Genomic DNA, 111,630 nt, shown 5'->3' with positions numbered 1-111,630 from the left:
CCGCCTATTTCCTGTTCGTCGGCATTACCGGGATCATCGCCGGGACCGCGCGCGGGCTGGGCGAGGAGATCGGCTGGCGCGGTTTCCTGGCGCCGCGGCTGCACGACAAGTTTGGTTTCACCGGCGGCGCGGCGGTGACGGGCGTCATCTGGACATTGTGGCATGTCCCGCTGATCCTGTTCGCCAATTATAACAGCGGGGCGCCGCAATGGTTCGCGCTGACCTGTTTCTTCATCATGGTGATGAACCTCAGCTTCATCATGGCGTGGTTCCGGTTGAAGTCGGGCAGCGTCTGGCCGGCCGCGATCATGCACGGCAGCCACAACCTGTTCATCCAGACGATCTACACGCCGCTCACCGCGCCGAAGGGCGATGTCACCGCCTATGCGATCGACGAGTTCGGTTTCATGATCCCGCTCACGACCTTCGTCATTGCGCTGGTCCTGTGGCTGCAGCGCGACCGGGCGATCACGGCTTATGAAACACGGAAGGCCGCGCATGACGCGGGCTGAAATCTTGGCGATAAAAGGGGATTGGTCATGAATGGACGACGTCTCGGATGGGGACTGGCCTCGGTGCTGGCGATCGGATCGCTCGCGCCGGGCGTGGCGGCAGAGGAGCCGCGCGCCCGCGATCTCGGCGTTCCCTTCCACGGCGATCCCGGTCCGCTCAATGCCATCACCGACGTGCCTGGCGTCGAGGTCGGGCACAGCACGATCATCAAGGGCGACGGGCCGCTCGAGGTCGGCGTCGGTCCGGTGCGTACGGGGGTCACTGCGATCCTGCCGCGCGGCAAGAATTCGACCGTGCCGGTGTTCGGTGCCTGGGCGACGGCCAATGCAGCGGGCGAGATGACCGGGACGATCTGGATGGAAGAGCGCGGGTCGTTCGACGGGCCGGTGATGATCACCAACACGCACAGCGTCGGCGTCGTCCGCGATGCCGTGGTCAAATATCTGGCCGACAGCAAGGCGTGCTGCCTGTTCTACACCCCGGTCGTTGCCGAAACCTGGGATGGCTTCCTCAACGATGTGAACGGTCAGCATGTGAAGACCGAACATGCGTTGCAGGCGATCGCGACCGCTAGCGGCGGGCCGGTTCCCGAAGGCAATGTCGGCGGGGGCACGGGCATGGTCTGCGCCGGGTTCAAGGGCGGCATCGGCACCGCCTCGCGCAAGGTCGATATCGGGGGCAAACAATATACGGTCGGCGTGCTGGTCCAGTGCAATTACGGGGCGCGGCCCTTGCTGCGCATTGCCGGCGCGCCGGTCGGACAGGAACTTGCCGCCAGCTATCTGCCGTGCAGCGACCTGCCGGGCAAGGCGGTCTACAAGCCCGAGCGGCGCTGTACCCCGATCAGCAAAAAGCCCTATGAGCCCGAAGGCTCGATCATCGTCGTGATCGCGACCGACATTCCGCTGCTGCCGCACCAGCTCAAGCGCATCGCCAAGCGTCCGACGCAGACGATCGGGCGGATGGGCGACATCAGCCACAATCTGTCGGGCGATATCTTCATGGCTTTCTCGACCGCCAACGCGGGGGCGCTCGACGAAAGCGCGGCGGGAGTACAGGCGGTCTCGGCGATCTCGAATTCGGAGATCACCAAGGTGTTCGAGGCGGCGGTCGATGCGACCGAGGAATCGATCGTCAACGCACTGGTCGCGGCGAAGACGATGACGGGACGCGACGGCGTCACCGTCTATGCGCTGCCGCACGAGGAACTGCGGACCATCCTGGCAAAATATGGCCGGCTGCCCGGCGCCAAGTAGAATTCCTCGCTTACGTCATCCCGGCGTTGCCGGGATGACGATTTAAGTAAATGGGATCACATCTTACCGAGCGCGGGCGAAGCGGTCGGTCGCTTCGATTAGTTCGTGGAGGATGCCCGGCTCGTTGAAGACGTGCCCGGCACCTTCGACGATGCGCAGGTCCGAACCGGGCCAGGCCTGATGCAGCTCCCACGCGCGCCGCAGCGGGCAGGGGATGTCGTAGCGGCCGTGAACGATCACCCCCGGAATAGCGGCAAGGCGGCCAGCGTCGCGCAGCAACTGTTCGGGTTCGAGCCAGCAGTCGTTGAAGAAATAATGATTTTCGATCCGGGCAAAGGCGATGGCATAATGATCCTCGCCGAAGTTCGCGCTCAACTCTTCATCGGGGAGCAATGTAATCGTCCCGGCTTCCCACACGCTCCATGCCTTGGCCGCTTCGAGCTGGGCAGCGCGATCGCTGCCGGTCAGGATGCGATTATAAGCAGCGACGAGATCCCATCGCTCGGCCGGCGGCACGGGGGCCAGAAAGCCTTCCCATTTGTCGGGATAGATCTGTGACACGCCGAACTTGTAATACCAGTCGACATCGCGGTCGGCGCCGAGGAAGATGCCGCGCAGGATGAGCTCGCTCACATGTTCGGGATGCGTTTCGGCATAGGATAGCGACAGCGTCGACCCCCAGCTGCCGCCGAAGACGAGCCAGCGATCGACCCCCGTCATTTCACGCAGCCGCTCGATATCGGCGACAAGATGCCATGTCGTATTGGCGTGCAGTTCGGCATGCGGGATCGACCGGCCGCAGCCGCGCTGGTCGAACAGCAGCACATCGTAAAGCGCGGGATCGAAGAGTTGGCGATGCGCGGGCGAGCAACCGGCGCCGGGCCCGCCGTGCAGGAAGACTGCCGGCTTGGCGCCGGGAGTTCCGCAGCGCTCATAATAGAGCTGGTGGCCGTCGCCGACGTCGAGCATTCCCGATTCATAGGGTTCGATTGCGGGATAAAGGGTTCGCAAGTCCTGCATTACTGGGCTCCGTGGCTGGAAAGGGCCGGCATCGGCAAGATCGCTACCCTCAGAGGAACTATTGCTGTATCGTTCCCCTGGCTTGCTCATGCCGAGTGCGGCCTTATGATTCTCAATATGTTCGAGGACATAAGGCGCGCGAACGGCACCCATGTGCAATCGACTAATTTTGCTGCTCAGGAAGATATATTCTGATGCCGAGGGAGCTGCCCAATCTGGACTGGTTGCGGGTGTTCGCATCGACCGCCGCAACCGAAAGCTTTGCCTTGGCGGCGGTCGAGCTTAGCGTGACGCCGGGAGCGGTCAGCCAGCGGATCAAGGCGCTCGAAGCCTATCTGGGGGTCGAGCTTTTCCAGCGCTATCCGCAGGGGGTCCGGCTAACCGAGGCAGGGAAGCGTTATGCGCAGCGCGTGCTGCCGCCGCTCGAGCAGTTGCTGGCGGCGACGCGCGACATCACGTCTTCGGGCGGGACCAAGGCGGTGAGGCTTACGATATTGCCCGCGCTGGCGCAGCTGTGGCTTGGACCGCGGATCGAGGATTTCCATAAGGCGCATGCCAATACGACGATCGAAATCTGGGCCGATCCCGTGGTCGTCGACCTGCGCACCTCGAATTTCGACGTCGCGATCCGCTATGGCCAGCCGCCGTTTCCGGGCTGCGACTATCGCGCGCTGTTTTTCGACGAGCTGGTACCCGTCGCTGCTCCGTCGCTGATCGAAACGGCCGAGCGCGACGAACATGGCCTGCCGGTCGGGATGCCGCTGATGCTCGACACCTATTGGGCGAATGATTTCGAGCATTGGCTCCATAGCACGGGCCATCCCCGCCCGGCCAATCTGATCACCCAGACCTTCTCGCTCTATTCGATGGTGGTCGAGGCGACACTAAGCGGTCGCGGGTTCATGATCGGCCACACGTCGGTGGTGTCCGACCTGATCGCGGAAGGGCGGCTGCAACCGCTTTCCGCCGACCGCGTGCCGGCTGGCAACCAATTCTATCTGCTGACCAAGGCGTCGTCGCCTTTGTCCGAGATTGCCGAAACCTTTATGGACTGGATCGTCGAGCAGGCGACACCTGGCGTCGCGGGATAATCGCAGAAGCAGCAATTCTGACCCAAAGGCGCAGGAATAATCGGATTGCGCCAATGTCGCCGCCGGACCACCCTCGGAAAAACTGGGCGTGCCGGGGGATGTAAGCCATGATGAAATCGCTGCTGGCTGTGGTGGCCCTTGCCGCCATCCTGCCCCTTCCCGTGATGCTGCAGGCGCAGGGCATCGAGCCGATCGTCAGGCCGGGTGGTGACGTGCTGCGCGACTATACGCCGATCCCCGCCGACGCCGATTATGAGCGCCGCGAAATGATGGTCCCGATGCGCGACGGGGTGAAGCTTTACACCGTCATTCTCGTCCCCAAGGGCGCAAAGGATGCCCCGATCGTCCTCAACCGCACACCCTATAATGCGACGGCGCGGGTGCTGCGCACGACGAGCCCGCAGATGGTCGACGCGGTGCCCTTCGAGGACCGGGAGTTTGCGAAGGCGGGCTATATCCGCGTCTGGCAGGACATTCGCGGCAAGTATAAATCGGAGGGCGACTATGTCGTCACGCGGCCGATGGTCGGGCCGCTCAACGATACCGGCGTCGACAACGGCACCGACGCCTATGACACGATCGACTGGCTGGTGAACAAGGCGAATCTGCCCGAAAGCAATGGCCGCGTCGGCATCATCGGATCGTCCTACGAAGGGACGACGGTCGTTCAGGCGTTGATCAAGCCGCACCCGGCGCTGAAGGTCGCGGTGCCCGAAAGCCCGCTCGTCGACGCATGGAAGGGCGACGACTGGTTTCACAACGGCGCGTTCCGGCAGGTGATGGCCGATTATATTGCGCAGCAGACCGGTGACCAGTCGATCGCCAAGGCCGCCTCGCGCGGCGGCTATGACGATTATGACAATTTTCGCCGCGCCGGATCGGCGGGCGACTGGGGCAAGGCGCGCGGATACGACCGGCTGCCCTTCTGGCGACGGTTGCAGGAGCATCCGGCCTATGACGCGGTGTGGCAGGGGCTGGCGCTCGACAAGCTGCTCGCCGCGAACCCGTCCGACGTCCCGACCCTGTGGGTGCAGCCCTTGTGGGATCAGGACGATATCTATGGCGCGATCCGCTCGTGGGAGGCGCTGAAGGCCAAGGGCAAGATGGGCAATAATCATCTTTTGCTCGGGCCGTGGTCGCACAGCCAGGTGAACCGCAACGACGTCGGCCGCAACCTCGGCCCGCTCCAGTGGAGCAGCAACACGATCACCCAATATTGGCGCGAAATGATCCTGCCCTTCTTCGACCAGCATCTGAAGGATGGCCCGCCCGCGAACATCCCGGCGGTGACCGCGTACAACACAGGTGAGGATCGCTGGGAGAAGCTCACGAACTGGCCGCTGGCGTGCGAGACGGGATGCCCGGCGCCGCTGACGCCGATCTACCTCGGCGCCGCTGGGCAGCTCGGCTTTCAGGCTGGCGCTGCGGGCGGCGACAGCTATGTCGCCGACCCTGCCAAACCGGTTCCGCATTACCCGCGCCCGGTGAATTTCGACGACGGCAGCTGGCAGAGCTGGCTGATCAGCGACCAGCGCGCCTTCGACGGGCGCCCCGATGTGATGACCTACCAGACCGACGTGTTGACCGATGCGGTGCGCGTTTCGGGCGCGCCGATCGCCGATATCTTCGCGCGCACCACCGGCACCGATGGTGATTTTGTCGTGAAGGTGATCGATGTGTATCCGGCGACCAATTCAAGCGATCCGAAAATGGGCGGGTACCAGCTGGCGATCGCTCTTGAAATCTTCCGCGGCCGCTATCGCGAGAGCTTCGAACATCCCTCGGCGATCCCGGCGGGCAAAGTGCAGCAATATAAGTTCCGCCTGCCGACGGTGAACCATGTGTTCAAGCCCGGCCACCGGATCATGGTGCAGGTCCAGTCGAGCCTCTTCCCCTATTACGACCGCAACCCGCAGACTTATGTCCCCAATATCTTTCAGGCGAAGCAGGCGGACTACCAGCCTGCGACAGTGACCATCGAGCGCGGCGGCAAGACGCCCAGCCGCGTGTGGTTGCCGGTCGTCTCGCTCGATCAGTCGGCGACGATGGTTCGCTGATCGTCATCCCGGCCCACGCCGGGACGACCATATTTTTACCGGAGAATTGCATTGAACAGTTGGACGCGCCGCAAGCCGATCGCCCCGGCGGGAGAGCGCCATCCCGACGCGCTGCCGCCGACCCTATCGTGGCCGCACCTGATGGCGCTCGGCGTCGGCGCGATCGTCGGTACCGGTATCCTCACCCTGATCGGCGTCGGAGCCGATCGGGCGGGCCCCGCGGTGCTCCTGTCCTTCGTCATCGCGGGCGCGGTCTGCGCCTGCGCGGCGCTCGCTTATGCCGAACTCGCGACGATCATGCCCGCGGCGGGCAGTGCCTACAGCTATTCCTATGCGGTGCTCGGCGAAGCGATCGCCTGGGTGGTGGGGTGGAGCCTGATCCTCGAATATTCACTGGTGGTATCGGCGGTCGCGGTCGGCTGGTCGGGCTATGCCTCGCCGCTGCTCACCGGGATCGGCTTCCCGGCAGCGCTCACCCAGGGGCCGGAACTGGGCGGCATCATCAACCTGCCCGCAGTGTTTATCATCGCGGTCGTCACCGGGCTGCTGCTGCTGGGGACAAGTGAAAGCGCGCGGGTGAATGCGGTGCTCGTGCTCGTGAAGATCGCAACGCTGTCGCTGTTCGTCGCTTATGCGCTGCCGCATTTCGACACGGCCAATCTCCATCCCTTCATGCCCTATGGCTTCGCGGCGAGCGTCGGCGAGGATGGCGTGCAGCGCGGGGTGATGGCGGCTGCGGCGATCATCTTCTTCGCCTTTTATGGCTTCGATGCGATTTCGACCGCGGCCGAGGAAACGAAACGCCCCGAACGCGACCTGGCGATTGGCATCATCGGATCGATGGTCGTCTGCACGCTCATCTACCTGCTCGTCGCCGCGACCGCGATCGGCGCGGTTTCCTTTACCCGCTTTGCTGACAGCCCCGAACCGCTGGCGCTGATTTTGCGGTCGCTCGGCCAGCCCGGCGTTGCGCATGTCGTCGCGACGGCGGCGGTGATCGCGCTGCCGACGGTGCTACTGGCGTTTCTTTATGGCCAGAGCCGTATCTTCCTCGCGATGGCGCGCGATGGCTTCTTGCCGATGGGGTTGGCGCGGATTTCGCGGCGCGGCACCCCGACGCGGATTACGGTGATGACCGCGGTGGTGGTCGCGACTCTTGCCGGTCTGCTGCCGATCGGCGAAATTGCGGCGCTCGCCAATGCGGGCACGCTGATCGCCTTCGTCGCCGTCGGCTTTTGCCTGATCATCCTGCGCCGTCGCTCGCCCGAACTGCCGCGCCCGTTCCGGGCGCCTGCCGTCGTCCTGGTCAGCCTCGGCACGGTCGGAGGTTGCCTCTATCTTCTCTTCAGCCTGCCCGCGCAGACCCTGTTCTGGTGCCTGATCTGGAACGTCGTCGGCATCGCGATCTACGCGCTGTACGGGCGGCGGCGGAGTTTGCTCGCCGCAGGATGAAAAAGCCTCGCCCTCGGAAGCAGCATTACTCGTTTGCGCGGGGCGGGGGTGGAGAGGGTAGTTGCCCCAGCCGCCGGGCACGCGCCCGGCACAACCCCCAAAGACCGGAGGCATTATGCTGCTAGGCGTTCCCAAAGAGATCAAGACCCATGAATATCGCGTCGGCCTGACCCCCGGTTCGGTCCGCGAATATGTCGCGCGCGGTCATGAAGTGCTCGTCGAAACCGGCGCCGGCCTTGGCATCGGCGCCGAGGACGATGTCTATCGCGCCGCGGGTGCGACGATCGCGAGCGATGCCGCCGAAGTGTTCAAGCGCGCCGAGATGGTGGTGAAGGTCAAGGAACCGCAGCCGTCCGAATGGGTCCAGCTGCGCGCGGACCAGATCCTCTTCACCTACCTCCATCTCGCGCCCGATCCCGAGCAGACGAAGGGCCTGCTCGCCTCGGGCTGTCACGCGATCGCTTATGAAACGGTCACCGACCGCTCGGGCGCGCTGCCCCTGCTGGCGCCGATGAGCGAAGTCGCCGGCCGCTTGGCGATCGAAGCGGCGGGTTCGGCGCTGCGTCGCCATGCCGGCGGCCGCGGCCTGCTGCTCGGCGGCGTTCCGGGCGTGGCGCCGGCGCGCGTGCTGGTGATCGGCGGCGGTGTCGTCGGCACGCATGCGGCGCGCATGGCGGTCGGCCTTGGCGCCGAAGTGACGATCGTCGACCGGTCGGTTCCGCGCCTGCGCCAGCTCGACGAACTGTTCGGCGGGCGCGTGCGCACGCGCATGTCGACGATCGACAGCATCGAGGAAGAATTGGTCGATGCCGATGTCACCGTCGGCGCCGTGCTGGTGCCGGGCGCGAGCGCACCGAAGCTGGTGTCGCGCGCGATGCTGGGCCGCATGAAGCCTCGTTCGGTGCTGGTCGACGTCGCGATCGACCAGGGCGGCTGCTTCGAAACGTCGCGGGCCACCACGCACGAAAACCCGACCTTCGAGGTTGACGGCGTGATCCATTATTGCGTCGCCAACATGCCGGGCGCGGTGCCGCTGACGTCGAGCCAGGCGCTTAACAACGCGACCTTGCCCTTCGGTCTCGCGCTTGCCGACAAGGGGCTCGCGGCGCTTGACGAAGATCCCCACCTGCTTGCCGGGCTGAATGTTTCGGGCGGGAAGGTGACCAATCAAGCGGTTGCCGAGGCGCTCGGGCTGTCATTTGAGGATGGGCGCGACACCATCCGCAAGCTCGCGGCCTGACGCGCAGCGGTGGGCATGGCCGGCCGGGCAGCCGGCCATGCCCAACGTCCTATGCCGCTGGCGTCTCGCGCGTGGGATCCGGCGCGAGCTGGCGGCTGTAGAGCCAGCCGATCCCGATCAGGCTGAAACCGAGCGCGACGAACGAACCGATCCGCGCCAGCCCTTCCAGCCCCGATGCATCGAACAGGAAGACCTTCCCCGCGGCACCGATCATCAGCACCAGCGACGCGATGCGCCAGTCGTGATGTTTCGAGCGGATACCCCATAGCAGGAAGCCGAGCGCGAGTGCGAGGAGCAGGATCGAGCGCAGGATATTCTCCGCGTCGGTCACGCCGCCGGTAGCCAGCAGCGATCCGTGGAAAAGCTGGCGCAGCGCCGCCCAGCCGAAACCCGCGACGAGCAGCATGACGGCGATCTGGATGATCCGGCCGAGTACCGCTGGCGGCTTGGCGAAGAGCGCCGGGATGCGCGTCACCCCGAACCATGGCAGCAGGAAAAGCGGTACGATCAGGTTGGCGAGCGGCCATGCCCCGACCGCCTGCGCCGCCCATAGCGGATTGTGCAGGACAAGGCCGTAAAGGAGCGCGTGTGCGGTTCCCGCGAGGACGAGCGGGCGGGCGAGGCCGGTCATGCCGCGCCGCAGCGCGAGCCATCCGCCGCCGATCAGCAACGCCCCCCATACCAGTCGCTGAACGATGCCGGTCGCGACGAAATCGTCGCCCGCCATCGCGGCGAAGCCGAGGCGGTAGAGCCCGTGAAGCGCGATGCCGCCGACGCTTCCGGCAAGCGCGAGGCCCGCGATCCAGAGCCAGCGGGGCAAGGCGTCGCGGATCAGCCACAGCGGGACGCCGAACAGCAAGGCGGGTAGGAGGAGGCGGAGCAGCAGCGGCTCGGCCGTCAGCGAAGGGACGTCGAGCTGCATCGGCAGCGCGACGAGCGATAGCAGCGCCTTCGTCGCCCATGCCGCGATCGGCAGCGCGGCCCAGGCGAGGCTGAGCACCGCAAAACTCGCTGCCGCACTGTCGATCCGATCGGCGCGAATGCGTCGTACGGCGAAAAGCATCGCGGCACCGCCGAGTGCCGGAACCAGCATCAGGGTGCCCGATGGGACAAGCTGCGCGAAGGCACCATAAGCGAGCAGCGCGGCCGCGATCTGGCCGATGCGCCGCACGATCGCTCCCTCGGCCCGCAGCGCCAGCAGCAGCGCCGCGACGGCGAGGCCGGCCCAGCGCAGGAGGGCCCTGCCGTCGGCGCCATCGGCCCCCTCGACCAGTCGCGGCAGTTCGGCGAGCGCGCGCGGCGTCGCGGCGAGCGCGGCGGCGGCGGCGCCGACGAAGCCCGCGGCGATCCGTTCGATGCGCCGATCGTGCGCGGCCTCGCCGAAGAAGAGCAGGGCAGCCGCGACGATCGCGACGCCAAGCGGCGCCATCCACGGCGGCAGGAGTAGCAGGATCGCGATAGCCAGCAGCGCGCTGCCGGTCGCGGTGAGCCAGGCGAAGCGGCTGTCGGCGACGCGGCCTTCGACCTTCCAGCCGCGCGCGATGCCCGTGCTGGCGAGCAGTGCGCCGCCGAGCGCGATGAGTGCGAGGGTGCCGTCACCGACGCTCCAGAAATGCCATTTGGTGAGCGGCAGCGGGGCAATCGCGATCGCGCAAAGCTCCCATGTGCGGCGCAGCACCTTGGGCGGCGTCCAGAGCCGGGCGAGAAGCGGGAGTGCGTGGATCGCGAGAAGCGCGGCGCCGATGACGCTGAACCAGATAGGCGCCGGGTCGGGCCAGGCGAAGAGCAGCGCCAGCGACAGCAGCAGGCTGATCGTCGGCACGATGGCGTAGTCGCGCTCGCGCCAAGCGAGCCACTGGCCCGCCGCCGCGATCAACGCGAACAATCCCCAATGGAGCGGCGCGAAGCCGCCATAGCCGACGAGCAGCGCCAGTTGGAGCGCCCCGACGATCGCCGACGCCGAACGCAGCAATGCGGCGCGTGGACCGTCATAGCCGATCATCGGCACCGCGATCGCCAGCAGCAGGACGAAGCCGCCGGTCGAGAACGAGGCGAGTGCGTCGACCGCCGAACTGGCCAGCACCATCCACAGGCCCCAGCCGGCACCGCCGACAAGTGCGGCGAGTGCGAGCCACGGCCAGCGTCGCGCTTTTGCTACCCCGGCGAGGCCGGCGATCGTCAGCGCGAGATAGACAGCGAGCAGCGGCACATTGGGCTCGATCGCGCCGACCATCGCCGGCGCCGCGAGCCCGCCGGCAAGGCCGAGCAGCGCGCTGGGCGGACCAAAGCGCAGCGACAGGCCGAGCGCCGCGGCGGTGACGAGCGCGAGCGCGAAAAAGGCAAGCAGCGGCCCGATCAGCAGATAGACGTTCGCCGCGACCATGATCGCGGCATAGAGTGTTGCGATGCCCGCGCCCGAAAGCGCCTGCGGCACCCGCACGTCGCGCAGCCTCGCCTCGTTGCGCCAAGCATATTCGGCGCCGCCGATCAGCGCAAACCCGAACAGCAATCCGGTGACGATCTGGACGCCGGGTGTGAAGATACGCGCGAAGAAGCCGGCGTCGATCGCGTAGCGAACGATGAGCACCCCGGCGATCGCGAGGGTCAGGCCGCCAGCCCAGATCGGCAGCGTCTTTCCGAACAGATTTTCGAACCGCGATGCGAGGCTGCGCGGCGGTTCGCTCGCGGCGGCGGCGGGCGGAGTAGCGGCGGTGTGTGCCTTCGCCTTTTTCGGGGCTTCCTTTGTGGCCGCCGCGATATCCTTTTCGTTGGATTTCGATGGTGGGCCGGAAGGCGCTGGGGGCATCGGTTCGGCAGGAATGTCTCGAACGGGAAGAGGGGCAGGGGCTGTTTCGGCGCCCGGAGAGGCGCCGGCCAACTGATCGATCGACAGGCCTGCATGGCGCTGCAACGCGCCGATCCGTTTTGCCGCTTCCGCCAGCGTCTTCTCGGCGCGCTTCAGGCGCCCGCGTGCGTCCATCAGCAGGACGAAGAATAAAAGCATGCCCAGAAAGGCGAGGAAGTCGAACATGATGATCCCTTCAGCTTGCCGTCGTAGCAGGCAATGCGCGTGAATTCGATTGGCCCCTGAAAATGTCAGCGATCACCTTCGATCGACGCCAAGCGCGCGGCCATCCCGAAGGCATCGTCCAACGCCGCCATCGCTGCGGTATTGTCGAATATGCACCATGCCGGGGCGGCTGCGCGTCTTTCGCTTGCGATCTGTCCGGCATAATTGTCGAGCCGCGCGGCGCCATAGGGTGACCGATAGATGACGGGCGAACCATGGAGCCGCCAATAGGAAAGGCCGCGCCAGCCGCCCGGGGTGGCGGCGGCGGGCACGCGGGCCGGATCAGCGGCGACGCGTGCGACTTCCAGCTCTTGCAGCAGCTTGTCGGGCTCCGGCTCGAACCAGCTCGGATGGCGCGGCTCGCAGACGATGTGCGCCGGGGTGGCGGCGGAGAGTTCGCGAAAAAAGGCGTCCGCAACCTCCGATCGATAGGCGAGTTTCGGCGGCAACTGGACCAGCAGCACCGCCAGCTTGGCACCGAGGCCCGACGTTTCGGCGAGCAACCGTGCGATCAGTTCGTCGCAGTTCGCCAATCCACGATGGTGGGTGATCGCGCGCGGGACCTTCACCGCGAAACGGAAATCGTCCGGAACGATGGCGCCCCAACGCGACCAGGTGGCGGGGCGGTGCGAGCGGTAGAAGGAGCTGTTGACCTCGACGCATGAAAATCGCGCGGCATAGCGCTCGAGCGCTATGCCCTCGCACGGAAAGCGATCCGCATATTGCGAGGCGATGCTCCACCCCGCGGTTCCGACCCTGAACGACATTCGGGAACAACGCCGCCGCAGCCGAGTGGATGCGCGCAACTTTTGGGCGAGCCCTTCATTTCAACAGGGCGGGGTACAGGAAAGCGACTGCCATGAAACCCACCGACACCGATGCCACGCATATCCTTGCTGCCGACCACCGCACGGTCGAAGGGCTGTTCGAAGAGTTCGAGAAAGCGAGCGGCAGCGACCGCAAGGCAAAGCTCGCCGAGAAAATTTGCACCGAACTCAAGATCCACGCCCAGATCGAGGAGGAAGTCTTTTATCCCGCGCTCAAGGGCAAGATCGACGATGATCTGCTGAAAGAAGCTTATGTCGAACATGACGGGGCGAAGATGCTGATCAACGATATTCTCGCCTCCGGCCCCGAGGACGAATATTTCGAGGCGAAGGTCACCGTGCTGTCCGAAGAGATCAGGCATCATGTGAAGGAAGAAGAAAAGCAGCACGACAATATGTTCCAGCAGGCACGCGCCGCCGACGTCGATCTCGATGCGCTTGGCGAACGGATGCTCGCGCGCAAGGGAGAGCTGAAGCGTCAGGCCGAGACGGCCGGGCTGCCGCCTGCCGAACTCGTCACGATGTAACCGGCGCCGGCCGGCGATCGCGTGACGAAGGAGGATCGGGTGCAACGAATCCGGGACAATGGTCTCACCATCGTGCTTCTTTTATTGTTTACGGGGAGTATTGTTGGGCAATGGCTTACGGGATGGCGCGTGTCGGTCGAGGATGCGGGGCGGCATGGCGAACCGGCGCTGTCGCTGGCCGCTTATACGCTGAGCCCCGAATTTCTCTCTTCGGTCTTCGAAAATTGGGAGAGCGAGTTTCTGCAAATGTCGGCGTATGTCGTGCTGACCGCCATCCTGGTTCAGCGTGGATCGTCGGAGTCGAAGGACCCCGACGATCCGCCGCGCGACGAAGATCTGGAAACACAGGCGATGAAGCCGGGCGCACCGGCGATCCTTCGCAAGGGGCGGCTGGCCCGTGCCCTCTATGCGCGCTCGCTCGGCATCATTCTTGCCCTGCTCTTCGTCCTGTCGTTCCTGATGCACTGGACGCAGAGCGCCAGGGCGGCGGCAAAGGAAGCGGTGGCGCATGGCGAGGTCGCGCCGGGCGTCATCGCCTATCTCGGCGATCCGCAGCTTTGGTTCGAATCCTTCCAGAACTGGCAGAGCGAATTTCTGTCGACCGCGGTATTGGTCGTGCTGTCGATTTTCCTGCGCCAGCGCGAATCGCCGGAGTCGAAGCCCGTCGCGGCGCCGCACGCGCAAACGGGCGCCTGATGGCGGTGCGGGCGTGCCGGACCGATGGATCTTCGATGATCGACGGCGCCGCGTTCGACGCGGACGCGGCGATGCTGTGCATCCGCTTTCGCGACAGCGGGACCTATTTTTACTTTGAGGTTCCCGAGGAGCTGTTCGATGGCTTGTGCCATGCCGCATCGGCCGGCGGCTTTTTCAACGAGCGGATCAAGGACCGGTTTCGCTGCGCGCGCGATCCCGGCAGACGCCGCTTTGGTCCGCTGTGATGGATATGGCGACTCAGTATTTTATAGCCTTGCGCGCCTGTTCGACGGTGCGCCAATATGTTAACGGTATCAGACAAATCCGAAACTTCTCGCCGAAGCGGCTTCACAAGAGCCGCACGGCAACGACTGCCTGACCTTTCCCGCGGACTTCCCGGTCCGGCGGCAAACAGAAAGAGAATCGGAAAACACGCGATGCAAACACCCGGGGAATTTGAATTGTCGCGGCGGGGCGTACTCGCCGGCGGCGCGGCATCGGTCGCGACGGCGGCGCTGGTGCCGATTGGCGCCGCCGCCGAGGCGCGCGAGGCCGCGGCTGCGCTGCCGACCGCGAAGGTCGCCTTTGACGTGAACGGCACCGCGCACGAGTTGGAGCTCGATACGCGAACGTCTTTGCTCGACGCGCTGCGCGAACATTTGAAGCTGACGGGCACCAAGAAGGGATGCGATCACGGCCAGTGCGGCGCGTGTACGGTCATCGTCGACGGGCGGCGGATCAACAGCTGCCTGACGCTCGCCGTGATGCACGACGGCGACAGGATCACGACGATCGAGGGACTGGGCACGCCGGACAAGATGCACGCGATGCAGGACGCGTTCGTCGAGCATGACGGCTATCAATGCGGCTATTGCACCCCGGGCCAGATCTGTTCCGCCGTCGCGGTGCTGGGCGAGATCAAGGCGGGGGTGCCGAGCCACGTCACCGCCGACCTGACCGCCGCGCCAAAGGTCACCGCGGCCGAGATTCGCGAACGGATGAGCGGCAATATCTGCCGCTGCGGCGCCTATTCGAACATCATCGACGCGATCACCGATGTTGCGGGGGTGAAGGCATGAAAAGCTTCACCTATGAGCGCGCCGACACGCCCGCTGCGGCGACCGCCGCCTTCGCCCGCGCGCCCGGGGCGCGCTTCATCGCGGGGGGCACCAACCTGCTCGACCTGATGAAGCTGGAGATCGAGACGCCAGCACACCTGATCGACGTCAGCCGACTCGCGCTGGACAAGATAGAAGCGACCAAAGAGGGCGGCCTCCGAATCGGGGCGATGGTGCGCAACACCGACCTCGCGAGCGATGCGCGCGTGCGCCGCGATTACGGCCTCTTGTCGCGCGCGCTGGTCGCGGGCGCATCGGGGCAGCTTCGCAACAAGGCGACGACCGCGGGCAATTTGCTCCAGCGAACGCGTTGCCCCTATTTCTACGACACCAACCAGCCGTGCAACAAACGCAAGCCCGGCAGCGGCTGCGCCGCGATCGGCGGCTTCAATCGCCTGCACGCGGTGGTCGGCGCGAGCGAGGCGTGTATCGCGACGCATCCGAGCGACATGGCGGTCGCGATGCGGGCGTTCGATGCGGCGGTCGAGACGGTCGATGCGGCGGGCAAAGTGCGCGCGATCCCACTTGCCGATTTCTACCGTGCGCCGGGAACGACGCCGCATCTCGAGACGGTGTTGGCCCCCGGCGAATTGATTACCGCGGTGACGCTGCCCAAGCCGGTCGGCGGCACGCATGTCTATCACAAGGTCCGCGACCGTGCGTCCTATGCCTTCGCGCTGATCTCGGTCGGTGTGATCGTCCAGCGCGACGGCACGGGCCGCGTCGCATTGGGGGGCATCGGCTACAAGCCGTGGCGTGTCGAGGCGGCCGAGGCCGAACTGCCGCGCGGCGCGAAAGCGGTCGCCAGCGGGCTGCTCGCGGGCGCCAAAACGACCCATGAAAATGCCTATAAGCTCCCCTTGGTCGAGCGCACGCTCGCCGGGGTGCTGGCACAAGCGAAGGGCTGAGCCATGAAGTTCGAAACGCCCGCCACGACCAATCCGATCGATCAGTTGAAGGTGATCGGCAAGCCCACCCGCCGCATCGACGGCCCACTCAAGACGACGGGCACCGCGCCCTATGCCTATGAACGGCACGACGTCGCGGCAAACCAGGCTTATGGCTATGTCGTGGGGTCGGCGATCGCCAAGGGGCGGATTGCTTCGATGAACCTCGACGCGGCGAAGGCTGCGCCCGGTGTCCTCGCCATCGTCACCGCGGCAAACGCCGGCAAGCTGGCGAAGGGCGATTTCAACACCGCCAAATTGCTCGGTGGCCCCGAAATCGACCATTATCATCAGGCGATCGCGTTGGTCGTCGCCGAAAGCTTCGAACAGGCGCGGGCGGCAGCATCGCTCGTCCGGGTCGAATATACGCGCGGCAAGGGCGCATATGATCTCGCTGCGGCGATGGGCACGGCGATCAAGCCGCAGGCGTCTTTCGGCACCGAGCCCGACAGCGGTATCGGGAATTTCGCCGCCGCCTTCGCCGAAGCGCCGGTGCAACTCGACGCGCGCTACACGACCCCCGATCACAGCCACGCGATGATGGAACCGCATGCGTCGATCGCGGCGTGGGAGGGCGACAAGCTGACCGTGTGGACGTCCAACCAGATGATCGCCTGGTCGGTCGGCGACATGGCCAAGACGCTGGGCATCCCGAAGGAAAATATCCGCTTTGACTCGCCCTATATCGGCGGCGGCTTTGGCGGGAAGCTGTTCAACCGCGCCGATGCGCTGCTCGCCGTGCTCGGCGCCAAGGCGGCGGGGCGGCCGGTCAAGGTGGCACTTACGCGTCCGCTGATGATCAACAACACCACGCACCGCCCCGCAACGATCCAGCGCGTCCGCCTGGGCGCGACCGCCGACGGCAAGCTGACCGCGGTCGGGCACGAAAGCTGGTCGGGCGACCTGCCCGGCGGCGGCCCCGAAACCGCAGTCGGGCAGACGCGCCTGCTTTATGCCGGCGAAAACCGCATGACCGCGATGCGCCTCGCCGTGCTCGACCTTCCCGAAGGCAATGCGATGCGTGCGCCCGGCGAGGCGCCGGGGCTGATGGCGCTCGAGATCGCGGTCGATGAAATGGCCGAGAAGCTGGCAATGGATCCGGTCGCGTTTCGGGTGCTCAACGATACGCAGGTCGATCCGGAAAAGCCGAGCCGGCCCTTTTCGCAGCGCCGCCTCAATGAATGCATGGAAACCGGTGCCGAGAGGTTCGGCTGGTCGAAGCGCAATCCGAAACCCGGGCTGACCCGCGATGGGCGCTGGCTGGTCGGGATGGGCGTTGCGGCGGCGTTTCGCAACAACCTCAACGGTCCCTCGGCAGCGCGCGTCCGGCTCGACAAGTCGGGCATCGTCACTGTCGAGACCGACATGACCGATATCGGCACCGGCACCTACACGATCATCGCACAGACGGCGGCGGAGATGATGGGCGTGCCGCTGGACAAGGTCGTCGTGAAGCTTGGCGACTCGGCCTTCCCCGTGTCGGCGGGTTCGGGCGGGCAGTGGGGCGCGAACAGCTCGACCGCGGGAGTCTATGCCGCATGCGTCAAGCTGCGCGAGGCGGTGGCACAGAAGCTGGGGATAAATGCCGCCGATGCGGTGTTCGCCGATAGCAAGGTCAAGGCAGGGCGCCGCAGTGCGCCTCTCGGTGACGCCGCCGCCGATGGCGAACTCGTCGCCGAAGACATGATGGAATATGGCGACCTGGCCGAGAAATATCAGCAATCGACCTTTGGCGCGCATTTCTGCGAGGTCGGCGTCGATGCGATGACCGGCGAAATCCGCGTCCGCCGCATGCTCGCGGTCTGTGCCGCCGGTCGTATCCTCAACCCCAAATCGGCGCGCAGCCAGGTGATCGGCGCGATGACGATGGGCGCGGGCGCGGCGCTGATGGAGGAACTGGCGGTCGACAAGCGCTTCGGCTTTTTCGTCAACCACGACCTTGCGGGCTATGAGGTCCCCGTCCACGCCGACATTCCGCATCAGGAAGTGATCTTCCTCGACGAAACCGACCCGACGACATCGCCGATGAAGGCGAAGGGGGTCGGCGAGCTGGGCATTTGCGGCGTGGCGGCAGCGGTCGCCAATGCCATTTATAACGCAACCGGCGTTCGTGTCCGTGATTATCCGATCACGCTCGACAAGCTGCTCGATAAATTGCCGGATATTGCATGATCAGCGCCGGGCGAGATCTTCGGGGCGGTCGATGTCCGCCAGCTCGCTGCGGCTTGTCATGACGAGCGTCGCGCCGGCCAGCAACGCCTTGCCGCCCCGATCGCCCGCACCCGCGCGCAGCCGGTCGAACAGCGGCCGCGCGAACAGCGCCGGGGGCATCGCCGTTTGCCCATCGGACGAGGCGACGATCGGTGCATCGTGCGGATCGAAGCGCGCCAGCAAATTGCCGAGATGGCGGGTGCTGACGAAGGGCATGTCGGCGAGGCAGATCAGCGCCGCCTGTTCGGGGCCGCGCGCCGCTTCGGCGATGCCGCATGACAGCGATTGCGACAGGCCGCGTTCGGGGTGCGGGTTGACGGCGATGTCGAAATCGAGCGCCGCCAGCATCGCGGCAAGCGCGCCGCCGTCGTCGTGGCAGACCGCGATCCGGCGCCCCGGCGCCAGGGCGACGATCCGCCGCGCCGCGTGCAGCGCGAGCGGCTCGCCGTCGAACGGCGTGAGCAATTTGTCGTCGGCGCCAAAACGCCGCGATTGTCCGGCGGCGAGCAGGATGGCGGCAATGTCCCCGGGATCTGTCACAGCGCTTCGCCTCTCCTTCGCCACTCTCAGCGCAGAAGCCCGATGATAGCAACCGCCGCCGCCGATATATTGGCTTTTGCCCTGGCGCGGATCGACGAGGGGCTGGGGACCGCGCTCGTAACCCTGACCGATATCGAGGGGACTTCGCCGCGCGCGATCGGCGCGCAGATGGCGGTGGCCGAAGACGGCCGCTACGCCGGTTCCTTTTCGGGCGGCTGTATCGAAGCGGCGGTCGTCGCGGAGGCGACCGGCACGCTTGCCGACGGCCGGGCAAGGCTCGTGCGCTTTGGCGCGGGATCGCCTTACCTCGATATCCGCCTGCCGTGCGGCAGCGGGATCGACCTTTTGTTCAACCCGCACCCTGACCCGGCGGCGCTTGCCGGGGTCCTGTCGAACCTCGACCGCCGCATGGTCGCGACGCTGCGACTGTCGCATGAGGGCGTCGACGCGGAGGGTGGAGGAGATGCGTCGGCGACCGGCTGGCAGGGCAAGGATTTCCGGATTTGCTACCCGCCGCGGCTTCGCATCGTCGCGATGGGGCAGGGCGAAGAACTGACAGCGCTCGCGCGGCTGGGGACGGTATTCGGCGCCGATGTCTGCGTGCTTTCGCCCGACCGGCGGGCTTTGGCCGAACTCGCCGCCGAAGGGACCGCCGCCATCGAACTGACGGCGCGCACGCATTTGCCGCCGGTCGCTACCGATCCATGGACGGCGGTCGTTTCGGTCTTCCATGACCGCGACTGGGAGGAAGAACTCCTTCCGCGCGCGCTCGAACTCCCGGGCTTCTACGTCGGCGCGATCGGAAGCCAGCGAACGCGGGCGGCCCGGCTCGACGCGTTGCGCGCCGCCGGTGTCCCTGACCGGCTCGTCCGCAAGCTGCAGACCTCGGTGGGGCTGATTCCCGCCACGCGCGACCCCGCGACGCTCGCGCTTTCGATCCTTGCGCAGGTCGCGGAGCAATATCAGGCTCTCGACGTAACGACGCTCTGTTCCGAAATCTTCGACTTCAACGTTCCGGCCTGATCCAAGCGGGTGATCATTTTTGGTTGAAACGTCATCCTGGCCTTCGCCGGGATGACGGAAGGAAGAAAGGCGCATATTCGGGCCGGATATTTGCAAGAACGCGCCAAGGCGTTGCGCCGCGGGGGTTGGCCTGTTAGGCGCGCGACCGTCTTTTCTCGCCAAGGGAACCATCATGTCCGATTCCATCAAGCGTGTCGTCCTCGCCTATTCGGGGGGGCTCGACACCAGCGTCATCCTGAAATGGCTTCAGGTCACCTATGGCTGCGAGGTGGTGACCTTCACCGCCGACCTGGGACAGGGCGAGGAATTGGGCCCGGCGCGCGACAAGGCGGTGCTGATGGGCGTCAAGCCCGAACATATCTATATCGACGATGTGCGCGAAGAATTCGTCCGCGACTTCGTCTTCCCGATGATGCGCGCCAATGCCCGCTACGAGGGCGATTATCTGCTCGGCACCTCGATCGCACGGCCGCTGATTTCGAAGCGGCTCGTCGAGATCGCGAAGGAAACGGGCGCCGACGCCGTTGCGCATGGCGCGACGGGCAAGGGCAACGACCAGGTGCGTTTCGAGCTTTGCGCCTATGCGCTCAATCCCGACATCAAGGTGATCGCGCCGTGGCGCGAATGGGACCTGACCAGCCGCACCGCGCTGATCGACTTTGCCGAGAAGAACCAGATCCCGGTGCCGAAGGACAAGCGCGGCGAAAGCCCGTTCAGCACCGACGCGAACCTCCTCCACACCTCATCGGAGGGCAAGGTGCTCGAGGATCCGTGGGAAGAGACCCCCGATTATGTCTATTCGCGCACGGTCAATCCCGAGGATGCGCCCGACACGCCCGAATATATCACCATCGATTTCGAACGCGGCGACGGCGTCGCGCTGAACGGCCAGGCGATGTCGCCCGCGACCTTGCTCGCGGCGCTCAACGACCTTGGCCGCAAGCATGGGATCGGCCGCCTCGACCTGGTCGAGAACCGTTTCGTCGGCATGAAGTCGCGCGGCATGTACGAAACCCCGGGCGGCGAAATCTATGCGCGGGCGCATCGGGGCATCGAAAGCATCACCCTCGACCGCGGCGCGGCGCATCTCAAGGACGAGCTGATGCCGAAATATGCCGAGCTCATCTACAACGGCTTCTGGTTCACGCCCGAGCGCGAAATGCTCCAGGCGGCGATCGACCATAGCCAGGAAAAAGTGTCGGGCACCGTCCGCCTGAAACTCTACAAGGGCAATGCCGACGTCGTCGGTCGCAAGTCGCCGAACAGCCTTTACAGCGAACGCCATGTGACCTTCGAGGATGACGCTGGCGCCTATGACCAGAAGGATGCAGCGGGCTTCATCAAGCTGAACGCGCTGCGCCTGAAGCTACTGGCGAAGCGCGACCGCTAGGACCGGATCGGGGCCCGACCGGCTGTCCGTTATATTGTCCCTTATCGGGCGAGCCGGTTCGATAGAATCGGCTCGTCGTGCATTTCTGCATGAGCGCGGCAGGGCGACCGGAAGGCGCGCCCACCGATCGTAACAAAAATTGCTTTTACCGCCCCTATGTCGGAATTCTGCAATCGGAATCGCTGCCGATTCGCAAGAAACCAACGACCGAATGGGGAGGATGCCGCTTTTAGCGGGTGATTTATCATGTCCAATCAAAATTCCGTCGATCAGGCTGACTATGAATGGCAGCGCTGTTCGCTGATGTTGCCGCGCGTCGGCCTGATCCTGAGTCGCCACGGATTGCGTACGCGCGTCATCCTGCCCGGCGATTATATGGTTCGTCGTTCGCGGACATTGGGGCAGCGGCTCTATCGCCGCCGTTCGTCGCTGGACTGACTTGCGTGCAGCGCCGGCGGACCTTCCCGCTCTGGCCGAAAAACATGGTGGCCTTGCCGGTTTGAAAGCGCCAAACCGGATGTGCTTGCGTGTCCATGGAGGTGACCGGCAAGCGACGAGAGGGTTTCGCCGCCATGCGCATGTTCGATTTTTCTTCGTGGCAAAGCATCGGGACGACGTTGCTCGGCCTTGCGATCGTGACCTTCCTGGGCATCGGCATCCGCCTGATGGTCATGATGACGGTGCAGCAGCGCCGCGAGCGAATGAACCGCCAGATCAACGAGCGGCTGCGGACGTTGATCGCCGCCTACAAGACGCTTGGCGGTTCCTTCACCGGCAATCTGACGGTCGATCCGCGCCACCTGCGCGATCTGCGGCGCTACGAAAGCGCCCCGGCGGGCGAAACGTCGCCGGAAGCGGCCGAAAGGGGTGAATCGGATCGGCCGCGCCGGATTCGCGATGCGGTGGAGGCGGCGCTGTCCGACATCATCCTGCTCGGCACCGAAGAGCAGGTGCGGCTGGCCAGCCGCGCGGCGCAGGAGCTTGCCGAAGGGCGGCCGGTCCATGTTCATGACCTGGTGGTCACGCTGCGCGATTTCATTCGCAAGGCGCTCGATCTTGCGCCGGTCCCGGCCGATGTCGAGATCCCGGTGCAGGGCCCGACGCGGCCATCAAGCGGCGGCGGCAGAGGCGGTGGTTCCGGACGCGGCGGCGAAGCGGGCGGCGGCGGCGGCGGAAGCGGAGGTGGCGGCGGCATGGGAATGGCCGGGGGCCTCGGTATCGCCGGCGGCGCGAGCATGGCGCACGGGACCGCGAGCGACGATGACGCGGCCGACGGGCCGCGGCCCAAATGAGGGCTTAGCACGGCGCCCGACCTGCGCTAAGGCGCGGCTCATGACTGCGACCCGCTTCTTTTCCGACAACGCTGCGGCCGTCCATCCGGCGGTGATGAACGCGCTGGTAGCCGCCAATCATGTCGATACCGCCTATGACGGCGACGCGCTCAGCAAGTCACTCGACGCAGCCTTTTCAGAGCTGTTCGAGACGACATGCGAAGTCGTGTGGATTCCCACCGGCACCGCGGCGAACAGCATCATCCTCGCCCATTTCGTCCGGCCGTGGCAGGGTATAATCTGCTACGAGGAAGCGCATATCGAAGTCGATGAATGCGGCGCGCCGGGCTTTTATTCGGGCGGGGCAAAGTTGATGACGCTGCCCGGGCGTGGCGCCAAGATCGATGTCGAGGCGCTGAAAGCCCGCCTTGCCGGCATCCGCAAGGATGTGCACCAGGTACAACCCGCCGCGATCAGCATCACCAACGCTACCGAATATGGCCTCGCATGGCGGCCCGACGAAGTCGGGGTGATCAGCGAGATCGCGCGCGCCGAAGGGTTGAAGCTCCACATGGATGGCGCGCGCTTCGCCAACGCCGTCGCTTTCACCGGCTGCGCACCCGCCGACGTGACGTGGCGCGCCGGGGTCGATGCGCTGTCGTTCGGTTTCACCAAAAACGGCGCGATGATGGCAGAGGCGATCGTCTTTTTCGGCGGCAGCGGCGGGGCGGGGGTACGCGAGCTCAAGAAGCGCGGCGGACATCTGCTCAGCAAGGGGCGTTTCGTCGCGGCGCAGATTCGCGCGATGCTCAACGATGACCTGTGGCTGGCCAATGCGCACGCGGCGAATGCCGGTGCGGCGGCCTTGGCCCGGGCGTGCGGCGACCGGCTGATGTACCCGGTCGAGGCGAATGAATTGTTCGTCAAGCTGACCGCCGATGAAGCGGCCCGCCTTCGCAAGGCAGGCTTCGACTTTTACGATTGGGGCGAGGGGGCGGCGCGTCTGGTCACGAGCTGGGACCAGGATGGCGATGCCGTCGCGGCGCTTGGGGCGGCGATCACAGCGCTATGAGCGGAGTGGCGACGCATTCGCTGCTCAGCCCGCGGGTCCTGATATCCTTCACGCTGGTCACGCTGATCTGGGGCTCGACCTGGATCGTCATTACCGGGCAGCTTGGTATCGTGCCGCCGAGCTGGTCGGTCACCTATCGGTTCGCGGTCGCGGCATTGGTGATGTTCGCGTTTGCGCTGATCCGGCGGGAACGGCTGCTCCCCGAACCGCGTGCGCTCGCCTTCGCCGTCATCCTGGGCGCCGCGCAATTCGCCTTCAACTTTAACTTCGTCTATCGCGCCGAACAGCATATCACGTCGGGGCTCGTCGCGGTGCTTTTCGCATTGCTGATCGTTCCTAATACGCTGCTCGGGCGCGCATTTCTGAAGACCCCGCTCGAAGGGCGTTTCCTTGCCGGGGCGGGGATTGCGATTGCCGGGGTCGGCATGATGATCGCCCATGAATATCGCGCCGCGGCGCTCGGTCCGGCGGCGGTGCTCAGCGGTACCGTCTTGACCCTCGCCGGCGTTTTGAGCGCGTCGACCGCCAATGTGATGCAGGGAACGCGCCTTGCGCGCGCGCAATCGATGACGGTGATGATCGCCTGGAGCATGTTCTTCGGGACGCTTTTCGACGGCAGCTATGCGTGGGTCACGACGGGACCGCCGGTGATCGATCCGACCTTCTCTTATCTGGGCGGCGTGCTCTATCTTGGCGTGATCGCGAGTGCATTGGCCTTTCCGCTTTATTTCAACGTCATCCGGGCGGTCGGCCCGGGGCAGGCGGCGTGGTCCAGCGTCCTCGTCCCGATTATCGCGATGGGCTTTTCGACCGTGTTCGAAGGATATCGCTGGGCGCCGCTGTCGATCGCAGGCGGCATCGTCGCGCTGGTCGGTCTGGTCATCGCGGTCGCGAAGCGGCCCGAGCGGCCAACGGTCAGCGGCAATATGGTTGCGGTGACGGTCGACCGCCCCGAGTGATCGAACGGCATTTGCGGAGATCTGCGTCGGACGCTAAATCCGCGCGATGAAAAAGATTCTTCTTGGCGCCGCGTTCGCTCTCGCTTCGATCCAGCCGGCGTCGGCGCAAGGCTCGGCCGACTGCACAGCGGGCACCTATTCGGCCCGCAACGGCGACTTCGTCGTGCTGGTGAAGGCCCCGACGATCGCGGCGCCGGGGCTGCGCTACCTGTTCCGTGACGGACGCCGCGGCGCGACGACCGACGCCGGCGTGCCGCTGGCATGCAAGGGCGATGCCGTGACGGTGGACGGTCAAAGCTGGACGCGCGTCGCCTTTCGCGAAACACCGGCGACCTTCGACAGCGTCGGCACCAAAATGACCGGCATGCTGATCGAACCGCCGGGAGCGTCCGACCCCGGCGGGCCGCTCGTCGTCATGGTCCACGGGTCCGAACGCACCTCGCCGATCGGCGGAGTTTATGGTTATGCGATGGCGGCGCAGGGCATATCCGTGTTCGTCTATGACAAGCGCGGGACCGGCGGATCGGAAGGCGAATATACCCAGAATTTCGAATTGCTCGCCGACGACGCTGCGCGCGCGCTCGAACAGGCGCGCGGCATGGCGGCGGGCCGCTTTGGCCGCGCCGGCTTCTTCGGTGGCAGCCAGGGCGGCTGGGTCGCACCGCTCGCGGCGACGCGGACCAAGGCCGATTTCGTCGCGATCGGCTTCGGCCTTGTTGCCTCGCCGATCGAGGAGGATCGCGAGCAGCTGGTGTCGGAAGTGCGCGCTGCGGGACTGGGCGACAATGCGGTCCTGCTGGTGAACCGGCTGTCGGCCGCGACATCGAAGCTGGCGCTGTCGAATTTCACCACGGGTTACGAAGACCTCGACGCGGTGCGGCGCGAGATGGCGGGCCAGCCGTGGGCGGCGAAGATCGATGGCGAATATAGCGGGGCCATCGCACGGATGACCGATGAGGAGTTGCGCCGCATCGGCCGCGCGCGCTTCGACAATGTCGAATTGATCTGGGATTATGACGCGGTCGCGGCACTCCGAAAGCTCGACGCGCCTCTCCTCTGGGTGCTGGCGGGTGAGGATCGCGAGGCGCCGATCGAAACGACGCGCGGCGCGCTGCTCGATCTCGCCAAGGCGGGCAAGCCGTTCGATGTCTATCTCTTCCCCGACACCGATCATGGCATGTTCGAATATACGACCGCCGCCGATGGGTCGCGCAGCGTCACGCGTATTGCCGACGGCTATCTGAAATTGCTCGGCGACTGGATCAAGCGCGATGTACGCGGCCCCTATGGCCGCGCCGAGCATCTTACCCCGCGCTGATCCGCTCGATATCGGCGCCGACCGCCTGCAATTTTTCCTCGAGCCGCTCATAGCCCCGGTCGAGGTGATAGACGCGGTTGACTTCTGTCGTGCCCTCGGCGGCGAGGCCGGCGATGATCAGGCTCATCGACGCACGAAGGTCGGTGGCCATCACCGGTGCGCCGATCAGCTTGTCGACTCCGCGGACGACCGCGCTGCGGCTGCGCACATCGATATCGCAGCCCATGCGCGCGAGTTCGGGAACATGCATATAGCGGTTCTCGAAGATGGTCTCGGTGAACAGCGAGGCGCCCTTGCCGAGCGTCGCCATCGCCATGAATTGCGCCTGCATGTCGGTCGCGAAACCGGGATAGGGCGCCGTCGACAGGGTGACGGGCTCGGCGCGCCCTGACATGGCGACACGGATGCCGCCCTTGGTTTCTTCGACTGTCGCCCCGGCCTGCCGCAACGCGGCGAGCGTTGCTTCCATCTCGGATGCCTTCGCGCCGACGAGTTCGACGTCACCCTCGGTGATCACAGCGGCGCAGGCATAGCTGCCGGCCTCGATGCGGTCGGCCATGACGCGGTAGGTCGCGCCGTGCAGCCGGTCGACGCCTTCGATCGTCAGCGTCTCGGTCCCGATGCCGTCGATCTGCGCGCCCATCGCGACCAGGCAATTGCAAAGATCGACGATCTCGGGCTCGCGCGCGGCATTTTCGAGGACGCAGGTGCCTTTGGCGAGCACCGCCGCCATGACGGCATTTTCGGTCGCGCCGACCGAGACGACGGGGAAGGTGAATTTGCCGCCGGCGAGGCGTCCGCCCGGCGCGCTTGCCTTCACATAGCCCGACGCGAGCTCGATCTCGGCACCGAAGGCTTCGAGGGCCTTCAGGTGCAGGTCGATCGGGCGGTTGCCGATCGCGCAGCCGCCGGGCAGCGACACCGTCGCTTCGCTCGCACGCGCGAGCAGCGGGCCAAGGACGAGGATCGAAGCGCGCATCTTGCGCACGATGTCATAGGGCGCGACGGTCGAGGTCAGCGTCGTCGTGCGCGCGGTCATCACGCGGCCGAAATCCTCGGGCCGCGAGCCTTCGATCGTCGTCGAACAGCCGAGCTGGTTGAGCAGGTGGCCAAAACCATCGACGTCGGCGAGGCGTGGCAGGTTGCGCAAGGTCAACGGCTCGTCGGTGAGCAGCGCGCAAGGCAACAGGGTGAGCGCCGCATTCTTGGCGCCGGAGATGGGGATACGGCCCTTGAGTCGCTGGCCGCCGCGAATGACGATTTGATCCATCGGCTGTCTTTAGCCGATGGGTGGACGCGCGCAAGCGGATGCCGCAGAGAAGATCAGGGCGCGGAGGTTTCCCGTGCATAACCCGCGTCGCCGTCGAACTGCGCCTTGGCTTCGCGGGCGCCCTTGCCCATGAAGATATAACCGGCGACGGCGAGGATGAGCATGGAGGGTCAGGCATCACGACGCGCAGCGGGGCCGGGCGATGGTTAAATGAAAGCTTCGCGTGATATTTTTTGCGATGGCGCCGACGCGCGAAACGTGGAAACATCGGGGTCAATCTTGAGGAGCATGAAGACAGGGTAGAACGCGATCGATCTTTTGGAAAAAGGGGCAAGACTATGAGGAATCCGATTCTGACGGCCGTCACCACCGCTTCGCTGATCGCCACCCAACTTGCCACGCCAGCGCTGGCCCAGATCACTACCCAGCCTTATCCGCTGCCGGGCGGCCCGCAGATCCAGCCGCCACGACCCGGCGATAACTATCTGGGCACGCTCCGCTGCGAATCGCGGAACAACAAGATGCAGCGCTGCAACGTCCGCACCGGCAACCGCGTCGACCTGATCCGGGTGATCGGTGGACGCTGTTCGAAAGGGCGCGACTGGGGTTTCACCGCGACGCAAATCTGGGTGTCGGGCGGTTGCCGCGCCGAATTCGGCTATGGCTATGGCAATCATGGCGGCGGCGGTTATCCGGTGCCGCTGCCGCAGCCGGTCGGCGATTATGCCGGGACGATCCGCTGCGAATCGCGCGGCAATCGCTATGAACAGTGCAATGTCGCGACCAACGACCGGGTCGAACTGACGCGGCGGCTGGGCGGCAAGTGCAACGCCGGCCGGCAATGGGGCTATACCTCATCCTATGTCTGGGTGAACAATGGCTGCCGCGCCGAATTCGGTTACGGATACCGCAATATGCGGCCGCCCGAGAAGGACAAGGACAAGGGGCCGAGCACGGGGCTGATCATCGGCGGCGCGGTGGTTGCGGGCGGGTTGCTCGCGCTGCTGCTCAGCAAGAAAAAGAAAACGCCGGCCGGCGAGGAAACGACGGTTGAAGGACCCACAACCTATCCCGCGGGTCCGCCGGCGACGCTGAGCGCCAATCTGTCGGGTCTGCCGAGTGCGGCGCGGCCGTCGGTGCAAAATTGCCTGAATGACGCGGCGCGGCAGATCGGGGTGACCGGCGGGACGCGGCTGTCGTACGACAAGCTCGTCGATCTGCAGCAGGGCAATGGGGGCTGGCGGATCCGCGCGGCGATGACCGCCACCTACCCCGATGGCGCGCGGTCGATCGAGATGTATTGCCGCGCGACGCCGACGCAGATCATCCAGCTCGATTTCAGCTAAGCTGGTCGGGTGTTTGATGGAGAGGCCCGGTGTGATGCCGGGCCTTTTCATGCGTGCATGCGCGGGCTGTATGTGCGTTTGGGGGTGGCGGCATTGGGGTGGGGAGCGGACGCTCCCGCGTGAACCATAGCCGTCGCCCCGCCTTCGCGGGGACGACGGTTATTTGGCTAACGTCCGCAACCGGCTGAAACCCGTCAACCCCACCCCAATCGCAAAGCTCCCGCCACCCCGGTTGCATCTTCCGGCCAAGCCGTGAAAGACAGGCCAAGGCGCGCCCCCGGCGCCAAGGGATTGAAACCGGATGACGAAAAATGGCGGCCCGCTGACAGCCCTCTGGTCGCGTGCCTATCTGTTGCTGACGTTCACGGCGCTGTTCTGGGCGGGCAATTCGATCGTCGGGCGCGCGGCGCGCGATCTGGTGCCGCCTGCGGCGCTGTCCTTCTGGCGCTGGACGCTTGCGCTTGCGTTGCTGTTGCCGCTGGCTTGGCCGCATCTGAAGCGCGACGGACCGGCGCTGCGCGCGAACTGGCCGATCGTCGCGGTGCTCGGGGCGCTGGCGATCGGGTCGTTCAACATCCTGCTCTACACCGGGCTCCAAAGCACCACGGCGCTCAATTCGATGCTGATCCAGTCGGCCCAGCCAGCGCTGATCCTGGTGGTCGGCGCGCTGGTGATGAAGGACGGGACCAACGTCCGCCAGATCACTGGCGTACTCATCTCGCTGGCCGGCGTGCTGATGATCATCGGGCGCGGCGATCCGCAGATGCTGATCGCCTTGCGGCTGAATATCGGCGATGCCATCATCGGCGTCGCGGTGGTGCTCTGGGCGCTTTATTCGGTGCTGCTCCGCCGCCGTCCGCCGGTGCATCCGTTGAGCTTCCTCGCCGCTTCGATCATCGTCGGGATCATCGTCATCGCGCCGGTCTATGCATTCGAACTCTGGTCGGGAAAGCGGATCGTTGCGGCGCCTGGAAGCGCGCTCGCGATCGCTTATGTTTCGGTTTTCCCGTCTTTCCTCGCCTATCTTTTCTTCAACCGCGGGGTCGATCTGATCGGGTCGGCGGCGACGGGGCAATATATGAACGTGATGCCGCTGATGGGCGCGGGGCTCGCGATGCTGTTCCTCGGCGAAACGCTCCACCTGTTCCACATCGGCGGGCTGGCGCTGATCGTCACCGGCATATTGGTGGCGGGGCGGCCGTCGCAGCCGGCGGTACAAAGCTAGGCGAGCGCCGCTTCGACCTGCGCCAGCCGGTCCTTGCCGAAGAACATCTCGGCGCCGGCGAAGAAGGTCGGGATGCCGAACACGCCGCGTGTGACCGCCGACTCGGTGTTGGCGATCAGCTTTGCCTTGATTCCGGATTCCTGCGTGCGTGCGAGAAGTGCCGGGCCGTCGAAACCATTGGCCGAGAGGAAGGCCGCGATGACCTCCGGATCGTCCATCTTGAGCCCGTCTTCCCACATCGCGCGGTTCACCGCCTCGACATAGTTGTCGAGATTGCCCTCGTCGTCGGCGACGATCGCGCCGCGCATGATCGTGAGCGTATTGACCGGGAAATGCGGGTTGATGCGGAATTTGGTCAGACCATGCGTTTCGATGAAGCGCCGCATCTCCAGATTTTCATAAGCGAGCTTGGCAGGGGCGTCGGCATATTGGATCATCGGCGCCTTGTTGCCCGTCGCTTTGAAGATGCCACCGAGCAGGCAGGGGGTGATGATGAGGCCGGCGCCGGTGCGGTCCAGCACGGCGGGGAGCGCCTGCATCGACAGATAGGCGTTCGGGCTGCCGAAATCGAAGATGAGTTCGAGGCTTTTCGTCACCATTTTTCTCCCCATGGGCGGAGGTCGAGTTCGTGCGTCCACGCGCTTTTCGGCTGGTTGTGGAGCATCACATAATTTGCGGCGATGGCGGCGGGATTCAGGATCAGATCCTGCGCCTTGGCCTTGTCGAAATCGGGATGGCGGCCCTTGATGAATTCGGTGTCGATCGCGCCGTCGATGATTGTGTGTGCGACATGGATGCCCTGCGGTCCGAGTTCGCGCGCCATCGACTGGGCGAGCATGCGCAGCGCGCCCTTGGCGCCGGAAAAGGCAGAGAAACCCGATCCGCCGCGCAAGGATGCGGTGGCACCGGTGAAGATGATCGTGCCGCGGCCGCGGGGCTGCATGCGTTTCGCCGCCTCGCGGCCCATCAGGAAGCCGCCGAGGCACGCCATTTCCCAGACCTTGGTGTAAACGCGCAGCGTCGTCTCCCCGATCGGGAAGTTCACATTGGCGCCGATATTGAACACCGCGACCTCGACCGGGCCGACTTCGGCTTCGACCTGATCGAACAGCGCGATCATGGCATCCTCGTCGCGTGCATCGGCAGGGAAGGCGCGGGCCTGATGCCCGTCCTCGTGGATAGATTGCGCGAGCGTTTCGAGCGCATCGGCGTTCCGCTCGCGGCGGTTGACGCAGGCGGTGAGCCCCTCGGCGGCAAAGGCGCGAGCGATCGCGCCACCGGTGGCGTCGCCGGCTCCGATGATGACGGCTGCGGGATTGGACATCGGCGACTCTCCTCTTGCGCCGCATAGTAACTATGATAATCATAGTGACAAGTTTTTTGTCCGATGTGCTCCGCGGCGAAAGCCGGGGTCCGTAATGGTGCACCTGGACCCCGGCCTTCGCCGGGGAACACGAGGAGCTAGAGACCGAGAATGCCCAAGCGTGCAAATCTATCGGACACATTATGCCCCGTCGGCCGCTCCGCCGAGCTGCTCGGCGATCGCGCGGTGCTGCTGATCCTTCGCGAGTTGTTTTTTGGCCGGCGCCGGTTCGAGGTCATCGCCGCGAACACCGCGCTGCGGCCGCAACTCGTCTCGGCGCGGCTCAAGCTGCTGGTTACGGAGGGGATTGCCGAGCGGCGCGCCTATCAGGAACGGCCCGTGCGCCACGATTATTGGCTGACCGACAAGGGCAAGGCGCTGTTCGAGGTTCTCTATGCGATGCGCAACTGGGCCGAACGCTGGGCCTATGCACCGGGGGAGACCGGCGACGGCCACGCGATCCGCTATATCCATCGGGCGTGCGGCGCCGATGTCGGAACGGCCACCATCTGTCCGGGCTGCGGTGCCAGCCTTGGATATGGCGATCTGAAGGGCGAGCCGTCTTCGGTGCTCAAGGCCGAGCAGATCGCCCGGGCAGGCTAGCTCAGGCTTTTTCCAGCGTGCATTGCAGCGGGTGCTGGTTCTGCCGCGCCGCGTCCATCACCTGGTTTACCTTGGTTTCGGCGACTTCGTAGCTGAAGACACCGCACACGCCGACCCCCTGCTGGTGGACGTGCAGCATCACCTGCGTCGCCTGCTCTATATCCATGTTGAAGAAGCGCTGCAGCACCATCACGACGAATTCCATCGGGGTGTAGTCGTCGTTGAGCAGCAGCACCTTGTACATCGACGGCTTTTTCGCCTTGGCGCGGGTGCGCGTCGCGATACCGACGCCGGGGGTACCGGGCGAACCGTCGTCCTTGTCCGCCATGGCGCGGACCGGATGGAAGATCGAAGCGGAAAGCATCATGGGCCAGAATATCGCACGCCGAAGCGGATTCGCAAGAGGGAGGGGTGGTTAATTATGCCCCGTCTTTGCCATGCCCCGGCGAAGCAGGGGAAAGCGGAGAGCATTGGCATCGTGAAAAACAAGAACCGCCCGCATCCTGAAAAGGTTGCGAGCGGTCCTGGTTTGCCTGCGCGGGCGGGGAGGAGGGGAGAGAGCCCGCGCCGGCGGTGGAAAATGAAGGCCCTTAGGCTGCCTTCATCTTCGAGCTGATGACCGAAACGCGGTTCGAAATCGGCGCGAAGCTGTCGTTCGTCAGCTTGACGACGAGCTCGCTGGTCTTCGAGGTCTGCGCAACGGCGGCGTTGAACGCCTTCTTGCTGTTTTCGGCATAGAGCTTGAAGAATTCGGTCGGCGACTTGACGGCGGTATAGCCCTTCAGCGCGGCGGTCGTGTCTTCGAAGCTCTTGCGAGCGAAGGTTACGCCTTCCTGGCCGAGCGCTTCGACGCCCTTGGCGGCGATCTTGCCGGCTTCGACGAGCGCTTCGACGTTCGCCTTGTTGAATTCGACGGCTTCTTCGGCGAGCTTGCTCGACTTCGCGAACGCTTCCTTCGCCTTCTCGTTGAAGTCGGCGGTCAGGGTTTCGGCGCGGGTCTTCGCTTCGTCGGCGAACTTCTTGACGGTGTCGTTCATGGTTTTCAGTCCTTTGGTGGCGGCGGCGACCGGCTTCGGCGCGGCCTTCAGGGGCGTTTTGACAGTTTGGGGGGCAATCGTCTTGACCGCCTTCTTGGGGGCGATCTTTTTGGCCACGGCCTTGGGGGCAGCGGCCTTCTTCAGAACCGGCTTGGCTTTTGCCTTCACGGTTTCGATCTTTTCGGGTGCGGCTTCGACCGCAGCCGGAACGGCGGGAGCGGCCACCGGGGCGGCGGTTTCCAGCGTCGCGGCTTCGAAAGCCTTTTCGGCACTATCCAACTTGGTAGCCATCGGGACAACTCCTTTATGTTGCATTGCACAATATAGGAGCGGATCGGCGATTTCAAGAGAATTTTTGTGCAGTGCACAAAAATCATCCGAGCGCCGGTCCGTAGGCTGTATATTCGCTAGATATTACCGCTGTTTGACGTAGCGTCCGGGGGCGTCCTCGATCGTCTTTTTCTTGCCCTTTCCGGGGATTCGCGCGCCCTTGACCGGGGTTTTTGCGCTATCCTGACCGGCGATCCAGCCAATCCAGTGCGGCCACCAACTGCCCTTGGTCTCGTTCGCACCCGCCACGAAATCGTCGAGCGTCGCGGCGTCGTTATCGCCGGTCCAATATTGATATTTGCCCGCGGCGGGCGGATTGACGACGCCGGCGATATGACCCGAACCAGCAAGCACGAAGGTTTTGGGACCCGCCAGATGATCCATCAGCCGCCAGACGCTGGCGAGCGGTGCAATATGATCCTCGCGCCCCGCCTGGATATAGGCCGGCGTCTCGATCTTCTTGAGATCGATCGGCGTCCCCATCACCGACAGGCTGTTGGGGATCACCATGCGATTGTCGCGATACAGGTCGACCAGATATTGGCGGTGCCACTTGGCAGGCAGATTCGTCGTGTCGCCGTTCCAGTAAAGGAGGTCAAACGGCGGATAGTCGTTGCCGAGCAGGTAATTGCTGACGACATAATTCCAGATCAGGTCGCGCCCGCGCAAGCTGTTGAAGGTCGCGGCCATATAGCGGCCATCCAGAAAACCGCCCGCCGATAGCTGCTGAAGCAGGGTCAGATAGCTTTCGTCGACGAACATCGTGAGGTCGCCGGCAAGCTCGAAATCGACCTGCGCGGTGAAGAAGGTTACCGACTGGACCTTGTCCGCCTCATCCTTCGCGGATAGCATCGCCAGCGTCGCGGCAAGCGTGGTACCGGCAACGCAATAGCCGATCGTGTGGACGTGCGGCACGTCCAGCAGCTCGCGCACCGTGTCGATCGCGTCGACCTGCGCCGCGATATAATCGTCCCAGACGACCTCGCTCATCGATGCGTCGGCGGACTTCCACGACACCATGAAGACGCTAAGGCCCTGTTCGACCGCCCAAGCGACGAAGCTTTTGGCGGGGTTGAGATCGAGGATGTAGAAGCGGTTGATCCACGGCGGAAAGATGATGAGCGGGACGGTGAAGACCTCTTTGGTGGTCGGCGCATAGTGGATCAGCTGGTAGAGGCCGGTTTCGTGGACGACCTTGCCCGGCGTCGTCGCGATATTGACCCCGACTTCGAACGCGTCGGGGTCGACATGCGAAAGCTGCCCACGCGACAGGTCGGTCAGCATGTGCTTCAAACCCTTGAGCAGGCTTTCGCCGCGTGTCTCGACCGCGCGCTTGATCACCTCGGGATTGGTGATCGCAAGGTTGGAGGGCGACAGCGCCTCGGTCATATTCTTCGCCGCAAACTCCAGTCTCGCGCGTGCATGCTCGTCGAGGCCCTGCATCGTTCGCGTCGTCGTCAGCAGCTGTTCGGCGAGCAGGCCATAGGTCTGGCGGATCAGCGCAAAGGCCGGGTTCGCCGTCCAGTCGGGGTCAGCGAAGCGCTTGTCCTTCGGCGCGTCGGCGGCGGGCGCGAACGGCGGCTGGATCGTCGCGAGCGAGGTCCAGAAGGCGACGCCCTGTTCCCACATCTTCGATGATTGTTCGGCCCAAAGCTGGGTGGTCGGATTTTGCAGCCAGCTGGCCGGATCGAACAGGCCGGCGGCGGCGCTGTTGCCCTGGTTCGCCTGTGCCAGCGCATATTCGAGCATCATCTGCTGGGCGCGGCCCATGACACTGGCCCAATGCTGTAGATCGTCGGGTGATGCGAGGAAGGGGTTGAACGCTTCGGTCGGATCGTCTTGGCCTCTGTCGCTCATGCTCGTTCCTGCTGGTCAGTGCGGATATAATGCCTATAACAAGCCGCGATGCAGCTGGCGAGATTGCCGCTCGCGTCAATTCAAATGCACACGCAAAGGAGTTGTTCTAGTTCCCCATGTCCGAAGATGAATTCTATCGCATCAAGCGCCTGCCGCCCTATGTCATCGCTGAAGTCAATGCGATGCGTGCGGCCGCCCGCGCCGCCGGCGAAGACATCATCGACCTGGGAATGGGCAACCCCGACCTGCCGCCGCCGGCGCATGTGATCGAAAAGCTTTGCGAAGTCGCGATGAAGCCCGATGCGCACGGCTATTCGCAGTCGAAGGGCATTCCGGGGCTGCGCAAGGCGCAGGCCAATTATTACGCGCGCCGCTTCAACGTCGAACTCGACCCCGAAAGCGAGGTCGTGGTGACGATGGGGTCGAAGGAGGGGCTCGCAAGCCTCGCGACCGCGATCACCGGGCCGGGCGACGTCGTGCTGGCGCCGAACCCCAGCTATCCCATTCACACCTTCGGCTTCATCATCGCCGGCGCGACGATCCGCAGCGTGCCGACGACGCCCGACGAGGCCTATTGGCGCGCGCTCGACCGCGCGATGGCCTTCACCGTGCCGCGCCCGTCGATCCTGGTCGTCAACTATCCGTCGAACCCGACCGCCGAGGCCGTCGACCTGGCCTTTTACGAACGGCTCGTCGCATGGGCGAAGGAGAATAAGGTCTGGGTGCTGTCGGACCTTGCCTATTCGGAACTTTATTACGACGGCAACCCGACGCCCTCGATCCTGCAGGTGCCGGGCGCGAAGGATGTGGCGGTCGAATTCACCTCGATGTCGAAAACCTATTCGATGGCTGGGTGGCGCATGGGTTTCGCGGTCGGCAACAAGCGGCTGATCGCGGCGATGACGCGCGTGAAGTCGTACCTCGACTATGGCGCTTTCACCCCGATCCAGGCCGCGGCGTGCGCGGCGCTCAACGGGCCGCAGGACATCGTCGAGCGTAACCGCGAACTTTACCAGAAGCGCCGCGACGTGATGGTCGAAAGCTTTGGCCGCGCGGGTTGGGATATTCCGAGCCCCAAGGCATCGATGTTTGCCTGGGCGCCATTGCCCCCCGCGCTCAAGGAGATGGGCAGCCTCGAATTTTCGAAGCAGCTCCTGACCCATGCGAAGGTCGCGGTGGCGCCCGGCGTCGGCTATGGCGAGGACGGCGAAGGCTATGTCCGCATCGCGATGGTCGAGAATGAACAGCGCATCCGCCAGGCGGCGCGCAACGTCCGTAAATTCCTGGCGATGCACGGGGTGAATACGCCATCGGTCGCGGCGAGCAGTGGGGGATAATGAGCTCCGCTACCAGCGCGATTGCGCAAACGATCCAGCTGTCGGTCACGCCGGTTTTCCTGCTGGTGGCGACCGGCAGCCTTTTGAACGTCATCGCCGGGCGCCTCGCGCGCGTCGTCGATCGCTCGCGCACGTTGATCGAGCGCTGGGCGGAAACCGAAGGCGCTGAGCATGAACGCATCGTCGCCGAACTGCGCACCGCCGACCGGCGCATGGCGATCATCAACAATTCGATCCTCGCCGCGGTTGCCTGCGGTATCGTCGTCTGCCTGCTCGTGGCGCTGCTTTTTGCGCAGGCGGTCGCGGGTTTCAATCTCGGCACCGCTTCAGCGTGGGCGTTCACCGTCGCGATGCTGCTGCTCCTGACCTCGCTGATCCTGTTTCTCGTCGAAGTCCGGCTGGCGATCCGCACCATCCATGTGCCGATGGAATTGCTCGAGCTCGAGGAAATGGGTTGGAAACGGCGGCGGGGCGGCGAGTGATCTTTCGCCATCATATCGATTGCAAATCAGATGGGCCGAGGTCCGCTTTGGGGTGGTGAGCGGACGTTCGGCCTGCTCCCTGTGTACCCCGGCGAAAGGTGTTGGGAGGCACGTGACTCCCAACACCTTTCGCCGGGGTACACAAAGGAACGGCCGCAACCAACCGCTTCCTGCCCTTCTTCGTCATCCCGGACTTGATCCGGGATCCACTGCGGCGCCGAAGTCATGGACCCCGGATCAAGTCCGGGGTGACGATGATTTGAAGGGCCGCTTCCGGCCGCAATCGACCATTCCGCAGCAGGCTTCCAGAGAATAGAATCGCCAAAACCTTTATCCCCCGCCCGCCGCTATTGGCGGCCGCGACGGGGGATGAGGTTGGGTGTGCACAAGAAGAACATTAGGTGAACAAAATGCTGCCGTCAACCCCTTTGTCGCGGTTGCCGATCCCCATGCCCGCTGGTTGACGTATACGTCAATCCGCGCCAAGGCAAAGCTATCGCGAAAAGGAGATAGATCATGACGCAGCCCCCGATGTTCGATCTTTCGGGGCGCGTCGCGCTCGTCACCGGGGCCTCTTCGGGGCTGGGCGCGGGCTTTGCGAAAGCGCTCGCCGCGGCGGGTGCGAAGGTCGTTCTCGCCGCGCGCCGCGCCGACAAGCTTGCCGAGCAGGTCGCCGCGATCGAGGCTGCTGGCGGGCAGGCGGTCGCGGTCAGCATGGACGTCACCGACGAAGCATCGACGATCGCTGCCTATGATGCCGCCGAGGCCGCCTTCGGCACGGTCGATACGATCGTCGCCAACGCCGGCGTCGCGACCGAGAAGATGGCGATGGGGCTGACGGTCGACGAGGTCGATTTCCTGCTCGCCGCCAATGTTCGCGGGGTTTTCCTGACCGCGACCGAAGGCGCGAAACGCCTGGACAAGGCCGGGAGCCGTGAAAAGCAGCACGGTCGCATCGTGCTGATCGGCTCGATCACCGCCGAGAAGGTGTTTCCCGCAACCTCGGTCTATGGCGCGACCAAGGCCGCGGTGCGTCACCTTGGCAAGGCGCTGGCGCGCGAATGGGCGCGGCGCGGAATCAGCGTCAACGTGATCCAGCCCGGCTATTTCGAATCCGAAATGACCGCCGAGCTGTTCGAAAGCGATGTCGGCGCGCAGATGGTGAAAGCCTTTCCGCGCCAGCGCATGCGTCCGCCGAGCGATCTGCACGCGCCGCTGCTCATGCTCTGCTCCGACGCCGCGCTCGGCATCACCGGCAGCGTCATCACCGTCGACGACGGGCAGACGCTGTGACCGGCGAGTTGCTGGTCGAGACGCGCGGCGCGATCGAGATTGCGACGCTCAACCGTCCCGAGCGGCTCAACGCGCTGAACGAAGCGCTCGTCGAAGATCTCAACGCCTATTTTGCGGGTCTGGCCGATCGCAAGGGCGTCCGCGTCGTCATCCTGCGCGGCGCCGGACGCGGCTTTTGCGCCGGGCTCGACATCCAGGAGGGTCGCGCGACCGACGAAACGCCGGTGCTGCGCACGCTGCGCACCCAGACGAGCATCGGCAATATCTACCGCAAGATGCGCGCCTGCCCGCAGCCGATCGTCGCGCTGGGGCATGGCGCCGCGGCGGGGGGCGGGCTGTCGCTGCTGCTCGCGTCCGACGTGCGCTACGGCGCGCCGAGCTTCCGGTGCAACGCCGCTTATATCCGCATCGGACTGGGCGGCTGCGACATGGCGTCGAGCTATTTCCTGCCGCGGCTCGTCGGCGCCAGCCTCGCGTCGGAGATGATTCTGACCGGGCGGTTCATCGATGCCGAACGCGCGCTCGGCGCCGGGCTGATCAGTGAGATCGTCGACGAAGAGGCGCTGCTCGACCGCGGCCTCGCGCTCGCCGACGAGATGCTGGCGACGAGTCCATGGGGACTGCGGCTCTCCAAACAGGCGCTGAACCTCAACATCGACGCGCAGAGCCTCGATGCGGCGATGGCGATCGAGGACCGGCAGCAGGTCATCCTCTCCGCGACCGAGGATCATCGGGAAGCGCTGACCGCCTTCCTGGACAAACGCGCCCCCGAATATCGCGAAAAATGACCGATACGATGCGCCTCTATGCCTTCAACACCGGGTGGTTCCAGTGCCGCCCGGGCTATTTCATCGAAGGTGAGGAGGGCGATTATCTGAGGGGGCCCGTGCCTTCCTATCTGATCGACCATCCGAAAGGCCGCGCGCTGTTCGATACGGGCATGGGGATACGCTATCGCCGCACGCTCGCCGACGCGCTGCCGCCGAACAAATTCGGGCTGCAATGGTTCGAGGGGCAGGAGATCGCGGCGCGTCTGCGCAGCATCGACGTCGATCCGGCGAGCATCGACTGGGTCATCAACTCGCATCTCCACATCGATCATTGCGGCGGCAACGCCAGCCTGCCCAATGCTACCGTGATCGTCCAGTCGCGCGAACTCGCGGCGGCGCAGGCGACCGAGGAGGCCGGCCTCTATGAAGCGGTCGACTATGCCACCGGCCAGCCGATCCGGGCGATCGACGGCGAACTCGACCTGTTCGGCGACGGCAGCGTGCGGATCGTCCCGACCTATGGCCACACGCCGGGGCATCAAAGCGCGATCGTGACGCTGCCGGACGGGCGCGAAGTCCTGCTCGCCGCCGACTGCTGCTACACCGAACGCAATCTCGACCTGATGGTGCTGCAACGGGCGGTCGTCGATCGCGAAGCGGGGATGCGCACGATGGAATTTCTGCACCGCCGGCGGCAGGCGGGGGCGCATATCCTCTTCGGCCATGATGGCCGCCAGTGGCAGGGCGTCGAAGAGGGCAAGCCGATCGGATAGCGAAGTGGCGGGTTTCGGCCAAGAAGTGGACGCCAGCCAAATAGTCGTCGCCCCTGCGAAGGCGGGGGCGCTAGCCACCTTGCGTTAGGCCGACGGCGGCCATTTAAGGGTTGGACATGCCCCTGGCATGTCCAAGGATCGTCCGGGGGACAATCCGACCCTTCACTCCTTCGCGGGGGGCGACGAATCGGGAATGTCCGCCCTCACTCAAAGCCGGCACTCCGGTTGGCGGAGGATCGAACCGTTTACGCTGCCTTGCCGTGCAGCGTGTCCATGCTGACCGCGCTGCCGGCGTCGATCTCGGCCGCCTTGGCTTCGACCAGCTTGACGATGTGGGCGATCATGTCGGCGTCTTCGATCGTGTGGTCGGTGAGGCCGGAGAGAAAGACCATATGCTTGCCGTTGCCACCGCCGGTGATGCCGATGTCGGTTTCGCGCGCTTCGCCGGGGCCGTTGACGACGCAGCCCAAGACCGACAGCGACATCGGCGTCTTGATATGGCCAAGCGCCTCTTCGAGCGCCTGGACGGTGCGGATAACGTCGAAGCCCTGACGTGCGCAGCTGGGGCAGGAGACGACGCGGACGCCGCGGGTGCGCAGGCCCAGCGATTTCAGGATTTCATAGCCGACGCGAATCTCTTCCTCGGGCTCGGCCGACAGGCTGACGCGGATCGTGTCGCCGATGCCCGCCCAGAGCAGATTGCCGATGCCAAGCGCCGACTTGACGGTGCCGCCGATCAGTCCGCCGGCTTCGGTGATGCCGAGATGGAGCGGGCAGTCGACCGCGTCGGCGAGCCCGGCATAGGCGGCGACCGCGAGGAAGACGTCGCTGGCCTTCACCGCGACCTTATATTCGTGGAAATCATGATCCTGCAGCAGCTTGATATGGTCCAGCGCGCTTTCGACCAGCGCCTCGGGACACGGCTCGCCATATTTTTCGAGCAGATCCTTTTCGAGGCTGCCGGCGTTGACGCCGATGCGGATCGCGCAGCCATTGGCCTTGGCGGCGCGGACGACCTCGCCGACGCGCTCCGACGAGCCGATGTTACCGGGGTTGATGCGCAGGCAGGCGGCGCCGGCGTCGGCGGCTTCGAGCGCGCGCTTATAGTGGAAATGGATGTCGGCGATGATCGGGATGCGTGCGGCGCGCACGATCTTTCCCAATGCTGCGGTCGATTCGGTGTCGGGGCACGAGACGCGAATGAGGTCGGCGCCGGCCTCCTCGCAGCGGCGGATCTGGTCGATCGTCGCGAGCGCGTCGCTGGTCAGCGTGTTGGTCATCGTTTGCACGCTGATTGGCGCGCCACCGCCGACGGGGACATCGCCGACCATGATCTGGCGGCTCGTCCGTCGCGCAATGTCGCGCCAGGGGCGCAGGCCGGGATTGTGATCGCTCATGATGCTGCTCGACGATATGGGGCGAATGGGGAGATATGCGCCGCTCTTTAGCCGCGCGGGCGGCGCTTGGCAAAGCGAAGCGTGCGCCGTATCATTGTGGCGGCAATGTCACACCGCTCTGCCGAATGGGTGGTGCGCGCAGTTTCCGATTGTGTATCGCACCAAAATCGGCACTTTTTGCGGTGTTCGTCGCTGCAGGCCGCATAAAGAGCTAAGGGCGCGTTCGGCAGGATGGGGCGATCCGGGAAAACCATTGAGGGGATCATCCATGAAGTTTCTCAGCAAAGCATGCCTCGGCATGCTGCTCGCCGCGTCGGCGATGTCGGCGCCGGTCTTCGCGCAGGAAGAAGACGATGGCATTTCCGCCGGACCGATCACCGTTTCGGGCGGGGTCGAACTGGTTTCCGACTATCGGTTTCGCGGCATATCGCTGAGCGGCGGCGATGTTGCGGTGCAGCCGACGATCACGGTCAGCCACGACAGCGGTTTCTACATCGGCGCCTGGGGGTCCAACCTCGAAGATACGCCGACCTATGGCAAGACCGAGCTCGACGTGTACGGTGGCTATGCGACCGAGATTGCGTCGGGCACCGAAATCGACGTCGGGCTGACCTATTATCTGTACCCGGGCGGTGAGAAGGCAGCGGGTCCGGCCGATTATTTCGAAGTGATCGGCAAGCTGTCGCACACGCTGGGGCCGGTCGAGGCGACGGGCACCGTCGGCTATTCCTGGGATCAGGCGTCGCTCGGCAACGACGATAATCTCTATCTCGGCTTTGGCCTGTCGGCGGGGATTCCGACGACGCCGATAACGCTGTCGGCGCAGGCGGGCTACACCGACGGCGCGTTGGCGCCGGCGGGTCATTATTGGGACTGGTCGATCGGCGCGTCGGCGAGCTTCGGACCGATCACCGCGGGGGTCAAATATGTCGACACCGACATTCCGAAGACCGGCGTGAAGGCGATCGACAAATATTATGATTCGGGCGTGATCTTCTCGCTCGGCGTCTCCTTCTAGGCAGTGCGGACAAAGTCGAATGTCCGCTTCCGGCCGTTAGCCGACACCCCACGGGCGGGGCTTTGCAAAGCATATAGTCGCCCGCCGTTCAAGGCGTCGTGTCGGTGCGATAGGTTGGTGCGATCCGCTTCCGGCTCGCCTGCTCATAGGCATAGCCCGCGGCCAAGACCCCCGCATCGCTCCACTTCGCGCCGATGAAGGACAACCCGACCGGCAGTCCTTCGACTGCCCCCATCGGCACGGTCAGGTGCGGATAACCTGCGACCGCGGGCATCTGGCTGACGCTCGGGCCGTCGTAGCTGTCGCCCTTGGCGAGGTCGCTCACCCAGGCGGGGCCGTTGGTGACCGCAACAAGCAAGTCGACATGGTGCGCCTTCAACAGCCGGTAGATCCCTTCGGCGCCCGCGAGCCGTATCGCGGTCGCCCGGGCTTCGCGATAGGCGGGGCTGTCCAGGCCGCCGCTCGTCTCAGCCAGTTCGAACAAAACCTGGTCGAACCATTTCAGCTCCTCTTCGGCATGGGCGTCGTTGAAGGCGATGACGTCGGCCAGCGATCTGGGTGAATTCGCGATCGGCAGCGCCGCAAGATAGGCGGTCATCCCGGCCTTGAGTTCGGTCATCAGCACGTCGAGTTCGGCCTTGCCGAGTGCTTCCTGCCCGCTCTTGCTGTCCGCGATCTCGACCACCGTCGCGCCGAGCGCCGTCATCTGGACGAGCGCCGCGTCGAACAGCGCGGCGATGTCGGCGCGGTCGCCGATGCGGTCGCGCAGCACGCCGATGCGCTTGCCCCTGAGCGCATCGGGCGACAGCGCGGCGACATAGTCGGCCTTGCGCTTATCGGCTTCCGCTGTCGCCGGATCGGCGGGGTCGCTGCCCGCGATGACGGTCATCACCGCCGCGGCGTCGCGGACGGTCAGCGTGATCGGGCCCGCCGTATCCTGGCTGTGGCTGACCGGGACGATGAAGCCGCGGCTGACCAGGCCGACGCTCGGCTTGAAACCAACGACGCCGTTCACCCCGGCGGGGCAGGTGATCGATCCGTCGGTTTCGGTGCCGATCGCGAGCGGCGCAAGGCTCGCCGCGACCGCGGCGGCGCTCCCCGACGAAGAACCGCAGGCATTGCGATCGAGCGCATGCGGATTTTTGGTGAGCCCGCCGACGGCGCTCCACCCGCTCGTCGATTTGTCCGAACGCAAATTGGCCCATTCGCTGAGGTTCGTCTTGCCGAGGATAACCGCGCCCGCCTCGCGCAGCTTCGTCACGATGAAGGCGTCGCGGCCCGTGACATTGTTCTTGAGGGCGAGCGAGCCGGCGGTCGTCGGCAGGCCTGCGACCTCGATATTATCCTTGATCAAGATCGGGATGCCATGAAGCGGCCCGCGCAGCTTGCCCGCCTTGCGCTCTTCGTACAGCCGTTTGGTTTCGATACCCACATCGGCAAAGGAAAAGGTCGCGATCACGGCGTTCAATTTCGGGCCATAATCGTCGAGCCGCCCGAGCCGGTCGAGATAGACGTCGCCGACCAGCCCTTCGTACAATCGGCCGATCTCCATTTCATACTGCAAACTCGCGGCGTCCTTGCCTGCCACATCGGGAAGCGGCGGCGGCATTGCGGCGGCGGCGGGAGCGATCATGAGCAGGACCGCGGCAGCAAGCAGCGAAATTTTTTGCATGACACGCAGGCTGGCAGCCGTAGCGGCAATTGCAAGCGCGGATTGTCGGCACGGCTGATCGGCGTTGACACCGGTCCTCCGGGTCTGCTCCGATGGCGGCGGGAGATCATAATGACCGACAAAGCTGCCTCGTCGCAGGGCATCGCCTCACCGGCCACCGGCGTTTCCGCGCAGACGCGGACGATGCTGTGGATCCTGTTGATCGTCTATATCTTCAATTTCCTCGACCGGCAGATCGTCAATATCCTCGCCGAACCGATCAAGGGTGATCTGGGGCTGTCGGACACCGAGCTTGGCCTGCTCGCGGGACCGGCGTTCGCGGTCTTTTATGCGCTGCTCGGCATCCCGATCGCGCGATACGCCGATAAAGAAGGCACCAACCGCGTGCGGCTCATCTCGCTGTCGCTCGCGATCTGGTCGGCGATGACCGCGGTATGCGGGCTTGCGCAGAATTTCGTGCAATTGCTGTTCGCAAGGATCGGCGTCGGCGTCGGCGAGGCGGGATGCACGCCCGCGGCGCATTCGCTGATCGCCGATAGCGTCGCGCCCGAAAAGCGGTCGTCGGCGATTGCTTTCTACGGGCTGGGGGTGCCGGTCGGGTCGCTGCTCGGGCTGATCATCGGCGGCATCGTCAACGACCTCTACGGCTGGCGCGTCGCACTGATGCTCGTCGGCGCGCCCGGGCTGCTGCTCGCGCTCGTCGTCCTCTTCGTGATGCGCGAGCCGCGGCACAGCCGCCCGGCCGAAACGGCGGTGACCGCCGCTGCGCCGCTGTCGACGGGGGAGGCGATGCGCGAGATTTTTGCGTCGCGCGCCTTCGTCTATATCCTGATCGCGGCGTCGATCACCGCCTTCCTCGGCTATGGCAAGGGGCTGTGGACGATCAGCTTCTTCATTCGCAGCCATGGCCTGTCGACGACCGAGGCGGGGCTGTCGATGGCGGTGGTGCTCGGGCTGGCGGGCGTGCTCGGGACCTGGCTTGGCGGCAAGCTCGCCGACACATATGGCGCCCGCGACAAGCGGCATATCCTGACTTTCCCCGCCTATGGCATGGCGATCGCGGCGCCGATCCTGTTCCTTGGCTATCTGATGGAGGATTGGCGCGTCGCCGTCGCGCTGCTCGTCGTGCCGACGATCCTCAATGCCGCTTATTATGGGCCGGCCTATGGCTGCGTGCAGGGGCTGGTCCAGCCGCGCGCCCGCGCGGTCGCGGCGTCGATCATGCTGTTCGGGCAGAATCTGATCGGGCTGGGGCTCGGCCCCTTCCTGTTCGGGGTGATGTCGGACGCGCTGCAGCCGGTGGCGGGACAGGAGAGCGTGCGCTGGGTGCTCTATGGCGCCGCATGGCTCGGCCTCATCCCCGCCTTCTTCTTCTGGCGCGCCAGCCTGCGGCTGCAGGCCGAACTCAAGTCGGGTTAGAAGGGCAGCGCCGCACTTTCGCGCTGCGTCTTCGCGGCGTCGATCCACCAGCCAAGGTCGTCGGCGAAGCGCGGGAAGGCTTTCGCCAGCCGCCCGCCATCCTCGCCCGCGGGCTTGCCGTCGGCGTCGAAGGCGCCGCCGATCCGCGCGAGCGACAGCGCGGTCGACGTCACGACCATCCCCATCACCGCGAGCGTACCGCGCCATGCCGTCGCCGACTTGATCCCGGCGAACGGCCCGGCCGAATAGGAAGCGATCGCGGCGGGCCGCCAATAATATTGTTCGAGGAAATGATCGGTCAGGTTCTTCAGCCCCGGTTGCAGCCCGCCATTATATTCACCGGCGACAAAGACGAAGCCGTCGGCGGCGCTGATCCGCGCCGCAAGCTCGGCCATCGCCGCCGGGGCTTCGCCGTCGCCATAATCGCTGAAACGCCGGTCGAGGATCGGCAGGCCGACTTCCTTGGCATCGATCAGCGCGGCATCGTCGCCGCGCGCGTTCAGCGCGTCGACGATCCAGCGGGCGAGCTTGATGCCCTGCCGGTCGCGGCGATAGCTGCCGTAGAAGACGAGGATGTTGCGCGCCATGGGGGACTCCGGGGTCAGGGGCGGATGATGATCGGGGTGCCGTCGGGAACGATATCCCAGAGCTGCTTTATCTCGCTATTGGACAGCGCGATACAGCCGTCGGTCCAGTCCCGGGCGATCGGTGGTCCGGGCCAGGCGTTGGGCTGGCCGTGGATGAAGATGTCGCCGCCGGGCGACCGGCCGCGCGCCTTGGCATAGGCGCGGTCGGCGGCATTCGGATAGGATATGCGCAGCGACAGATGATAGGCGCTGTTCGGGTTGCGGCCGCTGATTATGTAGCGCCCCTCGGGCGTCCGCTCGTCACCTTCGAACTGCTTGTGCCCGGTCGGCGCGTCGCCGAAGCGGATATGCGAATAGCGCGCGATTTCGCGATCGCCGCGATAGGCGATCAGGGTGCGATCGCTCTTGTCGATAAGCAGGCGATCGGCCTGTGTCCCGGCGGGTAGCGCCGGCTGCGAGCTGGCGGTTCCGCACGCGGCGAGGAACAGGGCGGCGAATGGAGCGACGATGCGCATCGCGCGATCCTACCGCTTTGCCGCCGCCCGGCAAGGGGGCCTAGTCGCTGAACGGGTCGCGGATCAAGATCGTGTCTTCGCGCTCGGGGCTGGTCGACACCAGCGCGATCGGGGTTTCGATCAGCTCCTGCACGCGCTGGATATATTTGATCGCCTGCGCGGGCAGGTCGGCATAGCTGCGCGCGCCCGCGGTCGTTTCCTGCCAGCCGTCCATTTCCTCGTAGATCGGTTCGACTTCGGCCTGGTCGGCCGAGTGCGCGGGGAAATAGTCGAGGATCTTGCCCCGTAGCCGGTAACCGGTGCAGATGCGGATCGTGTCGAAGCCGTCGAGCACGTCGAGCTTGGTCAGCGCGATGCCGGTGACGCCCGATACCGCGCAGCTCTGGCGGACGAGCACGGCGTCGAACCAGCCGCAGCGGCGCTTGCGCCCGGTGACGGTGCCGAATTCATGCCCGCGCTCGCCGAGCCGCTGGCCGATTTCGTCCTCGAGTTCGGTCGGGAAGGGGCCGCTGCCGACGCGCGTCGTATACGCCTTGGCGATGCCGAGCACGAAGCCGACCGCACTCGGGCCAAGCCCCGAACCTGCCGCCGCGGTGCCGCTGACGGTGTTCGAACTGGTGACGAAGGGATAGGTGCCGTGATCGACATCGAGCAGCACGCCCTGCGCGCCTTCGAACAGGATGCGGGCGCCGGCCTTGCGGACCTTCTTCAGGCGCTTCCAGACGGGCTGGGCATATTCGAGCACATAGTCGGCGATTTCGGTGAGGTCGGCGATCAGCCGCTCGCGGTCGATCGGCGGCTCGCCGAAGCCGGCACGCAGCGCGTCATGATGCGCGGTCAGGCGGTCGAGCTGCGGTTCGAGCTTGTCTAGGTGGGCGAGGTCGCAGACGCGGATCGCGCGGCGGCCGACCTTGTCCTCATAGGCCGGACCGATGCCGCGGCCAGTGGTGCCGATCTTGCCTGCGCCCGCGGCGGTTTCGCGCAGCGCGTCGAGGTCGCGGTGGAAGGGCAGGATCAGCGCGCAATTGTCGGCGATCGCGAAATTCTCTGGATTAATCGCGACGCCCTGACCGCGCAGCTTGGTGATCTCGTCGCGCAGCGCCCACGGGTCGAGGACGACGCCGTTGCCGATGATCGACAGCGTGCCGGTGACGATGCCCGAGGGGAGCAGCGACAGCTTGTAGACCTGTTCGCCGACGACGAGCGTATGGCCGGCGTTATGTCCGCCCTGGAACCGGACCACGGCGTCGGCGCGGCTGGCGAGCCAGTCGACGATCTTGCCCTTGCCCTCGTCGCCCCATTGCGACCCGATGACGGTAACATTTGCCATGATGCTGTCCTGCTGAACGGAGCCCCAAAACGACCAGCGCGGGCCCGGCGCGGCCTTAGCGGATTTGGCCGCAGAGGCAAGGGCGGCGGCAAGGTTGCGCAAATAAAGCCCCTCCCCTTCAGGGGAGGGGTTGGGGTGGGGGGCATCGGCCATGCGCAGTGTCGATGGCCCCCACCCGCTGCGACTAAGCCAGCAAGCTGGCAAGTCTCGCTGCCCTCCCCTAAAGAGGAGGGCATAGGAGAAGCCATGATCGACGCCGACGCCCCCTATCACGCCCATATCTATTTCGCCGATGCCGAGCGCGCTGCCGCCGCTGAACTGCGCCGGGGGTTCGGCCGCGACGCCGCGATGCTGTTCGTCGGCGAGATGACCGACGGGGCGGCGGGGCCGCATCCCATCGCGCAATATGAGGTGCATTTCCTGGGTGCGGCGGTTCCGGCGGTCATCGCGGCGATCGAGGTGGCGGGGCTACGCGCGCTGGTGCATCCGCTCACCGATGATGATCTCGCCGATCACACGACGCTGGCGCACTGGATCGGCGAGCCGGTCGATCTGGATGTGACGGTGCTCGACCCGCCGGGGGTGAATCAGGGGATTCCGCGTTTTGGGGTGTCGAATTTTTAGAACCGGATCGTAGCAAATAGCCCTGTGCTCCCGCGAAGGCGGGAGCCCATCTCCGGACGGTGCTATTTTGAACCCATCGGTGATGGGTCCCCGCCTTCGCGGGGACACGTAACATTTATCTGGGATGGAGTCCTATACCTCGACCGGTCCGTCCGGACCCAGCACGAACCCGCAGCCGAGCGCACGCGCGTCATCATTTTCGGATAGCGCCGCCACTGTCTGCCAGCCGTCGGCGCGCAAGCTCGCGGCCAGCGCGGGATCATGGCCGAGCGGCAGGAAGATGCGGCGATCGGCATCGTCTTCGGCGCCGAGTCCGGCGTCGATCAGCGGATCGGGGTAAAGCGAGAAGCCGACGGCCGATTCTTCCTGTTCGCCAACGGGGATCGAATAGCCGCCGCCGCGGCCGACCGCGTCGCCCTGTCCGGGGACGAAGATCTGGAAGCCGAACCAGCTTTGATAGGCGAAGCCGTGGCGTTCGGTCGGATCGAGGGTCAGCGTGACACGGCCGCGGATGGGCGCGGCGATCGCTTCGAGTGCGTCGATACGCGCGGCAAGCACGCCCGAAGTGTCGAAAGTGCGCAGGTCAGCGATCGCCCGATCGAACGGACCCGTCGCGCGCAGCAGCGGCAGATAGGCCTCGGCGCCCAGTCGCGTCAGCGCGCCGGCGTCCTTGGCGTCGAGTTCGTCGCGCAGGTCCTGGATATCGGCCGCGACCGGCAGCGGGCCGTTCGCGAGCAGGTCGACGACGTCGGGCAGCGTGAAGTCGATCGTGACCGGGCCGATGCCGGCGGCTTCGAGCGCATCGATCGCGACGGTGACGATCTCGCGCGCCGCGGCGACGCTGTCGCTGCCGATCAGTTCGGCGCCGACTTGCAGCATCTCGCGCGCCGGGCGAAGCTGGCTGGCGCGCAGTTTGACGACCTGTCCGGCGTAGCAGAGGCGTAAGGGTCGCGGCGCCCGGGCGAGCAGCGAGGTCGCGATGCGTCCGACCTGCCGTGTGATGTCGGGACGCAGCGCGAGCGTGCGCTGCGACACCGGATCGGTGAAGCGCAGGAGGTCGCGGGTGGAGCGGTCGTCGTCGCCGCCCAGCGTCTCGCGAAACTCGGCAAGCGGCGGGGCGACGCGGCCATAGCCATGCGCGCGCATCGCATCGACGAGCGCGCGGGTCACGCGCGACGCGGCCTCCGCCTGACGGGGGAGGCGGTCGCGCAAGCCTTCGGGCAACAGGGCAGGGGCCTTGGTCATGGGAGCGGCCTTAGTGGTAGTGCGGCTCAATTGGAAGCATCGCTAATCCTCTCCCGTCGGGAGAGGCAACGAGACTTGGCAGCTTGCTGCCTAGTCGCAGTGGTGAGGGGATGTGTCGTCACGGTGACGCACAGCCCCTCATCCAACTTCGCCTAGCCGGTGAAACCGGCAAGGCTGCGTATCCTTCTCCCAAGGGGAGAAGGTTTTGGGACTCAGAACTTCAGCCCCTTTACCGTCTTCACGCCGGGAAGCTGGCACAGCTGCCACAGCAGCGGCTCGGGCATCGGCGAATCGAGGCTGAGCAGCAGCACGGCTTCGCCGCCGGCGGCGCGGCGGCCGAGGTGGAAGGTGCCGATGTTGAGCCCGGCGTCGCCGAGCGCGCCGCCGATGCGGCCGATGAAGCCCGGCGCGTCCTCGTTGACGATATAGAGCATATGGCCGTCGAGATCGGCCTCGACCTTGATCCCGAACATCTCGACGAGGCGCGGTTCGCCATTGCCGAACAGCGTGCCCGCGACCGAGCGGTCGCCGGCTTCGGTGGCGACGGTGACGCGGATCAGCGTGTGATAATCGCCCTCGCGGTCATGGCGCACTTCGCGCACGTCGAGCCCGCGTTCGCGTGCCAGATGCGGGGCGTTGACCATGTTCACGCTGTCCGAATAGCGGCGCATCAGGCCGGTCAGCACCGCGGCGGTGATCGGCTTCAGGTTGAGCTCGGCGGCGGCGCCTTCGGCCTCGATCGAGATCGTCGTGAGGTTGTCGTGCGCGAGCTGGCCGATCAGGCTGCCGAGCTTTTCGGCGAGCGCCATATAGGGGCGCAGCTTCGGCGCTTCCTCGGCCGACAGGCTGGGGACGTTGAGCGCGTTGGTGATGCCGCCGGTGAGCAGATAGTCGGAAATCTGTTCGGCGACCTGGATCGCGACATTGACCTGTGCCTCGTCGGTCGACGCGCCCAAGTGCGGCGTGCAGATGAAGTTCGGGGTGCTGAACAGCGGATGGTCGGCGGCCGGCGGCTCGGCCGCGAACACGTCGAGCGCCGCGCCCGCGACATGGCCCGAATCGAGCGCATCCTTCAGCGCCGCTTCGTCGACCAGCCCGCCGCGCGCGCAGTTGATGATGCGGACGCCCGGCTTGGTCTTGGCGAGATTTTCCTTCGACAGGATATTGCGCGTCTGGTCGGTGAGCGGGGTGTGCAGGGTGATGAAATCGGCGCGGCTCAGCAGCCCGTCGAGTTCGACCTTCTCGACCCCCAGCTCGATCGCGCGCTCGGGCGTCAGGAAAGGATCGAAGGCGATGACCTTCATGCGCAGGCCGATCGCGCGCTCGGCGACGATGCTGCCGATATTGCCGCAACCGATCAGGCCGAGCGTCTTCGAGGTCAACTCGACGCCCATGAAGTCATTCTTCGGCCATTTTCCCGTCTGGGTCAGCGTATTGGCTTCGGGAATCTGGCGCGCGAGCGCGAACATCATCGCCACCGCATGTTCGGCGGTGGTGATGCTGTTGCCGAACGGGGTGTTCATCACGATCACGCCCTTCTTCGACGCCTCCGGGATGTCGACATTGTCGACGCCGATGCCGGCGCGGCCGACGACCTTCAGGTTGGTCGCGGCGGCGAGCACGTCGGCGGTGACCTTGGTCGCCGAACGGATGGCGAGGCCGTCATAGTCGCCGATCATCGCGATCAGCTCTTCCTTGGTCTTGCCGGTGATCTCGTCGACCTGGATGCCGCGTTCCTTGAAGATCGCGGCGGCTTTGGGATCCATCTTGTCGCTGATGAGGACTTTGGGTTGGGTCATTTTAATCTCCCTCTCCCCTTCAGGGGAGAGGGCCGGGGAGAGGGGGTCTCTGCACCGGCCCTATGTTGATGAAGGAAAGGAGCGGGGTGCATCCCCCTCTCCCAACCCTCTCCCCTGAAGGGGAGAGGGCTATTGAGGTCAGGCCGAGAGTTTCGCGTAGGCCCAGTCGAGCCACGGGCCGAGCGCTTCGATGTCGGCCGTGTCGACGGTCGCGCCGCACCAGATGCGCAGGCCCGGGGGCGCATCGCGATAGCCCGCGATGTCATAGGCCGCGCCTTCGGTTTCGAGCAGCGCCGCGAACTTCTTGATGAAGCCCTCGTCGGCGCCCGCGACCGACAGGCAGACCGAGGTCTTCGAGCGGCTGGCGGGATCGGCGGCGAGATGGCTCAGCCAGTCGCGTTCCGAAACGATCTTGTCGAGCGCCGCGGCGTTCGCATCGCTGCGCGCCTTGAGGCCGTCGAGGCCGCCGAGCGACTTCGCCCATTCGAGCGCGAAGATCGCATCCTCGACCGCGAGCATCGACGGGGTGTTGATCGTTTCGCCCTTGAACACGCCTTCAGAAAGCGCGCCCTTGCTGACGAGGCGAAACACCTTGGGCAGCGGCCAGGCGGGGGTGTAGGTTTCGAGCCGTTCGACCGCGCGGGGGCCGAGGATCAGCACGCCGTGGCCGCCTTCGCCGCCGAGCACTTTCTGCCAGCTGAAGGTCGCGACGTCGATCTTGTCCCACGGCAGGTCGTAGGCGAATACCGCGCTGGTCGCGTCGGTGAAGGACAGGCCCTCGCGGGTTGCCGGGATCCAGTCGCCGTTCGGGACGCGGACGCCCGAGGTGGTGCCGTTCCAGGTGAAGAGCACATCGTTCGACCAGTCGACCTCCGTCAAATCGGGAAGCTGACCGTAATCGGCGCGAATGACGGTCGGGTCGAGCTTGAGCTGCTTCGCGGCATCGGTAACCCAGCCTTCACCGAAGCTCTCCCAGGCGAGCGTCGTGACGGGGCGGGCGCCGAGCATCGTCCACATCGCCATTTCAAAGGCGCCGGTGTCCGATCCGGGAACGATGCCGATGCGGTGCGTGTCGGGCAGCTGCAGCATTTCGCGCATCAGGTCGATGCAGAGCGCGAGGCGCGTCTTGCCGATCTTGGCGCGATGCGAGCGGCCCAGCGATTCGGTTGCGAGTTTCTCGGGGGACCAGACCGGCGGCTTGGCGCAGGGTCCGGAAGAAAAATAAGGGCGCGCAGGGCGCAGTTGTGGCGTCGTCACTTCACTCATCATAGTCTCTCCTTGCAGAGAGCTCGCGCGGCGTTGGGACCGCGTGGCCCGGCGCCGCCTTTAGGGCCAAGGGCGTAACTGTCAAATAAATTGCACGGGCCGCGCGAAATTTTCGACGAGGCGAGAAAAAGGTATACAGCTTGTTAACCATTTCGTCGGTATTTTGACGGCCATGCCGATCCCGCCTTTCTTGAAGCCCCGGATCCTGATCGCCGCCACCGCGGCGCTCGCGCTATCCGCCTGTTTCGGCGCGCCCGAGGCGATGAAGAACAAGGACGGCAAGCGGCCGGTGGCGAGCAAGCCGAACCGCCCGCAAGCCGTCGGTACGCCGTCCTTCACCAGCGCCGACGCGCAGCAATGCGCGTTCGACCTCAAGCAGGCGGGGGTACGCTTTACGCCGCTGCCCAATCAGGATCATGGCGGCGGATGCAGTTCGATCGATTCGGTGAAGCTGCTCGACATCGGCACACCGGTGACGAACCTTGGCGCGATGACCTGTCCGCTGGCGAAGAATTTCGCCGCTTGGGCGCAATATGCGGTGAAGCCCGCGGCGCGCAAATATTTCGGCCAGGAGGTCGTGAAGATCGAAACCTACGGCACCTATAGCTGCCGCAACATCTATGGCGGCCGCTCGGGCCGGCTGTCGCAGCACGCCTATTCGAACGCGGTCGATGTGTCGGGTTTCGTGCTCGCCGACGGGCGGCGGGTGATGCTTGACGGCGGGTGGAAGGGTGACCGGGACTCACAGGATTTCCTGCGCGCGCTGCACAAATCGGCGTGCCGGCGCTTCGGAACGGTGCTGAGCCCCGATTATAACGCCGCGCATTACAACCACTTCCACCTGGATATGAGCGGCAACAATTACTGCCGCTAGCGCAATGTCGTCATCCCGGCGAAGGCCGGGATCTCAATGTCAAATCTTGCCGCACCGACGAGATCCCGGCCTTCGCCGGGATGACGAAGTGGGAGGAGGCGGGGATGACGGAGTAGGAAGAGGGATGCGTTCGCCTTGGCAAAGTCACGCCAACCGGCTAGCCGTCCGCCAATGGCAGAAGATAAACAACCCCATCGCTCGCGTTTCCACAAAGCCAAGGATGACGCGCATTTCGCCAAGCAGGCGACCACTACCCCGCAGACCGCGAGCGCCGCCTATAAGCTGGCGTTTCAGGATAATGACTTCCTGCTGCGCGAGGATTTGCGTCCGGTCCGCTTCCAGCTCGAACTGCTCAAGCCCGAATTGCTGCTCGACGAGGCGAAGATCGAATCGATGCTGGTCATCTATGGTTCGGCGCGCATTCCCGAGCCGGCCGCCGCCGACGCGCTGGAGGCCGCGGCGACCGACGATGCCCAGCGCAACATCGCGCGCCGACTAAAGGAAAAGGCGAAATATTATGACGAGGCGCGCGCGCTGGCGCGACTGGCGAGTCAGGTGCCGCCCGACGCCAACGGCTGCCGCCATTTCGTCGTCTGCTCGGGCGGCGGGCCGTCGATCATGGAGGCGGCGAATCGCGGTGCCGCCGACGAGGGCAAGGAGTCGGTCGGGCTCAACATCGTGCTACCGCACGAACAGGCGCCCAACCGTTATGTGACCCCGGACCTCAGTTTCCAGTTCCATTATTTCGCGCTCAGGAAGATGCACTTCCTCCTCCGCGCCCGCGCCGTGTGCGTTTTCCCCGGCGGCTTCGGCACCTTCGACGAGATGTTCGAACTGCTGACGCTGATCCAGACCGGCAAGATCAAACCGATCCCGATCGTGCTGTTCGGCGAGGAATTCTGGCATCGCGTCGTCAATTTCGACGCGCTGGTCGAAGAAGGGGTGGTCAGCGCCCGCGATCTCGACCTGTTCAAGTTCGTCGAGACCGCCGACGAGGCGTGGACGATCATCCAGGATTTCTACGCCAATATCGACCATCATTAGGCTATCGTCGCCCCCGCGAAGGCGGGGGCCGCCGCCGTCCTGACGCAGCGACGAGGGCATAAACCTCCAACGGCCCCCGCCTTCGCGGGGGCGACGTTCTTATTTCGACTGTTCTTTCAGATACAAGAGCAGCGCCTTGCGGTCGGCGGGGTCGATCACGCCGGCGAACGCCATGCGCGTGCCCGGCACGGCCTTCATCGGGGCTTCGAGAAAGGCGTCGAGCGCGGCTTCGTCCCAGGCGCCGCCCTTTGCCTTCATCGCGCCCGAATAGGAAAAGCCCTCGTGCGACGCGACCGCGCGGCCGACGATGCCGTGCAGATTGGGGCCGATCCCGTTGCGGCCGCCCGCATCGATCGTGTGGCACGCCATGCAACGCTTGAAGACCTGCTCGCCCATCGCGGCGGTCGGTTCGATCGCGGCGGCGGGGGCTTCGACGGCGCTGTCGCCCGCCGCGGGCGAATCGGCGGGAGCTTCGCTCTTGCCGCAGCCGGCGAGGGCAAGCGCGCCCGCCAGCACGACGGGCAGGGTGCGCATTATTTCTTGGCTTCGGCGGGAGCCGGAGCGGCAGGCGCTGCACCGGCGGGCGCGGCGGCGCCGCCCTCGGCCGGTTTCGCGGCGGCATCGGCCGGGGCCGCGCCTTCGGCGGGCTTGGCGGCACCCTCGGCGGGTGCGGCGCCTTCGGCCGCGGCCGGGGCGGCTTCGGCTGCGGGCAGCGGCAGGTTCGAACCCTGCGCGTTGAGATAGACGATCAGGTTGGCGCGGTCTTCGGCGCTGCCAAGGCCGGCGAAGGACATCTTCGTGCCAGGGGCGAATTTACGCGGGCTGGTCAGCCAGGCGTCCATCTTGGCGAAATCCCAGGTGCCGCCCATGCCGGCGAGCGCCGAGGAGAAGGCAAAGCCATGCTTGCCATGACCGATTTCCTCACCGAGCGTGCCGAAGAGATTGGGACCGATGCCGTTGGCGCCGCCCGAATTGATCGTGTGGCACGCGGCGCATTTTGCGAACACCGCCTCGCCCTTCGCGACGTCGGCGGCGGCGAGCAGGGTGGGAAGCGGCACGGCCGAGGCGCCGCCACCGGCGCCCGCATCGGCATCCTCGATCGGGAAGCCCGGCTTTTCGGGGTTGTGCCCGGCGAAGAGCATCTGCGATCCGATCGTCAGGCCCAGCGCGCAAATACCGGCAAAAAGTACCCAGCCGGCAATAGTGTTGTTGCGATTGTCCATGCTCTTGCAGCCCCGTTCGCTGGCGCCCGTATCGGGCGCGCTATATGATTTGGTCGCTCCCTTACTGGCGCGGGCACGGCGGCGCAAGGGGATGAAGTGCCTCACCGGCGAGTTGCGCGCATGTTGCGAACGCTTCACCGCCCGGCTATGCGCCGCGGCTTCGACGCAGGAGGGTGGTCATGGGCAGTTATTCGGCATCCGCGCAACATTTGGTCGACGAAATGACCGCGGCGGCGCTCGCCGAACCGGCCCGCGGCCTGGCATTTCAGGGCGCGCCGGGTGCCAACAGCGACCTCGCGGCGCGCGAATATGCGCCGGGTGCGCTGCCGCTGCCATGCTACAGCTTCGAGGATGCGATCGATGCGGTGCGCGAAGGGCGCGTCGACCGCGCGATCATTCCGATCGAAAACAGCCTCCACGGCCGCGTCGCCGACATTCATTTCCTGCTCCCCGAATCCGGCCTTTCGATCGTCGGCGAACATTTCCTGCGCATCCGCCACGGGCTGATGAGCCGCAACCTCGGCCCGGTGACGCGCGCGATGAGCCACGAGCAGGCGCTTGGCCAGTGCCGCCACTGGCTGCGTGCCAACAACATCGATCCCGTCGCGCACAGCGACACGGCGGGCGCCGCCGCATGGGTCGCCGACAGCGACGAGGTCGGGCTGGCGGCGGTGGCGCCGCCGCATGCCGCCGATCTCTACGGGCTGACGCTGCACGAAGCGGGGATCGAGGACGCCGATCATAATATGACGCGCTTCGTCGTGCTCGCGCGCGAACCGCTGGCCGAACAGGCGCCCGGCGGGCCGCTGATGACGACCTTTGTGTTCGAGGTGAAGAATATCCCCGCCGCGCTCTACAAGGCGCTCGGCGGCTTCGCGACCAACGGCGTCAACATGACCAAGCTCGAAAGCTATCAGGTCGGCGGCAGCTTCGCGGCGACGAAATTCTATGCCGATATCGTCGGTGCGCCGGGTGAGGAGCATATCGACCGCGCGCTCGAAGAGCTTGATTTCCAGACCAAGACGCTGCGGCTGCTCGGCACCTATCGTCAGGCCCGCGTCCGGGGAGCCTAACCGCCGCGTGTGCGCAGCATGCGCGCGGTCGCGAAGCTCTGCACGATGAACAATGTCACCAAGATGCTGGCGACGATGATCCCGAACAGGTCGAACGGCGAAAAATTCGTTCCGCTGATGTCCCTGCCGCCGATGATCGGCATCGCGACCGTCATCGCCATCAGCATCAGGCGCAGTTCGGTGGGGCCGCCAGCCATGTAGGACAGGCGGAATTCGCCGACGACCTTGGCGGCGATGAAGGTGTGGATCGACAGCAGGAAATAACCGATGACCGCCATCAACGCGACGTCGAGCCGGACATAGGGGCTCATGCCGATCGCGCTGATCATCAGCAGCGTCCCCATCGCATCGACGCTATGGTCGACGAAATAGCCATAGGCGGGGCGTTCGATCTGCCGCCAGCGGGCGAGGCTGCCGTCGAGCGAGTCGCCGAACCAGTTGACGATATAGCCGGCGAGCGACAGGCCGAGCCACTCGCTGTCCTGCCAGCTCAGGATATAGCCCGCCGCGACGAGCACCGCGCCGAAGAAGCCGAGCGCCGTGAGCTGGTCGGGGGTGACCCAGGCCGGCAGCCGCGGGCACAACCAGTTGAGCAGGCGCCGCTCGCTGCGCGCCAGGATATTCTGCTGGATGCGGACCGGAGGGGTCGTCGCGGTAGGGAGGCCGGGATTGCTGCTCATGCTCGTCTTTCGTCGATGGCTGTCACATCTGTGTCGGCCAGACGTCACGGAGGCGTCATAGTCGCGGTTGATGGCGGAAGATAGAGCAGGTCCCCGGAAGGCAGAGCGTGCAGCGCCATATTCATGGTTGAAACGGGGCCTTCGTGGGCTAGTCTGAGCCGAGGGAAGCGGCCCGGCCGGGGGAAATATGGCGGAAATTTCATTTGCGCGGATATCCAGACGCGGTTTCGGCCGCCTGTTCGACGCGGCGGGGCGCGACAATCGCACCCAGTTCTGGCTATTCGGAGCGATGGTTTTCGGGCCGCTGGTCGCAGTCCAGATGATCACGCAGATGCTGCTGATCTTCGCGAGCTTCGATCTTCGCGATCTCGCGGCATCGGGCGCCGATCCCGCTGCGGCGCAATTGCGGATGATGGCCGACATGGGCGACGGGATGATCACCGGCACCTATCTGGGCGTCGGACTTAGCGTCGTCGGCGCCGTCTGTCTGGTGACAGCGGCGGCGCGCCGCTTGCACGATCGCGGGCGGAGTGGGTGGTGGTCGCTGGTCGTGCCTTTCGCCGTCGTTGCGACCGGGATTTATCAGATCCGCCGCGTGACCTGGACCTTCGAGCAAATGGCATCGATCGCCGCGGATATGCGCAAAATCGGGACCGCGCCCGATTCGGTCGCGGCGATCCAGGCGCAGTTGCAGGCGTCGGCACCAGGTCCCGGCTGGTCGGCGATTGTCGCCGGATTGGCGATGCTGGGGCTGGTCATCGAACTGGTTCGCGCCGGGACCGACGGGCCCAACCGCTTCGGACCCGCGCCCGAATAGGCCGTTTCGGCGCGCGGCGCGGCTATTCGCGCCAGGGACCGATTTCGCCGACCTCGCCGATCGTGCGGAAACGGACGGCATCGTCGACCCACGCGACCTCCCACATCGGCGCGGGGCGCGCCCATTCGCCGATCACGAACAGCGGAATCCGGTTGGCGGCGACAAAGGCGAGATCGTCGGTAGTGGGGCCGGGGACGATCGTCTCCGACCGCTGATGCAGGCGGATGATTGCCAGCGTCCCCCGCGGCGGCGGCGGAAGCGACTGGCGCGAGGGCAGGCCGAAGCTGCCGGCGATATCGGGAAAGCCCTTGTCGTCGCGCGCCAGGATGAGCAGCTTGTCGGCGGTCGCGACCGGGCCGCCAACGGGGCGCCCGACCACCTTGCGCCCCGCGATCGCCGCGAATTCACGCACATCGGTATCGGCGATGGACGGCGGTGCGGCAGGCTGAGCGATGGCCGCAGACGCCGCCAAGCCGGGGTCGGCTATTTGCGCCGCCATCAGCAGCAAGGCGCCGATCAATGCGCCTCGCCCCAGCTCTTTCCGGTGCCGATCTCGACCTCTAGCGGGACCGAGAGGGCGAGCGCGGGCTCGGCGGCGCCCATCATCACGGCGCGGATGACGTCGCCTGCCGCGGCGGCCTTGTCCTCGGGGGCTTCGAAGACGAGTTCGTCGTGGACCTGCAGCAGCATCCTGACGTCGGACAGCCCCGCTTCCTCCAGCGCTTTCGGCATGCGCGCCATCGCGCGCTTGATCAGGTCGGCGCTGGTACCCTGGATCGGCGCGTTGATCGCGGCGCGTTCGCTGCCCGCACGTTCGTTCTGGCTCGCCGCCTTGATCCGCGGGAACCAGGTTTTGCGGCCGAACAGCGTCTCGGTATACCCCTTGGCGCGCGCGCTTTCGAGCGTGTCGGTGATATAGTCCGAAATGCCCGGGAAACGTTCGAAATAGCGCGCGATCAGCGCCTGTGCTTCGTCGGGGGTCACTTCCAGACGGCCGGCGAGGCCCCAGCGGGAAATGCCATAGAGGATCGAGAAATTGACCGTCTTCGCCTTGCCGCGCGTGTCGCGATTGACCTCGCCGAACAATTCGATCGCGGTCGCGGCGTGAATGTCCTGCCCCTGCGCGAAGGCTTCCTTGAGTTCGGGGACGTCGGCCATATGCGCCGCCAGCCGCAGCTCGATCTGGCTATAGTCGGCGGCGATCAGCACATGGCCCGGCGCCGCGATGAAGGCGTCGCGGATCTGGCGGCCGGTTTCGGTGCGGATCGGGATATTCTGCAGATTGGGGTCGGTCGACGACAAGCGCCCGGTCTGCGCGCCGACGAGGCTGTAGCTCGTGTGCACCCGCCCGGTCTTCGCATTGATCTGTTGCTGCAGCGCGTCGGTATAGGTCGACTTCAGCTTGGCAAGCTGGCGCCACTCCAATATCTTGCGCGCAATCGGCACGCCGTCGCGTTCGAGCCGTTCGAGTTCATTCTGGTCGGTCGACCAGTCGCCCGACTTGCCCTTGCGCCCGCCCTTCAGGCCGAGCTTGTCGAACAATATCTCGCCGAGCTGCTTGGGGCTGCCGATCGCGAAGGGCTGGCCTGCAAGACCGTGGATCTCGCCTTCGATGCGCAGCATCTCGTTCGCGAATTCGCCCGACAACCGCGCCAGATATTCGCGGTTCACCATGATGCCCGCGCGCTCCATCGTCTCGACGACGGCCGCCAGCGGGCGGTCGACCATCTCATAGACGCGCGTCCCGCCCTCGATCGGCAGGCGCAGCTTGAGCAGCTTCCACAGCCGCCACGCGACCTCGGCATCCTCGGCGGCATATTGCGTCGCGCGGTCGAGCGGCACTTCGGCAAAGCTGATCTGCGACTTGCCTGTGCCGCACACTTCCTTGAACGAGATGCAGACATGGTCGAGGTGCATCTTCGCCAGTTCGTCGAGCCCGTGCTGATGCTTGCCGGCGTCGAGTGCGAAGCTCATCACCAGCGTATCGTCGTAAGGCGCGATGGTGATGCCGTGCTGCGCGAGCACGCCGATGTCATATTTCAGATTATGCCCGACCTTGAGCACCGCCTCGTCGGAAAACAGCGCGTGGAGGCGGCCGATCGCGTCGGCCAGCGGTACCTGTTCGGGCTTTTCGGCGAACATGTCGGTGCCGCCATGGCCGAGCGGGATGTAGCAGGCGCGGCCGGGGGCGGTCGCCATGCTGACCCCGACCAGGGTGCCGGTGACGCTGTCGAGGCTGGCGGTTTCGGTGTCGATCGCGACGACATGGGCTGCCTTGGCTTCCTCGATCCAGCGGTCGAGCGCCTCGATCGTCGTTACCGTCTCGTACAGCGTGCGGTCGATCGCGGGCATCGCCGGCAGCGTCGGGGTCGACGGGCCCGCGGCGGCGGCCGGTACAGCGGTCGCGCGCGGGAAGGTCGGCGGTCCGCCCGGCGTCGCGCCGAGGTCGAGCTTCGCCGAGAGCGAGCGGAAGCCATGTTCATCGAGGAAGGTCTTGAGCGGCAGCGGCGGAATCGCGCCGAGCTTGAGGTCGTCGAGCGCGTCGGAGAGCGGCACGTCGCGCTTCAGTTCGACCAGGATACGCGACAGTCGCGCCATGTCGGCATGTTCGATGAGGTTGTCGCGCAGCTTCGAGACTTTCATCGTTTCGGCGCCCGCGAGCGCTTTTTCGAGGTCGCCATATTCGACGATCAGCTTGGTCGCGGTCTTCGGTCCGACCCCGCGCACCCCGGGGACATTGTCGACGCTGTCGCCCATCAGCGCCAGCACGTCGCCGACCAGATCGGGGGTGACCCCGAACTTCTCGTTCACTGCTTCCAGCCCCAGCCGGACATTCTTCATCGTGTCGAGCATGTCGACTTGCGGCGCGCCGTCCGCCGGCTCGCGGATCAACTGCATCAGATCCTTGTCGGACGACACGATGGTGACGTCCCAGCCGGCGGCGACCGCCGCCTCGGTATAGCTGGCGATCAGGTCGTCGGCTTCGAACCCTTCCATTTCGATGCACGGCAGCGAGAAGGCGCGCGTCGCGTCGCGGATCAACGGGAATTGCGGGCGCAGATCCTCCGGCGGCTCGGGGCGGTTCGCTTTATACTGGTCGTAGATTTCGTTGCGGAACGACTGGCTCGAATGGTCGAGGATGACGGCAAGGTGCGTCGGCCCGTCGGCGTCGTGGAGGTCCTTCGCGAGTTTCCACAGCATCGTCGTATAGCCATAGACCGCGCCGACGGGCACCCCTTGCGGGTTGGTCAGCGGCGGCAGGCGGTGATAGGCGCGGAAGATGTAGCTGGAGCCATCGACCAGATAGAGATGATTCTTCTCGGACATGGCGGGGATGTAGCAGGGCTGATGCGGATGGCCTAGCGGTGCGATCGCGGTGGGGGATTGGTGCGTTGCGATGGGCCGGGTGGGCGACGTGTGTTGGCTTTGGGGTGGGGAGCGGACATATAGCCCTCTCCCCTTCAGGGGAGAGGGTTGGGAGAGGGGGACGTGGCCAACCCCTCTCAACTCCGGCTAGCCAGCAAGCTGGCAAGCCTGCGTATCTCTCCCCTAAAGGGGAGAGAGCAATCCGTGGAACGGCAACTAACGGCCGTAATCAGCTACTCGGCCTCCACACTAACCCTTATATTCGATCGTGAGCTTCCCCGCCGACGCGACCGCCGCGGCGCGGGCGTCGCCGGTGGTCCCGCCCGCGGCCTTCGCCAGCGCGACACCCATGCGGCGATAGGGGCGGGCGACGGGCTTGCCGAAGATGCGCACGTCTAGCGCGGTTTCGGCGTTCGGCGGGACGAGCGCTTCGGCGAGCCCCGCGATCGTGAAATCTTCCGCTTCGCGATCGGCGAGGAGGACGGCACTGGCGCTGGTATCGGGCACCGTGATATCGGGGACCGGCAGGCCGAGGATCGCGCGCGCGTGCAGGTCGAATTCGGACAAGGACTGCGAAATCAGCGTCACCATGCCGGTGTCGTGCGGACGCGGGCTGAGTTCGGAGAAGATGACTTCGTCGCCCTTGACGAAATATTCGACCCCGAAAATGCCATGGCCGCCGAGCGCATCGACGACCTTCGCCGCCATCGCCTGCGCGCTCGCCAGCGCGGCTTCCGACATCGCGGCGGGCTGCCAGCTTTCGCGATAGTCGCCGCGTTCCTGCCGGTGCCCGATCGGCGGGCAGAAGGTCACGCCATCCTTGTGCCGCACGGTCAGCAGCGTGATCTCATAGTCGAAGTCGATAAACGCCTCGGCAATCACGCGCAGCCGGTCGCCGCGCATCCCGGCGGCGGCATAATCCCACGCAGCGTCGATGCCCGCCGCGTCGCGCACGGTGCTCTGGCCCTTGCCCGACGACGACATGACGGGCTTCACGACGAGCGGAAAGCCGATGCGCTCGGCGGCGGCGGCCAGTTCGTCGCGGCTGGTCGCATATTCGAAGGTCGAGGTGGTGAGGCCAAGCTCGCTGGCCGCCAGATCGCGGATCGCGTCGCGGTTCATCGTCAACTGCGCGGCGCGCGCCGACGGGACGATATGGAAGCCCTCGGCCTCCAGTTCGGCGAGCACCTCGGTGCGGATCGCCTCGACCTCGGGCACCACATGGTCGGGGCGATGCTTTTCGATCGTGGCGCGCAGCGCGTCGCCGTCGAGCATCGAAAACACCTCATATTGATCGGCGACCTGCATCGCCGGTGCGCCTTCATAGCTGTCGCATGCGATGACATGGGCGCCGAGCCGCTTTGCCGAAATGACAAATTCGCGGCCGAGCTCGCCCGAACCGAGGAGCAGGATGGTGGCAGTGGGGGTCATGGCAATCTTTCCGTCGACGTTGGGCGCAAGATTCGGGACGCGCGCCGGTGCTGGCCCTGCCATATGAAGTTCATCAGCAAAGCGCGACAGCGAATGACAGGATCACACCCATGACGCATGTTTTCAAAACCATCTGGTCGCCGGTCGGCGAATTGACGCTGGTGGCCGACGCCACGGGGCTGGCCGCGATCTTGTGGGAAAATGACCGGCCCGGGCGCGTCCGGCTGGGGCCGCTGACCGAGCAGCCCGACCATCCGGTACTCGTCGAAACCGAGCGCCAGCTCGGCGAATATTTCGCGGGCACGCGGCAGGCGTTCGACGTGCCGCTGTCCTTTTCGGGCAGCGATTTTCAGAAGCGGGTGTGGAGCGCGTTGCTCACCATCCCGTTCGGCGAGACGCGCAGCTATGGCGAGATCGCGCACCAGCTTGGCAAACCGAGCGCGTCGCGCGCGGTCGGCGCCGCCAACGGCCGCAATCCGATCTCGATCATCGCGCCGTGCCACCGGGTCGTCGGATCGACCGGCAAGCTCACCGGCTTCGCCGGCGGGCTCGACGCGAAGCAATATCTGCTCGAACTCGAACGATAGAGTCTGTCCTGAAGAGATAGGCGCGGTGGCTCAATCGATCAGGCACACCGTCCCGGCCCAGATGTTGGTGACGAGGCCGTCGATACCGTCGATGTCGAGCGTCCCGGTCAGGCCGTCGCCGGCCCCGAACAGCAGCCCGAGCGAGCTGTCCTCGACCGTCACCGCATAAGCGGCGTCGAGCGCCTGCCGCGTCGATCCGACCCCGATGCCTTTCGCGGTGCGCAGCGGCGATGCGGCGCGGCTGATCGTCCAGCCGACGAATTGATCATTCTGGAACGTCAACTGCAAGCCGTCACGATAACCGGTATAGTCGACTGTGCCCGCGCCGCATTCGGAGCTTGATCCCTTTTCGAGCGGGATGCCCTGAACCGCGGCGACTGCGCGTTCGGCGTCGGCGCGCGGGATGCCGAAAGGCACCAGCCGTGCCTTGCCCGACCGGGCATCAACGATCGACAAGCCCTCGGGCGCGAGCGTGGGCGCGGCATGGGGCGCTGCCGCTGCGGGCGGGGACAGCGCCAGCGCGATCCATGGCAGGAAGCGCAGCGGGTTCACGCGGGCCAGCTTTCGGTGTCGTGATCGGGATGCTGATGATTGCTGGCGCGGATCGCGCCGACATAGGCGGCCATCGTCTCCTCGGTCGTGCCTTCGGCTTTCAGCGGCAGCGTTTCGAACAGCGGCAGCCGCGCCTCGAGCCCGAACTGCACCTGCGGCGGAAATTGCGACGGTTCGTCGAACGATCCGGTCGTCAGATTGATGTGCCGGCTGTCGGCATAATCGTAAAGCAGCGGTGTCCCGCATGCCGGGCAAAAGCCGCGCGCCGCCTTGTCCGAGCTGGCGAAGGTCGCGGGTTTGCCGCGTGTCCATGTGATCGCGTCGCGCGGGACGCCGATCAGCGCGATGAAGAAATTGCCCGCCGCCTTCTGGCACATGCGGCAATGGCAGATATGCGACGTGTCGAGCACCGCGGTCACATGATAACGCACCGCGCCGCACTGGCAGCCGCCCGACGCTTCGGTTTCGATCCGGTCCATCCTGCGTCCTCTCTCGGCCTTCGATCATCGCTCTTCGACGCCATGCCCGTCAAGCGCGTCCAAATGCGGCGAATTCTGCCGCCAGATGATCGAACACCGCCCGAACGCGTCCGACGTGGCGCAGATTTTCGTGCGTGACGATCCAGGTGTCGAGCATCGCCACATCATGGCCGGGCAGAACGCGGCGCAGCATGTCGTCGGCATCGCCGATCGGCTGCTGTACCACCGCAATCCCCAGCCCGGCGCGCGCGGCGGCGAGCGCGGCAGGGTGGCTGTCGGTGCGCAGGATGAAGTTCCCCGGACCTGGCTGCGGGAGCATGCGGTCGGCGAGCGCACGGTCGGCGCGGCTGCGGTCGGGGCCGATCAGCCGGTGTGCGGCGAGCTCCTCGATCGTGGCTGGCATGCCGTGTTGCGCCAGATAGTCGCGGTGGGCGTAAAAGCCGACCGCGATCGCGGCGACCTTCTTCGCGACGAGCGCCGCTTGCTGCGGCGGGAACATCCGTACCGCGATATCGACCTGCTGCTCGAGCAGGTCGGCGCCCGCATTGCTGAGGTCGAGTTCGATCGCAACGGCCGGGTGGCGCGCCGCGAGCCGCGTCAGCATCGGGGCGATCACCGCGGTGCCGACGAATTCGGAGACGCTGATCCGTACCGTGCCGGCGGGCTTGGCCATGTCACCCGACGCGGCGCGGACGAACGCGTCCGACGCATGCGCCATCGCGCGCGCCGACGCGCCAACCGACCGCGCCTGCTCGGTCGGCGTCAGGCCATGCACCGACCGCGTGAACAGGATCGTGCCCAGCGTCGCCTCGAGCGATTCGATGCGCGCCCGCACCGTCGGCTGCGACAGCCCCAACCGCCGTGCCGCCGCGGAGAAACTCCCTTCCTCCAGCACCGCGAGGAAGGCGCGCTGATCGTCCCAGCTGATCGGTTTGCTCATAAATTTCTTATGAGCCGATGAAGTCAGAACCGCAATTCCTTTGAGGGTGAGTGCGCCCGATACTCGCGCCATCGACAGGGAGATGTGTCATGCATGGAGAAAAGCTGCTCATCCTGGGCGTCAACGGCACCATCGGATCCGCCATCGCGCGCAAACTGATCGCGCGCGGCCAGCCGTTGCGGGCGCTCGTCCGCGATCCGGGCGCGGCCGCGGCGAGGTGGAACGGCCGGGGCGGGATCGAATGGATCGCGGGCGACGCGATGGACCGGGACGCGGTCGCCCGCGCGGCCGGAGGCGTCGGCACGATCATCCACGCCGTCAGCCCGCCGGGCTATCGCAACTGGAGCGAACTGGTCCTGCCGATGATCGACAACAGCATCGCTGCGGCGCGCGCCACGGGCGCCCGCATCGTGCTGCCCGGTACCGTCTATAATTTCGACCCCGCCGAAACACCGCTGCTCGATGACCATAGCCCGCAGCGTCCGAAGACCGAAAAGGGCCGCATCCGCGCCGAACTCGAACGCCGCCTCGAAGATGTCTCGGGCGAATGCCCGGTGCTGATCGTGCGCGCCGGCGATTATATCGGCCCCGACGCACGGTCGAGCTGGTTCGCGCAGGCGCTGGTCCGGCCCGGCGGCCCCGTCCGCCGCCTGATCCATCCCGGCAAGGGCGCCGGGCACAGCTGGGCTTACCTCCCCGACCTCGCCGACGCTTTCGTGCAACTGCTTGCGATTCCCGACCGGCTGCGTTCGTTCGAGCGATTGCAGTTTCAGGGGATATGGGATCCTGATGGTGCCTTGCTGCCGCGCGTCATTCGTCAGCTGATCGGCCGCGATGTCCCCGAGCACGGTTTTCCCTGGTGGCTGATGCGCGCGCTTGCGCCGTTCGGCGGCTTTCCGCGCGCGGTGCATGATATCGAGCCCTATTGGCGCCATCCGGTCCGCTTCGACAACAGCCGGCTCGTCGAACTGCTTGGCGAGGAACCGCACACGCCGGTCGAGGTCGCGGTCCGCGACACGCTGCGCGCGCTGGGATGTCTTGATGACGCCGCTCCCGCGGCGCCTGTGCCGGCCTGATCCCACCCTGCAATATAGATGGACCATTCATCATGTCCCTGATCTTTTCGTGCTTCCTTGTTCGGGAAACCCTGGCCGTCGCCGCGCTCAACGCCGGCCTCAACGCCGCCTACACCAGCTTCCTGTGGCAGGGGCCGGCATCGCTGACGCTTGGCGGACCGGCCGGAATTGCCCGCGACCTCGCGACGACGCCCATATTCATCGCTTCGCTGTCGACGCTGCTTGGCACCGCCGCCATTCGCAAGAAGCTGGCGTCGGGTGCGGTCGCGGCGCCGCGCCGGATCCGGGGTGCGCCGGTCTTCGCGCAACTGCCGCGCGGCATCCTTTGGCGCTCCTTGACGCTCGCAATTTTCGCGGCCATCGCCTTCACGGCGCCGTTGCATGCCGTGCTCACTTCGGCCGGGACGGCCGGCTTGTCGCTCGGCGCGGGCGTGAGCGCGAAGGTTGCGATCACCTTGCTCTTTTCGCTGCTGCCTGTTCCGATCGCCGTGACGGCGGCGGGGCATGACGCGCGGCGCGCGCTGCCGGTACGGCAGCTTGCACTGTCGACCTGATCAGGCTCCGGTCATTCCCACTCGATCGTGCCGGGGGGTTTCGACGTGTAGTCATAGACGACGCGGTTGATGCCCTGGACCTCGTTGATGATCCGCGTTGCGCAGCGCGAGAGGAAGCTCGCGTCGAAGGGGTAGATGTCGGCGGTCATCCCGTCGGTCGAGGTCACCGCGCGCAGCGCGCAGACATGGTCGTAGGTGCGCCCGTCGCCCATCACGCCGACGGTCTTGACGGGGAGCAGCACCGCGAAGGCCTGCCAGATCGCGTCGTAAAGGCCGGCGCTGCGGATTTCTTCGAGATAGACGGCGTCGGCCTTGCGCAGGATGTCGCAGCGCTCCTTCGACACTTCACCGGGGATGCGGATCGCGAGGCCGGGGCCGGGGAAGGGGTGGCGGCCGACGAAGACGTCGGGAAGGCCGAGTTCCTTGCCGAGCAGGCGGACTTCGTCCTTGAACAGCTCGCGCAGCGGCTCGACGAGCTTCATGTTCATCCGCTCGGGCAGGCCGCCGACATTATGATGGCTCTTGATCGTGACGCTCGGCCCGCCGGTGAACGACACGCTTTCGATCACGTCAGGATAGAGCGTGCCCTGCGCAAGGAAGTCGGCGCCGCCGATTTTCTTCGCTTCTTCTTCGAACACATTGATAAATTCGGCGCCGATGAACTTGCGCTTCTTCTCGGGGTCGGTGACCCCGGCGAGGCCGGCCATGAAGCGTTCCTCGGCATCGACGACGACGAGCGGAATATTATAATGGTCGCGGAACAGGCGCTCGACCTGCTCGCGCTCGTTCATGCGCAAGAGACCGTGGTCGACGAAGACGCAGGTGAGCTGCTCGCCGATCGCCTCGTGGATCAGCACCGCCGCGACCGCGCTGTCGACGCCGCCCGACAGGCCGCACAGGACGCGCTGGTCGCCGACCTGCGCGCGGATTTCGGCGATCTTGGTGGCGCGGAATTCGGCCATCGTCCAGTCGCCCGAACAGCCGCAGACGTGGCGGACGAAATTGGCGATCAGCTTTGCGCCGTCGGGGGTATGGACGACTTCGGGATGGAACTGCGTGCCATAATAGCGGCGTTCGTCGTCGGCGATCAGCGCGAAGGGCGCGCCGTCGCTGACCGCGACGATGCGGAAGCCCGGCGCGAACTGCGTGACCTTGTCGCCGTGGCTCATCCACACCTGATGGCGCTCGCCGACCTCCCACAGGCCGTCGAACAGCACACAGGGCTCGGTGACGGTCAGGAAGGCGCGGCCGAATTCGCCGTCGCGCTCGCCATCGGCGCCGCCGGGTTCGACCTGGCCGCCGAGCTGCTGGCTCATCACCTGCTGGCCGTAACAAATGCCGAGGATGGGCAGGCCGCTGTCGAAGATCGACTGCGGCGCGCGCGGGCTGCCGGTCGCGGGGACCGAGGCGGGCGAGCCCGACAGGATCACGCCCTTGGGCTGCATCCGTTCGAGCGCGGCCTCGGCGGCGCTGAACGGGACGATCTCGCTATACACGCCGGCCTCGCGGACGCGGCGGGCGATGAGTTGGGTCACCTGACTGCCGAAATCGACGATCAGGATGGATTCGGGGGCGGCGGAGTTGGCTGGAGTCGGCATGGCTGGCCGATAAAGAGGCATGGCGCCGCTGTCCAGCGGTCTGGGCAGGGCACCCGTCGAACTTTTGCTGCGCTGCCACATTGTTGCGACAAATGCGACATAGCTGAACCGCAGGCGTTGCCCGGTGTCATGGCGGGTTCAGGCCGCGCCGATAAGAAAAAACAAAGACAGAAAAAATAGAAAGCATCTCTCCCGATGAACACATATCGCCTCGCTCTCTCGATCCGGGCCGCATTGCTTGCGGCGACCGCGATCGCATCGACCCCGGCACTTGCCGCTGACGAACAGGTGGCCGAACCCGCCGTGCCGGTGTCGAATGAAGACGAGGATTATGACGATATCGACGGCGAAGAGATCGTGGTCACGGCGCCGCGGCTCGCCGGGCAACTCGACACCGACTTCGCGGCCGAGGCCGAACTCGATGAAGCGGCGATCGCAAGCTATGGCGCCTCGTCGATCGAGGAACTCCTCGATGCGCTCGAACCGCAGACGCGCTCGGGCCGTGGCCGCGGCGGCGGCCGCCCCGTCATTCTCGTCAACGGCCGCCGCACGTCGGGTTTCGGCGCGGTGCGCAACATCCCGCCCGAGGCGATTGCGAAGGTTGAAATCTTCCCCGAAGAGGTCGCGTTGCAATATGGCTATGCCGCGACCGAGCGCGTCGTCAATTTTGTGCTCAAACCCAATTTCCGGCAAGTGTCGGCCGAAGCCGAGGCGGGTGTGCCGACGCAGGGCGGCCAGTTCAAGAGCGAGTTCGAGCCCGCCTTCATCGCGATCGGGCAGAACGGCCGGCTCAACCTCAACGGCAGCTGGGAGCATCAGACAATGCTGCGCGAAAGCGAACGCGGCCTTGATTATGCGAACGATGCGGCGGGTCAGGCGCTCGCCGCCGGTGCTGCGGCGCGCAGCCTGTCGCCGGCCAGCGATACCTATGTGATCGACGGTACGATGGTGCGCAACATCGACAAGCTGACCGAGGCGTCGATCAGCCTGCGCTTCGACCAGACCGACAGCCTCAGCCTGCTCGGCCCCGGCTCGGGCGGCGCGGCCGACCCGCTGCGCCGTGACAGCCGCAACCAGAACTGGACCAGCTCGGCGAGCGTCAACGGCATGCTCGGCGACTGGCGCTGGTCGGTCACCGGCAATTATGCCGATGCCGACACGCGCACCTTCACCGATCGTGATAGCGGGACGCGCGACCGTTTCGACAGCAGCCAGCAGAGCTTTGGCGCGAACACCAATTTTTCGGGTAGCCTCGGCGACGGCTGGGCTGGGCCGATCCGCGTTTCGGCGACCGCGGGCTATTCGGGGCTGCGCTTCGACAGCCGTTCTGAGCGCGGCGCGACGATCACGACCACCGACCTCGCGCGCGACGTGCCGAGCGCTTTCGGCTCGCTCAACATTCCGCTCCTCGATCCCGACTATAATGTCGGGCCGATCCGGGTGTCGGCGACCTTGAGCGGCCAGATCCAGAAGCCCAGCGATTTCCAGACGCTGAAGAATTGGGGCGCAAACCTCAATTTCAACTTTACCGACAATCTGTCGCTGGTCGCGAGCTTCAACAGCGACGAGGAAGCGCCGACCGTGACCCAGCTCGGCGCCGCGCCGCAGGTGACCGACGGGGTCACCTATTATGATTTCCGCACCGGGCAAACGGTGCTCATCTCGACGACGAGCGGCGGCAATCCCGATTTGCTCGCCGAACGCCGCCGCGATTTCAAGCTCGGGCTCAACTGGTCGCTGCCGATGGTCGAGGGGCTCAATTTCTCGATTAATTACAACAGCAATAAAAGCTATGACACGGCGAATAATCTGCCGCTGCTGACGCCTGAAATCGAGGCGGCCTTTCCCGGCCGCGTCGTCCGCGACGATCAGGGCAATCTGCTCTCGATCGACCAGCGCCCGATCAATTTCGACCGCGCCAGCAATTCGCAGATCCGCTGGGGCTTTAATTTCGGCAAGAGCTTTGGCCAGAAGGAAGAAGGCGGCGGTGGCCGCGGCCGCATGGGTGGCGGACGCCGGAGCGAAGGCGCGGCGCCGCCTGCGGGCGGAGCCGAAGGCCAGGCCGCGCCCCCGTCCGAAGGCGGACGCCCGCCCGCTGCCGATGGCGAGCATCGTCGTGGCGGTGGCGGCTTCCGCGGCGGTCGCGGTATGGGCGGCCCACGCGGCATGTTCGGCGGCCAGCAACGGCAGGGCGGGCGCTGGCAGGTGTCGCTTTATCACACGATCAAGCTGACCGACAAAGTGCTGATCGGCCCCGGCGTGCCCGAACTCGACCTGTTGAACGGGTCGGCGACGGGCAATGGCGGCGGCAGCAACCGCCACCTCGTCGAACTCGACGGCGGCCTGTTCTACAAAGGCTTCGGGTCGCGGGTCAGCGCCAAATATGACAGCGGCAGCAGCATTGTCGGCGGCGCTAACGGCGACCTCAAATTCCACGATCTCGCGACGTTCAACCTGCGTTTCTTCGCCGATTTCAACCAGATGCCAAAGCTGACCGAGGATTTGCCCTTCCTCAAGGGTTCGCGCCTCCGCCTGTCGATCGACAATCTGTTCGACGCGCAGCGCAAGGTCACCGATGGTAGCGGCGTCGTGCCGCTGAACTACCAGCCCGGCTACACCGACCCGCTCGGCCGTTATATCGAGCTCGAATGGCGCAAGGCCTTCTAGGTCTCTAAACGCGTCGCCGCGATGGCGGCGGCGGGGTGCGCGTCGGCGGGGACGAAGGTCAGCGCGCGCAGGAACTGCGCGGTGCAGCCCGACCAGTTGTAGCGGGCGCCGAGCGCGGCGGCGTCGGTGCGCGAACAGGTCAAGGCGCCGGCAATTGCGGCGTCCAGATCATCGTCGAGCACCCCCGCGCCGCCCCGCACGATATCGCCTGGCCCGGGTACCGGATAGGCGGCGACCGGGGTGCCGCACGACAATGCCTCGATGACGACAAGGCCGAAGGTGTCGGTCCGGCTGGGAAAGACGAAGACGTCGGCGCCGGCATAAGCGCTGGCGAGTGCTTCGCCGCCGAGCTTGCCGAGGAAATATGCGTCGGGATGGCGCGCGGCGAGTTCGGCGAGCGCCGGGCCATCGCCGACGATCACTTTCGTCCCCGGCTGCGCGCTGTCCAGGAAAGCTTCGATATTCTTTTCGACCGCGACGCGCCCGACATAGAGCTGGATCGGGCGCGTCAGGTCCGCAAAGGCGGGGTGCGGCGCGCGGCCGGGACGGAACAGCGCATGGTCGACGCCGCGTTCCCACATCATCGTCTGGCCGAGTCCCTGTTCGGCAAGCTCGCGGGCCAGGCTGCGTGTCGCGACCATGATGTGGCGCGCCGGACGGTGGAACCAGCGAATGAAGCGCCAGACGAGCGCGGGCGATAGCGGCAACCGTGCCGCGACATATTCGGGAAAACGCGTGTGATAGGCGGTGGTGAAGGGAAAGCCGTTGCTGAGGCACCAGCGCCGGGCGGCGAGGCCGAGCGGCCCTTCGGTCGAGATATGGATCGCCTGCGGTTCGAACTGCGCGATCATCCGCCCGACCCTGCGCGACCCGGCAAAGGCGAGGCGGATTTCGCCATAGCTGGGGCAGGGGATCGACCGGAACAGGTTGGGCGATATCACCTCGACCTCATGGCCTTCCTTGCGCAGTTCGCCGATCGTCGCCTGCAGCGTGCGGACGACGCCGTTGACCTGCGGCTCCCACGCGTCAGTGACGATCAGGATCCTCATGCCGCCCGCGCCGGGGCGGGAAGCGCGATTGGCGCCGGGGCCGATCGCGCCGCGACCTCTTCGGCCCAGTGCAATATCTCCATCGTGCCGTCGTGATGCTCGACCAGCGCGGTGCAGCCTTCGACCCAGTCGCCGTCATTATAATATTCGGTGCCCTCGATCTCGCGCATCTCGGCGCTGTGGATATGCCCGCACACCACCCCGTCGACCCCGCGCGAGCGCGCGGCGTGGGCGACCACCTCCTCGTAGCGCCCGATGAACTGGACCGCATTCTTGACCTTGTGCTTCGCAACCATCGACAGCGACCAATAGGGCAGCCCGAACGCGCTGCGGATGCGGTTCACGACCACATTGCATTTCATCAGCGCGGTGTAGGCGGCGTCGCCGACGAAGGCGAGCCAGCGGTGCGCGAGCATCACCGCGTCGAATTCGTCGCCATGGACGACGAGCAATTTGCGACCGTCGGCGGTTTCGTGGATTGCCTCGCGGCGGATTTCGACCCCGCCAAAATCGAAGCCGTCGAACGGCTTGCACATCTCGTCATGGTTGCCGGGGACATAAACCACGCGGGTGCCGCGCTTGGCGCGTTTGAGCACGCGCCAGACGACGTCATTATGCTCGGGCGGCCAGAAATGGCGCTTCTTGAGGCGCCAGCCGTCGATGATGTCGCCGACCAGATACAGCGTCTCGCAATCGACATGGTCGAAGAAATCGATGAGCATCGCGGCGTTGCAGCCGCGGGTGCCGAGGTGGATGTCGCTGACCCACACGGTGCGATAGCTCCGCCGCTCGCCGATCACGCGTTCGGGAATATGCGGATCGGTGGTGAACGGATCGGGAAAGCGGGCGGGGATGGGCAGGGTCGAAATCGTGGCCATGTCACACTCCGAAAGCAGCCTTTTGCTGCCCCGGCCTAGACAGGAGATTTGTTACATGCGGAGAATCGAAGCCGCGACAGTTTGAAGAAAATTCGGCGGCGCTTTTGTGACACCGAGTCCCCATCCCGCTTGCGGGAGGGGTGGCTAGACCCGCCGGATCACCAGGTTTCTGATCTCGCTCATATCCTCCATCGCGAAACGCACGCCCTCGCGGCCGAGTCCGCTATCCTTGACCCCGCCATAGGGCATATTGTCGACGCGATAGCTCGACACGTCGTTGACGACGACCCCGCCGACATCGAGCGTGTCCCATGCATCGAGGACCTGATGGATGTCGCGCGTGAAGATCCCCGCCTGCAGCCCGAACTTGCTGTCGTTGACCTCCGCCATCGCCTTGTCGAACTTCTTGAACTTCGACAGGATCGCCAGCGGCCCGAAGGCTTCCTCGCGATAGGCCTTCGACTTGCGATCGACATTTTCGAGCAAGGTCGCCTCCAGCATCGCGCCCTTGCGTTTGCCGCCGGTGAGCAGCTTTGCGCCACCAGCGACCGCTTCCTGGATCCACCCATCGAGCCGCGCGGCCTCCTTTTCGGAGATCATCGGGCCGATGAAGGTATCGCGCTGCTTGGGGTCGCCCGACACCAATTTCTTGGTCTGCTTGACCAGCATGTCGCGGAACTTGTCGTAGATATCTTCGTGGATGATGATGCGCTGCACCCCGATGCACGACTGGCCCGACTGATAAAAGGCCCCGAAGATGATCCGGTCGAGCGCATGCTTGAGGTCGGCGTCCTTGTCGACGATCACCGCGGCGTTGCCGCCGAGTTCGAGGACGATCTTCTTCTTGCCCGCCTTCGCCTTCAGGTCCCAGCCGACGCCGGGCGAGCCGGTGAAGGACAGCAATTTCAGCCGCTCGTCGGTGGTGAACAGGTCCGCGCCGTCGCGCGTCGCGGGCAGGATGCTGAACGCGCCCTCGGGCAAAATGTCGCATTCGGCGAGTACCTCGCCCATGATGATTGCGCCCAATGGCGTCATCGACGCGGGCTTCATCACGAAGGGGCAGCCCATCGCGATCGCCGGCGCGATCTTGTGCGCGGCGAGGTTCAGCGGAAAGTTGAACGGCGAGATGAAGCTGCACGGGCCGATCGGCACGCGCTTCCACATCCCCATATAGCCCTTTGCGCGCGGGCTGATATCAAGCGGCTGAACCTCGCCATAATTGCGCACCGCTTCCTCGGCGGCGATGCGGAAGGTGTCGATCAGCCGCGTGACCTCACCCTCGGCATCGTTGATCGGCTTGCCCGCCTCGACGCACAGCGCATAGGCAAGCTCGTCGAACCGCTCCCTGAAGCGCGCGACGCAGTGATTGAGCACCGCCTGCTTCTCGAAACTCGCCAGCCGCGCCATCGGCTCGGCCGCCCGCACCGCGCCCGCGATCGCCTCGTCGATGATGTCGGGCGTGGCGAGCGCAGTCCTGAACGCGACCTTGCCGGTATATTTGTCGGTGACGATCAGGTCGGTGTTCGGCTGCGCCGCCTTGTTGTTGAGGTAGAGTGGATAGACGTCTTTGAGTTTCATCGGGTATCTCCCCCCTCCCGCTTGCGGGAGGGGTCGGGGGTGGGCCAGCAACGGTGCGGATGGCCCACCCCGCTGCGACTAGCGAACAAGTTCGCAAGTCTCGCTGCCCCTCCCGCAAGCGGGAGGGGATGACAGCTTACAACTCCTTCGACAATTTCTTGATGTCGATATTCAAAATCTGGTCATTCTCCGAATAATCGACCGGGCAGTCGATCAGATGCACCCCCGGCGTACCCAGCGTATGCGCCAGAAGTTCCTTGAGGTGCGCGGCGCTTTCGGCGCGGTGGCCGTGCGCGCCATAGCTTTCGGCATATTTGACGAAATCGGGGTTGCCATAGGTCAGCCCCCAATCCTTGAACCCCATGTTCGCCTGTTTCCAGCGGATCATGCCATAGCTGTTGTCGTTGAGGATGAGCACGGTAAGGTTGAGCCCCAGGCGGACCGCGGTTTCCATCTCCTGGCTGTTCATCATGAAGCCGCCGTCGCCGCAGATCGCCATGACCTTGCGCTTCGGAAAGAGCATCGCGGACATCATCGCGCTGGGCAGCCCCGCGCCCATCGTCGCCAGCGCATTGTCGAGCAGGACGGTGTTCGGCTTGTACGCGGTATAGCCGCGCGCGAACCAGATCTTGTAGACGCCATTGTCGAGGCAGATGATCCCGTCGTCGGGCATCGCGTCGCGCACCGATTGCACCAGATGCGGCGGGAAGACCGGGAAGCGCTCATCCTTCGCCAGCGGGGCCGTATGTTCGACCTCGGCCTTGCGATACGCGAGCAGGTGATCGAATTTCCACCCGCCGTTGGGGACGATATCCTCCTTCATCTGCCACACCGCATTGGCGATATCGCCGATCACTTCGATATCGGGGAAATAGACGGGATCGACCTCGGCGGTCTTGGTCGACACATGGATGACCGTCGGCCCGCCCTGCTTCATGAAGAAGGGCGGCTTTTCGATCACGTCATGACCGAGGTTGACGATGCAGTCCGACGCCTCGACCGCGCGATGCACGAAATCGCCCGCGCTCAGCGCCGCACAGCCCAGGAATTTCGGGTGCCGCTCGTCGATCACCCCCTTGCCGAGCTGTGTCGTCAAAAAGGGAATGCCGGTCTTTTCGATAAACTGCAGCAGCATCCGGCTGGTCATCGTGCGGTTGGCGCCGGCACCGATGACGAGGACGGGCGAGGTGGCCTCCTCGAGCGCCTTCACCGCCTCGCGGATCGACTTCACATCGGCGGTCGGCCGCCGGCTATGGCTGCGCTTCAGCGGCAGGCTGTCGGTATGCTCGTCGGCGATATCCTCGGGCAGCTCGATATGCACCGCGCCGGGCTTTTCCTCCTCGGCGAGGCGAAAGGCTTCGCGGACGCGGCTCGGGATATTGTCCGACGATGCCATCTGGTGGGTATATTTGGTGATCGGTCCCATCATCGCGACGACGTCGAGGATCTGGAAGCGGCCTTGCTTCGACTTCTTGATCGGCTTTTGCCCGGTGATCATCATCATCGGCATGCCGCCGAGCTGCGCATAGGCGGCCGCGGTGACGAAATTGGTCGCGCCGGGCCCGAGCGTCGCGAGGCAGACGCCGGTCTTGCCGGTATGGCGCCCGTAAGTCGCGGCCATGAACCCCGCGCCCTGTTCGTGGCGGGTCAGGATCAGCTTGATCTTTTTCGACCGCGACAGGCTGTCGAGAAAATCGAGATTCTCCTCGCCCGGGACGCCGAAAATATATTCGACGCCTTCTTCTTCCAGGCAGTCGATGAACAGGTCGGATGCTTTTTTCATGCTACAGTCGCCCCCTCAGCCACGCATCATCATGATGCGGCCCCAAGTCATGCCGGCGACCCCTCAGCACTATGTCGACGCAGCGGCTCTCGTCATAAGGCCGCGAGTCCTTGCTGCATCGTAGAGGGTTGTAACCGGCGGCAAAGGAGTTGTCACCCGTCCGCGCCGCACCACCGCTTTGCCGTACTGACCGGCAAACTACGCCTTGCCGACTGAAACTAATTCTAGGCAATAATCGGGTGAGAGATTGTTGACGTCGATAAATTCAATCATTTAAGTTGAGTTCGAAATGCTGGAGTTTGCCGAACCGCGATGACCAAGACGGGTCTGATCATCCGCCATGTGCCGCACGAAGGGATTGCCGGTTATCGCGAGCCGATCGAGGCGGCGGGCTATGCGCTCGACCGGATCGACGTCGGCGATCCCGCCTTCGCCGCGCTGGACCTTGCCGAACCCGATCTGCTGATCATGATGGGCGGCCCGATGGGCGTCTATGAACGCGACCGTCACCCGTGGATTGCTTGCCAACTACGCCGTCTCGCGCGGCGGCTGGAGGCGGACCGGCCGACGCTCGGCGTCTGTTTCGGTGCGCAGATGATGGCGGCCGCCATGGGCGCGCGCGTCTATTCGGGTCCCGCGAAGGAAATCGGCTTCGCCCCACTCATGATCAACGGCCCGCCTTCGCCACTCCGCCATCTGGAAGAAGTGGCGGTGCTCCATTGGCATGGCGACACCTTCGATCTGCCCGACGGGGCCGAACTGCTGGCATCGACCGGCGCCTATGCTCATCAGGCCTTTCGCCGTGGACGCAATATATTGGCGCTGCAGTTCCATGCCGAAATGGGGCTCGACCCGCGGTTCGACGAATGGGTTGATCAATGGCCTGAAGCGATCGTCGAGGTTGGCAACTCGGCGGACGGCATTCGCCGCGACCACACCGCCCACGGTCCCGCCGCCGTCGCTGCCGGGCGGCTTATGGTCGGTGAATGGCTGGCCGAACTCGACGGCTAGGCCCAGAGGGCTTCAGTCGATGTCGAACAGGCCGGCGAGCTGCTCGACCATCGTGCCGCCCAATTGCTCGGCGTCCATGATCGTCACCGCGCGGCTGTAGTAGCGCGTTACGTCATGCCCGATCCCGATCGCGCACAGCTCGACCGGCGAGCGGTTTTCGATCCATTCGATCACCTGGCGCAGATGCTGATCGAGATACGCGCCGTGGTTTACCGACAGCGTGCTGTCGTCGACCGGTGCGCCGTCGCTGATCACCATCAGGATGCGGCGTTCCTCGGGACGGTTGATGATCCGGTGATGCGCCCACATCAGCGCCTCGCCGTCGATATTTTCCTTGAGCAGCCCCTCGCGCATCATCAGGCCAAGCGATTTGCGGGCGCGGCGATAGGGTTCGTCGGCGGGCTTGTAGATGATGTGGCGCAGGTCGTTGAGGCGGCCGGGATGCGCGGGGCGGCCGGCGGCGAGCCAGTCCTCGCGGCTCTGTCCGCCCTTCCACGTCCGCGTCGTGAAACCGAGGATCTCGGTCTTCACGCCGCAGCGTTCGAGCGTGCGCGCGAGAATGTCGGCGCTGATCGCGGCGATGCTGATCGGCCGTCCGCGCATCGATCCGCTATTGTCGATCAGCAGCGTGACGACGGTGTCGCGAAAGTCGGTATCGCGCTCGATCTTGTAGCTGAGTGACTGGCCGGGCGAGACGATGACGCGCGCCAGCCGCGCGGCGTCGAGCTGGCCTTCCTCCTGGTCGAAATCCCATGCGCGGTTCTGCTGCGCCATCAACCGGCGCTGAAGGCGGTTCGCCAGCTTGGTCACCGCGCCCTGCAGATGCGCCATCTGCTGGTCGAGATAGGCGCGCAGCCGCGTCAGTTCGTCTGCATCGCAGAGCTCGGTCGCGAGGATGATCTCGTCATGCTTTTCGGTGAAGCGGATATAGTTGAAATCGGGGACATCGGTCGGCAGCCGGTTGGGGCGGACGGGCAGCATGCCCTCGTCGCCTTCGCCGCCCATTTCGGGTTCGCCGTCGGCCTCCATTTCCTGCGCATCGGGGTCGCTGTCGCCATCGTCGGCCTGGTCGCCCGCCATTTCGGCGCGCGCGTCGACCTGGCTTTCGCCAGCGCCGCCTTCCTCGCTTTCCTGCTCTTCGGGCGAATCCTCGGCTTCCGACTGATCTTCCTCGCCGCCGTCCTCGGCGCCTTCCTCCATCGGCTCGTCGCCGTGGATGAGGTCGAGATGGCGCAGCGCGAGCTTCGCTGTCTCGGCAAAGGCGGCCTGGTCGTCGAGCAGCATCGACAGCGCGGTCAGGTCGCCGCCCGCGTCCTTGGCGATCCATTCGCGGACCAGCGACAGCCCGGTTTCGGTGCCCTGCGGTGCGGGTTCGCCGGTCAGCTCCTCGCGCAGCATCAACTCGAGCGCGCTCGACACCGGCACATCATCGCGGCTTTGCGCACGGCTGATCGGATCCGAGCGCATTCGCATCGCCAGCGCCGCCGACAGATTACCGCGCATCCCGTCCATGTGGCGCGCCCCCAGCGCCTCGATCCGCGCGCGCTCCATCGCGTCGAACGCAGCGGCGGCGAGCGGCTCGGCGGGGCGCGCTGCGGCGTGCAATTTCTCGCTGTGGTGCTTCATGCGCAGCGCATAGCTGTCGGCAAAACCCCGCGCCTCGGCGACCTGATCGGCGGGCAAGGTGCGCGACGGTGTCGGCACCTTGATCGCCCGGCCGATCTGTGCCGGCGCGTCGGCGGTAAAGCCGACCTCGACCTCGGCATCGCGCGTCACCGCGCGCGCGACGCTCGACAGCGCGGCCTTGAAATCGTCGAGAGGGGATTGGGTAGACATTGATTCGGCTCTAACCAGCTTTGGCGCGGGAAGGAAGAGGTTCGGCCATCCCTATCGTCACCCCGGACTTGATCCGGGGTTCCGCTTGTTCACGTCGCCGAGCGGGGCCTCGGATCAAGTCCGGGGTGACGAAGAGGGAGTGAACGCCGCCATAGCTATGCTCGCTTGACGCAAACGGAAGGCGGGCGCATCGCGGCGTCATGAACTCCCCCGCCATCTCCCCAATGAAAAAGCCGTGGATCGTCATCGCCTGTGCGGCTTTTATCGTTACGCTCGCGATGGGGGTGCGCCAGTCATTCGGCCTGTTCCTGCCGCAGATGAGCGTCGATATCGGCATCAGCCGGTCGGACTTCGGGCTCGCGATGGCGCTGCAGAACCTGCTGTTCGGCCTCGTCCAGCCCTTTGTCGGCGCGCTCGCCGACAAGCATGGGGCAGGGCGCGTCGTGCTTGCGGGGGCGCTGCTCTATGCGCTTGGGCTGGTCGGGGCGGCGTTCGCGACCGACGCGATCGGGCTGCACATCAGCTTCGGCATTCTCATCGGCATGGCGCAGTCGGCGACGACATTCGTCGTCGTGCTCGGCGCGGTCGGGCGCGTCGTTAGCCCCGAAAAGCGCAGCGGCGCATTCGGCATCGTCACCGCGGGCGGCTCGCTCGGGCAATTTCTCGTCGTGCCGCTGGCATCGATGCTGCTCGGCGATATCGGCTATCACCACACATTATGGATCATGGCGGGACTGGTCGCGCTGTGCGGCCTGCTCGCGATCGGTGTCGCCGGGCGCACAGACGCAGCGGGCGTGCTTGCGGACGAAGAGCAGACCGCTCGCGACGCGCTCCGCGAGGCGGCGGCGCATCGCGGTTACTGGCTGCTCAACGCGGGCTTTTTCGTCTGCGGCTTCCACATCGCCTTCATCGCGACGCATCTTCCCGCCTATCTCGACGACAAGGGGCTGGGGATCGAAATCGGGGCACAGGTGCTCGCGCTCGTCGGCCTGTTCAACATCCTCGGCTCCTATGTGTTCGGCCGCGCGGGCGATTTGATGCGCCAGAAATATGTGCTGTCGATCCTCTACGTCGCGCGTTCGGCGGTGATCGCGCTCTTCCTTTTCCTGCCGCTCAGCCACGTCAGCGCCTTGGTCTTTGCCGGCGCGATGGGGTTCCTGTGGCTCGGCACCGTGCCGCTGACCAGCGGGATCGTCGGGCGCATCTTCGGCGTCCGCTATCTCTCGATGCTCTACGGCATCGTTTTCCTCAGCCATCAGGTCGGCAGCTTCTTTGGCGCGTGGATGGCGGGGCTGATCTTCGACGCGACCGGCAGTTATAATATCGCCTGGGGCTTTTCGATCGCGCTCGGGCTGTTCGCGGGGATCGTCCACCTGCCGATCGCCGACGCGCCGGTCAAACGGTTGCAACCGGCATGAAGCTTGCGCGGCAGGACTGGGTGGCGCTCGCGCTGTTCGTCCTGATCGCGGTCGGCGGGCTGTGGCTGTGGACCGGCGAGGGACCGGTCGTCTGGCTGACCAATTTCGCTATCATGTGCGGTTTCGGCTGACGCCCCCGCCTATTCGTCGACCTCGCCCCCGGCGGTGCGGTTGCAGATCAGATTGTCGTCGGGCTTCGGATTCGCCGGATCGGGAAGCAGCCTGAACACATGCGCCAGCGGGGTTGCCGCGCGCTCGGGCCGCGTCCGCTTGCCCGCGACGACATCGACGAAATCGCGGCACGCGGCTGCACTGCGCAGGAAATTGCTGTGCCCCGTCGATCCGCGCGACACGTCGGTGGTGTCGACCACGGTCATCCCGGCGATCGCGACCGGATAGCAGCGTTCGGGCAGCCCCTTGGCCTTCAGTTCGGCCGCTTCGAACGGGTCGAAGCAATAGGGCGAGCCGAGCCGTGGATAGCCGTGCAACGCGCGCGAGGCGGCGAGCGCCTTGTCGGCGCGCGAGACATAGACAGTGATCCGCCGGTCGCGCGCGACGCGCCGCGCCGCCAGCACCTCTTCCTCGATATCGCGCTCGAACGTCTCGCGGTCGATATCGGGGGAGGCGAGGATGACGTTTGCGATGTTGCTGCTGTCGGCGCTGCTCGACGTGCGATCGACATAGGCGATCGCGGGGATCACCAGCCGCGCGCCGAGCGAGTGCGAGACGATGACGATTTCCTTCACCCAGCTCTGTTCGGCGAGCGACTTCAGGAAGACGCGGAAATTGCGCACGTCGTGATACATGTTGGTTTCGTCGACCGCATAGCCGAGCAGCGAGTGCTGCGATGGCCAGCTATAGGCGATCACCGGTCCGTCGAACCCCGTCATCCGGGCGATCTGTGCGGTGTCCTTGGTCGTCGTCTCGAAATTCTCGCGATAACCGTGGACATAGAGGAGGACGCGGCCCTGCCGCCGGTCGGTTTCGGCGCGCAGCGCCGCCCACCAGTCGGGTGCCGCCTGAAAGGCGATCGGGGTCAGAAATTGTTTCTTCTTGCCCATCTCGACATCGCGCGGCGGGGCGAACCGCCCGTAGCGGACCTTGTCGCCGCGATATTGCAGCAACCGGATATCGGGCGTCCGGCAATCGGGCAGGCGGCTGGTCGCGAAAAACAGCGGCAGCGCCGCGCCGTCGACCGCGGCGCCCGCCTGCGCGGTGCAGCGCGGGTCGGCAACATAGTCGGCATGGCGAACCCTGCCATAATCGACCGGCGTGATGATGCAGCCGGCGAGGGGCAGGGCGGCAAACGCCACCGCGAGGTGGCGGAATGACTTCACTTGCCGATCACGCTCTCGGGCAGATCTTCGCCGAACACGCGCTGATAATATTCGGCGACGATCATCCGCTCGGCCTCGTCGCATTTGTTGAGGAAGGTCAGGCGGAAGGCGAAGCCGAGATGCCCAAAGATCGCGGCATTCTGGGCCCAGCTGATCACCGTGCGCGGGCTCATCACGGTCGAAATGTCGCCGTTGATGAAGCCCTGGCGGGTCAGATCGGCGACCTTGACCATATTGGCGACGGTCGTGTCGTCGGTGTCCGGGACCTTGGCAAGGATGATCGCGCTTTCGGTCGCGGCGGGCAGATAGTTCAGCGTGACGACGATGTTCCAGCGGTCCATCTGGCCCTGGTTGATCTGCTGCGTGCCATGATAGAGCCCGCTCGTGTCGCCGAGCCCGACGGTGTTCGCGGTCGAGAACAGCCGGAAATGCGGGTTCGGGCGGATGACGCGGTTCTGGTCGAGCAGGGTCAGCTTGCCCTCGGTCTCCAGCACGCGCTGGATCACGAACATCACGTCGGGACGGCCGGCGTCATATTCGTCGAAGACCAATGCCGTGGGCGTCTGCAAGGCCCAGGGGAGCAGGCCTTCGCGGAATTCGGTGACCTGCTGTCCGTCGCGCAGCACGATCGCGTCGCGGCCGACCAGGTCGATGCGGCTGATATGCGCGTCGAGGTTGACACGGATGCACGGCCATTTGAGGCGCGCCGCGACCTGTTCGATGTGCGTCGACTTGCCGGTGCCATGATAGCCCTGCACCATGACGCGGCGGTTGTATTTGAACCCCGCAAGGATCGCGAGCGTCGTGTCGCCGTCAAAGACATAGGCGGGATCGAGGTCGGGAACGCGTTCATCGGCCTCGCTGAACGCCGGGACCTTCATATCGATATCGACGCCGAACAGTTCGCGCGCGTCAACCTCGATATCGGGCGCCGACAAAAGCGTCGAGCCGTGGTGGTCGGGAAGGCTGTTCGGAATATCGGTCATGGCAATAGGTCCAGCAGGCAAACAGGGGAGAGTCGCCGCACCGCGGCGCCACGCCGTCGCGGTATCTTCATGGGTTGCGGCTTGCAACGCCTTTCGTGGCGATATTCTAGAAGAGCCCGAGCGCCTTCATCACCGCCGACTGGTCGTAATAGGGGCGTTCGCAGACGATCTTGTCGCTACCGGGCGCGAATTCGAAACTTGCCGCCATGCGGATACGGAACGCCTTGCCCGTCGGCTCGATCGTGCGCAGGCCAAGCTTGAGCGGGCCGAGATGGGTGCCGGTCAGCCAGAATTCGACGAGCACGGTGTCGGTCGCCTCGTCGGCGGCGATCGCGATCACCTCGTTCGCCTGATCGGGGAACGGCTCGCGCGATGAGGCGAAATAGGATCGCACTGCCGCCTCGCCGTCGAAAATCGTGCCGGGCCCCATCAATTCGTAGCGCGGATGATCGAAGGTCGCGAGGACGCCGTCCCAGTCGTGCGTGATCTCGAGCGCCATGTGCCGGCGCACCACGTCGATCCTTGCCTCGTTCAGGTCGGCCATCGTTCCTCTCCTATGCAAAGGCTCTTGTCTTGCGCAGCAACTGATACGCCTGGACTACCTCACCGAGCCGCGCTTCGAAACTGCGATCGCCGCCATTCCGGTCGGGATGATATTTGCGGACGAGTTCGCTGTAACGCCGCCGCAGCGCCGCGCGGTCGGCGTCGGCGGGCAGGGCGAGCAACTGCATTGCCGCATGTTCCTCGCGCGACAGGCCGGGGTTGACCGCCTCGCGCCGCGCTTCGTCCATCCGCTGGCGAAAGCGCGCGCCGAGCGCATCGATCGGATCCCTGAAATCGGCCCAGCGCGGCGGCAGGTCGGCGCTGCCCGCGGCGCGGAAGGTACGGCTCTCGGTCTCCCAGCCCGCGGTCGGGGATTGCGCTTCCATGATCTGGTCGGCGCTCATGCCTTCGAAGAAATTATAGCCCGCGTTGAATTCGCGGACATGGTCGAGGCACAGCCAACGATATTGCGGCGGGCCGTCGGGCGAGCGTGTCCACGCCATCGGCGCGCGGAATTCGCCCGGCTCGCGGCATCCGGGCGCCGCGCAGGGTTCCTCGCGCGGGACACGGCCATGGAATCGGGAAGGGCGCGCGGAAGAAGGCACAGCAAACTTTCGAGAGGCTTTGGAGGCCTTATAATTTGGCGATGATAGGCTTATGGTCAACCCATGAGCAGCAAAGGCCCCGCACAGCAAGAGATGGAAAGCCTGCTCAGCGCAGCCTTTCCCGACGCAAATTTTATCCTGAGCAACGATAGCGCCCAGCATCATGGCCACGCCGGCGATGATGGATCGGGCGAATCGCATTTCAGCCTGAAGATCGAATGGGCGGGCTTTGCCGGCATGAATCGCGTGGCGCGCCAGCGCGCGGTGAACAAGGCGCTCGGCGACCTGCCGGGACAGCGCGTCCACGCGCTCGCCATCAAGGCGACCGCCCCGGGCGAATAGGATGATCGGACATGGATGAGCACCGCGTCTATCAATATAGTTTTGCGAGCGTCTATCCGCACTATGTCGCCAAGGCAGAGCGCAAGGGCCGTACGAAGGCGGAGGTCGATGCGATCATCCGCTGGCTGACCGGATACAGTCAGCAGCAACTCGACGCACAGATCGCGGCGAAGGTCGACCTGCGGGCTTTCTTTGGCGATGCGCCCGCGATGAATGCGGCGCGCGACCGGATCACGGGCGTCATCTGCGGCATCCGGGTCGAGGAGATCGCCGAACCGCTGATGCGTGAAATCCGCTATCTCGACAAGCTGATCGACGAACTCGCCAAGGGGAAGGCGATGGAAAAAATCCTGCGGACGCCCGCGCCATGACGATCGACAAGGTTAACCTCGCCGCTGCGTTCGCGACCTTCCACGATCCCTGGAACCCGCGCGTTGCCGGCGACATCAATGATTTTCAGGTCAAGCTGGTGAAGCTCTCCGGCAAGTTCGACTGGCATCATCACGACCGCGAGGATGAATTGTTCCTCGTCGTCGCGGGGCGGATGAAGATGGGGCTGCGCGATGGCGATGTCATCGTCGGGCCCGGCGAGTTCATCATCGTGCCGCATGGAACCGAACATTGTCCCGAGGCGCTGGACGGGGAATGCCAGGTGCTGCTGCTCGAACCGCGCTCGACGCTGAACACCGGCAATGTCGAAACAGAAAAGACGCGCAAGGCGCTGGAAAGACTGGACTGAACTATGGACATCATCACCCCCTCGACCCACGATCTCGGCGCCTTCGAAGTGCGCCGCACGCTGCCGAACAAGGCACGTACGATGGTCGGGCCCTTCATCTTCGTCGATCAGTTCGGCCCGGCGCATTTCGACATCGGCAAGGGCATGGACGTCCGCCCGCATCCGCACATCAATCTCGCGACCGTCACCTATCTCTTCGAGGGCGCGATCGATCATCGCGACAGCCTCGGCACCCATGCGACGATCCGCCCCGGCGCGTGCAACCTGATGACCGCCGGCGCCGGCATCGTTCATTCGGAGCGGACCCCCGCGCCCGAACGCGCCGCCGGGTCGGCGATCTCGGGCATGCAGACCTGGCTCGCCTTGCCCGACGGCAAGGAAGAGATTGATGCAGCGTTCGAACATGTCGCAAAGGACGACCTGCCGCTGATCGAGGACAATGGCGTGTCGGCACGCGTCATCATGGGCAGCCTGTGGGGCGCGACGTCGCCGATCACCCAGCATGCCGCGACCATCTATGCCGATATATTGATGAACGCCGGCGCCACCATCCCGATCGAGGCCGAAGCCGATGAGCGTGCGGTGCTGGTCGCGCTGGGCGACGCCAGCCTCGATGGCGAGGCGCTCGACCGCTACAGCCTCTATATCCTGAAACCCGGTCAGGCGATGACGCTGCGCGCCGACAGCGAGGCGCGCGTGATACTGCTCGGTGGCGAGGCGTTCACGACGCCGCGCCACGTCTGGTGGAATTTCGTGAGTTCGTCGCGCGACCGCATCAATCAGGCGAAGCACGACTGGAAGGACGGCAAATTCGCGCTCGTCCCGGGCGACAGCGACGAGTATATCCCGATCCCCGAAGTGCCGAAGACGGTGAGCTATCCATGAGCCTGCTGCTGGCGCTGGCACTCGCCGCGGGTCCCGAGCCGGTGTTCGCGTGCAGCTTCGGCGCCAAGCAACTCACTGTCACCCAGCAGGGCGAAGCACTTGTCTATCGTTACGGCACGAAGGCAAAGGCCGAGCTGCGGATCGTCGCCGACGCCACGAGCGGACGCGTCTTCTACAACCGGCGGCTCTATCCGCGCGCCGAGGACCAGACGCTGCGCTTCGTCAATGGCGACACCAGTTATATCGTCTATGCGCATTGGTCGGCGCCCAGCATGGGAATGACCGACGAGGGCAGCACGCCCGAAAGCTATTACGGCGGCCTCCATGTGTATCGCGGCGGGACCGAATTGTCGTCGCGCCGTTGCCGCAGCGGCGGCGACATGCGCGAATGGCCGATCTTCAAGACGCTGCCCGAAGACGAGGAGAATCTGACGCCCGAAGAATAGGATTCGCTCCATCACTTCGCGAAGGCGCAGATCGATGGCTTGCCACCAACCCCAAACCCCGCCAGATTGGTTTTGAAACGAAACCAAAGGAGCGGAATAATGGTCGGCGATTTCGAACAGCAGCGGGTGAAATTGTCGACCGGGGTCGAACTTGACGTCGTCGACATGGGGCCGCGTGACGCGCCCGTGCTGATCTTTCTCCACGGCTTTCCCGAATCGCACCGCACCTGGCGGCACCAGTTGCCGCATTTCGCCGACCGCTTTCGCTGCATCGCACCCGACCAGCGCGGCTATCGCGGTTCGTCGAAGCCGCAGGATGCCGATGCCTATACGCCCGACAAGCTGATCGCCGACATCTTCGCGCTCGCCGATGCGCTGGGGGTCGGTGAATTCACCATCGTCGGCCACGACTGGGGCGGCGCGATCGCGTGGGGCGTCGCGCTCGGCGGCCAGCCGGGGGGGCTGCATCCGGCTTGGTCGGGACGCGTGACGCGCGCGGTGATCAACAATGCGCCGCATCCCGCGATCTTCCAGCGCCTGCTCGCGACCAACGCCGACCAGCGCGCCGCCAGCCAATATATCCGCATCTTCCGCGACCCCGCGAGCGATGCGCTGATCGAAGAGCATGGCATCGCGGGCATCCTCGCCCATGCGTTCAAGGATCGCGTGCCGAGCGGCGGCATCCAGCCGCCCGACGAGATCGCCCGGCTGCTCCAGGACTGGGAGGATCGCGACAGCTGTCGCGGCATGATCAACTGGTATCGCGGATCGCCGATGACCGTCCCGGCGATGGACGAACCCTATGCCGATCCGCCCGCCATGCCCTTTCCGAAGCTCACCATTCCGACGCTCGTCATCTGGGCGCTCGACGATGTTGCGCTGCCGCCGTGTAACCTCGACGGCATCGATGAACTGGTACCCGATGCGACGATCGTCGAGGTGGCCGGCTGCGGCCATTTCGTGCCGTGGGAAGCGCCCGATGCGGTCAATGCGGCGATGGACGAATTTCTCGCACGGCGCTGACGCGGCGATCGTCGATCAGGGTACAAATGTGGCGGGCGGCACAAACGCCGCCCGCCGGCCAGCCTCATTTCGTTGTATAGCCGCCGTTCACCAATATGGTCTGGCCGGTCATCCACCAGCCGTCGGTGACGAGGAAGCGAATCCACGGCACGATATCCTCGATGTCGGTCAGCCCGGTCTTCGAAAAGGGCGACAGTGACGCCGCGGTCTTGTGATAGGCGACCGCGTCTTCGCCTTCGGCAGGGTAAAAGAAGGGCGTGTCCATCGGCCCCGGTCCGATCGCGGTCACTGAAATGCCCCGTTCGCCGAATTCCTTCGACGCCGCGCGCGTATAATGTTCGACCGGCGCCTTCGTCCCCGCATAGCTCGCGTAAAAGGGCGTGAACGCGCCGAGCAGGGAAGTGACGAGCGTGCAGATCTTGCCATTGTCGCTGACATTCCTGCCGGCTTCCTTCAGGAAAAAGAAGGCCGTTTTCGAATTGACCGCGCTCATCGCGTCGAACTCGTCCTCGCTGATGTCGACCATCGGTTTTTTCAGCACCTTGCCGACGGTGTTGATCGCGATGTCGATGCCGCCCATCGCTGCCTTCGCATCGGCGAACAGCTTCTCCATCGCGCCCGCGCTGGTCAGGTCGGCTTGGGCAGCATATCCCTTCGCGCCCGCCGCCTCGATTGCCGCGACGGTTTCCTCGGCCGCGGCACGCGACGCTTCGCTATTATAATGAACGAAGACGGCGCGGGCGCCCTCGGCCGCGAAGTCGCGCGCGATCAGCCCGCCGAGATTCTTGCCGCCGCCGGCGATAAGGACGGTTTTCCCTGTGATTTTATGGTCAGCCATGATCATGATCATCCCGAATATTGGAAAGGAGGATCGTTTCCTAAGACCGGGGCAGGCCCCAAGCTTTCAGATTCTCACGCTCCGGCCAGCGGAGCGATGCGTGTGCGGAGTGGATCGCGGGCGATCATCCCTCCCGAAAAAGAGGCGGGCGGCGGGGTTGGCGCCGCCCGCCGGGAGGGGTCGGTTCGGGTGAACAGCGTTCACCTATTCACTGCCCCCGGTGCCCTAGTCCACGTCGGGAATTGGGGGCGCGAGTTAACCATAAAAGCCGCCTATATTGCAGGCTTTCAGATTCTCCCACACTTGCCATATTCGGGTCATGGAAGTGGGCGGACTCACGGTGGCCTCGATCATTAACCGGATCGACGGCCCCGCCAGCTGGACGATCGAACGCGACGTCCATGTGCTGATCCTGCACGAGGCGGGAAGCTATCACTGGCTCGAAACCTGGCTCGACGGACGGCGGACGTCGCTTGGCGACCCCGTGCCCGGCGAGATGTGGCTGGTGCCCGCAGGGCATTTCTATCGTGCCGAGGCAAAGGGCGGGGCGGTGCGCTATATCGAGGTCGCGATTCGGGCGGACCGGTTGCCCGTCCCGCCGCGCGCGCGGGCGCTCTCCGGATATCACAGCCCGCCGATGGCCGGGCTCGTCCGCGCCCTTGCCGCAGGCGAGGCGGCGGCGGCCGGGGAGCTGATCGCGATGCTCGCCGAAACGCTGGACGGCGCGATATCGCCCGCGGTGCCGCCGGCGATCGCCCGCCGCATCGACGCGCTGATGACCTTCATCCAGGCGCGGCTCGAAATTGCGCTGACCTCGCATGACATGGCGGCCGAGGCGGGGATGTCGGTCAACAGCCTGATCATCCATTTTGCCCGCGCGACGGGGCTCACCCCCGCCCAATATGTGCTCCGCCAGCGGATTCGCCGCGCCTGCTGGTTCCTGATGAACCGGCCGCTGACGGTGGCCGAGATCGCCTTCGCCACCGGCTTTTCCAGCCACGCCCATCTGTGCACCGCGTTTCGCGGCAAGCTCGGCATGTCGCCCGGCCAATGGCGCCGACGTTTTGCTTCCGCCATGGTCGAAGAAGGAGAGGGCTAGCATGTCGCATACCGTCATCATGTTGCTCGCGGGCATCGTCTTGCTGGCGATCCTGCGGCTCACGACCCGCGATTCAGCGCGCGCGACGCGTCTGTTCCTATGGCTCTGGCTGGTCGTTGCGGTCGGCAACCTGCTGATCGGCGTGCTTTACGCGGGCTATGGCTGGACCGAAGAGGCGCTGATCGGGCTGCTCGTCTTCGCCGTCCCCGCCGCAATCGCCATCGCGACGACGCGATTCGGCGCTCACCGGCAGGACTGATTTTCCGCGGGATCAGTCGGCAGGATTGAGCAGACAGCCGCTGGCACCTGCGTAGCGCGCGCTGCGCGATGCGAGCAGCGGGACGCTGCCGGTGATCGTCTTCGTCGCCGGGTCTTCGGCCAGCGACACCATCTCCATCCCCGGCTCGAAATCGCTCTGGCAGCTTTCGAGGCCGCGCCCCTGGACATAGCGGCACGAACAGCCGACGCGCGCGGCATAGGCCGAACCGAGCTCGGCCTGCGCCTTGAACGACGGGAATTTCCAGATCGCGAAGACCGCGATCAGCACCGCGAGGATCAGCACCCACGGCAGGCATCCGCCCCAGCGGCTCTGCCGCGGCTTGCCGCGCAGCCGTTTCGGCACCTCGGGCGGCGGAGCCGAAGGCGTCGGCGCGGGCTCGATCGGCTCGGGCGTTGCCGTGCCCTGCGGGTTGGTGTTAGTCACCGGTCTTATGATCACGAAAAAAGCCATGCTGGCAAGTGCCGCGCTCGTGATGCTGGGGGGCTGGTCGCTGACGCACGCGGCGGGGCAGGGCAGCATCGCGCCGGCATCGCCCGCGCCGCGGTTCGGCGCGTCGCTCGACGATGTCACTCCGCCGGGCGCGTCGCAGGCGCTCCCCGCGCTCGACCCCGCGATCAAGGCCAGGGCCGACGCATTGTTCGCCGACGCCGACGATGTCGGGCAGACGCGCGCGCTTTATGTGCTGCGCGATGGTGAGCCGATCTACGAACGTTATGCGCCGGGCTTTGGTCCCGACAGCAAGCTGATCAGTTGGTCGATGGCGAAAAGCATCACCGCGGTGCTTACCGGCTTCCTCGTGTCGGACGGGCAATTGTCGCTCGACGGACCCGCCCCTGTTGCGGGGTGGCAGCGCAGCGGCGATCCGCGTGGGGCGATCACGCTCCGCCACCTGCTCCATATGACGTCCGGGATCGAGCATGTCGAAACCGGCGATCCCGTCTGGGACGGCGACACGGTGTCGATGCTGTTCGGCGGCGGCGCGCAGGACATGGCGGCGTTCGCCGAAGCCAAACCCGCGGCGGCCCAGCCGGGCGAGGTGTTCAATTACAGTTCGGCGACCAGCGTCATCCTTGCCGATATATTGGCCGACACGCTGACCCCCTCGCAAAACCCCGAGGCGCGGCGCGAAGCGATGCAGGAATTCATCCGTGGGCGGCTCGCCGAACCGCTGGGCATGATCAGCCTGACGCCCGAATATGATGCGCGTGGTACGATGATCGGCGGGTCGATCATGCATGCGACCGCGCGCGATTACGCCAAGTTCGGCGAATTCCTGCGCAATCACGGTGTTGTGAACGGCCAGCGGCTGCTTCCCGAAACCTGGATGAATTTCATGCTGTCGCCGTCGGCGAACGATGCGGGCTATGGCGGGCATATCTGGCTTAACCGCCGGCGTCCGCCCGGATCAGACGCGGCGCTATGGCCCGATCGCGGTCCGAACGACCTGTTCGCCTGTATCGGCCATCAGGGGCAATATATCATCGTCTCGCCGTCGCAGCGGGTGACGATCGTGCGGCTCGGCATCACGGCGGACGACCAGTTTCCGGCCTTACGCCGCCATCTGGCGGATCTGACCGCGTCGCTGTGACACAGACCTAGCGTGCGGGGCTCCGCCGCGTCGTCCGGGCGCGCGAGATCAGCCGGAACAACGGCACCGTCAGCGTCGTCGATACCAGCGCCAGCGTCACCAGCACCGCAAAGACCGTCGGCGTGATCAGCCCCGCCTGCACCAGGATCGTCGCCGCGACGATTTCCATCAGTCCCTTGCATTGGAGCAACAGCCCAAGCCGGGTGCGCTCGGCGGCGGGCATATCCGCCGCAGGCGGCGCCAGATGCACCGCCGCCACCTTGGATAGGCCGGCGAGCAACAGCAGCGCCAGCGCCACGCCGATCGCCCCGGCGGTCACCACCGCGCCGTCGATGCTGAGCCCGCGATGCGCAAAGAATAACGGTGACAGGCCGAACAGCGCCAGCCTGCCGAGCGTCTCGGGACGCAGCCGTTCGGCGAGCGGCCTCGGCGCCAGCACCCCGGCGAAATAGGCACCGAGCAATTCGTGCAGGCCGAGCATGCTCGTCGCCCACGCGCCCGCCGCAAGATAGGCGATGCCGAGCGCGCCGTTGACCATGACATGATCGGGCAATCGGCCGACGAACCGCCCGCGAAGCCCGATCATCAACGCGAAGACCCCGATTGCCCCGGCCTGCCCCAAGCCGCCGGCAAACAGCGACCCGGCCTCACCCTTGTGCAGGAACAGCAAGGCGGCGAGGCCGATCCACAGGATCGCATCGTCGAGCGCCGCGATGCGCAGCGACAGGTTGCCGAGCGGACGGTCGGCGATCGGCAGTTCGCGGACGATCCCGACGAGCACCGGCAGCGCGCTGACCGCAAGGCAAAGGCCGATCGCACTCGCCGACAGGAGCGGTGAAACCCCCGCTGGCTGGACCAGCACCGCATCCATCGCGCCCGACAACATGGCGACGAAACCGACGGTAAAGGGCAGCGCGAGTCCGATCAGCGCCGTGCCGATCACTCGCCCGCCGGGGTGCGACCCCTGATCGGCGGTGACGCGCGTTTCGAGCCCCGCGCTGAACGCGAGTGCGAGCACGCCGCACCATCCGATCGTCTCGCCCCACGGCGACGGGCCCAGCACCGACTTGTCGAACCCGAAGCGATCGGCCGCAATGGCGAGGGCGAGTCCGGTGAGGATCGGCAACACCGCCATCGGCACCGCACCGCGAACGAGGCGCCAGCACAGCAGCGGCACCAGCAGGAAACAGACCAGATCGATCAGGAACCCCATAAGGCGAAGCTATCGCCTGTCACAGGGCCGCGCAACAGATTTGTGAACGTTCTCTTCGCCCTGTTTCGTTATCCCGGACTTGATCCGGGATCCACCGCGGCGCCGAAGTCATGGACGCCGGATCAAGTCCGGGATGACGAAAGAAATGGCGTTATGGCTTAAAGGAGAAAATCGCCGACCAATGTCGTGACGCAGGTCCCCGTCAACTCGACCCGCTCGCCATCGAGCCGGCAGCCGACATGGCCGCCGCGCGCGCTCGCCTGATAGGCGGCGAAATTGTCGCGGCCCAGGCGCGCTGACCAATAGGGGGGCAGCACGCTGTGCGCCGACCCGGTCACCGGATCCTCGTCGATCCCGGCCCCGGGGGCAAAGGTGCGGCTGACGACGTCGGCACCCGACGCATCACCGGCGCCCGGCGCCGTCGCGATATACAGGATATCTCCGCCGGCCTTCAGGGCGCGCAGATCGGGGTCGAGCGCGCGGACGCTCGCGGCGTCACGGTAGACGATCAGTGCGTAGCCGCCGTCATGCCACAAGGTCTCGACGACCTCGCCCCCCATCGCCTGCACGATGTCGGGCATTGCTTTCGGTGCCGGCGGATAGGCGGGGAGCGCCATCCTATAGCCTTCGTCTTCGCCATTTCGCGCGACGCGCAGCACCCCGGCCTTGCGCGTGCGAAAGCGCATGTCGCTCCGCCATGGGGCGGCCGACAGCAGCACATGCCCGCTGGCGAGCGTTGCATGGCCGCACAGCGCGACCTCGACCCCCGGGGTGAACCAGCGCAGCTCATAATCGGCCTCGCCGCTCTCGTCGGGAATCAGGAAGGCGGTTTCGGCCAGGTTATTCTCGGCCGCGATCGCCTGCAGCACCGCGTCGGGCAGCCATTCGTCGAGCGGCATCACCGCCGCGGGATTGCCGGTAAACGGACGGTCGGCGAAAGCGTCGACCTGCGTGATCGGTAATCGGCGTGATGCGCTCATGGGTACAGATATCCCTTCGACCAGCCGTCGCCCTCGCGGACGAACAATGTGCGTTCGTGCAGGCGGTGCGCGCGGTCCTGCCAAAACTCGATTGCATAGGGCGCCACGCGCCAGCCCGACCAGCGCGGCGGGCGGGGGACATCCTGCCCCGCGAACCGCGCCTCCATCTCGGCGAAACGTGCCTCGAACGTTTCGCGGCCGTCCAGCGGGCGCGACTGGTCGCTGGCCCAGGCGCCGAGCTGCGAATCGCGGCCGCGCGTCGCGAAATAGGCATCGGCGGTCGCATCGTCGACCGGCGCCACCGGACCTTCGATACGGATCTGACGGCGTAGCGACTTCCAGTGAAAGAGCAGCGCGACATGCGGGTTCGCCGCGAGTTCGCCGCCCTTGCGGCTGTCGAGGTTGGTGTAAAAGACGAACCCGTCGGGCCCATGGCCCTTCAGCAGCACCATGCGCAGCGACGGATGCCCGTCGGGGGTGGCGGTCGCGAGCGCCATCGCATTGGCGTCATTGGGTTCGCTCGTGCGGGCTTCGGCATACCAGCTGTCGAACAGGGGGAAAGGATCGGTGGTCATGGCGGCGGTCATAATGCCGGAAACTCCGACGGAGCAAGCAATAAGCCCCTCCCCTGTAGGGGAGGGGTTGGGGTGGGGGCTATCGGCCTTGCGCAAGACCGATAGCCCCCACCCGCTGCAACTAGGCAGCAAGCTGCCAAGTTTCGCTGCCCTCCCCTAAAGAGCAGGGCGTGGTTAGGAGGAACTTGACCGCTTGCTGCGATGTTCCCACATCGACGCGGCAGGGAACGCGCAATCGGGCCTTCCCGGTCAATCACTTATCGGGCTACAGAAGAAATATGGCAGATCCCTATTCCACCCTGGGCGTCGCGAAGAGTGCGGACGAAGCGGAAATCAAATCCGCGTACCGCAAGCTCGCGAAGCAGTTGCACCCCGACAAGAACAAGGACAATCCGAAGGCGTCGGAGAAATTTTCCGATGTCACCCGGGCCTATGACCTGTTGTCCGACAAGACCAAACGCGCGCAGTTCGACCGCGGCGAAATCGATGCCGACGGCAATCCCGCGATGCCCTTCGGCTATGGCGGCGGCGGTGGTTTTCGCGGCGATCCGCGCGGCCAGCAGGGCGGCTTCGGCAACGAAGGCGCCGACTTCGGCGATATTTTCGAGGGGCTGTTCAGTCGTGGCGGCGGCGGGGGCGGACCGTTTGGCGGCTTCGGCGGCCGGGCCGGACCGCCCCCCAAGGGCGCCAACGTCGCCTACCGCCTGTCGGTGTCCTTCATCGACGCCGCAACGCAGGCGCCGCAGCGGATTACGCTGTCCGACGGCGGCACGATCGACCTCAAGCTGCCCGCCGGGGTCGAAACCGGCACCCAGATGCGGCTTGGCGGCAAGGGGCAGGCCGGGCCGGGCGGCAACGGTGACGGCATCGTCACGATCACCGTCAAGGATCATCCCTTTTTCGTGCGCGAAGGCGCCAACATCCGCCTCGACCTGCCGGTGACGCTGGGCGAGGCGGTCAAGGGCGCCAAGGTCAAGGTGCCGACCGTCGATGGCCCGGTGATGCTGTCGATTCCCGCCGGGTCGAGCTCGGGCAAGGTGATGCGCCTCAAGGGCAAGGGGTTCAGCCAGAAAAGCGGCGGCCGCGGCGACCAGCTCGTGCGGCTGATGGTCGACCTGCCGACCGACGACGATGCGCTGGTCAGGCTGGTCAGCGAGTGGACCGATCCGCGTCCGGTGCGCGCAGAACTCGGCGTGTGATGCGTGGCTGAAGGCGTCGATACCGCCGCAAAGGCCGATAAAAAGGCCGTCGCCGCGCTGGCGCGCGAAGTGGCGAGCGAGGTCGACAAGGAATTTCTCGCCGAAGGCCATTCGCCGCATTCGCCCGAGGCGCGCGCCGAACGCGACAAAAGGCTGAAGCTCAGAACCCGTGCCGAAGGGCTGATCCATCGCGGGCGCGAAACGCTCGGCCCGGGGACGCGCATTTTCCAGGTGGCGCGCCGCGTCGTCGTCGGCACCTATACCGACGGCTTCATCCACGCCGGCAATCTCGCCTATCTCGCGCTGATCGCGCTCTTTCCCTTTTTCATCCTGCTCGCTGCGGCGCTCAGCATCTTCGGCGGCAGCAGCGGCGGCGAGGCGGCGATCGAGGCGGTCTTCTCGACGATGCCGCCGACCGTCGCCAAGGCGTTGTCGGGCCCGATTCGCGAGGTGATGACCGCGCGCACCGGCATCTTCCTCTGGCTCGGGGCGATCGTCGCGCTGTGGACGGTCGGCAGTTTGATCGAAACGGTGCGCGACATCCTGCGCCGCGCTTATGGCACGCATTTCAGCCGGGGCTTCTTCCACTACCGGCTGTTGTCGATCGGCATCATCACCGGCGCGGTCGTGCTGATGCTGCTGTCGTTTAGCATGCAGGTGCTGATCGTCGGCATTGAACAATTTGTCACCCGCGTGCTGCCCGAACGCTTCCAGTCCTTCGGTATCGTGCTGATTTCGCGCGGCGTGTCGGGATTCGGCCTGTTCCTGGCCATCTATATGCTGTTCTACAGCCTCACCCCGTCGAAATACCGCCGGCTCAAGAAATGCCCGAAATGGCCGGGCGCGCTGTTCACGACCCTGTGGTGGATCGCGGTCACCCTCGCGCTGCCGCCGTTGCTCGCCAGCCTGCTCAGCTACGATGCGACTTACGGCAGCCTGGCGGGCGTGATGGTCGCGCTCTTCTTCTTCTATCTCGTCGGATTGGGTATGGTGATGGGCGCCGAACTCAATGCCGCTTTGGTAGAGGTTGAGGATTTGGGCCATGACGCTATTGGGCGCGTCGATGACATAATTATTGAAGACAAAAAGGCCGGAGAAGAAAAATGACGGGTCTGATGACTGGCAAGCGCGGGCTGATTATGGGCCTCGCGAACGACAAATCGCTTGCATGGGGTATCGCCAAGGCGCTGCACGCGCAGGGCGCTGATCTTGCGATTTCGTATCAGGGTGACGTAATGCTCAAGCGGGTGAAGCCGCTTGCCGACGAACTGGGCTGCGATTTCCTGATCGATTGTGACGTGTCCGACATGGACAATCTCGATGCGGCGTTCGCGACCTTGGGTGCGCGCTGGCCGACGATCGACTTCGTCGTCCATGCGATCGGTTATACCAACAAGGAAGCGCTGCGCGGCCATTACGCCGATGTGACGCTTGACGACTTTCTGATGACGATGAACATCAGCGTCTACAGCTTCACCGCGGTTGCCAGGCGCGCGGTTGCGATGATGACGCCCTATGACGCTGAAACGGGCGAGGGCGGCGGTTCGTTGCTGACCCTCAGCTATTACGGCGCCGAAAAGGTCATCCCGCACTATAATGTCATGGGCGTCGCCAAATCGGCGCTCGAAACCAGCGTCAAATATCTTGCCAACGATTATGGTCCGCAGGGGGTGCGCGTGAACGCGATCTCGGCCGGGCCGATCAAGACGCTGGCGGCATCGGGCATCGGCGATTTCCGCCTGATCCTGAAGTGGAACGAGCATAACGCCCCGCTGCGCCGCAACGTCACCATTGATGATGTCGGTGGTTCGGCGCTCTACCTGCTCAGCAACCTGTCGTCGGGCGTCACCGGCGAAACGCACCATGTCGATGCGGGCTACCACACCGTCGGCATGAAACAGGAAGACGCCCCGGATATTGCGCTTGCCTGATGCACCGGCGATCCGTCCCGCACGCGCGGAGGATGTCGAAGCGATCGATGCGGTGATCCGGGCGGCCTTCGCCGGGACGGAATTTGGCCATCAAGGCGAAGCCGATCTCGTCCGCGCGGTCGTAACCGACGGCGATGTACTCGTGTCGCTGGTGGCTGAAGGCGGCGAGAGCATCGTCGGACACGTGCTGTTCAGCCGGATGGATGTCGAGACTGATGGCAGCGTCTTGCCCGCAGCCGGTCTCGCGCCGGTATCGGTTTCGCCTGAATGGCAGGGGCGTGGCGTCGGCGACGCGCTGATCCGCGCCGGGCACGACATGCTCCGCGAACAGGGTGTGGTGATCAGCTTCGTCCTCGGTCACGAGGACTATTATCCGCGCTTCGGCTATTCGCCCGAACTGGCCACGCGCTTCGCTTCGCCTTTCGCCGGGCCGCATTTCATGGCGATGATGCTGGACTCGGGCGCGGCTTGGCCGCTAGGCGGGCGCGCAGACTATGCACCTGCATTTGGCCGGATGGGGTAAGGCGATGAGTTTCAACAGCTTCGGGCGCGTTCTTCGCTTCACGACCTGGGGGGAAAGCCACGGTCCCGCGCTCGGTGCTGTCGTTGACGGCTGCCCGCCGCGGCTGTCGCTGACCGAAGCCGATATCCAGCCTTTCCTCGACAAGCGCCGCCCCGGCCAGTCGCGCCACACGACGCAGCGGCAGGAACCCGACCAGGTGCGCATCCTTTCCGGGGTATTCGAAGGCAAGACGACGGGCACGCCGATCAGCCTGATGATCGAGAATGTCGACCAGCGCTCGAAGGATTATGGCGAGATCGCGCAGGCCTATCGTCCCGGCCACGCCGATTATGCCTATGACGCCAAATATGGCATTCGCGACTATCGCGGCGGCGGCCGGTCGAGCGCGCGCGAAACCGCGGCGCGCGTCGCAGCGGGCGGCGTCGCCCGGCTGGTGATTCCCGAGGTGCAGATCCATGCCTGGGTCGCCGAAATCGGCGGCGATGCGATCGATCCCGCGAACTTCGACCTCGAAGAAATTGATCGCAATCACTTTTTCTGCCCCGATCCCGCCGCGGCGCAGCGCTGGGAAGGGCTGATGGACGCCGCGCGCAAGTCGGGCAGCTCTTTGGGTGCCGTCATCGAATGCGCCGCCAGCGGCGTTCCCGCCGGTTGGGGCGCACCCGTCTATGCAAAGCTCGACGCCGACCTTGCCGCCGCGATGATGGGGATCAACGCGGTGAAGGGCGTCGAAATCGGCGCCGGTTTCCAAGCAGCGCGGCTACGCGGCGAGGAAAATGCCGATCCGATGCGCCCCGCCACGGACGGCAGCAACCGCCCCGATTTTCTGTCGAACAACGCCGGCGGCATCGCGGGCGGGATCTCGACCGGCCAGCCGGTCGTCGTGCGCGTCGCGTTCAAGCCGACCAGCTCGATCCTGACCCCCGTGCCGACGATCAACAAGGCGGGCGAGGCCGCTGACATCGTCACCAAGGGCCGCCACGACCCATGCGTCGGCATCCGCGGCGCCCCGGTGGTCGAAGCGATGATGGCGCTTGTCCTCGCCGACCATAAATTGCTGCATCGGGCGCAAAACGGCTGATGACCTGATGGAGGTCGTTGCCGCCTTCATCGCGGAGCAGAAGGCAATTATCGGCCTGCTGGTCCTCGCCGGCATGTTCGCCGCCTTCGTCTGGGAACGCTTTTCGCCGTCGGTCGTCGCGGTCGCCGGCGCGGGAACGATGCTCGCGCTCGGCTTGCTCGACGAAAAGGGGGCTTATGGCGTCTTTTCGAACAGCGCGCCGCTCACGGTCGGGGCGATGTTCATCCTGTCGGGCGCGCTGATCCGCACCGGGGTGATCGACAAGGTCGGCAATTATGTCGTCGATCGCGCCAAACGGCATCCACGCCTGGCGGTGGTCGAAGTGTTCGGCGGCGGCCTCCTCGTCTCGGGCTTCATCAACAGCACGCCCTTCGTTGTCGTGATGATGCCGGTTTGCTTCCGCCTCGCCGAAGCGCTAGGCGTCTCGCCCAAGAAATTGCTGATGCCACTCTCGGTGATTGCCGTCCTCGGCGGCTGCCTGACCTTGATCGGGACATCGACCAACCTCGTTGTCGCCGGGATCGCCGAGCAGGCGGGGCTGGGGCATTTCGGCCTGTTCAGCATCACGCCCTACGGCCTGGCCGTCGCCGCAGCGGGCGTGCTCGGGCTGCTCGTCATGGCGCGCTTCCTGCCGTCGGACTATCCGCGCATCGCCGAAAAGACCGACGGGGCGGAGCAGCTTTACCTGACCGAACTGGGGCTCCAGGACGATGACCCCGCCGTCGACATGGCGCTCGAAGCTGCGAGCCTCGGCATTTCGCCGGGCCAGATCGTCGGAGTTATCGCCGGCGGGCGCCTGGTCACCGGCGGCGAGGCGCAAAATCACCGGCTTTTGGCGGGTAACCGGATCGTCGCACGGCTCGACGGTGCGGCGCTGATGACGCTGCGTAGCGAAGGGCGCTTTGCGATCGGCATCGGCGATGGTTCCGAAGCCGGGGCGACGGTGGTCGAGGTGACGGTGTCGCCCAGCCATCGCTCGATCGACCGTCCGCTCGCCGAAATTCCGTTTCTCCAGCGGCAGCGCGTCCGCATCCTCGGGGTGACCCGCTTTCGCCATCTTCCCGGCCCGACGCTGTCCGAAAACCGCATCCGCGCCGCCGACCGCCTGCTGATCGAGGCCGACGAGGCGAATATCGCGCAGCTGCGCGACAATCCCAATCTCATCGGGCTTGCGATGGCGTCGGTCACCGCCTTCCGCCGCCGTCGCGCCTGGATCGCGATCCTCGTGATGGCCAGCGCGGTGCTGCTGTCGGCCACCGGCATCATGTCGATCGGCATCGCCGCCTTCATCGGCGTCGGCATCGTCCTGCTTACGCGCTGCATCGATGCGTCGGAGGCGTGGGGCAGCATCGACGGCGACGTGCTCATCCTCATCTTCGCGATGCTCGCGGTCGGCGCGGCGCTTGAACAGGCGGGATCGGTCGCGCTGATGGTCGGTGCGCTCGAACCGGTGCTGACCAACGCGCCGCAGTGGGGGGTGATCGCGATCGTCTATTTCTCGGCGTTGCTGCTGTCCGAACTGCTCAGCAACAACGCCGTCGCGGCGCTGATGGGGCCGCTGGTGATCGGGATCGCCGAGGCGACGGGCATCGCGCCGCAGCCGCTGCTCATCGCGCTGATGCTCGGCGCATCGGCCTGCTTCGCGACGCCGGTCGGTTACCAGACCAACACGCTCGTCTATGCCGCAGGCGACTATCGTTTCATGGATTTCGTCCGCGTCGGCGTTCCGCTCAATATCCTGACCGGCACTGCCGGGGTTCTCGCGCTGAGCTTCTGGACGCCCTGACCTTGCAATAGGCCCGGCAGCGATTGCCCGCCACGTGGCAGGCTGTTACCCCCCATGGCACAGGATCTGGCAGGGCCGGAACAGGGAGCATTTTTTCATGGCAAGACGCCTGACCTTATTCATTCTCGTCGGCATGGTGCTCGGCATCATCGCGGGCGCCATCGGGCACGAAATGATCGGCGCCGACAAAGCGGAAGCGGCGCGGGTCGCCGGCTATTTCAAGATATTGCCCGACGTCTTTCTCCATCTGATCAAGATGATCATCGCGCCGCTCGTGCTCGCTACGATCGTCGCGGGCATCGCCAATATGGGTGACAGCGCGGCGCTCGGGCGGATCGGGCTCAAGTCGCTGTTTTGGTTCATCGGCGCCAGCTTCATGTCGATCACGCTCGGCCTGCTGCTCGTCAACCTGCTCCAGCCGGGCGTCGGGCTCGACCTGACCCCGACCGGAGAGATTGGCGAGGTGAAGACGAGCGCGCTCAACCTGCGCGATTTCATCCTCCACATTTTCCCCGAATCGATCTTCGGCGCGATGGCGGCGAACGACATTTTGCAGATTCTCGTCTTTTCGATCTTTGCCGGGGTCGGCCTGTCGGCGCTCGGCGATCGCGGCCTGCCGCTCGTGCGCGCCGTCGATATTCTCGCCGAACTGATGCTGCAGGTGACCAATTATGTGATGCTGTTCGCGCCCTTCGCGGTGTTCGGCGCGCTCGCGGGGGTGATCACGGTCAACGGGCTCGAAATCCTGCTCGATTTCCTGCGGCTGATCCTCGAATTCTACCTTGGCCTTGCTCTGCTCTGGACGCTCCTCTTCGCGCTCGGCGCGCTTTTCCTCGGCCGGCGGATCCTGACGCTCGCGCGCTATATCGTCGAACCGCTGCTGCTCGCCTTCTCGACGGCCTCGTCGGAAGCTGCGCTGCCCAAGCTGTTCGAACAGCTCGACCGCTTCGGTATCCCGCGCCGCATCTCGGGCTTCGTGCTGCCGCTGGGCTACAGCTTCAATCTCGACGGCTCGATGATGTACATGAGCTTCGCGACGCTGTTCATCGCGCAGGCCTATGGCATCGACCTGTCGATCGGCACCCAGATATTGATCCTGCTGACGCTGATGATCACGTCAAAGGGGATTGCGGGCGTGCCGCGCGCCAGCCTCGTCGTCATCACCGCGACGCTGACCCAGTTCGGGCTGCCGGTCGAAGGCGTGGCGTTGATCCTCGGCATCGACCAGTTTCTCGACATGGGCCGTTCGGCGACCAATGTCGTCGGCAATGCGGTCGCGACCTCGGTCATCGCCAAATGGGAAGGGATGCTCGAAGTCCCCGAACCCGCCGACAAGGATCATCCGCACGCGCCGGCGCACACCGCACACCATGGCGCGCGCGGCCTGACGCTTCAGGAAGATATGGTGACGGAAACGGCGAAACCTGCGGGCGACTGAGCCGCCCGCGGGTTTGCGATTCTATTAGCGGTCGTCGGCGACCCGCCCGGCCGGACCGCGTGCGGGCCGATCGGCGCGCGGCGGCGGTGACGGACGCGCGGCCGGGGCAGGGCGTGACGGCGCGGGTGCTGCCTGCGGCGGACGCGGAGCCGGACGCGCATCGGGGTTCCGTCCCGGGTTCGGGCTCGGACGCATGCCATTGCCATCGCCGCGGCCCGGCCATGGCCGCGCCCCAGTGGGGCGTCCCGGACGTCCGGGAGTCGCTTCGCCCGCGCCCGGCGGGCGCGGTCTTGCACCATCGGGCCGCCATGGCCGCCCCGGATTGCCGGTGGTCGGGGGCGAACCCGGATTGGCGCCCGGACGGCCCGGGCGTGTGCCGTGCTGGCCGTCATTGTCGCGGCCGCCGGGTCTCCAGTCGCCAGGGCGACCCGGGCGCCCGGGACGGCCCGGGTTCGTCGTTGCCGGCGGCGTGCCGGGATTTTCGGCGCCGGGGCGACCCGGGCGGCCCGGCCGCGTGCCATGCTGACCGTCATTGCCGCCGGGCTTCCAGTCGCCGGGGCGTCCCGGACGTCCTGGGCGGCCGCTATGATCACCGTTCCCCGGCCGGTTCCAATGCCCATTGCCAGGGCGATTGCCGTGGTGGCGCCACCAGGCGCGGCGCCCGCCCCAATAGTTTAGATATTGACCGCGCAGCGGATAACGGTGGCGGTAACTGTCGTACATCCATGTGCCATATCCGGGATAATAATAATCGTCGTACCAGCCGCCGCCGAAGCCGATCTGCGCAAAGCCGCCGCCAAAGTCCGACCCGTCATAACAGTCATAACCATAGCCATCGTCATAGGCATAGGGGTCGTAGTCGTAATAGCTGTCGGCGCACAGATTCCCGGCCGAGGCGTAGCTGGTGCCGACATCGCCGTAATAACAGCCGCCAAGCGCGGTCGTCGCGAGCACGCCGAGCGCGATGGAGAGGGGACGTTTCAGACTCTTGATCATCGTCTTGTCCTTTTGGAGGTCCAACGGACGGACCCGTCATATTGGTCCCTCGATTGCACGAGTCGAGTTGAATTTGCGGTGAATGGAGATGGCTCGCGAGTCGGGCCTTACTTGCATCAATGTAAGTAGTTCGATAGGCTCGCTTCGACCGACCGGCGAATGAGGATATGAAGCGATGAATGCCCCCGCGAAGATCGAATGGTCCGAAGCGCGTTTCGGCGCCGAAACCCGGCACTGGCTGCCGCGCAATCCCGACAGCGCGATTGATCATATCCCGGGCGAGGACGGCATGCCGATCCTCGGCAACACGCTCGACCAGCTGCGCGATTATCCCGCCTTCGCGAACCGGATGGTGGCGAAATATGGCCGCGTTTACCGCAACAACAGCTTCGGCGGACGCAGCGTCGCGCTCCATGGGCCCGAGGCGAACGAACTTGTCATGTTCGATCGTGACAAGATTTTCTCGTCCGAACAGGGCTGGGGGCCGGTGCTCAACCTGCTGTTCCCGCGCGGGTTGATGCTGATGGATTTCGAAAAACATCGCGCCGACCGCAAGCTCCTGTCGGTCGCCTTCAAACCCGAACCGATGCGCCATTATGCCGATTCGCTGAACGAGGGTATCAAGGCCCGGGTCGCGCAGTGGAGCGGCAAGCGCTTCCCATTCTATCCCGCGATCAAGGAACTGACGCTCGACCTCGCCGCGACGAGCTTCCTCGGCATTCCCTGGGGTCCCGAGGCCGACCGGGTCAACAAGGCGTTCGTCGACATGGTGCAGGCGTCGATCGGCGTCGTGCGCGTACCCTTGCCCTTCACCGCGATGGGCCGCGGCGCCAGGGGGCGCGCCTATCTGGTCGAGTATTTCGGCCGCATGGTCCCCGAGCGCCGCGACGGCACGGGCGAGGATATGTTCAGCCAGATCTGCCGCACCCGCGACGACAATGGCGACTATATGAGCGTCGAGGCGATCGTCGATCATATGAACTTCCTGATGATGGCGGCGCACGACACGATCACCAGCTCGGTCACCTCGCTCGTCTACATGCTCGCCAAGCACCCCGAATGGCAGGATCGGCTGCGTGAAGAGATGCTGGCGGTCGCCCCGGCGGGCGAGGGTGTCGGGCACAACAGCCTCGGCGAACTCGAACTCACCGAATGGGCGTTCAAGGAAGCGCTGCGGCTGGTGCCCCCGGTGCCGAGCTTCCCGCGCCGCGCGCTCAAGGATTTCGAATATGGCGGCTACCGCATTCCAGCTGGCACCTCGGTCGGGGTCAGTCCGGCCTTTACCCACATGATGGCCGACCATTGGCCCGAACCCGAAAAGTTCGACCCGATGCGCTTTTCGCCCGAGGTGGCGCGCGAACGGCACAAATATGCCTGGGTCCCCTTCGGCGGCGGCGCGCACATGTGCCTCGGGCTGCACTTCGCCTATATGCAGGCGAAAATCTTCTTCCATCATGTCGTCACGACGCACCGCATCGTCGTTGCCGACGGCTATGAACCCGAATGGCAGGTGCTGCCGATCCCGCGGCCGAAGGATGGGCTGATGGTGGGCTTCGAACCGCTTTAACGAGTGTCGTCCCGGCGCGGGCGACATGCCTTCTTGTGCCGGAGCGCCTGCTTCGCCATCTGGGGCGCGTGAAAAGCCTTCGCCCCTATCTGATCTGGTTCGGCATCGCGGTGCTGCTGGCCCTCGCCGCGATCGGCGCGATGCAGTGGCTTCGCGATCATCCCGAACATGATCCGACGGCGCGTTTCGAACTGGCGCAGCCGCGCGGGTGGGCGACCCACGCCAAGCTTGTTGCCCTGGCTGGCGACGACAGCGCCTGTTTCGCCGCCTTCGACCGCGCAAAGGCCGGCTATCTGCGACGGCCCGCGATCGGCAACGGGGTGTGCCGGGCTAGCCAGCGGATGATCCTGACTGGCGACGCCTTCGTGCCGACGATGCATCCCGCGAACGCCGCGCCGGGGTGCGCGATGACGGCGGGGCTGGCGCTGTGGAACCGCGACGTCGTCCAGCCGCTCGCGCGTGAATATTTCGGGCAAAAGGTCGTCGCGCTGGAAAATCTGGGCAGCTACAACTGCCGCAAGATCGCGGGCAAACAGGCGCAGAGCGAGCACTCGACCGCCAATGCGATCGATATTTCGGCGTTCGTCCTTGCCGACGGGACGCGGATATCCTTGCTGAACGACTGGGGCGATGCCGACGCGCGCAGCGAATTCCTCCACGCGGTGCGCGACCGGTCGTGCGGGCTGTTCAGTACGCTGCTGTCACCCGATCACAATGCGGCGCACGCCAATCATTTCCACCTCGACATGGCGGTACGGACGGCGGGCTGGACGGTCTGCCGCTGACCGGAGGTTCAGACGGTGAAGCTCTCGCCGCACCCGCAGGCGCCCTTGGCGTTCGGATTTTCGAACACGAAGCCTGCGGCGAAATCATCCTCGACCCAGTCCATGACGCTGCCGATCAGGTACAGCACCGACGCGCCATCGATGTAGAAGACGCCGCCCGGGGTCTCGATCTTCTCGTCGAACTTTACCTCTTCGATCACATAATCGACCGAGTAGGCAAGCCCCGAACAGCCGCGGCGCGGGGTCGACAGGCGGACCCCGATCGCACCTTCGGGCGCCGATGCCATCAGCTTCGCGACGCGTTCCTCGGCATTCGGGGTCAGCGTGACCGCAGCGGGGCGGGCGCGGGCTTTGACTTCGGTCATCACAGCATCCCCAATTCGAGCCGGGCCTCGTCGCTCATATTCTCGGGGCTCCACGGCGGATCCCAGACCAGATTGACCTCGGCATCGCCGACCCCCGGCACCGCCCCGACGCGCAGTTCGACCTCGGCGGGCATCGATTCCGCGACCGGGCAATGCGGTGTCGTCAGCGTCATCGTGACCATCACATGCCCCTCGTCGATCTCGACATTATAGATCAGGCCAAGGTCATAGATGTTCACCGGGATTTCCGGATCGTAGATATCCTTCAGCGCGCCCACGACGGCTTCATAAAGGTCGCCGCCGACCGCGCCCGCATCGGCCGCCGCCGGCTTTGCGGCCAGAAAGCCTTCCAGATAGTCGCGCTTACGCTCCAGCTTCTCGGGTGCCGTCTCGGCATCCTCGACGCGCGCTTTCGGCGGCGCCGCGACGCTTTCCACTTCCTCGACCCGAATCCCGTTCTCGCTCATGCGGTCCTCGCTCATCCGAAAATCCTCTCGACGCGGGCGAGGCCGTCGATCAGCGCCGCCACATCCTCGTCATTGCTGTACACGCCAAAGCTCGCGCGCGCGGTCGCGGGTACGCCCAGATGCTCCATCAGCGGCTGTGCGCAATGGTGCCCGGCGCGGATCGCGACCCCGCTTTCGTCCAAGATAGTGCCGATGTCGTGCGGATGAACCCCCGCCATCGCAAAACTGACGATTCCAGCGCTGTTTTCGGGGCCGAAAAGCGTGATGCTGTTCTTGCGCGCCAGCGCCTCGCGCAGCGTGCCGACCAGCGCGCATTCATGCGCATGGATCGCCTCGATTCCTATGCCCGAGACATAATCGACCGCCGCCGCCAGCCCGATCGCCTCGATAATCGCGGGCGTGCCCGCTTCGAAACGGGTGGGGGCGGGGGCGTAGGTCGTCTTCTCGAAGGTCACGCGGTCGATCATCGAGCCGCCGCCCTGCCACGGCGGCAGCGCGTCGAGCTTGTCGCTCCACAGGACGCCGACACCCGTCGGCCCGTAGAGCTTGTGGCCCGAAAAGACATAATAGTCGCAGCCGAGCGCCGCGACATCGACCGGAAGCCGCGGCACCGCCTGGCACCCGTCGACCAGCAGTTCGGCGCCGACGCGGTGCGCGAGTTCGGCGGCGCGCGCGACGTCGAGCGGGCTGCCGAGCACGTTCGACACATGCGCAAAGGCGACCATATTGTGTTCGGGGGTCAGCAGCTTCTCGGCGGCGTCCAGGTCGATGCGGCCGTCTTCGGTCAGCGGGCAGACATCGACCTGCCAGCCCGCAAGCTGCCACGGTACGATATTGCTGTGATGCTCGAGCAGCGACAGCAGTACGCGGCCTTTGCGCGGGTGGCTGTAGGCAACGAGGTTGATCGCCTCGGTCGCGCCGCGCACGAAGGCGATCTCACCCTCGCGCGCGCCGATAAATGCCGCGATCCGCCGCCGCGCTGCCTCATAGGCCAGCGTCATGTCGGCCGAACGCGCATAGACGCCGCGGTGGACCGTCGCATAGTCGCGGCCCATCGCGTTCACCGTTGCGTCGATGATCGCCTGCGGCTTCTGCGCGGTCGCGGCGGTGTCGAGGTAGTGCCAGCCCGGGGTGATGCCGGGGAAGTCGGCGCGAACGTCGGGGAAGATGTGGAGGGCGGTTGCAACGCTCACACCAATTCCCCCAGCTTCGCCAATGCCAGTTCCTGCAACCGCGCCTCATCCTTTGCGCCGTCGAACACACCCGCGACGAACGCTTGCAACAACAGCTTCTTCGCCTCGCCCGGCGGCAGGCCGCGCGACTGGAGATAGTAAAGCGCTTGTCCATCCAGCTCGCCGATCGCGCAGCCATGCGCGCATTTCACATCGTCGGCGAAGATTTCGAGCTCGGGTTTGGCGTTGGCGGTCGCGCTGCGCTCGAGCAGCATCGCCTTCACATCCTGCTCGCTGTCGGTCTGCTGCGCATCGCGCGCAACCGCGACCTTGCCGAGATAGGTGCCCGTCGCGGTACCGCCGAGCACCGAGCGCACCACCTGCCGCGACGTCGCGCCGGGTTCGGCGTGGGTGACCGTGGTGATGATTTCGAGATTCTGTTCGCCGCCGCCGATCTGCGCCGCACCAAGGTGGAAGTCGGCGCCTTCGTGGAGTGTGACCGCAAGTTCGATGCGGCCATAGGCCCCGCCGATATTCAGCACGTGCAGCGACGCCGTCGCGCCCTTGCCGAGCACCAGCTCGATCTGCTGGATCTCGCCCGCATCCTGCACGATCGCGCGGCGGAAGTCGCCGCCCGCGGGCACGATGATGCTCTCGGGCGCGGGCAGCGGCCACGCTGCGGCCACCGCGTCGATGTCGGAGTAGCGCCAACCTTCGTCGCGCCGGGTAGGAAGCGCCGTCATCGGACGATTCCCATTTCGTCACCCCGGACTTGATCCGGGGTGACGCTTTCCGCACCATCGGAAAAGCGGGATGCCGGATCAAGTCCTGCATGACGATGGAAAGGGAGGAGCGTGTGGATGCTCACGCCGCAATCTCCGCATAACCATGCGCTTCCAGCTCGCGTGCCAGCTCGGGTCCGCCCGACTTCACGATCCGCCCCGCGGCCAGCACATGCACGAAATCGGGCTGCACATAATCGAGCAGGCGCTGGTAATGCGTGATCAGCAACACCGCCTTGTCGGGGCGCCGCATGATCGCGTTGATCCCGTCGCCGACGGTGCGCAGCGCATCAATGTCGAGGCCGCTGTCGGTCTCGTCGAGGATCGCCAGCCTGGGGTCGAGGATGCCCATCTGCACCATCTCGTTGCGCTTCTTTTCGCCGCCCGAAAAGCCGACGTTCACCGGACGTTTGAGCATGTCCATATCCATCTTGAGCAGCCCCGCCTTCTCGCGCGCGAGCTTCAGGAAGTCGCCGCCCGACAGCGGCTCCTCGCCGCGCGCCTTGCGCTGGGCGTTCAGGCTCTCGCGCAGGAACTGGACGTTCGACACGCCGGGGATCTCGACCGGATACTGGAAGCCGAGGAACAGCCCCGCCGCGGCGCGTTCATGCGGATCGAGCGTGAGGAGGTCGAGCGTCTCGGTGGTCCCCGTTCCGCGCTGAAAACCCGAGCCCGCCTCGTCGGACGTACTTGCCCCGGGGAACATGACGTCGGGCGTGAAGCATACCGAACCTTCCGTGACCTCATAGCCCGGCCGCCCGCCAAGCACATAGGAGAGCGTCGACTTGCCCGCGCCATTGGGCCCCATGATCGCATGGATCTCGCCCGCATTGATGGCGAGCGACAGACCCTTCAGGATCGGCTTGTCGGCAACGGTGGCGTGGAGGTTTTCAATTTTGAGCATCGAGTTTTTCCCGGAAGGCAGTTTCGTTGGCCACGAACCAAAGGGCGCGGCGCTGGTTGGTTTCATAAACGAAGTCGCGAAAGGCTTTACTCGCCGCCTTTTCGCCTTCGATATCGCCCAAAATAGCGAGGCCGACGTTGTAATTCTGGAACTTCTGCGCGACTGCGCCAAGCAAACCCGTCGGAAGGTGAAAGAAATCGGCCGCCAAGCGTTCGCGCGGAACGGCCAGCCAGGTTGCCGAATTCTCCCATGCTGCGGACAAGAAATCATTGGTATCGCCTTCGCGCGCCAAGATAGGACCATCGGTATCCATGAGATGATAGCTGTGGGAAGGTGTCACCCCACGCTCCCCTCAAGGCTGATCCCCAGCAACTTCTGTGCCTCGACGGCAAATTCCATCGGCAGCTGCTGCAGCACTTCCTTGGCAAAGCCGTTGACGATCAGCGCCACCGCCTCTTCCTGCCCCAGCCCGCGCTGCATCGCGTAGAAAAGCTGGTCGTCGCTGATCTTGCTCGTCGTCGCTTCATGCTCGACGGTCGCGGTCGGGTTGCGGACTTCGATATAGGGCACGGTGTGTGCACCGCATGCGCTGCCCAGCAGCAGGCTGTCGCACTGGGTGAAGTTGCGCACGCCCTCAGCATTCGGCGCCACGCGGACGATGCCGCGATAGGTGTTGTTCGACTTGCCCGCGCTGATCCCCTTCGACACGATGGTCGAGCGCGTGCGCTTGCCATTGTGGATCATCTTGGTGCCGGTGTCGGCCTGCTGGTAATTGTTGGTGACCGCGACCGAATAAAATTCGCCGACGCTGTCGTCGCCGTTGAGCACGCAACTCGGATATTTCCACGTGATCGCGCTGCCGGTTTCGACCTGCGTCCATGATACCTTGCTGCGCTTGCCCTGGCAGAGCGCGCGCTTGGTCACGAAATTATAGATGCCGCCAAGGCCCTCGGCATTGCCGGGATACCAGTTCTGGACGGTCGAATATTTGATCTCGGCATCGTCCAATGCAACCAGTTCGACTACCGCGGCGTGAAGCTGGTTCTCGTCGCGCATCGGCGCGGTGCAGCCTTCGAGGTAGCTGACATAGGCGCCCTTGTCGGCGACGATCAAAGTCCGCTCGAACTGCCCCGTATTCTCGGCATTGATACGGAAATAGGTACTGAGCTCCATCGGGCAGCGCACGCCCTCGGGCACATAGACGAAGGTGCCATCGGAGAAGACCGCGCAGTTCAGGGTCGCGAAATAATTGTCGTGCATCGGCACGACCTTGCCGAGCCACTTCTTCACCAACTCGGGATATTCGCGGATCGCTTCGCTGATCGACAGGAAGATAACGCCCGCACGTTTCAGTTCCTCGCGGAAGGTCGTCGCGACGCTGACGCTGTCGAACACCGCGTCGACCGCGACCTTGCGCGCACCCTCGACCCCCGCGAGTACCTTCTGCTCCTCGATCGGGATGCCGAGCTTCTTATAGACTTCGAGGATTTCGGGATCGACTTCGTCGAGGCTGGAGAGCTTCGGCTTCGCCTTGGGCGCCGCATAATAATATGCGTCCTGGTAATCGATCGGCGGCACATTGAGCTTCGCCCAGTCAGGGGTTTCCATCGTCTGCCAGTGGCGGAACGCCTTCAGCCGCCAGTCGAGCATCCATTCGGGCTCGTTTTTCTTTGCGGAGATAAAGCGGACCGTATCTTCGGTCAGCCCCTTGGGGGCGAAGTCGGTCTCGATGGTGGAGGACCAGCCATGTTCATAATCGGCGACTTTTGCGGCGGCGTCGTGCGCGGCCTGGTCCTTGAGGGGGAGTTCGGTGTTGTCGGTCATATCTCTAACTCGTCGCCCCCGCGAAGGCGGGGGCCGTTGTCGTTTGTGCTGGGACGCCAGCGGCCCCCGCCTTCGCGGGGGCGACGCTTAAACTCGCCAGACTAATCTCGGCCAGCGCACCGCGCACCGCGCCGTTCACCACGCCCCAGTGCGGCTGCACCTTGCAGCTGCCCTCCAGCGAGCAATCATGCCGCCCTTCGGACACGCAGGAGGTGAGGGCGATCGGCCCTTCGACCGCTTCGATGATATCGGCGACGCTGATCGCCGCCGCGGGCCGCGCGAGCCGCACCCCGCCACCGCTGCCGCGCGACGCGACCAGCAGCCCGGCCCGCGCGAGACTGCTCACCAGCTTCTGCGCGGTTGGCCCCGGAATTCCTGTCTGCTCGGCCAGCATGCCGGCGTGGAGCGGCACCGACCCGCACTGGCGCGCAGCGGCGCTCATCAGCACCACGGCATAGTCGGCAAGGTTGGACAGGCGCATTTGCGAACGATTCTTAACTGGAGTAAATTACTCCACTTATATAGGCGCGCTATTTGTGCGGCGCAACCAAGCGGCGCTATTTCCGTGTCAAGAAAAGCGATCATGGCGATCGGGAAGCGGGCGGATGACTGTCGGCTTGGGGTGGATTTCGAGACATTCCCCTCCCTTTGGGGAGGGGAG

The 111,630-nt window shown here is 65.3% G+C and carries 110 protein-coding genes (1 of these 110 running past the window's edge); 59 read left to right on the top strand and 51 right to left on the bottom strand.

The window, feature by feature from the left end; genetic code table 11:
• Together FHR22_RS15320 and FHR22_RS15315 are read left to right on the top strand one after the other, a co-directional pair.
• Positions 1-512 carry the 3' portion of a CPBP family intramembrane glutamic endopeptidase gene (locus FHR22_RS15320; protein WP_166944393.1) on the top strand. It extends 382 nt beyond the left edge of the window, so 512 of the gene's 894 nt are visible here — the last part of the coding sequence; the start codon falls outside the window, past its left edge; it ends in the stop codon at positions 510-512.
• 27 nt (positions 513-539) lie between these two features.
• Complete coding sequence (locus tag FHR22_RS15315; protein WP_166944391.1) at positions 540-1,769, top strand: DmpA family aminopeptidase; 1,230 nt, start codon at positions 540-542, stop codon at positions 1,767-1,769.
• A gap of 63 nt (positions 1,770-1,832) precedes the next feature.
• Here FHR22_RS15315 and pip read toward each other — a convergent pair whose 3' ends face one another.
• Positions 1,833-2,789 (bottom strand): prolyl aminopeptidase, encoded by a 957-nt coding sequence (gene pip, locus FHR22_RS15310; RefSeq protein ID WP_166944389.1) that lies wholly within the window; start codon positions 2,787-2,789, stop codon positions 1,833-1,835.
• A 194-nt stretch (positions 2,790-2,983) separates the two neighbouring features.
• Between pip and FHR22_RS15305 the strand changes: the two genes are divergently transcribed.
• The 4 genes from FHR22_RS15305 (at position 2,984) to ald (ending at position 8,629) form a co-directional block, all read left to right on the top strand.
• Positions 2,984-3,880, top strand: a complete 897-nt coding sequence (locus FHR22_RS15305) for a LysR substrate-binding domain-containing protein (protein ID WP_166944387.1) — start codon at positions 2,984-2,986, stop codon at positions 3,878-3,880.
• Between the two features lie 110 nt (positions 3,881-3,990).
• Complete coding sequence (locus FHR22_RS15300) at positions 3,991-5,937, top strand: CocE/NonD family hydrolase (protein WP_425057459.1); 1,947 nt, start codon at positions 3,991-3,993, stop codon at positions 5,935-5,937.
• 51 nt (positions 5,938-5,988) lie between these two features.
• Complete coding sequence (locus tag FHR22_RS15295) at positions 5,989-7,389, top strand: amino acid permease (protein ID WP_166944383.1); 1,401 nt, start codon at positions 5,989-5,991, stop codon at positions 7,387-7,389.
• A 115-nt stretch (positions 7,390-7,504) separates the two neighbouring features.
• Positions 7,505-8,629: an alanine dehydrogenase gene (ald, locus tag FHR22_RS15290; protein ID WP_166944381.1), complete on the top strand. Its 1,125-nt coding sequence runs from the start codon at positions 7,505-7,507 to the stop codon at positions 8,627-8,629.
• 49 nt (positions 8,630-8,678) lie between these two features.
• Here the strand turns inward: ald and FHR22_RS15285 are convergent, their stop codons facing one another.
• Complete coding sequence (locus FHR22_RS15285; RefSeq protein ID WP_166944379.1) at positions 8,679-11,660, bottom strand: DUF2339 domain-containing protein; 2,982 nt, start codon at positions 11,658-11,660, stop codon at positions 8,679-8,681.
• Between the two features lie 65 nt (positions 11,661-11,725).
• The gene (locus FHR22_RS15280) at positions 11,726-12,466 is read right to left on the bottom strand and encodes a DUF72 domain-containing protein (RefSeq protein WP_166944377.1); all 741 of its coding nucleotides are present in this window, start codon (positions 12,464-12,466) and stop codon (positions 11,726-11,728) included.
• A gap of 92 nt (positions 12,467-12,558) precedes the next feature.
• On the opposite strand from FHR22_RS15280, the gene FHR22_RS15275 reads away from it, so the two are divergent.
• From FHR22_RS15275 to paoC, 6 genes are all read left to right on the top strand, one after another.
• Positions 12,559-13,053 (top strand): hemerythrin domain-containing protein, encoded by a 495-nt coding sequence (locus tag FHR22_RS15275; protein ID WP_166944375.1) that lies wholly within the window; start codon positions 12,559-12,561, stop codon positions 13,051-13,053.
• Positions 13,054-13,074: 21 nt separating this feature from the next.
• A complete protein-coding gene (locus FHR22_RS15270) occupies positions 13,075-13,749 on the top strand; it encodes a DUF6766 family protein (protein WP_341786635.1) in 675 nt (224 codons plus the stop codon).
• Positions 13,750-13,784: 35 nt separating this feature from the next.
• On the top strand, positions 13,785-13,994 hold the full coding sequence (locus tag FHR22_RS15265) for a KTSC domain-containing protein (protein WP_166944371.1): 210 nt from the start codon (positions 13,785-13,787) through the stop codon (positions 13,992-13,994).
• Positions 13,995-14,186: 192 nt separating this feature from the next.
• Positions 14,187-14,828, top strand: coding sequence for an aldehyde dehydrogenase iron-sulfur subunit PaoA (gene paoA / locus FHR22_RS15260; RefSeq protein ID WP_166944369.1), 642 nt, complete (start codon positions 14,187-14,189; stop codon positions 14,826-14,828).
• Complete coding sequence (locus FHR22_RS15255; RefSeq protein WP_166944367.1) at positions 14,825-15,775, top strand: FAD binding domain-containing protein; 951 nt, start codon at positions 14,825-14,827, stop codon at positions 15,773-15,775. The genes paoA and FHR22_RS15255 overlap by 4 nt, the downstream gene beginning before the upstream one ends.
• A 3-nt stretch (positions 15,776-15,778) precedes the next feature.
• The gene (gene paoC / locus FHR22_RS15250) at positions 15,779-17,986 is read left to right on the top strand and encodes an aldehyde oxidoreductase molybdenum-binding subunit PaoC (protein WP_166944365.1); all 2,208 of its coding nucleotides are present in this window, start codon (positions 15,779-15,781) and stop codon (positions 17,984-17,986) included.
• Here the strand turns inward: paoC and FHR22_RS15245 are convergent, their stop codons facing one another.
• Positions 17,987-18,565, bottom strand: coding sequence for an NTP transferase domain-containing protein (locus FHR22_RS15245; protein WP_166944362.1), 579 nt, complete (start codon positions 18,563-18,565; stop codon positions 17,987-17,989).
• Between the two features lie 42 nt (positions 18,566-18,607).
• On the opposite strand from FHR22_RS15245, the gene FHR22_RS15240 reads away from it, so the two are divergent.
• The 7 genes from FHR22_RS15240 to FHR22_RS15205 all read left to right on the top strand — a co-directional run bounded on the left by FHR22_RS15240 (position 18,608) and on the right by FHR22_RS15205 (position 25,598).
• Positions 18,608-19,588: an XdhC family protein gene (locus tag FHR22_RS15240; RefSeq protein ID WP_166944359.1), complete on the top strand. Its 981-nt coding sequence runs from the start codon at positions 18,608-18,610 to the stop codon at positions 19,586-19,588.
• Between the two features lie 172 nt (positions 19,589-19,760).
• On the top strand, positions 19,761-20,978 hold the full coding sequence (locus FHR22_RS15235; protein ID WP_166944355.1) for an argininosuccinate synthase: 1,218 nt from the start codon (positions 19,761-19,763) through the stop codon (positions 20,976-20,978).
• 246 nt (positions 20,979-21,224) lie between these two features.
• Positions 21,225-21,416: a hypothetical protein gene (locus FHR22_RS15230; protein WP_166944352.1), complete on the top strand. Its 192-nt coding sequence runs from the start codon at positions 21,225-21,227 to the stop codon at positions 21,414-21,416.
• A 95-nt stretch (positions 21,417-21,511) separates the two neighbouring features.
• Positions 21,512-22,270 (top strand): hypothetical protein, encoded by a 759-nt coding sequence (locus tag FHR22_RS22135; protein WP_243853773.1) that lies wholly within the window; start codon positions 21,512-21,514, stop codon positions 22,268-22,270.
• 40 nt (positions 22,271-22,310) lie between these two features.
• Entirely contained in the window at positions 22,311-23,321 is a 1,011-nt protein-coding gene (locus tag FHR22_RS15215; RefSeq protein ID WP_166944349.1) for a threonine aldolase family protein, read from the top strand.
• Complete coding sequence (locus FHR22_RS15210; RefSeq protein ID WP_166944346.1) at positions 23,318-24,280, top strand: DMT family transporter; 963 nt, start codon at positions 23,318-23,320, stop codon at positions 24,278-24,280. Before FHR22_RS15215 ends, FHR22_RS15210 begins: the two co-directional genes overlap by 4 nt.
• Before the next feature lie 46 nt (positions 24,281-24,326).
• Positions 24,327-25,598: an alpha/beta hydrolase family protein gene (locus tag FHR22_RS15205; protein ID WP_166944342.1), complete on the top strand. Its 1,272-nt coding sequence runs from the start codon at positions 24,327-24,329 to the stop codon at positions 25,596-25,598.
• Here the strand turns inward: FHR22_RS15205 and murA are convergent.
• Complete coding sequence (gene murA, locus FHR22_RS15200) at positions 25,585-26,868, bottom strand: UDP-N-acetylglucosamine 1-carboxyvinyltransferase (RefSeq protein WP_166944339.1); 1,284 nt, start codon at positions 26,866-26,868, stop codon at positions 25,585-25,587. The two genes, FHR22_RS15205 and murA, sit on opposite strands and share 14 nt — an antisense overlap.
• A gap of 338 nt (positions 26,869-27,206) precedes the next feature.
• Here murA and FHR22_RS15195 point away from each other — a divergent pair, with 338 nt between their 5' ends.
• Together FHR22_RS15195 and FHR22_RS15190 are read left to right on the top strand one after the other, a co-directional pair.
• Positions 27,207-28,214, top strand: a complete 1,008-nt coding sequence (locus tag FHR22_RS15195) for a DUF3011 domain-containing protein (protein WP_166944335.1) — start codon at positions 27,207-27,209, stop codon at positions 28,212-28,214.
• A 301-nt stretch (positions 28,215-28,515) separates the two neighbouring features.
• Positions 28,516-29,439, top strand: coding sequence for a DMT family transporter (locus FHR22_RS15190; protein ID WP_166944332.1), 924 nt, complete (start codon positions 28,516-28,518; stop codon positions 29,437-29,439).
• On the opposite strand, the gene FHR22_RS15185 is transcribed toward FHR22_RS15190, so the two are convergent.
• Together FHR22_RS15185 and FHR22_RS15180 are read right to left on the bottom strand one after the other, a co-directional pair.
• Positions 29,436-30,038, bottom strand: a complete 603-nt coding sequence (locus tag FHR22_RS15185) for a 2-hydroxychromene-2-carboxylate isomerase (RefSeq protein ID WP_166944330.1) — start codon at positions 30,036-30,038, stop codon at positions 29,436-29,438. The two genes, FHR22_RS15190 and FHR22_RS15185, sit on opposite strands and share 4 nt — an antisense overlap.
• Positions 30,032-30,763: an SDR family oxidoreductase gene (locus tag FHR22_RS15180; protein WP_166944328.1), complete on the bottom strand. Its 732-nt coding sequence runs from the start codon at positions 30,761-30,763 to the stop codon at positions 30,032-30,034. Before FHR22_RS15180 ends, FHR22_RS15185 begins: the two co-directional genes overlap by 7 nt.
• A 150-nt stretch (positions 30,764-30,913) precedes the next feature.
• Here FHR22_RS15180 and FHR22_RS15175 point away from each other — a divergent pair, with 150 nt between their 5' ends.
• Complete coding sequence (locus FHR22_RS15175; protein WP_166944326.1) at positions 30,914-31,405, top strand: winged helix-turn-helix transcriptional regulator; 492 nt, start codon at positions 30,914-30,916, stop codon at positions 31,403-31,405.
• Position 31,406: 1 nt separating this feature from the next.
• On the opposite strand, the gene clpS is transcribed toward FHR22_RS15175, so the two are convergent.
• From clpS to FHR22_RS15160, 3 genes are all read right to left on the bottom strand, one after another.
• Positions 31,407-31,772, bottom strand: a complete 366-nt coding sequence (clpS, locus tag FHR22_RS15170) for an ATP-dependent Clp protease adapter ClpS (protein WP_166944324.1) — start codon at positions 31,770-31,772, stop codon at positions 31,407-31,409.
• Between the two features lie 223 nt (positions 31,773-31,995).
• Positions 31,996-32,733 carry a phasin family protein gene (locus FHR22_RS15165; RefSeq protein ID WP_166944322.1) on the bottom strand — a complete coding sequence of 246 codons (738 nt, stop codon included), beginning with the start codon at positions 32,731-32,733 and terminating at the stop codon, positions 31,996-31,998.
• 123 nt (positions 32,734-32,856) lie between these two features.
• Entirely contained in the window at positions 32,857-34,629 is a 1,773-nt protein-coding gene (locus tag FHR22_RS15160; protein ID WP_166944320.1) for a PHA/PHB synthase family protein, read from the bottom strand.
• Between the two features lie 116 nt (positions 34,630-34,745).
• On the opposite strand from FHR22_RS15160, the gene FHR22_RS15155 reads away from it, so the two are divergent.
• The 5 genes from FHR22_RS15155 (at position 34,746) to FHR22_RS15135 (ending at position 39,284) form a co-directional block, all read left to right on the top strand.
• Positions 34,746-35,966: an LL-diaminopimelate aminotransferase gene (locus tag FHR22_RS15155; protein ID WP_166944318.1), complete on the top strand. Its 1,221-nt coding sequence runs from the start codon at positions 34,746-34,748 to the stop codon at positions 35,964-35,966.
• Entirely contained in the window at positions 35,966-36,448 is a 483-nt protein-coding gene (locus tag FHR22_RS15150) for a DUF2721 domain-containing protein (protein ID WP_166944316.1), read from the top strand. Before FHR22_RS15155 ends, FHR22_RS15150 begins: the two co-directional genes overlap by 1 nt.
• 516 nt (positions 36,449-36,964) lie before the next feature.
• A complete protein-coding gene (locus FHR22_RS15145; protein ID WP_166944314.1) occupies positions 36,965-37,741 on the top strand; it encodes an SDR family NAD(P)-dependent oxidoreductase in 777 nt (258 codons plus the stop codon).
• Complete coding sequence (locus tag FHR22_RS15140; RefSeq protein ID WP_166944312.1) at positions 37,738-38,529, top strand: enoyl-CoA hydratase-related protein; 792 nt, start codon at positions 37,738-37,740, stop codon at positions 38,527-38,529. The genes FHR22_RS15145 and FHR22_RS15140 overlap by 4 nt, the downstream gene beginning before the upstream one ends.
• Positions 38,526-39,284: an N-acyl homoserine lactonase family protein gene (locus FHR22_RS15135; protein WP_166944310.1), complete on the top strand. Its 759-nt coding sequence runs from the start codon at positions 38,526-38,528 to the stop codon at positions 39,282-39,284. Before FHR22_RS15140 ends, FHR22_RS15135 begins: the two co-directional genes overlap by 4 nt.
• A gap of 245 nt (positions 39,285-39,529) precedes the next feature.
• On the opposite strand, the gene ispG is transcribed toward FHR22_RS15135, so the two are convergent.
• Positions 39,530-40,681 carry a flavodoxin-dependent (E)-4-hydroxy-3-methylbut-2-enyl-diphosphate synthase gene (gene ispG / locus FHR22_RS15130; RefSeq protein WP_166944308.1) on the bottom strand — a complete coding sequence of 384 codons (1,152 nt, stop codon included), beginning with the start codon at positions 40,679-40,681 and terminating at the stop codon, positions 39,530-39,532.
• 268 nt (positions 40,682-40,949) lie between these two features.
• Between ispG and FHR22_RS15125 the strand changes: the two genes are divergently transcribed.
• Complete coding sequence (locus tag FHR22_RS15125) at positions 40,950-41,699, top strand: TorF family putative porin (RefSeq protein WP_166944306.1); 750 nt, start codon at positions 40,950-40,952, stop codon at positions 41,697-41,699.
• Between the two features lie 88 nt (positions 41,700-41,787).
• On the opposite strand, the gene FHR22_RS15120 is transcribed toward FHR22_RS15125, so the two are convergent.
• Positions 41,788-43,371 carry an amidase gene (locus FHR22_RS15120; protein ID WP_166944304.1) on the bottom strand — a complete coding sequence of 528 codons (1,584 nt, stop codon included), beginning with the start codon at positions 43,369-43,371 and terminating at the stop codon, positions 41,788-41,790.
• Positions 43,372-43,482: 111 nt separating this feature from the next.
• On the opposite strand from FHR22_RS15120, the gene FHR22_RS15115 reads away from it, so the two are divergent.
• Positions 43,483-44,790, top strand: a complete 1,308-nt coding sequence (locus FHR22_RS15115; RefSeq protein ID WP_166944302.1) for a spinster family MFS transporter — start codon at positions 43,483-43,485, stop codon at positions 44,788-44,790.
• On the opposite strand, the gene FHR22_RS15110 is transcribed toward FHR22_RS15115, so the two are convergent.
• Genes FHR22_RS15110 through FHR22_RS15100 form a run of 3 tightly spaced genes read right to left on the bottom strand, consistent with a single transcriptional unit; the run spans position 44,787 to position 47,222 of the window.
• Positions 44,787-45,377, bottom strand: coding sequence for an NADPH-dependent FMN reductase (locus tag FHR22_RS15110; RefSeq protein ID WP_166944300.1), 591 nt, complete (start codon positions 45,375-45,377; stop codon positions 44,787-44,789). The genes FHR22_RS15115 and FHR22_RS15110 overlap by 4 nt on opposite strands.
• A gap of 14 nt (positions 45,378-45,391) precedes the next feature.
• Complete coding sequence (locus FHR22_RS15105) at positions 45,392-45,892, bottom strand: L,D-transpeptidase family protein (protein WP_166944298.1); 501 nt, start codon at positions 45,890-45,892, stop codon at positions 45,392-45,394.
• Positions 45,893-45,932: 40 nt separating this feature from the next.
• Positions 45,933-47,222 carry an adenylosuccinate synthase gene (locus FHR22_RS15100; protein WP_166944296.1) on the bottom strand — a complete coding sequence of 430 codons (1,290 nt, stop codon included), beginning with the start codon at positions 47,220-47,222 and terminating at the stop codon, positions 45,933-45,935.
• A gap of 246 nt (positions 47,223-47,468) precedes the next feature.
• Here FHR22_RS15100 and FHR22_RS15095 point away from each other — a divergent pair, with 246 nt between their 5' ends.
• Entirely contained in the window at positions 47,469-47,846 is a 378-nt protein-coding gene (locus FHR22_RS15095) for a DOPA 4,5-dioxygenase family protein (RefSeq protein ID WP_166944294.1), read from the top strand.
• A gap of 132 nt (positions 47,847-47,978) precedes the next feature.
• On the opposite strand, the gene FHR22_RS15090 is transcribed toward FHR22_RS15095, so the two are convergent.
• From FHR22_RS15090 to FHR22_RS15080, 3 genes are all read right to left on the bottom strand, one after another.
• The gene (locus tag FHR22_RS15090) at positions 47,979-49,091 is read right to left on the bottom strand and encodes an ATP phosphoribosyltransferase regulatory subunit (protein ID WP_166944292.1); all 1,113 of its coding nucleotides are present in this window, start codon (positions 49,089-49,091) and stop codon (positions 47,979-47,981) included.
• A gap of 212 nt (positions 49,092-49,303) precedes the next feature.
• The gene (gene serA / locus FHR22_RS15085) at positions 49,304-50,890 is read right to left on the bottom strand and encodes a phosphoglycerate dehydrogenase (RefSeq protein ID WP_166944290.1); all 1,587 of its coding nucleotides are present in this window, start codon (positions 50,888-50,890) and stop codon (positions 49,304-49,306) included.
• A 138-nt stretch (positions 50,891-51,028) separates the two neighbouring features.
• A complete protein-coding gene (locus FHR22_RS15080; RefSeq protein ID WP_166944727.1) occupies positions 51,029-52,156 on the bottom strand; it encodes a phosphoserine transaminase in 1,128 nt (375 codons plus the stop codon).
• 172 nt (positions 52,157-52,328) lie between these two features.
• Between FHR22_RS15080 and FHR22_RS15075 the strand changes: the two genes are divergently transcribed.
• Positions 52,329-53,030 (top strand): extensin family protein, encoded by a 702-nt coding sequence (locus FHR22_RS15075; protein WP_166944288.1) that lies wholly within the window; start codon positions 52,329-52,331, stop codon positions 53,028-53,030.
• Positions 53,031-53,201: 171 nt separating this feature from the next.
• Entirely contained in the window at positions 53,202-54,074 is an 873-nt protein-coding gene (locus FHR22_RS15070) for an LOG family protein (protein ID WP_166944286.1), read from the top strand.
• Between the two features lie 99 nt (positions 54,075-54,173).
• Here the strand turns inward: FHR22_RS15070 and FHR22_RS15065 are convergent, their stop codons facing one another.
• Both FHR22_RS15065 and FHR22_RS15060 read right to left on the bottom strand, forming a co-directional pair.
• Positions 54,174-54,608 carry a c-type cytochrome gene (locus tag FHR22_RS15065; protein WP_166944285.1) on the bottom strand — a complete coding sequence of 145 codons (435 nt, stop codon included), beginning with the start codon at positions 54,606-54,608 and terminating at the stop codon, positions 54,174-54,176.
• A complete protein-coding gene (locus FHR22_RS15060; RefSeq protein WP_166944283.1) occupies positions 54,608-55,297 on the bottom strand; it encodes a c-type cytochrome in 690 nt (229 codons plus the stop codon). The genes FHR22_RS15065 and FHR22_RS15060 overlap by 1 nt, the downstream gene beginning before the upstream one ends.
• A 179-nt stretch (positions 55,298-55,476) precedes the next feature.
• On the opposite strand from FHR22_RS15060, the gene FHR22_RS15055 reads away from it, so the two are divergent.
• Positions 55,477-56,370 carry a prephenate dehydratase gene (locus tag FHR22_RS15055; RefSeq protein ID WP_166944281.1) on the top strand — a complete coding sequence of 298 codons (894 nt, stop codon included), beginning with the start codon at positions 55,477-55,479 and terminating at the stop codon, positions 56,368-56,370.
• On the opposite strand, the gene FHR22_RS15050 is transcribed toward FHR22_RS15055, so the two are convergent.
• On the bottom strand, positions 56,367-57,050 hold the full coding sequence (locus FHR22_RS15050; protein ID WP_166944279.1) for a CDP-alcohol phosphatidyltransferase family protein: 684 nt from the start codon (positions 57,048-57,050) through the stop codon (positions 56,367-56,369). The two genes, FHR22_RS15055 and FHR22_RS15050, sit on opposite strands and share 4 nt — an antisense overlap.
• 187 nt (positions 57,051-57,237) lie before the next feature.
• Between FHR22_RS15050 and FHR22_RS15045 the strand changes: the two genes are divergently transcribed.
• Positions 57,238-57,867, top strand: a complete 630-nt coding sequence (locus FHR22_RS15045; protein WP_166944277.1) for a DUF805 domain-containing protein — start codon at positions 57,238-57,240, stop codon at positions 57,865-57,867.
• A 22-nt stretch (positions 57,868-57,889) separates the two neighbouring features.
• On the opposite strand, the gene FHR22_RS15040 is transcribed toward FHR22_RS15045, so the two are convergent.
• From FHR22_RS15040 to purT, 3 genes are all read right to left on the bottom strand, one after another.
• Entirely contained in the window at positions 57,890-58,387 is a 498-nt protein-coding gene (locus FHR22_RS15040) for a hypothetical protein (RefSeq protein WP_166944275.1), read from the bottom strand.
• Positions 58,384-61,194, bottom strand: a complete 2,811-nt coding sequence (polA, locus tag FHR22_RS15035; RefSeq protein ID WP_166944273.1) for a DNA polymerase I — start codon at positions 61,192-61,194, stop codon at positions 58,384-58,386. Before polA ends, FHR22_RS15040 begins: the two co-directional genes overlap by 4 nt.
• Positions 61,195-61,482: 288 nt before the next feature.
• Complete coding sequence (gene purT / locus FHR22_RS15030; protein WP_166944271.1) at positions 61,483-62,664, bottom strand: formate-dependent phosphoribosylglycinamide formyltransferase; 1,182 nt, start codon at positions 62,662-62,664, stop codon at positions 61,483-61,485.
• Between the two features lie 110 nt (positions 62,665-62,774).
• Here purT and FHR22_RS15025 point away from each other — a divergent pair, with 110 nt between their 5' ends.
• Positions 62,775-63,251 carry a methylated-DNA--[protein]-cysteine S-methyltransferase gene (locus FHR22_RS15025; protein ID WP_166944269.1) on the top strand — a complete coding sequence of 159 codons (477 nt, stop codon included), beginning with the start codon at positions 62,775-62,777 and terminating at the stop codon, positions 63,249-63,251.
• A 30-nt stretch (positions 63,252-63,281) separates the two neighbouring features.
• On the opposite strand, the gene FHR22_RS15020 is transcribed toward FHR22_RS15025, so the two are convergent.
• Genes FHR22_RS15020 through FHR22_RS15010 form a run of 3 tightly spaced genes read right to left on the bottom strand, consistent with a single transcriptional unit; the run spans position 63,282 to position 65,222 of the window.
• Complete coding sequence (locus FHR22_RS15020) at positions 63,282-63,803, bottom strand: hypothetical protein (RefSeq protein ID WP_166944267.1); 522 nt, start codon at positions 63,801-63,803, stop codon at positions 63,282-63,284.
• Positions 63,800-64,282, bottom strand: coding sequence for a GFA family protein (locus FHR22_RS15015; RefSeq protein ID WP_166944265.1), 483 nt, complete (start codon positions 64,280-64,282; stop codon positions 63,800-63,802). The genes FHR22_RS15020 and FHR22_RS15015 overlap by 4 nt, the downstream gene beginning before the upstream one ends.
• 49 nt (positions 64,283-64,331) lie before the next feature.
• Positions 64,332-65,222 carry a LysR family transcriptional regulator gene (locus FHR22_RS15010; protein WP_166944263.1) on the bottom strand — a complete coding sequence of 297 codons (891 nt, stop codon included), beginning with the start codon at positions 65,220-65,222 and terminating at the stop codon, positions 64,332-64,334.
• Between the two features lie 89 nt (positions 65,223-65,311).
• Here FHR22_RS15010 and FHR22_RS15005 point away from each other — a divergent pair, with 89 nt between their 5' ends.
• Both FHR22_RS15005 and FHR22_RS15000 read left to right on the top strand, forming a co-directional pair.
• Positions 65,312-66,298: an NAD-dependent epimerase/dehydratase family protein gene (locus FHR22_RS15005; protein WP_166944261.1), complete on the top strand. Its 987-nt coding sequence runs from the start codon at positions 65,312-65,314 to the stop codon at positions 66,296-66,298.
• Positions 66,299-66,330: 32 nt separating this feature from the next.
• Positions 66,331-66,852, top strand: a complete 522-nt coding sequence (locus tag FHR22_RS15000; RefSeq protein ID WP_166944259.1) for a hypothetical protein — start codon at positions 66,331-66,333, stop codon at positions 66,850-66,852.
• An 11-nt stretch (positions 66,853-66,863) separates the two neighbouring features.
• Here the strand turns inward: FHR22_RS15000 and guaA are convergent, their stop codons facing one another.
• Positions 66,864-68,450, bottom strand: coding sequence for a glutamine-hydrolyzing GMP synthase (guaA, locus tag FHR22_RS14995; RefSeq protein ID WP_166944257.1), 1,587 nt, complete (start codon positions 68,448-68,450; stop codon positions 66,864-66,866).
• Between the two features lie 195 nt (positions 68,451-68,645).
• Between guaA and FHR22_RS14990 the strand changes: the two genes are divergently transcribed.
• Positions 68,646-71,117, top strand: coding sequence for a TonB-dependent receptor plug domain-containing protein (locus FHR22_RS14990; RefSeq protein WP_166944255.1), 2,472 nt, complete (start codon positions 68,646-68,648; stop codon positions 71,115-71,117).
• Here FHR22_RS14990 and FHR22_RS14985 read toward each other — a convergent pair.
• The 4 genes from FHR22_RS14985 to FHR22_RS14970 form a co-directional block, all read right to left on the bottom strand.
• Positions 71,114-72,166, bottom strand: a complete 1,053-nt coding sequence (locus FHR22_RS14985) for a glycosyltransferase family 4 protein (protein WP_166944253.1) — start codon at positions 72,164-72,166, stop codon at positions 71,114-71,116. The genes FHR22_RS14990 and FHR22_RS14985 overlap by 4 nt on opposite strands.
• Positions 72,163-73,044, bottom strand: coding sequence for a UDP-2,3-diacylglucosamine diphosphatase (locus FHR22_RS14980; RefSeq protein ID WP_166944251.1), 882 nt, complete (start codon positions 73,042-73,044; stop codon positions 72,163-72,165). Before FHR22_RS14980 ends, FHR22_RS14985 begins: the two co-directional genes overlap by 4 nt.
• A 144-nt stretch (positions 73,045-73,188) precedes the next feature.
• Positions 73,189-74,622: an aldehyde dehydrogenase family protein gene (locus tag FHR22_RS14975; RefSeq protein ID WP_166944249.1), complete on the bottom strand. Its 1,434-nt coding sequence runs from the start codon at positions 74,620-74,622 to the stop codon at positions 73,189-73,191.
• A gap of 136 nt (positions 74,623-74,758) precedes the next feature.
• On the bottom strand, positions 74,759-76,405 hold the full coding sequence (locus FHR22_RS14970; RefSeq protein WP_166944247.1) for an acetolactate synthase large subunit: 1,647 nt from the start codon (positions 76,403-76,405) through the stop codon (positions 74,759-74,761).
• A gap of 312 nt (positions 76,406-76,717) precedes the next feature.
• On the opposite strand from FHR22_RS14970, the gene FHR22_RS14965 reads away from it, so the two are divergent.
• Entirely contained in the window at positions 76,718-77,416 is a 699-nt protein-coding gene (locus FHR22_RS14965; RefSeq protein ID WP_166944245.1) for a glutamine amidotransferase, read from the top strand.
• Positions 77,417-77,428: 12 nt separating this feature from the next.
• On the opposite strand, the gene cobT is transcribed toward FHR22_RS14965, so the two are convergent.
• Positions 77,429-79,252 carry a cobaltochelatase subunit CobT gene (cobT, locus tag FHR22_RS14960; RefSeq protein ID WP_166944242.1) on the bottom strand — a complete coding sequence of 608 codons (1,824 nt, stop codon included), beginning with the start codon at positions 79,250-79,252 and terminating at the stop codon, positions 77,429-77,431.
• Positions 79,253-79,476: 224 nt separating this feature from the next.
• Between cobT and FHR22_RS14955 the strand changes: the two genes are divergently transcribed.
• Positions 79,477-80,670: an MFS transporter gene (locus FHR22_RS14955; protein ID WP_208417728.1), complete on the top strand. Its 1,194-nt coding sequence runs from the start codon at positions 79,477-79,479 to the stop codon at positions 80,668-80,670.
• Entirely contained in the window at positions 80,667-80,801 is a 135-nt protein-coding gene (locus tag FHR22_RS22555; protein WP_279588431.1) for a hypothetical protein, read from the top strand. Before FHR22_RS14955 ends, FHR22_RS22555 begins: the two co-directional genes overlap by 4 nt.
• Before the next feature lie 9 nt (positions 80,802-80,810).
• Here FHR22_RS22555 and FHR22_RS14950 read toward each other — a convergent pair whose 3' ends face one another.
• The 4 genes from FHR22_RS14950 to FHR22_RS14935 form a co-directional block, all read right to left on the bottom strand.
• The gene (locus FHR22_RS14950) at positions 80,811-82,007 is read right to left on the bottom strand and encodes an alpha/beta hydrolase (RefSeq protein ID WP_341786633.1); all 1,197 of its coding nucleotides are present in this window, start codon (positions 82,005-82,007) and stop codon (positions 80,811-80,813) included.
• Positions 82,004-82,993, bottom strand: a complete 990-nt coding sequence (gene cobS, locus FHR22_RS14945) for a cobaltochelatase subunit CobS (RefSeq protein ID WP_166944236.1) — start codon at positions 82,991-82,993, stop codon at positions 82,004-82,006. Before cobS ends, FHR22_RS14950 begins: the two co-directional genes overlap by 4 nt.
• A gap of 106 nt (positions 82,994-83,099) precedes the next feature.
• Positions 83,100-83,537, bottom strand: coding sequence for an ester cyclase (locus FHR22_RS14940; RefSeq protein ID WP_166944234.1), 438 nt, complete (start codon positions 83,535-83,537; stop codon positions 83,100-83,102).
• Between the two features lie 10 nt (positions 83,538-83,547).
• Positions 83,548-84,039 carry a J domain-containing protein gene (locus FHR22_RS14935; protein WP_243853752.1) on the bottom strand — a complete coding sequence of 164 codons (492 nt, stop codon included), beginning with the start codon at positions 84,037-84,039 and terminating at the stop codon, positions 83,548-83,550.
• 165 nt (positions 84,040-84,204) lie between these two features.
• Here FHR22_RS14935 and FHR22_RS14930 point away from each other — a divergent pair, with 165 nt between their 5' ends.
• The 6 genes from FHR22_RS14930 (at position 84,205) to FHR22_RS14905 (ending at position 87,576) form a co-directional block, all read left to right on the top strand.
• Positions 84,205-84,483 carry a BolA family protein gene (locus FHR22_RS14930; RefSeq protein WP_243853751.1) on the top strand — a complete coding sequence of 93 codons (279 nt, stop codon included), beginning with the start codon at positions 84,205-84,207 and terminating at the stop codon, positions 84,481-84,483.
• An 11-nt stretch (positions 84,484-84,494) separates the two neighbouring features.
• On the top strand, positions 84,495-84,854 hold the full coding sequence (locus tag FHR22_RS14925; RefSeq protein ID WP_166944230.1) for a DUF2200 domain-containing protein: 360 nt from the start codon (positions 84,495-84,497) through the stop codon (positions 84,852-84,854).
• Complete coding sequence (locus FHR22_RS14920; protein ID WP_166944228.1) at positions 84,851-85,222, top strand: cupin domain-containing protein; 372 nt, start codon at positions 84,851-84,853, stop codon at positions 85,220-85,222. Before FHR22_RS14925 ends, FHR22_RS14920 begins: the two co-directional genes overlap by 4 nt.
• A 3-nt stretch (positions 85,223-85,225) precedes the next feature.
• Positions 85,226-86,107 (top strand): pirin family protein, encoded by an 882-nt coding sequence (locus FHR22_RS14915; RefSeq protein WP_166944226.1) that lies wholly within the window; start codon positions 85,226-85,228, stop codon positions 86,105-86,107.
• On the top strand, positions 86,104-86,553 hold the full coding sequence (locus FHR22_RS14910; RefSeq protein WP_166944224.1) for a hypothetical protein: 450 nt from the start codon (positions 86,104-86,106) through the stop codon (positions 86,551-86,553). Before FHR22_RS14915 ends, FHR22_RS14910 begins: the two co-directional genes overlap by 4 nt.
• Positions 86,554-86,652: 99 nt before the next feature.
• Positions 86,653-87,576 carry an alpha/beta fold hydrolase gene (locus tag FHR22_RS14905; RefSeq protein WP_166944222.1) on the top strand — a complete coding sequence of 308 codons (924 nt, stop codon included), beginning with the start codon at positions 86,653-86,655 and terminating at the stop codon, positions 87,574-87,576.
• Between the two features lie 64 nt (positions 87,577-87,640).
• On the opposite strand, the gene FHR22_RS14900 is transcribed toward FHR22_RS14905, so the two are convergent.
• Entirely contained in the window at positions 87,641-88,414 is a 774-nt protein-coding gene (locus FHR22_RS14900; RefSeq protein WP_166944220.1) for an SDR family oxidoreductase, read from the bottom strand.
• Positions 88,415-88,754: 340 nt separating this feature from the next.
• Here FHR22_RS14900 and FHR22_RS22670 point away from each other — a divergent pair, with 340 nt between their 5' ends.
• On the top strand, positions 88,755-89,513 hold the full coding sequence (locus FHR22_RS22670; RefSeq protein ID WP_166944218.1) for a helix-turn-helix domain-containing protein: 759 nt from the start codon (positions 88,755-88,757) through the stop codon (positions 89,511-89,513).
• 1 nt (position 89,514) lies between these two features.
• Positions 89,515-89,772 carry a hypothetical protein gene (locus FHR22_RS14890; protein ID WP_166944216.1) on the top strand — a complete coding sequence of 86 codons (258 nt, stop codon included), beginning with the start codon at positions 89,515-89,517 and terminating at the stop codon, positions 89,770-89,772.
• 12 nt (positions 89,773-89,784) lie between these two features.
• Here FHR22_RS14890 and FHR22_RS22130 read toward each other — a convergent pair whose 3' ends face one another.
• Complete coding sequence (locus FHR22_RS22130; protein ID WP_243853750.1) at positions 89,785-90,216, bottom strand: hypothetical protein; 432 nt, start codon at positions 90,214-90,216, stop codon at positions 89,785-89,787.
• 25 nt (positions 90,217-90,241) lie between these two features.
• On the opposite strand from FHR22_RS22130, the gene FHR22_RS14880 reads away from it, so the two are divergent.
• The gene (locus FHR22_RS14880; protein WP_243853749.1) at positions 90,242-91,381 is read left to right on the top strand and encodes a serine hydrolase domain-containing protein; all 1,140 of its coding nucleotides are present in this window, start codon (positions 90,242-90,244) and stop codon (positions 91,379-91,381) included.
• 7 nt (positions 91,382-91,388) lie between these two features.
• On the opposite strand, the gene FHR22_RS14875 is transcribed toward FHR22_RS14880, so the two are convergent.
• The 3 genes from FHR22_RS14875 to pdxH form a co-directional block, all read right to left on the bottom strand.
• On the bottom strand, positions 91,389-92,594 hold the full coding sequence (locus FHR22_RS14875; protein WP_166944212.1) for a cation:proton antiporter: 1,206 nt from the start codon (positions 92,592-92,594) through the stop codon (positions 91,389-91,391).
• A 158-nt stretch (positions 92,595-92,752) separates the two neighbouring features.
• Positions 92,753-93,574, bottom strand: coding sequence for a PhzF family phenazine biosynthesis protein (locus FHR22_RS14870; RefSeq protein WP_166944210.1), 822 nt, complete (start codon positions 93,572-93,574; stop codon positions 92,753-92,755).
• Positions 93,571-94,149 carry a pyridoxamine 5'-phosphate oxidase gene (gene pdxH, locus FHR22_RS14865; protein ID WP_166944208.1) on the bottom strand — a complete coding sequence of 193 codons (579 nt, stop codon included), beginning with the start codon at positions 94,147-94,149 and terminating at the stop codon, positions 93,571-93,573. Before pdxH ends, FHR22_RS14870 begins: the two co-directional genes overlap by 4 nt.
• Before the next feature lie 278 nt (positions 94,150-94,427).
• Between pdxH and FHR22_RS14860 the strand changes: the two genes are divergently transcribed.
• From FHR22_RS14860 to FHR22_RS14830, 7 genes are all read left to right on the top strand, one after another.
• Positions 94,428-95,348 carry a DnaJ C-terminal domain-containing protein gene (locus FHR22_RS14860; RefSeq protein ID WP_166944206.1) on the top strand — a complete coding sequence of 307 codons (921 nt, stop codon included), beginning with the start codon at positions 94,428-94,430 and terminating at the stop codon, positions 95,346-95,348.
• A 3-nt stretch (positions 95,349-95,351) separates the two neighbouring features.
• Positions 95,352-96,455 (top strand): YihY/virulence factor BrkB family protein, encoded by a 1,104-nt coding sequence (locus FHR22_RS14855; protein ID WP_341786632.1) that lies wholly within the window; start codon positions 95,352-95,354, stop codon positions 96,453-96,455.
• A complete protein-coding gene (locus FHR22_RS14850; RefSeq protein ID WP_166944204.1) occupies positions 96,452-97,279 on the top strand; it encodes an SDR family oxidoreductase in 828 nt (275 codons plus the stop codon). The genes FHR22_RS14855 and FHR22_RS14850 overlap by 4 nt, the downstream gene beginning before the upstream one ends.
• Positions 97,272-97,802 carry a GNAT family N-acetyltransferase gene (locus FHR22_RS14845; protein WP_166944202.1) on the top strand — a complete coding sequence of 177 codons (531 nt, stop codon included), beginning with the start codon at positions 97,272-97,274 and terminating at the stop codon, positions 97,800-97,802. Before FHR22_RS14850 ends, FHR22_RS14845 begins: the two co-directional genes overlap by 8 nt.
• 4 nt (positions 97,803-97,806) lie before the next feature.
• Positions 97,807-98,883 (top strand): chorismate synthase, encoded by a 1,077-nt coding sequence (gene aroC, locus FHR22_RS14840; RefSeq protein ID WP_166944200.1) that lies wholly within the window; start codon positions 97,807-97,809, stop codon positions 98,881-98,883.
• Between the two features lie 7 nt (positions 98,884-98,890).
• Positions 98,891-100,669 carry an SLC13 family permease gene (locus FHR22_RS14835; RefSeq protein WP_166944198.1) on the top strand — a complete coding sequence of 593 codons (1,779 nt, stop codon included), beginning with the start codon at positions 98,891-98,893 and terminating at the stop codon, positions 100,667-100,669.
• A gap of 97 nt (positions 100,670-100,766) precedes the next feature.
• Positions 100,767-102,107, top strand: coding sequence for a dicarboxylate/amino acid:cation symporter (locus FHR22_RS14830; RefSeq protein WP_166944196.1), 1,341 nt, complete (start codon positions 100,767-100,769; stop codon positions 102,105-102,107).
• Between the two features lie 24 nt (positions 102,108-102,131).
• Here the strand turns inward: FHR22_RS14830 and FHR22_RS14825 are convergent, their stop codons facing one another.
• Entirely contained in the window at positions 102,132-103,103 is a 972-nt protein-coding gene (locus FHR22_RS14825) for a hypothetical protein (protein ID WP_166944194.1), read from the bottom strand.
• 175 nt (positions 103,104-103,278) lie between these two features.
• On the opposite strand from FHR22_RS14825, the gene FHR22_RS14820 reads away from it, so the two are divergent.
• Both FHR22_RS14820 and FHR22_RS14815 read left to right on the top strand, forming a co-directional pair.
• Positions 103,279-104,670, top strand: a complete 1,392-nt coding sequence (locus FHR22_RS14820) for a cytochrome P450 (protein WP_166944192.1) — start codon at positions 103,279-103,281, stop codon at positions 104,668-104,670.
• 68 nt (positions 104,671-104,738) lie between these two features.
• Complete coding sequence (locus FHR22_RS14815; RefSeq protein ID WP_341786631.1) at positions 104,739-105,455, top strand: extensin-like domain-containing protein; 717 nt, start codon at positions 104,739-104,741, stop codon at positions 105,453-105,455.
• An 8-nt stretch (positions 105,456-105,463) separates the two neighbouring features.
• Here FHR22_RS14815 and FHR22_RS14810 read toward each other — a convergent pair whose 3' ends face one another.
• From FHR22_RS14810 to FHR22_RS14775, 8 genes are all read right to left on the bottom strand, one after another.
• The gene (locus FHR22_RS14810; RefSeq protein WP_166944188.1) at positions 105,464-105,820 is read right to left on the bottom strand and encodes a HesB/IscA family protein; all 357 of its coding nucleotides are present in this window, start codon (positions 105,818-105,820) and stop codon (positions 105,464-105,466) included.
• Positions 105,820-106,302, bottom strand: a complete 483-nt coding sequence (locus FHR22_RS14805) for an SUF system Fe-S cluster assembly protein (RefSeq protein ID WP_166944186.1) — start codon at positions 106,300-106,302, stop codon at positions 105,820-105,822. Before FHR22_RS14805 ends, FHR22_RS14810 begins: the two co-directional genes overlap by 1 nt.
• Complete coding sequence (locus FHR22_RS14800; RefSeq protein ID WP_425057448.1) at positions 106,299-107,480, bottom strand: aminotransferase class V-fold PLP-dependent enzyme; 1,182 nt, start codon at positions 107,478-107,480, stop codon at positions 106,299-106,301. Before FHR22_RS14800 ends, FHR22_RS14805 begins: the two co-directional genes overlap by 4 nt.
• Positions 107,477-108,202 (bottom strand): SufD family Fe-S cluster assembly protein, encoded by a 726-nt coding sequence (locus FHR22_RS14795; RefSeq protein WP_166944184.1) that lies wholly within the window; start codon positions 108,200-108,202, stop codon positions 107,477-107,479. The genes FHR22_RS14800 and FHR22_RS14795 overlap by 4 nt, the downstream gene beginning before the upstream one ends.
• 121 nt (positions 108,203-108,323) lie before the next feature.
• Entirely contained in the window at positions 108,324-109,145 is an 822-nt protein-coding gene (gene sufC / locus FHR22_RS14790) for a Fe-S cluster assembly ATPase SufC (RefSeq protein ID WP_166944182.1), read from the bottom strand.
• A complete protein-coding gene (locus tag FHR22_RS14785) occupies positions 109,132-109,485 on the bottom strand; it encodes a DUF4180 domain-containing protein (protein WP_166944180.1) in 354 nt (117 codons plus the stop codon). The genes sufC and FHR22_RS14785 overlap by 14 nt, the downstream gene beginning before the upstream one ends.
• The gene (sufB, locus tag FHR22_RS14780) at positions 109,482-110,969 is read right to left on the bottom strand and encodes a Fe-S cluster assembly protein SufB (RefSeq protein ID WP_166944178.1); all 1,488 of its coding nucleotides are present in this window, start codon (positions 110,967-110,969) and stop codon (positions 109,482-109,484) included. Before sufB ends, FHR22_RS14785 begins: the two co-directional genes overlap by 4 nt.
• Positions 110,970-110,973: 4 nt before the next feature.
• Positions 110,974-111,450, bottom strand: coding sequence for an SUF system Fe-S cluster assembly regulator (locus FHR22_RS14775; RefSeq protein ID WP_166944176.1), 477 nt, complete (start codon positions 111,448-111,450; stop codon positions 110,974-110,976).
• Positions 111,451-111,630: the final 180 nt, after the last annotated feature.

Origin of the sequence: Sphingopyxis panaciterrae (genome assembly GCF_011762125.1) — a bacterium.
Taxonomy (GTDB): Bacteria; Pseudomonadota; Alphaproteobacteria; order Sphingomonadales; family Sphingomonadaceae; genus Sphingopyxis; species Sphingopyxis panaciterrae.
This window is presented reverse-complemented; position numbering and strand designations above follow the sequence as displayed.

Bases quoted from the DNA above. Each gene is read 5' to 3' on its own strand.
- purT (WP_166944271.1), bottom strand. From the start codon at position 62,664: ATGACCCCCACTGCCACCATCCTGCTCCTCGGTTCGGGCGAGCTCGGC.
- FHR22_RS15215 (WP_166944349.1), top strand. From the start codon at position 22,311: ATGACTGCGACCCGCTTCTTTTCCGACAACGCTGCGGCCGTCCATCCG.
- FHR22_RS14955 (WP_208417728.1), top strand. From the start codon at position 79,477: ATGAAAAAGCCGTGGATCGTCATCGCCTGTGCGGCTTTTATCGTTACG.
- FHR22_RS14860 (WP_166944206.1), top strand. From the start codon at position 94,428: ATGGCAGATCCCTATTCCACCCTGGGCGTCGCGAAGAGTGCGGACGAA.
- FHR22_RS14820 (WP_166944192.1), top strand. From the start codon at position 103,279: ATGAATGCCCCCGCGAAGATCGAATGGTCCGAAGCGCGTTTCGGCGCC.
- FHR22_RS15275 (WP_166944375.1), top strand. From the start codon at position 12,559: ATGAAACCCACCGACACCGATGCCACGCATATCCTTGCTGCCGACCAC.
- ispG (WP_166944308.1), bottom strand. From the start codon at position 40,681: ATGAGCGATCACAATCCCGGCCTGCGCCCCTGGCGCGACATTGCGCGA.
- FHR22_RS14825 (WP_166944194.1), bottom strand. From the start codon at position 103,103: ATGATCAAGAGTCTGAAACGTCCCCTCTCCATCGCGCTCGGCGTGCTC.
- FHR22_RS15115 (WP_166944302.1), top strand. From the start codon at position 43,483: ATGACCGACAAAGCTGCCTCGTCGCAGGGCATCGCCTCACCGGCCACC.
- FHR22_RS15150 (WP_166944316.1), top strand. From the start codon at position 35,966: ATGAGCTCCGCTACCAGCGCGATTGCGCAAACGATCCAGCTGTCGGTC.
- FHR22_RS14990 (WP_166944255.1), top strand. From the start codon at position 68,646: ATGAACACATATCGCCTCGCTCTCTCGATCCGGGCCGCATTGCTTGCG.
- FHR22_RS15105 (WP_166944298.1), bottom strand. From the start codon at position 45,892: ATGCGCATCGTCGCTCCATTCGCCGCCCTGTTCCTCGCCGCGTGCGGA.
- FHR22_RS14930 (WP_243853751.1), top strand. From the start codon at position 84,205: ATGAGCAGCAAAGGCCCCGCACAGCAAGAGATGGAAAGCCTGCTCAGC.
- FHR22_RS15010 (WP_166944263.1), bottom strand. From the start codon at position 65,222: ATGAGCAAACCGATCAGCTGGGACGATCAGCGCGCCTTCCTCGCGGTG.
- sufC (WP_166944182.1), bottom strand. From the start codon at position 109,145: ATGCTCAAAATTGAAAACCTCCACGCCACCGTTGCCGACAAGCCGATC.
- FHR22_RS15065 (WP_166944285.1), bottom strand. From the start codon at position 54,608: ATGCGCACCCTGCCCGTCGTGCTGGCGGGCGCGCTTGCCCTCGCCGGC.
- cobT (WP_166944242.1), bottom strand. From the start codon at position 79,252: ATGTCTACCCAATCCCCTCTCGACGATTTCAAGGCCGCGCTGTCGAGC.
- ald (WP_166944381.1), top strand. From the start codon at position 7,505: ATGCTGCTAGGCGTTCCCAAAGAGATCAAGACCCATGAATATCGCGTC.
- FHR22_RS15175 (WP_166944326.1), top strand. From the start codon at position 30,914: ATGCCCAAGCGTGCAAATCTATCGGACACATTATGCCCCGTCGGCCGC.
- polA (WP_166944273.1), bottom strand. From the start codon at position 61,194: ATGTCCGAGAAGAATCATCTCTATCTGGTCGATGGCTCCAGCTACATC.
- FHR22_RS15025 (WP_166944269.1), top strand. From the start codon at position 62,775: ATGACGCATGTTTTCAAAACCATCTGGTCGCCGGTCGGCGAATTGACG.
- pdxH (WP_166944208.1), bottom strand. From the start codon at position 94,149: ATGACCACCGATCCTTTCCCCCTGTTCGACAGCTGGTATGCCGAAGCC.
- FHR22_RS22135 (WP_243853773.1), top strand. From the start codon at position 21,512: ATGGAGGTGACCGGCAAGCGACGAGAGGGTTTCGCCGCCATGCGCATG.
- FHR22_RS15135 (WP_166944310.1), top strand. From the start codon at position 38,526: ATGACCGATACGATGCGCCTCTATGCCTTCAACACCGGGTGGTTCCAG.
- murA (WP_166944339.1), bottom strand. From the start codon at position 26,868: ATGGATCAAATCGTCATTCGCGGCGGCCAGCGACTCAAGGGCCGTATC.
- paoC (WP_166944365.1), top strand. From the start codon at position 15,779: ATGAAGTTCGAAACGCCCGCCACGACCAATCCGATCGATCAGTTGAAG.
- FHR22_RS15120 (WP_166944304.1), bottom strand. From the start codon at position 43,371: ATGCAAAAAATTTCGCTGCTTGCTGCCGCGGTCCTGCTCATGATCGCT.
- FHR22_RS15240 (WP_166944359.1), top strand. From the start codon at position 18,608: ATGATAGCAACCGCCGCCGCCGATATATTGGCTTTTGCCCTGGCGCGG.
- FHR22_RS14975 (WP_166944249.1), bottom strand. From the start codon at position 74,622: ATGAAACTCAAAGACGTCTATCCACTCTACCTCAACAACAAGGCGGCG.
- FHR22_RS15125 (WP_166944306.1), top strand. From the start codon at position 40,950: ATGAAGTTTCTCAGCAAAGCATGCCTCGGCATGCTGCTCGCCGCGTCG.
- FHR22_RS14775 (WP_166944176.1), bottom strand. From the start codon at position 111,450: ATGCGCCTGTCCAACCTTGCCGACTATGCCGTGGTGCTGATGAGCGCC.
- FHR22_RS14850 (WP_166944204.1), top strand. From the start codon at position 96,452: ATGACGGGTCTGATGACTGGCAAGCGCGGGCTGATTATGGGCCTCGCG.
- FHR22_RS14805 (WP_166944186.1), bottom strand. From the start codon at position 106,302: ATGAGCGAGGACCGCATGAGCGAGAACGGGATTCGGGTCGAGGAAGTG.
- FHR22_RS14985 (WP_166944253.1), bottom strand. From the start codon at position 72,166: ATGAGGATCCTGATCGTCACTGACGCGTGGGAGCCGCAGGTCAACGGC.
- FHR22_RS15070 (WP_166944286.1), top strand. From the start codon at position 53,202: ATGGCAGAAGATAAACAACCCCATCGCTCGCGTTTCCACAAAGCCAAG.
- FHR22_RS15185 (WP_166944330.1), bottom strand. From the start codon at position 30,038: ATGGTGACGAAAAGCCTCGAACTCATCTTCGATTTCGGCAGCCCGAAC.
- FHR22_RS14830 (WP_166944196.1), top strand. From the start codon at position 100,767: ATGGCAAGACGCCTGACCTTATTCATTCTCGTCGGCATGGTGCTCGGC.
- FHR22_RS14925 (WP_166944230.1), top strand. From the start codon at position 84,495: ATGGATGAGCACCGCGTCTATCAATATAGTTTTGCGAGCGTCTATCCG.
- FHR22_RS15005 (WP_166944261.1), top strand. From the start codon at position 65,312: ATGCATGGAGAAAAGCTGCTCATCCTGGGCGTCAACGGCACCATCGGA.
- pip (WP_166944389.1), bottom strand. From the start codon at position 2,789: ATGCAGGACTTGCGAACCCTTTATCCCGCAATCGAACCCTATGAATCG.
- FHR22_RS22555 (WP_279588431.1), top strand. From the start codon at position 80,667: ATGAAGCTTGCGCGGCAGGACTGGGTGGCGCTCGCGCTGTTCGTCCTG.
- FHR22_RS15075 (WP_166944288.1), top strand. From the start codon at position 52,329: ATGCCGATCCCGCCTTTCTTGAAGCCCCGGATCCTGATCGCCGCCACC.
- sufB (WP_166944178.1), bottom strand. From the start codon at position 110,969: ATGACCGACAACACCGAACTCCCCCTCAAGGACCAGGCCGCGCACGAC.
- FHR22_RS15090 (WP_166944292.1), bottom strand. From the start codon at position 49,091: ATGACCAAGGCCCCTGCCCTGTTGCCCGAAGGCTTGCGCGACCGCCTC.
- FHR22_RS15155 (WP_166944318.1), top strand. From the start codon at position 34,746: ATGTCCGAAGATGAATTCTATCGCATCAAGCGCCTGCCGCCCTATGTC.
- FHR22_RS15055 (WP_166944281.1), top strand. From the start codon at position 55,477: ATGGGCAGTTATTCGGCATCCGCGCAACATTTGGTCGACGAAATGACC.
- FHR22_RS15300 (WP_425057459.1), top strand. From the start codon at position 3,991: ATGAAATCGCTGCTGGCTGTGGTGGCCCTTGCCGCCATCCTGCCCCTT.
- FHR22_RS14965 (WP_166944245.1), top strand. From the start codon at position 76,718: ATGACCAAGACGGGTCTGATCATCCGCCATGTGCCGCACGAAGGGATT.
- FHR22_RS15255 (WP_166944367.1), top strand. From the start codon at position 14,825: ATGAAAAGCTTCACCTATGAGCGCGCCGACACGCCCGCTGCGGCGACC.
- FHR22_RS15235 (WP_166944355.1), top strand. From the start codon at position 19,761: ATGTCCGATTCCATCAAGCGTGTCGTCCTCGCCTATTCGGGGGGGCTC.
- FHR22_RS14870 (WP_166944210.1), bottom strand. From the start codon at position 93,574: ATGAGCGCATCACGCCGATTACCGATCACGCAGGTCGACGCTTTCGCC.
- FHR22_RS15210 (WP_166944346.1), top strand. From the start codon at position 23,318: ATGAGCGGAGTGGCGACGCATTCGCTGCTCAGCCCGCGGGTCCTGATA.
- paoA (WP_166944369.1), top strand. From the start codon at position 14,187: ATGCAAACACCCGGGGAATTTGAATTGTCGCGGCGGGGCGTACTCGCC.
- FHR22_RS14880 (WP_243853749.1), top strand. From the start codon at position 90,242: ATGCTGGCAAGTGCCGCGCTCGTGATGCTGGGGGGCTGGTCGCTGACG.
- FHR22_RS14940 (WP_166944234.1), bottom strand. From the start codon at position 83,537: ATGGCCGACCTGAACGAGGCAAGGATCGACGTGGTGCGCCGGCACATG.
- FHR22_RS15285 (WP_166944379.1), bottom strand. From the start codon at position 11,660: ATGTTCGACTTCCTCGCCTTTCTGGGCATGCTTTTATTCTTCGTCCTG.
- FHR22_RS14835 (WP_166944198.1), top strand. From the start codon at position 98,891: ATGGAGGTCGTTGCCGCCTTCATCGCGGAGCAGAAGGCAATTATCGGC.
- FHR22_RS15280 (WP_166944377.1), bottom strand. From the start codon at position 12,466: ATGTCGTTCAGGGTCGGAACCGCGGGGTGGAGCATCGCCTCGCAATAT.
- FHR22_RS15045 (WP_166944277.1), top strand. From the start codon at position 57,238: ATGGCGGAAATTTCATTTGCGCGGATATCCAGACGCGGTTTCGGCCGC.
- FHR22_RS14890 (WP_166944216.1), top strand. From the start codon at position 89,515: ATGTCGCATACCGTCATCATGTTGCTCGCGGGCATCGTCTTGCTGGCG.
- cobS (WP_166944236.1), bottom strand. From the start codon at position 82,993: ATGACCGATATTCCGAACAGCCTTCCCGACCACCACGGCTCGACGCTT.
- FHR22_RS15305 (WP_166944387.1), top strand. From the start codon at position 2,984: ATGCCGAGGGAGCTGCCCAATCTGGACTGGTTGCGGGTGTTCGCATCG.
- FHR22_RS14935 (WP_243853752.1), bottom strand. From the start codon at position 84,039: ATGGCGTGGACACGCTCGCCCGACGGCCCGCCGCAATATCGTTGGCTG.
- FHR22_RS15100 (WP_166944296.1), bottom strand. From the start codon at position 47,222: ATGGCAAATGTTACCGTCATCGGGTCGCAATGGGGCGACGAGGGCAAG.
- FHR22_RS15095 (WP_166944294.1), top strand. From the start codon at position 47,469: ATGATCGACGCCGACGCCCCCTATCACGCCCATATCTATTTCGCCGAT.
- FHR22_RS15060 (WP_166944283.1), bottom strand. From the start codon at position 55,297: ATGGACAATCGCAACAACACTATTGCCGGCTGGGTACTTTTTGCCGGT.
- FHR22_RS15145 (WP_166944314.1), top strand. From the start codon at position 36,965: ATGACGCAGCCCCCGATGTTCGATCTTTCGGGGCGCGTCGCGCTCGTC.
- FHR22_RS14900 (WP_166944220.1), bottom strand. From the start codon at position 88,414: ATGGCTGACCATAAAATCACAGGGAAAACCGTCCTTATCGCCGGCGGC.
- FHR22_RS14915 (WP_166944226.1), top strand. From the start codon at position 85,226: ATGGACATCATCACCCCCTCGACCCACGATCTCGGCGCCTTCGAAGTG.
- FHR22_RS15110 (WP_166944300.1), bottom strand. From the start codon at position 45,377: ATGGCGCGCAACATCCTCGTCTTCTACGGCAGCTATCGCCGCGACCGG.
- FHR22_RS15180 (WP_166944328.1), bottom strand. From the start codon at position 30,763: ATGTCCAATCCCGCAGCCGTCATCATCGGAGCCGGCGACGCCACCGGT.
- FHR22_RS15205 (WP_166944342.1), top strand. From the start codon at position 24,327: ATGAAAAAGATTCTTCTTGGCGCCGCGTTCGCTCTCGCTTCGATCCAG.
- FHR22_RS14920 (WP_166944228.1), top strand. From the start codon at position 84,851: ATGACGATCGACAAGGTTAACCTCGCCGCTGCGTTCGCGACCTTCCAC.
- FHR22_RS15000 (WP_166944259.1), top strand. From the start codon at position 66,331: ATGTCCCTGATCTTTTCGTGCTTCCTTGTTCGGGAAACCCTGGCCGTC.
- FHR22_RS14910 (WP_166944224.1), top strand. From the start codon at position 86,104: ATGAGCCTGCTGCTGGCGCTGGCACTCGCCGCGGGTCCCGAGCCGGTG.
- FHR22_RS15050 (WP_166944279.1), bottom strand. From the start codon at position 57,050: ATGAGCAGCAATCCCGGCCTCCCTACCGCGACGACCCCTCCGGTCCGC.
- FHR22_RS15160 (WP_166944320.1), bottom strand. From the start codon at position 34,629: ATGAGCGACAGAGGCCAAGACGATCCGACCGAAGCGTTCAACCCCTTC.
- aroC (WP_166944200.1), top strand. From the start codon at position 97,807: ATGAGTTTCAACAGCTTCGGGCGCGTTCTTCGCTTCACGACCTGGGGG.
- serA (WP_166944290.1), bottom strand. From the start codon at position 50,890: ATGACCCAACCCAAAGTCCTCATCAGCGACAAGATGGATCCCAAAGCC.
- FHR22_RS15230 (WP_166944352.1), top strand. From the start codon at position 21,225: ATGTCCAATCAAAATTCCGTCGATCAGGCTGACTATGAATGGCAGCGC.
- FHR22_RS15165 (WP_166944322.1), bottom strand. From the start codon at position 32,733: ATGGCTACCAAGTTGGATAGTGCCGAAAAGGCTTTCGAAGCCGCGACG.
- FHR22_RS14970 (WP_166944247.1), bottom strand. From the start codon at position 76,405: ATGAAAAAAGCATCCGACCTGTTCATCGACTGCCTGGAAGAAGAAGGC.
- clpS (WP_166944324.1), bottom strand. From the start codon at position 31,772: ATGATGCTTTCCGCTTCGATCTTCCATCCGGTCCGCGCCATGGCGGAC.
- FHR22_RS14810 (WP_166944188.1), bottom strand. From the start codon at position 105,820: ATGACCGAAGTCAAAGCCCGCGCCCGCCCCGCTGCGGTCACGCTGACC.
- guaA (WP_166944257.1), bottom strand. From the start codon at position 68,450: ATGCCGACTCCAGCCAACTCCGCCGCCCCCGAATCCATCCTGATCGTC.
- FHR22_RS15015 (WP_166944265.1), bottom strand. From the start codon at position 64,282: ATGGACCGGATCGAAACCGAAGCGTCGGGCGGCTGCCAGTGCGGCGCG.
- FHR22_RS15315 (WP_166944391.1), top strand. From the start codon at position 540: ATGAATGGACGACGTCTCGGATGGGGACTGGCCTCGGTGCTGGCGATC.
- FHR22_RS14980 (WP_166944251.1), bottom strand. From the start codon at position 73,044: ATGGCCACGATTTCGACCCTGCCCATCCCCGCCCGCTTTCCCGATCCG.
- FHR22_RS15265 (WP_166944371.1), top strand. From the start codon at position 13,785: ATGATCGACGGCGCCGCGTTCGACGCGGACGCGGCGATGCTGTGCATC.
- FHR22_RS14795 (WP_166944184.1), bottom strand. From the start codon at position 108,202: ATGACGGCGCTTCCTACCCGGCGCGACGAAGGTTGGCGCTACTCCGAC.
- FHR22_RS15195 (WP_166944335.1), top strand. From the start codon at position 27,207: ATGAGGAATCCGATTCTGACGGCCGTCACCACCGCTTCGCTGATCGCC.
- FHR22_RS15080 (WP_166944727.1), bottom strand. From the start codon at position 52,156: ATGAGTGAAGTGACGACGCCACAACTGCGCCCTGCGCGCCCTTATTTT.
- FHR22_RS14905 (WP_166944222.1), top strand. From the start codon at position 86,653: ATGGTCGGCGATTTCGAACAGCAGCGGGTGAAATTGTCGACCGGGGTC.
- FHR22_RS14875 (WP_166944212.1), bottom strand. From the start codon at position 92,594: ATGGGGTTCCTGATCGATCTGGTCTGTTTCCTGCTGGTGCCGCTGCTG.
- FHR22_RS15190 (WP_166944332.1), top strand. From the start codon at position 28,516: ATGACGAAAAATGGCGGCCCGCTGACAGCCCTCTGGTCGCGTGCCTAT.